The following is a 97965-nucleotide window of genomic DNA, read 5'->3' as shown; positions in this document are numbered from 1 at the left end:
TTTGACACGATGAAAATAACGATTTTTGGCGGCGGTGGCTTTATCGGATCTGCAATTGCTGATCGTTTGCTCAAAGATGGTCATGAGCTGCGCATTTTTGAGCGTCCCCGCGTCGTACCCTATCGCCAGTTTTCTGATGATGAAAGAGTTGAGTGGCTGACTGGCGATCTGATGAGCCTCCATGATGTGAGCAGTGCAATAGACGGCGTTGATGTCATCCTGCACCTGGTATCGACGACTCTACCCAAGAATTCCAACGATGACCTGGTTTATGATATACAGAGCAATCTTGTACCCACCTTGCAGATGCTTGGTGCAATGGTAGCTAAACGTGTACGCAAGATTGTATTTATTTCCTCTGGAGGTACCGTTTACGGCAATCCGGTCTATCTTCCTATAGACGAAAACCATCCGACCGAGCCGCGTGTGTCATATGGTATTACGAAACTTGCTATTGAGAAATACCTGTTGATGTATCAGCACCTGTATGGAATTAAGGCAAACATTCTCCGGGTTGCTAATCCGTTTGGTGAGCGTCAGAGAGTGGAGACGGCTCAGGGGGCAGTGGGCGTCTTCTTGAGTAACGCAATCCAGAATAAGCCTCTGGAAATATGGGGCGATGGCAGTGTTACCCGTGATTATTTATACATCAGCGATGTGGCCGAAGCATTTGCTCACGCTGTTGATTACGATGGTGAAAAATCAGTCTTCAATATCAGTTCGGGTGTTGGCACTAGTCTCATCGAAATGATAGATATGCTTGAGCGCGTTCTTGGTCGCGAGGTTGTTCGTCACTACCGGCCAGGTCGACCGTTTGATGTGCCGGTAAGCATTCTGGACAATTCCTTGGCACGGCAGGAATTGGGATGGGAATTGAAGGTAACGCTTGAAGAAGGAATTGTTAAAACGGCTGCCTGGATGCGTAAGGTGTTAAATAAATGACCAGAGCGGCAGGTATTTGACAATATATTTGTGATCGGCTCTGGCAGAGCGTCAAGTACGAAGACGTATATATCTGAAAGCGTATGCCACATTACCTAAAGTACAGATTGGGTTGATGGAATGTTTTGTATTTTATAACACAACGAAAGAACACACCAATTATTGGATTTCAGCACACGTGATGAGATATAACGGATATACAGTGGTGGCCGAGCAAAAAATGTGGATAAATTCAAAGAGAGAGAAGCGCATCAAGGAGAAGTGGAAATCGGGGCAGCGCCATTCCGCTGCGTATTGATTGGTCACCCAACTAAACTCGACACATTATTGTCTTGACAGAAAGGTCCACTTTACAGTACAAATAGCATTTTGAGTGACGTTGTATGATAAATATAAACATATACGCAGGGGTTCGTGGTTTGTTATGATGAAATCCCTATCCATTTTTAGACATGTTTCTGAATTCGAGAGCATTTAAAATGACTCGTATAAACATATATATATTGGCTATTTGCTCACTTCTTTTTGCTGGCGTGATTGGGCACAACGATTATCGGGAGAGCAATAAATTATATTTTGTAGTATATATGGAATCCTCCAATATAGGTATTAGCCAAATATTTTTTGATATAGGCCATGGTGTCACTGAGCAGGATTCGAGTAGATTACAAGTTCAGCGTGGGGCCTTCCAGAAATATTTGTTTCCTTTGCCTACCTTACCCATAAAAAATCTTCGTTTTGATCTGATCGACGCTCCTTCAGTGCTTAGGATAAATAAAGCTGGAATTGAAAATGCGTCGGGCGACATACTTAAAAATTATCCTGTCAAGTCTTTTAAGTCAAAACAGCAAATCAGCGGAATGGATGTCATCGAAGATATGCTGGTTATACATACAGTAGAAAATGCTAACGACCCTATAACAGAAATAGAGAACTCATCGTTTAATAAGAAAAGTAGTTGGATAGATTTCCTTGCGCACCGTGGATGGATCTATGCTGGATACGCCTTATTAATCTTCACCATTTTCATTGGTTTGGCTAAGTGCCGTCGACAAATTGCCGAGACTATAGAACGGCTGGTTAATTATTCGGTCGCAAACCCAAGAAAAGCGATAGCGTTTATTGGGCTTATTTCAGCCGTCGCAAGTTGTTACCCCGTTGTGTTCTTTGGTAAGAGCTTTGTTTCTCCCGTCGGGGTGGCCGCCTTGTATGGCGCCCCCCCATGGGTGCCGGGCTTTTCATTTAATGGGTTTATCGAAAATTATCGTGGTTCAGATCTGGGGGCGACATTATGGAGCATAGCCCCCAATACCGTTGTGCAACATGATTCGCTATTTCGCTATTTTGAATTTCCATTCTGGAATCGATATGTTGGCGGCGGAATCCCGCTGTTTGCGCAAGGCCAGTCAATGATCGGAGATGTTTTGCATTGGATTCCAGTTTTTCTGGATGGAAGTTCTATTGGCTGGGATTTTAAATTCATTCTGTCTAAGGCAATATTTGCGGTCGGAATGGGTTTACTCGTTTTTCGGTTTACAGACAGATTATTAGCTGGATTATTGATTGCGATTTCCAGTTGTTTTCTTGGTTTCTTCGCATATCGGTTTAACCATCCAGTATTTTTTGTTTTGACTTATGCGCCTTGGGTAGTGCTTCAATGGGATCGACTTGGGAGAGTTTTGACTTTACCAAATCCGCATGTAAGAAGTTGTGTTTCGCAAGGCCTTTTGCTGGCTGCCGTTACTTGGTTGCAACTTAACGCGGGGCCACCCAAAGAAGGTGTTATCACTGCATGTTTCATGCAAGCTTTGGGAGTGCTGGCTTTTTTGGTGCACATTTCCCCTAAGTGGGGACGCATCCGATCATTTGTTTTTGCATTCGGAATCGGATTTACTCTTGTCATGATTACCGCGCCGCATTGGTTGCTTTTTTTGGATGCGTTAGGCAAAGCATTTACTTCTTATGACACTCCTGGTGTTTCTACATTTCAGCCGTGGATGATCATTGGATTTTTCGATAATTTCTTTTTTCAAAAGTACTTTAATAATAATCTTACAGGGCCCTCAGTAAATCTATTTATTTTTTTTTGTATGGCAAGTTCTTTTATAAGTTTGCGTCTTCGACAATCGTGTATAGTTTGTGGCAGTTGGGGATTATTTGTCTTGGCAATGTCTACTGCGTATGGCTTGATCCCGGTGTCAATCCTGATTGCTATTCCTTTTATCAACAAGGTACATCACGTGGGAGACACCTTTTCAGTGCCTATGACGGTACTTGCTTTAATCATCGCCGGGCATGGAATCCGGGACTTCTTAGAGGCATCCGATAAATTTAAGAAGGCAATCCTAGCTTTTTCAATTTCAAGTTTTCTTGGGTTATGGCTCGTTTTAATTTGGCAAAATCCTATTAAATATTCTATTGAAGAGAGGTATATTGTTATTGTTTTTATTGTACTCATCGGGCTTGTAGCACTATACCAGCTCGCTGGATCAGGTGTTTGGAAAAAAAGGATAGGGTTAATAATATTAACATGTTGCTTTTTGGTATTAAATGTTCGTCATGGCATGCATTTGATGACAGGAGTGGCAACGATTGATGCTTATGTGATGAATTCTACAGAGCGCGCTAATTATTCAAACAAGTCGAATGCCATCGAGTATGTTAAAAAGAGAATTGACAAAGCAATGATACCGACGCGGGTAGTTGGTGAACGAGAGGTTTTATTCCCTGGCTTTAACGCTAGATTGGATCTAGAAGGAATAGTGCCTGTTGAGCCATTAAGAAGTAAAAATTACGAAAAACTATTGACTCTTATTGATTACCCAATGGTTGATTGGGGCTGGTGCCGTCGTATTAAAAGTGATCAGATTACCAGTCGTGCAGCTTCACTGGATTTGCTGGGGATAGGTTACATGGTAGCAGATGTTGGAACCAAGATGCCTCAAGATATGCAGTTGCTATACTCCCGCGATCTAGATGTCTGGCAAAGAGAGTCCGTATGGCCAAGGGCTTTCTTCGTTAATAAAATAATAGAAGTACATAAACCAACTGATATTATAGATGCATTGGCAGATAAAAAGCATGTACCATTCGCCGCAGTGGAAAGTCAGTTCATCCCGCAGGGAGTCCTAAAAAACAATACGCTCTACCGGGTAATACCTGCGGGAGAATACAGGTTGACGAACAATAGTACTCGTTTCTCTGTTGAGGCGAGCGGCCCGGGTATCATTGTGCTCGGTGAAACATATTATCCTGGCGATTTTGTTGCGAATGTAAACGGCGAGAAAGTTGACTATATTCGGGTGAACGAAGCATCTAAGGGAATATGGGTAAATAAAGCGGGAGAATATGATGTGAGTTTTACCTACAGGCCAGAAAAACTTAACCAAGCTATATTGATATGCCTCTGTGGATTGATGTTATTGCTGCTGCTTATCAGGATGTCTATTGGAATTCCTAAGGAGTTTGTAAAATTATGATCGCTTTATTGACACACATTTAAAGTATTTTATATTTAAGTGAAATTAAAGAGGGTGGGTTATGAAGATATTTGTTTCTGGCGGTGCAGGGTTTATCGGTTCTCATATTGTGCAAAGATTGCTGCTGGATGAGCGTGTCGAGTCACTTGTTATTTACGATAATTTCACGTCCGGGAGCATGGAGCATTTAAAATCGGTAGTGTCGAATCTCAAACTGAAAATTGTTGAAGGCGATATCAAGCACTTGGGCTTGCTAACGCACGCGATGGCCGGTGTAGATTTGGTAATCCATTTTGCGGCGAATCCGGATATCGCCAAAGCTGTAAAACAACCCGATATAGATTTTTGGGAAGGTACGTATCTGACTCAGAATATCCTTGAGGCCATGCGCGTCAATAACGTTCCTGAAATTCTGTATACGTCCGGCAGCGGCATTTATGGCGAAGCGCCGGATGTGGCGTTCGCGGAATCCTATGGTCCTTGTTTCCCGATCTCAACTTATGGCGCCAGCAAGATGGCCTGTGAGGCTCTGATTTCGTCTTATTGCCATATGTTTTCTATGAACGGCCGCGCATTTAGATTCGCCAATGTCGTTGGTCCAAAACAAACTCACGGAGTCGGTTACGATTTTATCCGAAGGCTTAAACATGACCCGACCAAGCTTCGCATACTCGGCGATGGATCGCAAACCAAGTCTTATATTTACGTCGAAGATGTCATAGATGCGATGTTGCTGGTTCTCGGCAAAAATGCTAAAATCCAAGGCCAATGCTTCGACGTTTTCAACGTCGCGACCGACGACTACATTTCCGTAACTGAAATTGCTGATATTGCCTGCCGGGTGGCAGGAGTCGAGCCAGGTTCTGTTGACTATCAATATACGGGTGGCGACCGTGGATGGAAGGGTGATGTCCCGAAAGTTTTGTTCGATGTCCATAAAATTAAGAAACTTGGTTGGCGGGCACAGCGCAGTTCAGCTCAAGCGATTGAAGCGTCTATCGCAGCCATGAATAACGAAATATAAATGAAGTCAAAATGTCAATCCTGAGGAATCCAAAATGGCGATGAGAATTTCCGGAAATCCAAAGTGTATAGAATTGATTATTCCTGAAAGCGATGTAGGCATAGACCAGCTACCGGAAGTCAGTATCGTAGTGCCTGCACTCAACGAAGAAATCACTATAGGTGAGTTTGTTGACTGGTGCTGGGAAGGCTTAAAGCGAGCAGGAGTGTCTGGCGAAATTATTATTGTCGACAGTTCTTCCGATGACACGCCCAATATTGCACTCGCGAAAGGCGCGCGCGTTCTTCGTACGCCTAAAAAGGGTCTTGGCCAAGCCTATATCGACGTTATTCCGTCGATTCGCGGCCGTTTCATTATTATGGGTGACTGTGACTTGACTTATGATTTTCGCGAAATTAAAGTTTTCGTCGACAGTTTTCGCGCCGGGAATGAATTTGTGATGGGATCGCGTTTTGCGGGTACAATCGAATCCGGCGCAATGCCTTCCCTTCATCGCTATTTCGGTACGCCGCTGACGACCTGGATTCTGAACAGAATCTACCATAGCAGCTATAGCGACATTCATTGCGGAATGCGTGGATTGACAAAAGATGCTCTGCTTAAAATTAATCTTACTTCAAAAGGCTGGGAGTATGCATCGGAGATGGTGCTGAAAGCTTCCCGTATCGGCCTAAAGATAGCCGAAGTACCTGTTTCTTTTTATAAAGACCGGGAAGGAAGATACAGCCATCACCGGCGTGCCGGTTTCTGGTCGCCCTGGCTTGCTGGTTGGATTAATCTTAAAGTGATGCTGGTGTATAGCCCGGACTCATTTTTGATCAAGCCGGGTGTTTTCTCCTTCTTCATCGGCCTCATTATTTCGCTGCTTTCTCTGGGGGGCTCAATTTCTATTGGCCCGATCGGCTTCAACATATACATGCTATTGCTTGGACTGACAGCTACGGTGCTGGGCTACTCTCTGTTTCAAGTCGGAATCCTGGCGAGAAATGCTCATGGCCTGCGTAGCGGCATAGAAAGGTCGATTCTGGAGAAATTTACCTATGATCGTGGTATGATCACTGCTGGCTTGCTATGCACGGGGGGCTTCGCTCTGGACCTTCAGTTCCTTGCAGACTATATCGCCAATGATTTTGTTATCGGTAGTTTATCGCGCTTCGCCATATTCGGTTTACTATTGATTATTCTTGGAGTGCAGACGTTCTCGTTCACTTTGCTGCTTGAACTGGGTCGGCGACTTGGAGGCAATCCTTATAAAAGAGGGTAATTACTCATAATTGTTCGATAGGATTTATAACCAATCACAGCAAATTTATCCAGTATTAATATTGTAACCTATACATTCAAATAGAATTACGGTTTATTTATTAGGTGCGTGATAATATAATGATAATTTGTGATTTAGAGGGCTTGCGGAAATGAAACCAAATGCTTCGGATAATTGGGATGATCATTGGGGAAAGCAAAATTCCCTGGCTGATTATAACCCTGGGCAAATATTAAGACATAGGCTTGTATTTGGCGAAATTAATAAGATTAGCAAAAAAAAGGCAACGTTACTTGTTGATTTTGGCTCGGGTCAGGGAGATTTAATCAAAAAACTTTCCAGAGAATTTAAAAACATAAAAATGATTGGTTTGGAGTACAGCCAGATTGGAGTAGAAATTTCGAGACAGAACAACCCTGGAGCCACTTTTATTCAAGCCGATTTAACTCAAGATTTATTCATAAAAGAGCTGTATAGAAAGGCTGACATTATTACTTGTTGTGATGTTTTAGAGCATGTTGATTACCCTGAAAAAATCGTGAAAAATGCATTGAATCTGTTGGAACAGGACGGGGTATTAATTATTACACTTCCTGGTGGGCCTATGTCAAAGCTTGATATCCATATCGGCCATAGAAGACACTACAACAAATATAGTCTCTCAAAGTTGTTACAGCAATGTGGTTTTAATAAAATTCAGATTGTTTCAGCAGGCTGGCCATTTTTCAATCTCTATCGTTTAATGCTGCTTTTTCGTGGTGATAAATTAGTCAATGATGTATCATTTAACACTTCAGCGATTAAAACCAGGTTAATCCAAATGGTGGGGTTATTATTTTCCTTATTATTCAGGGGCAACATTAATTCATCCAAATATGGATGGCAAATTATAGCTATTGCGACAAAGGAGTGATTTTGAGAGTCCTCATTACTGGCGTATCTGGATACTATGGATCAATTCTCACGAAATATCTCTTGAATCAGGACATAGAGTGTGTTGGAATAGATTTAGTTCCTTCTGACATTCTATCGAATGAAAAACTGATCATTTGTAATTTATGCGATTCTATGGATTTAGAACAGAAATTACGTGGGCAGAAATTTGATGCAATTATTCACTTGGCATCACAAATTGATTTTGCGGTTAGAAATCAGAGAAATTTATACGATAACAATGTGGTTGGTACTAGAAACATAGCTAAAATTGCGCTTGCGCTCGGTATAAAGAATTTCATTTTTACTTCCTCAAATTCAATATTTTTAGGCGTTAAGAATAAATTTATCCGAGATGACGATGCCCCAAGTCCTATCGATATGTATGGAAGATCTAAGTGTGACTCTGAATCGATATTATTAAATTATCAAAATAAATTTCATGTGAACATATTGAGATGCCCTAATATAATAGATGCCGGAAGGGTAGGGATGTTGTCAGTTTTATTTGAGTTGGTGAGGTCAAATGCAACATTATGGGTTTTGGGTGATGGAGGAATTAGGCATCAATGTCTGTACGCGCAGGACTTAAATACGGCAGTAGTGAAGTTATTGTCTTCATCTAAATCAAGTACTTACAACATTGGATCGAGTAATGTCCCCAGTTTTTTAGAAATGTTTCAGCATTTAATTAAGCTAACTAATAGTAAATCAAAAATTAGATCAATACCCGCTACTTTGGCCATTCCGATACTAAAATTATGCTATAAATTTCATTTATCTCCATTGGGCCCGTATCAATTCAGGATGTTGACGCAAGACTTTGAGTTTGATTTATCGAAAATTACAGCAGAATTAGGATGGAAGCCAACACAAAACAATTCACAGATTCTGGAAATTGCATATAGGCATTATTGTGACAATATTCAAAATATTCAATCAAAGAAAAGTGCCAACAGTGCACCTGTTAAAATGGGAATTTTAGGATTGTTAAAGTTATTCAAGTGGTAGGCTTTACCCTGCATAATGTGTGCTGAAATATGTTATATGAGGGTCTCTTTGCATAAATCAAATATTGCGCTTGTCCGTTGCTTGTTTTAATGTCTAGAAATAATAATTTGGTTAAATATACAATCATGGATTATCGTAAGATTTCTCATTTTTTATTAATTGGTTGCTTGACATTTATTATTTACTATGCACTTTTATGGATTTGCTTCGGCTTTGCGGGCCTGCCGTATCGTGCAGCAGTTGCAGTTGCTTATACAGCTGCGATTGTTTTTCATTTTCTGGGGAATAGAAAAATAACTTTTAATGCCGGAGGAACGAAATTCTGGCACCAGGTCTCGCGCTACATGTCCGTTGCTTTGCTGAACTATTTCGTTCAATTAGGAATTATCGGACTCTGCTACGAGATGTATGGAATTAATTTTTATATCAGCGCTTTTTTTGGAGTAATGTCGACCATGATCACAGGATATTTATTAATGAACTACTGGGTTTTTAAGGGGGGGAAATTATGATTATCGCTCGTAGTCCTCTGCGCATCACACTCGGTGGTGGTGGCACAGACTTGCCATCCTACTATCGTGACCACGAAGGATTTCTCATTTCAGCGGCTATAGACAAATATGTTTATGTAACCATTAACCGGCCTTTTGTGGAGGGTATTTTTCTAAAATACTCTGCGATTGAAAGTGTGACTAAGGTCAATGAAATCAAGCACCAGATTATTCGTGAAGCCCTCATCATGCAGAATCTTCGCACTCCGCAGATTGAAATATCGACGCTTGCGGATATCCCTGCAGGTACCGGCTTGGGATCTTCAGGGAGTTTTACGACAGCGCTGCTGAAAGCGCTGTATACTCACCGCAAGCGCCATCTCCATCAGGAAGAACTGGCAGAATTGGCCTGCCACATTGAAATTGATCGACTCGGAGAGCCCATTGGCAAGCAGGACCAATACATTGCTGCCGTGGGAGGAATTACCTGTTTTACGTTCCATAAAGATGATAAAGTTACCGCCGTACCCCTAGGCATCAGCATAGATACCATGTTTGACCTTGAGGATAAACTGCTTTTGTTTTTCACAGGGTTTTCGCGAAGCGCCAGCGGTATTTTGAAAGACCAGAAGGTGCGCTCACAGAATAACGATGCCGATATGCTTAACAACCTGCACTATGTAAAGGATTTAGGCTACCGCAGCAAGGCAGCATTAGAATCCGGGAATACAGTCCTTTTTGGTGAGTTGATGCACGAGCACTGGGAGCATAAGAAACGCCGTTCCGGGGGGATGAGCAACCCTAAAATAGACGAATGGTATGAGTTGGGGATTAAGAACGGAGCAGTAGGCGGCAAGCTCGTGGGAGCGGGCGGTGGCGGCTTTTTGATGTTCATGGCGAAAGAACGGAACAAATTGCGTCATATCATGGCAGCTGCCGGCCTGGAAGAAGTGCGCTTCCGCTTCGATTTTGAAGGCGCAAAGGTGGTGATGTCGTCCTGATGCTCCCAATAGCAATTCTGGCTGGCGGCCTGGCAACACGTCTTCGTCCTATTACTGAGAAGATACCCAAAGCGCTGGTCGGCATAGCCGGAAAACCTTTTATTGTTCATCAGCTTGATCTTCTGAAGAGACAAGGCATCGAGCATGTCGTGCTGTGTGTGGGTTATCTCGGAGAAATGATCCATGACCTTGTAGGCAAGGGAGACAGGTTTGATCTTCAGATCGAATATTCCTATGACGGCCCAGTTCTTCTGGGGACCGGTGGATCATTGAAAAAAGCATTGCCCCTGTTAGGAGATTCGTTTTTTGTACTGTATGGCGATTCATACCTTGATTGCGACTATAAAAAGGTTCAAGCTGCCTTCGAGATGAACGGAAAACCAGCCTTGATGACGATTTTACGGAATGAAGACCGCTGGGACAAGAGTAATATCCTTTACCAGGATGGCAGGATCATGAAATATGATAAGAAGCACCTTACCCCCCATATGAAATATATTGATTATGGTCTCTCCGTGCTGAGCAAGGACATATTTACCGGAATAGATAAAGAGTCAGTTTTTGATCTTGCTGAATTGTATAAAGACGTGGTAGATACAGGACGAATGGCAAGTTACGAGGTATCAGAACGTTTCTATGAAATAGGGTCCCGTCAGGGGATAAAAGAAATAAGTCGGCTCCTTGAGCCGAAAATAATGAATATGGATGGCCATCAAAGAGAGGAGCGGCAGGATGAATAAGAGAGATTACATAGACATGTACATGTCTGAAGTCATGGAGATCGCACGTTCAATCGATAAAGGGTTAGTTGAAAAGGCAGTTAATGTGCTGCTTGATACGAGAGGCAAGAAGGGAAGGCTTTTCATATTGGGAGTCGGTGGTGGGGCAGGCAATGCGGGGCATGCGGTAAACGATTTCAGGAAAATCGGTGGGATCGAATCATATGCTCCGACGGATAACGTTTCCGAATTAACGGCACGAGTCAATGATGACGGCTGGGATACGGTTTTTGTCAATTGGTTGAAAGGCAGCAGGCTTACTGCAAACGACTGTATTTTCGTATTATCCGTTGGCGGCGGAAATGCGGAAAAAAATATCAGTGCCAATCTGGTCCATGCACTGAAATATGCCAAAGAGACGGGATCGAAGGTCATTGGCATCGTGGGAAGAGACGGGGGATATACAGCAAAGGTAGCTGATGCCTGCGTTCTGGTCCCGACGGTGAACAGTGAGACGGTAACGCCACATACAGAGGAATTCCAGGGAGTCATTTGGCATATGATAGTTACGCATCCCGCTCTGAAAGCACATGAAATGAAGTGGGAATCTGTAAAGTAAATGCATAAGGCAATATTTCTAGATAGAGACGGCGTTATTAATCGTCTTGTATGGAATCCATCAACAGGTGAGTTTGAATCTCCCCACCATGTTAAAGATCTAGAGATATACCCGTGGACATTGGAGTCCCTCAGTACCTTGAGGAAGATGGGGTACCTGCTTTTTCTCATATCCAATCAGCCAAGTTATGCAAAAGGGAAGACCTCGATGGAGAACATCAAGGAGATCCATGATAAAATACACCGGATATTTGAGGAGCACCAGATTGATTTTGCCGATTATTATTATTGCTATCACCATCCTCACGGTATCGTCCCTGAATTGACAGGTACGTGTCAATGCCGCAAACCGGGCACGCTGTTTCTTTCCATGGCGAACGATAAATATTATCTTTCACTAAAGGACTCGTGGCTCATTGGGGACCGGGACAGTGATATTGTCTGTGGACAATCGTTTGGATTAAGGACCATTCAGATTCAAGAACAATGTTCCATAAAAAATAGAGGAGAGAGCCATCCGGATTTTATCGCAGAAAATCTAAAAAAAGCCACACAGATTGTTGCCGATTATTCTAATGAGATAAAAGAAAGGGGAGTACAGTATGAAAAAAGGTAGCGGACTTAAGATCAAACTTTATGCTGACGGTGCAGATATTTCAGCCATGAAGGAAGCGCACAAGAGTGGATTAGTAAAGGGCTTCACCACGAATCCCACGCTCATGAAAAAAGCCGGGGTAAGTGATTATCCGGCATTTGCAAAGGCAGTGTTGAAAGAAATCACAGATTACTCTATTTCGTTCGAAGTTTTTTCCGATGATTTCGATGCAATGGAACGAGAAGCCCGTGTAATCGCAAGCTGGGGGAAGAACGTTAACATTAAGATCCCTATAACCAATACAAAAGGACACTCCTCAATCCCGCTCATAAAAAAGCTTTCTGCAGATGGTTTATCTTTGAATGTTACCGCGATTCTCACATTAGAACAGGTTGAGGCTGTTGCGAAAGCATTGTCGCCAAAAATAATGAGTATCGTATCGGTATTTGCAGGAAGGATTGCGGATACAGGCCGTGACCCAATGCCCATGATGAAAAAGTCTGCTGAAGTTCTTAAGTCAAACCCTAATGCGGAGCTCTTATGGGCAAGTTCACGTGAACTACTCAATATTATGCAGGCTGAAGCGTGCGGTTGTCATATCATTACCGTCACCAATGATCTTCTGAAGAAACTTGCTATGGTCAATAAAGATCTGGGTGAACTTTCGCTTGATACAGTAAAAATGTTTTATAATGATGCACAGTCGGCGGGATATGTGATTTAGCCAAATAAACTCAACGATTCGTAATATACAACGGGCACATCTGTCCAAACACTTTCGCGAACTATCGTTGGAAAGATGTGCCCGTTTTCTACCTGACGAAATTCGATACAATATAAAAATAAAAGATTGTCATTGTAACATTACGGATAAGGTAACAACCTCAATTATGAATCCGTTCAAATTAATCATTCGCTATTCCGTTAAGAGTTTTAAAATTCTGAAGAATGACGGTGTATCGCATCTATATACTAAGATAAGGAACAAGCTGTATTATAATTTATCAGAGAAAAAGCGGTATCAGTTGTGGATAAATAAGAATGAACCGAAACCAGGGGAAATTCGTAACCAGAGAAATATATCATTCCTGAATATGCCAAAAATCAGCCTCGTTGTTCCCGCCTATAACACGCCCAAAAAGTATTTAGTTGCCATGATAGAATCTGTTGCCAGCCAATCATACTCAAATTGGGAGCTTTGCATTGCATATGGTGGCAATCATGATCTTGATGTAAATACAATCTTGGAGCGCTATGCGTCAAATGAGAGTCGGATCATTGTAAAACTCTTGAATAATAGAGGGATTGCCGGAAACTCGAATGAAGCCATTGCTCTTTCTACCGGGGATTATATCGCATTTCTTGATCATGATGACACGCTTGCGTCATTTGCACTCTTTGAGCTTGTAAAGGCCATCAATGAAAATCCCGGTGCCGACCTGCTGTATTCCGATGAAGATATTCTGTCGGACGACGGCACCAAGCGGATGGAGCCTCAGTTTAAACCTGACTGGTCTCCGGATTTATTGCGAAGCTTTAATTATATATGTCATTTAACTGCTCTATCGAAGCAATTACTGGCCTTGATCGGTCCATTCAGGGAGGGGTTTGAAGGAAGTCAGGACCACGATCTATTTCTACGGGCGTCGGAACAATCAAAGAAAATCGTTCATATTTCGAAAGTTCTTTATCACTGGAGATCTCACGCATCATCTGTCGCTATGAATATGAGCGCCAAGTTGTACGCATTCGACGCGGGGAAAAGGGCCGTTGCAGATCATTTGGACAGGATTGGATTTGACGGAACAGTCGAAGATGGTTTATTCTTGGGCTCATACAAGATCAATTTTGCCATTCATGGCGCACCTCTTATATCCATTATTATCCCGAATCACAATAATTTCGTTGACCTCCAAAAATGCGTGCAGTCCGTTTTGGGAAAATTGACCTACGCAAACTATGAAATTATCATTGTCGAGAGCAATAGCTCCGATCCGGCAGTTTTTCACTACTATGAGCAGCTTGGTACGGATAAGCGGATCAAGGTCATTGTCTGGGACAAGCCATTCAATTATTCAGCAGTAAATAATTATGGGGCCGGCCATTCCTCAGGTAGCATGCTTGTATTCCTAAACAATGATACGGAGATCATCAACACGGACTGGCTGCAGCAGATGGCAGGGCATGCACAGAGAAAGGATGTCGGTGCTGTCGGCGCCAAATTATACTATCCTGATGATACTATTCAGCATGGAGGCATTATTTTGGGTTTGCGAGGCATTACAGGTCATGCCCATAGGTATTTCCCAAGGGATTCGCATGGTTATATGGGGCGGCTGAAAGTTGTCCAGAACGTCTCTGCTATAACCGGTGCATGCTTCATGACGCGTAAGGTGGTTTTTGAGAAAGTTGGTGGTTTTGATGAGGATTATCCATTGGCGTTCGGCGACATCGATTATTGCCTGAAATTGAGGGGAAGAGGATATCTAATCGTCTGGACCCCTTATGCGGAATTGTATCATTACGAATCCAAAACAAGAGGGAGCGACGAGGAAGTACCAGAAAAAAAATTACGATTTTTCAGGGAATTTGAATTGTATAAAAATAAATGGCAACACATGCCCTTGCTTGATGATCCTTATTACAACCCGAACCTCACTCGTGATAGTGAAAATTTCTCAATCAGAATATAAGGTTTAGTTAATTACATTCAGGCGCTCCTATCCCATGTAATCCTTCAAATTCACCTGCAAATACACAACTTTACAAATTAACGCGTCTCATGTATACTTCATTATGGTTATTGATGATCTGTAATGATTTTCAAAGATAATTGATATGATAATGGTGATATATCCTCAGATTCAGATCTGCGTTTAGGAGGGGTTATTGAAAAAAGCGATCATAACAGGCATCACCGGTCAGGATGGCGCGTATCTAACGGAACTGTTACTTTCAAAAGGATACGAAGTATACGGGACCTATCGGCGAACAAGTTCCGTGAACTTCTGGAGACTTGAGGAATTAGGCGCTCACGCCAACCCGAACCTGCATCTGGTCGAATATGACCTGACCGACGCAAGCGCGAGCATCCGGCTCCTGGCGGATATCAAGCCGGACGAAGTCTACAATCTTGCCGCCCAGAGCTTCGTGGCCGTGTCTTTTGAACAGCCGATCACTACAGCGAACATCACGGGTCTCGGCGCATTGCATCTGCTCGAAGCCATCCGCATTGTAAATCCTAAGATCAAGTTTTATCAGGCGTCGACGTCCGAGATGTTTGGGAAGGTTCAGGAGATTCCCCAGACCGAGAGGACTCCGTTTTATCCTCGCAGCCCGTATGCCGTTGCAAAGCTCTTTGCTCATTGGACCACGATAAACTACAGCGAATCGTATGATATATTCGCCTGCAGCGGCATTCTCTTTAATCATGAGTCCCCGTTACGCGGAAAAGAGTTCGTGACCCGCAAGATCACCGATGCGGTCGCGAAGATCAGTCTGGGTAAATCTGACGTCCTTGAACTCGGAAACATGGATGCCAAACGGGACTGGGGATATGCAAAGGAATATGTTGACGGCATGTATCGCATGCTCCAGCATGACAAACCGGACACCTATGTGCTTGCCACAAACCAGACCCAAACGGTACGGCAATTTGTCGAAATGGCCTTTAAGACAATCGGCATAGCTCTTGAGTGGAAAGGCAAACAGGAAAAGGAAATCGGTCTTGATAAGAAAACAGGAAAGACCATGGTCCGTGTTAATTCCAAGTATTATCGACCTTGTGAAGTGGAGGTTTTGATCGGCAACCCGCAAAAGGCCAAATTAAAACTCGGGTGGGAGCCAAAAACATCACTCGAGGACCTTTGCAAAAAGATGGTGGAAGCCGATATCAGAAGAAATCGAAGCGGTTTTTCATTTTAGCAGTCACTCATTGCCTGGTACGCGTCATTCATCACCGCCATATCATGAAAAAAGTCCTTATCACCGGCATCGATGGCTTTACCGGAATCTATCTCGAAGAGCTGCTGCTGAAAGCGGGGTATGATGTCTACGGACTCGTATACCCGACGAGCAGAAACGAGAAGCATCTATCCTGTAATATTGTTGATAAGGATGACGTTATTGCGGCATTAAACGCAATCAAGCCTGACTATATTATCCATCTGGCCGGCATCTCCTTCGTCAAGCACAGTGACGTGAGGCAAATTTATGACATTAATTTCTTCGGTACCCTGAACATCCTGAAAGCTTTGCTTGAGATCGGACTCAAACCTGATAAAATTGTACTGGCCAGCAGCGCAAATGTTTACGGTAATCCTCCAACTGACATAATCGACGAGACCATTTGCCCGGTTCCGGTAAACCATTATGCGATCAGCAAACTTGCCATGGAGTTCAAAGCAAGGACCTATTTTGATCGCCTGAATATTCTGATAACAAGGCCGTTTAACTACACCGGGATAGGGCAGGGCGGTCAATTTCTCATTCCGAAGATCGTAAGTCATTTTAAAGAAGGAAAGCAGGAGATCGAACTCGGAAATCTCGATGTGGTCCGGGATTTTTCCGATGTGCGTTTCGTTGCGTCTGTTTATAAAGAACTGATGGAATGCAATACATCCTTGGAGATCGTGAATATCTGCTCCGGCAGGGGAGATTCCCTCAAGGACATTTTGCAAAAGATGAGTTCCATCGCCAAACATGAGTTACGAACAAAAATTAATCCGGATTTTGTCCGTAAGAACGAAGTAAAAACGCTCATCGGCTCAAATAAAAAATTGGTTTCTTTCATAGGCGAGTTGAAACCGTATCCCATTGAGGAGACATTGAAGTGGATGTTCTATGCGCCATAGGATCGCCGTACAAGGTCATGGACCAGTGAAGACCGCCATCGTCCATGACTGGCTGGTCACCTATGCCGGTGCGGAACGGGCCCTTGAACAGATACTCTCCTTGTATCCCGAAGCGGATCTGTACAGCCTCATCGATTTTATTCCGCAGGGACAGAGGGCGTTCATCCTCAACAAACAGGTCAAAACGTCCTTCCTCCAGTCTTTTCCCTTTGCAAAGAAGAAATACCGAAGCTATCTTCCGTTCATGCCCCTTGCCATCGAGCAGTTCGACCTTTCAGCCTATGATCTGGTCATATCATCGTCACACGCTGTTGCAAAAGGCGTTTTGACCCATGATCGCCAACTGCATGTCTGTTATTGCTATACCCCCATGCGTTATGCATGGGACCTGTATCAACAATATCTGCACGAATCGGGGCTTGACAGGGGACTGAAGGGAATTATCGCCCGAATGGTCCTTCACTATGTCCGGATGTGGGATGTTGCCTCTGCGAACAGGGTGGACCACTTTATCGCGATCTCACACTGTATCGCACGGAGGATACAAAGAGTATATGGCAAAGAAGCAACCGTTATTTATCCGCCGGTGGATGTTGACACCTTTGTGCCATCCACAAAAAAGGAAGGGTATTACCTTACCGCATCCAGGATGGTCCCGTATAAGAAAGTCAAGCTGATCGTGGAATCCTTTTCACGGATGCCCGACAAGAAGCTGATTGTAATAGGCGATGGCCCCGATTACGCGAAGATACGGTCAGTCGCCGGCAGGAACATCGAACTTCTCGGGTATCAGCCGTCTTCGGTTCTGAAGGAGTATATGCAAAAGGCCAGGGCCTTTGTCTACGCCGCGGAAGAGGATTTCGGCATCGTCACGGTCGAGGCGCAGGCATGCGGGACCCCGGTCATAGCTTTCGGCAGAGGTGGTTCCCTGGAAACGGTCATTCCCCCTGGGAATGAGGAACATTCCGCTCCTACGGGCATTTTATTCTCCGAGCAGACCATTGAGTCGCTGCAGAATGCAGTCAGCATATTTGAAAAGAGCCGGGATGCGTTTGAGGGGAAACATATTCGCGAAAACGCTCTCCGCTTCAACGCGGAGCGGTTTAAAAGGGAATTCAAGGATTTTGTTGGCCAAGCTTTGAAGCAACACATCTCGAATAAAACGTAATGGGTAATAAGTAATAGGTGATCATGCCAGTCACTCATCACTAATTACTAATCACTTGGGTTGACAAAAATGGTTGTCTATATTATTATGAGGCACATTTTAACTCGTTGATGATCATCCTTCCATAACGGCGATCATCCCAAAGGGGCATTTGTGCAAAAAGGTCAACATCATATTTTTGCGGTCATCATGGCCGGCGGTTCAGGCACACGGTTCTGGCCGCTCTCCCGGGAGAAGATGCCGAAGCAGCTGCTCAAGATCGGCGCCGAGGACACGCTCATCCAGGAGACGGTAAAACGTGTCTTGCCGCTCATCAAAAGGGAAGATATCTTCGTTGTTACGAACCATGGTTTGTCGGACGCCATCAACACGCAGCTGTCCTCCAAATTCGGCGAGACCTGGGACAGGAACTTCATCCTTGAGCCTGAGGCAAAGAACACCGCTCCTGCTTTGGGACTCGCTGCGCTGCATCTGAACAGGATCGATCCTGAAGGGATCATGGTTGTGTTTTCCGCTGATCATTCGGTCCGTAAGGCAGACGAATTTCTGCGTTTGCTTCGCATCGCGGGGAATGCGGCGGCTGACAACTATCTGGTCACGCTCGGGATAAAACCTGACCGACCGGAGACCGGCTACGGATACATCAATGCAGGAGAGAAGATAGCTCATGGCTCATGGCTTGTCGCTGATGGTGATAATAGATCGGAAGTATGCAAGGTGGAAGCCTTTGTCGAGAAACCGAATATTGATACGGCCAGGGAATATCTCAGGAAAGGGAACTATTACTGGAACAGCGGCATCTTTGTCTGGAAAATACGTGTACTTCTTCAAGAGATCGAAAAGCATGCGCCCTCACTCCATAAGGGGTTGATGGAGATCCAGAAGAACATCGGCACGGACAAGGAAACCGAAGTGATCACGCAGGTCTTTAAAAAACTCGAATCCATCTCAATCGATTACGCTGTCATGGAAAATACCGATCGGGCCGCGGTCATCCCCGCCGACATCGGTTGGTCGGACGTGGGAAGCTGGACCGCGCTGGACGATGTTTCGGACCGCGACACGTCAGGAAACGTCATTGTCGGCAATGTGATCGATATTGACAGCCGTGATTCCATCATTTATGCTGAAAAACGGCTGGTCGCTACGATCGGTTTGAAGGATGTCGTTGTCGTGGACACTCCTGACGCAACGCTGGTCTGCAGTAAGGACCGGGCGCAAGACGTTAAAAAAGTGGTCGAAGAACTCAAAAAACGCAAAACCGGCGAACACCTGATCCACCTCACTGTCCACCGGCCCTGGGGTTCCTATACGATCCTGGAAGAAGGCGATCATTACAAGATCAAACGTCTTGTCATCAATCCTGGAACAAAGCTTTCCCATCAGCTTCACAACCACCGGAGCGAGCACTGGGTCGTGGTTTCCGGGACCGCGAGGGTGACTAACGGCGAGAATGTCTACGATGTGCATCCGAACGAAAGCACCTATATCCCCATGTCAACGAAGCACCGCCTCGAAAATCCAGGCAAGATCCCGGTCCAGATCATTGAAGTCCAGAACGGCGAATATCTTGAAGAGGACGATATCGTCCGCCTTGATGACGACTATAACCGGCACGATGGCAAAACAATAAAATCCCTGCCGACGCTTCCGTAACGGTTCATGGTTCATAGTTCATGGTTCATAAAGGATGCAAAAATGGATGAGCCGGCTGACAATGTCATGTTCAGTTTTGAGAAACTCGATGTATGGCAGAAATCGGTTGACTATGCCCATAAAGTGTTGCATTTGATTGAAAAGATTGAAACGGATCGAAAACATTATCGATTAATTGAGAACTGCGAAGCTTCTGCCGTATCAGTCCCTTCTAATATTGCTGAAGGTTGTGGAAGGTACTCAAACAAAGAGTTTGTGCAGTACTTGTATATTGCGCGCGGTTCATTGTACGAGTCCATAACGCAATTGATCCTATTCTCACGAAGCGGATGGGTTACCGATCAGGAACTTCGAGCAATGAAGAAGCTGTCGGTTGAGATTGGGAAAATGATTTCTGCCCTAATACGATCGCTGAAAAGCAAGCGATCCAATAACCAATAACCATGAGCCATGAACTATGAACGCTCTTTTAAACAACGACATCTTCCGTGAATATGACATTCGCGGTATCGCGGATCGCGATCTTACCTCACCGGTCATTGAGGAGATGGGAAAGGCTTTTGCCTCCTACCTGAGGCCCAAAGGGATCAGTACCGTGATCGTGGGATACGATGCGCGCCTGAGCTCTCCACGGCTCTGCGACGACATTGTGCGAGGCCTCACCAGGGCCGACGTGGACGTTACGGTGATCGGTCTCTGTCCGACGCCGGCGCTCTACTTTTCACTCTATCACCTGAAGCAGGGCGCAGGGGTGATGATCACGGGAAGTCATAATCCATCCGAGTTCAACGGGTTCAAACTGTGCGTGGGCAAGGAAACCATCTATGGAGAAGAGATCCAGAAGATTCGGCGGATCATGGAAGGGGCGGATACATCAGCTCAGGGCTCATTGTTGATAGGTCATGGAAAAGAGCAATCCAAACCATCGCCTATCACCCATGACCTCATTGTCACCCATTATCCTATTCTTCCCAATTACGTGAAGCATCTAAAAGACCTGTTTGCCGGGGTAACCGGTCCACGCCTCAAGATCGTTCTCGATTCAGGTAACGGCACTGCCGGGCTCGCCGCTCCCGAGATCATTCGCAGCATGAACTGTGAAGTGATCGAGCTCTTTACCGCGCCGGACGGAAGGTTCCCCAACCACCATCCGGACCCGACAATCCCCGGAAATATTGCAACATTGATAGATACCGTCAGAACAGAGAAGGCCGATGCGGGTATCGCGTTCGACGGCGATTCGGACCGGATCGGCGTCGTAGATGAAAGAGGGAACATCCTTTGGGGCGACCAGCTTATGATCATCTTCTCCCGCGATATCCTGCGCGAACGACCGGGCGCCACGTTCGTGTCAGAGGTCAAATGCTCCCAGATCATGTATGATGACATACGGGCGCATGGCGGCAATGCAGTCATGTGGAAAACAGGCCATTCATTGATCAAGGCAAAAATGAAAGAGCTCCACGCCGCGATGGCAGGCGAGATGAGCGGGCATCTGTTCTTTGCCGACCGGTATTTCGGATATGATGACGCAATCTATGCCGCCTGCCGAATCGTCGAAATACTCAAGAACCTGAAGTCCGATAAGGGCGCCGGCGCATCGCTCAGCACCTTGCTCGCGGACCTCCCCAGGACCTTTAATACACCCGAGATCCGTTTTGATTGTCCTGATAATATAAAATTTAAGGTCGTAGAGAAGGTAAAAGAGGCCTTTCTTTCCGGACACGGCCTCTCGCAAAGACCCCGGGAGGTAATAACCGTGGATGGTGTGCGTGCAATATTCGAGAAGGGTTGGGGTCTCATTCGCGCCTCTAACACCCAGCCCGTTCTGGTCATGCGCTTTGAGGCAAACGATCCCGCATCCCTGGAGACCATCAGATCAATGATGGAGCAGCAGGTGAATACCATAGTCGCCGGCCTGAAATAACAACCATCTTTCATCCAACAGTTTTTTCAGTCTATTAATCGTCTCAAAATAGAAACTACATAATCAAACTGTCATTCCCGAAGGTTTAATCGGGAATCTGGTGTTAAAACCATATCCCTGATAGAGGCATTCGGGGATGACAAAAAGTTATGTCAATACAATTATGAGACGGATAATATATGGTAAAACCCTATTTCCCCAAAGAAGTTAACCCCACCATTGTTAACCTGACGGCCTAATATTGGTTGACAAACCCGTCTGTATAAGGTAAAGATAATCCATGTCAATGCCGATGAAGCAACGTATCTCAGATGTCCTTGACAGGGTTCTGAGTGGCAAGAATATAGACTATGGCATGGTCTCTGAGTTATCGCAGGCAAAGGGCGCTGATCTCTGGGACCTGTTCGCAGCCGCGGGAAGGGTACGCGGACATTTCCGTGGAGAGGCTGTGGATATCTGCTCAATTGTGAATGCCAAGTCAGGGGCGTGCAGTGAAGATTGCTCCTATTGCGCGCAATCGGTCCATCACTCCACCGGAGCTCCGGTCTATCCTCTTATATCCGTTGATCGCATTGCCGAGGCGGCGGCAAGCTCAAAAATGAACGGAGCAAAAAGATTTTGCATCGTCACGAGCGGCCGCGGCATTGATTCACACCGTGACCTCGAAAATATCGCAAGGGGAATACAACGGGTCCGCGATAGCGGCCTTTCACCCTGCGCAACGCTCGGTACGCTTACCCGAGACCAGCTTTCGTACCTGAAAGATGCCGGACTGGAACGGTACCACCATAATATCGAAACCTCACGGGAGTTTTTTCCCCGCATATGCACGACCCATGGTTTCGATGAACGGCTTGAAGTCCTCAGGAATGCCCGTTTTCTTGGCCTCTCTGCCTGCAGCGGCGGCATACTCGGAATGGGAGAAAGCATGGAGGACCGGATCAAAATGGCATTCACCCTGCGCGAGCTCGATGTTGATTCGGTGCCGATCAATTTCCTGATGCCCATCATGGGTACGCCGCTTGAGAACGTGACTGCCATTACGCCGCTTGAGGCGCTTCATTCACTTGCCCTGTTCCGTCTGGTCCTGCCCCGGAAGGAAATACGCGTTTGTGCGGGCAGGGGAACGACGCTTGGCCGGCTCCATCCACTCATATTTGCGGCAGGCGCGGACGGTTTCATGATCGGCAATTATCTAACGACCTCGGGACTGGACCCGGAAGAAGACCTCAAGATGGTTCGGGACCTGGGTCTCACCCACTGATCATATGGAACAGTACAACCTCTACAGCATCCGCATGCGGGCATCAGTCGGGAATAAACATGTCTCAGGCGCTGAGCGGATCATCTCTTCGGAAAAATTAGATGCTGCCGTGCAGACGCTCGTTACGCGTGCCCGGAACAAGAATTTCACGCCTGAACAGATCGTGATAACCATTGATCGTCTCGAAAACATACCGTTCACTACGCTGACCGCACTTGATCTTGTCACCATCAAAACACCCGATATGACCGCAGGGCGTTCAGTCGCTTTCAGGATATTACAGTCACTGGACATATCGGAACCGGCTGCCATGGCCGCGATCAATCATCTTTGCAATGGCGCAACGCCTCATGGCAACTCCATGCGCGGCGCCATGATCATTGACATGCGCACCGGCGAACGGTTGGAACCCGATCATGAGCGGGGTGTTCGGGCATCACGGTTCGATTGGACCGATGAAGCGCTTGTAACCATAACCAGAAAGCTTGCAGCGATAGGCCTCACGCACTTCCGCACCCATGAGGCCCTGGCCCTCGCCACCAAAGTCGCATACGCGCCCGGCATGGTTGCCGAACTCTGCTGGTCTGACGATCCCGATTATACTGCGGGATACGTGGCTTCCCGGAGCATTGGGTATGTCCGTTTCCCAATGTTGAAATTACCGGGCGATATGAACGGTGGAAGGGTATTTTTTGTCGATAGGAACACCCTGGACTTGGATGCATTCATCAGATATCTTCAGGCTGAAGCAGTGTTGATCGCGGACAGCGGCGAGTGCCGGCCTGCTATTGAACCTGCTGATTATTTCAAGAAATATCGATAGTGCACTAGAAACTATTACTACGTCTCATCCTTAATTTGGAGTAAATTTATTAAGATGACATGCAACCACCCCTCACCTTCATCCTCTCCCCTGATGGGAGAGGAAAGAAAAAACTCCCTCGCCCCATCGGGGAGAGGGTTGGGGTGAGGGGGTTTTTGCATGACTCGTTGGTCTGAGGCAACGCCTCGCTAATGCTTGATCCCCTCGGTGATTTCTGCCATAACAAGGAATATCTATGTTTGAACACGAGCTGTCACAATTAGATGAGCAGCACCTCCTGCGGCGACTCAGGATTGTTGACTCTTATAGCGGAAGCCGGATAACGATTCACAACAGGGAAATGCTGCTTCTGTGCTCCAACGACTACCTTGGCCTCGCAAATCACCCTTCATTGCGTCAGGCCGCCGTGCAGGCGATGGAGCGCTACGGCTTCGGAGCAGGAGCGTCGAGACTTATTTCGGGAACGAGCCGGCTGCATCAGGCTCTTGAGGATAGAATTGCGCGCTTCAAGGGTGCGGAGGCAGCGCTCGTTTTCAACTCCGGATATGCTGCTAATACCGGCATTATCCCTGCGATCGCAGGGACCGGAGACATGATCCTGAGCGACAGTCTGAACCATGCGAGCATCATCGACGGCTGCCGTTTGAGCAAGGCGGAGGTAAGGGTATATCGTCACAAGGATGCGGGGCAGGTCGAGACGTTTTTAAAAAAAGGCCGGAACGCCGGACGAAAGCTTATCGTCACCGATGGCGTTTTCAGCATGGATGGTGACATTGCGCCGCTCCAGGACCTCCTAACCCTTGCCGAAAAATATGACGCGATACTCATGGTTGATGACGCCCACGGCGCCGGCGTACTCGGGGAAACGGGCAGGGGGACGGTCGAGCATTTAGGGCTCTCCGGCCGCGTCCATATCCAGATGGGTACGCTCGGAAAGGCATTTGGTTCATTCGGGGCGTATGCCGCGGGAAGTAAAGACCTCATCAATATGCTCATCAACCAGGCAAGAAGTTTTATCTACAGCACTGCTTTGCCGCCTTCGGTCTGCGCGGCGTCGCTCGCGGCGATCGATATTGTCGAGCAGGAACCGGAACTCAGGGACAAGCTCTGGAAAAACCGCAGCAGGTTTGTCAACGGCCTCAAATCGATCGGGATCAGTACAGGGAATTCCGAAACGCCCATCATCCCCATCATCATCGGCGATCCCGTCCGGGCGCTTACAGCAGCGGAGAAATTGTTCGAATACGGCATTTACGTCCCCGCGATCCGTCCTCCCACGGTGCCGGCCAATGCCGCGCGAATAAGGACCACGGTTACGGCTGCTCATACCGGGGAAGATATTGATTCAGCGCTTGATATTTTCAGAAAACTTAAACAGGAAGGGTATCTTTAAATGGCCCGTAAACGGGTAATTATCATCACCGGAGCCTCAAGGGGCCTCGGCAGGGAGATTGCCCTCTGTTTCGGAAGGGCAGGTGAAAGAGTAGTCGTTAACTTTTTGTCGAATGAACAGGCAGCACGGGCCGTGGCAGATGAAGTGTCTCATAATGGCGGAGAATCAACATGTTATAAGGCAGATGTTAAAAATCAGGTTGAAGTTGACACAATGACGAGAGATACCATAAAACGCTGGGGTGCTGTCGATGTTCTGATAAACAATGCCGCTCTGACCAAGGACGGGATAATGCTTCGCATGACAGGGGAAGACTGGGATGATGTGGTCAATACCAACCTCAAAGGACCATTCCACTGTATTCGGGCTGCAGCTCACCAGATGATCAAACAACGCAACGGACACATTATCAACATTTCATCCATTGTCGGTTTGCAGGGAAGGGAAGGGCAGGCGAACTATTCATCGGCAAAGGCCGGTCTTCTCGGGTTGACCAAAGCATCGGCAAGAGAGCTTGGTCCCTTCAATATCAAGGTCAATGCCGTGCTGCCCGGCTATTTGCCGACAGACATGGGTAGTAACCTGCCGGATGCTGTTCATGATCGTATCCTGAAAGAGAATGTTCTCGGCAAGGCATCCGACCCTCATGAAGTAGCGGACTTCATCTATCATCTTTCCCTGATGAACAACGTGTCGGGACAGGTGTTTAATCTGGACAGCAGGATAATTTAGCTCATGGCTCATAGTTCGTAGATCTTAAGCCATAAAAAAAATGAGCGATTAGCTGCAAGCGTGCGTGATGATTATAAATAGGATAAAAGGTCTTTTCGTTACCGGAACCGATACGGGTGTCGGCAAAACATATGTGGCCGCCGGCATTGCAGCAGCTCTAACCTGCCGGGGTGTGGACGTAGGCGTGATGAAACCCGCGGAAACAGGTTGCCGCACGCGCGCCGGCCGGCTGATACCCGGGGACGCGCTCCGGTTGATGAAATCGGCGCGGGTGAAGGACCCGCTTTCACTCGTAAACCCCTGCAGATTCAGACGGCCGCTTGCTCCGGCGGTGGCCGCTGAACTGGGAATAAAAACAATCGATCCTTCGAAAATTATCAACGCATTTCAACTGCTCTCCAACAGGCATGATTTCATGATCGTCGAAGGGGCGGGAGGCATCATGTCGCCGCTGTCCGGTACCTATACCTATCTTGATCTTGCAAAAAAACTGGGTCTTCCCGTCTTGATCGTTGCACGCCCAGGTCTCGGTACGATCAATCACACGCTACTCACTATTGCAGCACTCAGGGGGCGAAAGATACGGATTGCCGGTATTGTGATCAATTATGCCCTGGACCAGAAATCAGGATCAGCTGAAAAGACAAGTCCGGGAGTGATGGAAAAGATGTCCAGGGTACGGATAGCGGGGATCATACCGTATGGTTCCCGCAGATTCGGCGATTTGCTCGATGAGATCATACGATAAGGTTCTTTGCAACAAGAGCGACAGGCATGATCATATCTTGACATGATCATATCTTGGATTGACAAAGCAAATTCAGCCTGATATATTCATTCTCAATTAGCAAAAGAACAACGTTATACATTGAACCGGGGGATAGATGTCCGCCATTATAACTCTGACAACTGATTACGGCAGTAAAGATGGCTTTGCGGCAAGCATGAAAGGGGTCATCTTTAAGACCAACCCCCAGGCGCAGATCGTCGATATATCCAACGAGATCAGCCCTCAGGATATCTGGGAGGCTGCGTATATCCTGAGATCGGCCTATAGCCACTTCCCGAAGGGTACGGTGCACCTCGCGGTTGTGGATCCCGGTGTGGGCAGCGGCAGGAAGCCGATCATTGCCGTGACCGAAAGTTACTACTTCGTCGGCCCTGATAATGGCGTGTTCAGCCTGATCTACCAGGAAGCGGAGCGTATCAGGGTGCATCATATCACCTCGGCCCACTATTTTCTCCCAAAACCCGGGCCGACGTTCCACGGGAGAGACATTTTCGCACCGGTTGCAGGATGGCTTTCAAAGGGGATCGCCTCAGGAAACTTCGGCGAAGAAATCACGGACTACATGAAGCTGAACATCCCTGCGCCGAAAACAACGCCGAATGGGATCGAGGGTCATATTGTCCACATCGACCGGTACGGCAATATTATTACCAATATAACCTACGAGGACATCAAGGCGCTTTTCCCGGAGGGAGTGGACCTGGGCGTCACGTCCGTCAGTTTAGCCGGCAAGGACATCAAGGGACTCAGTAAATACTATGCCGAGTCCGCGCCCGGAGCGCCCGGCGCCATCATCAACAGCTCGGGTGCGCTCGAAATATTCATGTTTAAACAAAACGCCAAAACAGCGTTGTCAGTCAAACGGGGAGAAGCCGTACGACTCATGGTTTCCCGCTGACGATGCGTTTTCCGCAGCATAATCAGATACCTCTTGTTTAACACCCTCCCGCGTATTATAATGACCCCATGAAATCGTTTCATATTATTACTTTTGGCTGCCAGATGAACGAGCACGATTCCGAACGCATGACGGGCATCCTCGAAGAACAGGGATGCACGTCCGCTTCAACGGTGGAACATGCGGACATGGTCATCCTGAACACGTGCAGTATCCGCGAAAAAGCCGAACAGAAATTTTACAGCGAACTGGGGCGGCTGAAAAAGCTCAAAGACGAGAGACCGGGCCTCAAGATCGCCGTGGCAGGCTGCATTGCACAGCAGGAAGGCGCGAAGATCCTCTCCCGCGCGCCCTATGTGGACATGGTATTCGGCCCCTCGGACCTGTCTCGACTCCCGGAAATGGTCGAAAAGAAGCGTTCCTGGTCCGCTCCGGTGATCGATATTGCGGGAGACCCTGAATATCACCGTAAACGCATTCCCACCACACGGACCGACCGATTAAAGGCCTGGGTATCCATCATGTACGGATGCGACAATTTTTGCACCTATTGCGTCGTGCCTTATCTGCGCGGCAGGGAGCGTTCACGGCTGCCTGTGGATATCGTGGGCGAGGTGGGCGAACTCGCCCGGAACGGCTACAAGGAAGTGACCCTGCTGGGGCAGAACGTGAACTCGTACGGCAAGGGACTGGAAGGGGATGTGAATTTCCCGTCTCTTCTGCGAGCGGTCAACGATGTTCCTGATATCGAGCGGATACGGTTTGTTACGTCCCATCCCCGGGACCTGTCGGACGGCCTGATCACTGCACTCCGCGACCTTCCCAAGGTATGCGAGTCTCTGCACCTGCCGGTCCAGAGCGGTTCTGACGACATCCTTCGCGCCATGAACAGGCGCTATACCCGTGAAGAGTATCTGGACAAGGTAAAGAGAATGCAGAAGGCCGTACCGCATATTACGCTCACCACGGACATCATCGTCGGATTCCCGGGAGAACAGGAACGGGATTTTGAAATGACCATGGATCTGCTTGAAGAAGTGCAGTATGACGGCATCTTTGCCTTCAAGTATTCGAAACGGCCGGGCACGGCCGCGCTCAAGCTGAACGATCACCTGCCCGATGATGTAAAGGAAAAGCGGCTCGCGCGGGTGCTGGACCTTCAGGGAAAAATGACATCCCGGAGCAATGAAAAGCTCGTCAATTCAGTTCAGGAGGTCCTTGTCGATGGTTTGAGTAAAAAAGGCGGGACGCTGAGCGGGAGGACAAGAGGGAACAAGGCGGTGAACATCGATGCGCCGGCCGCATACATCGGTTCACTCGTTAGAGTCAAGATCGTCGCGGCAGGTATGAATTCCCTCACCGGACAGTTATGCGAATAGCTTTTACAACCCTCGGATGTAAAATCAACCAGTTCGAGACAGACGCCCTGCAGCAGGACCTTCTCTCCCGGGGAAACAGCGTCGTGCCCTTTGACGCCGAGGCCGACGTCTATATCATCAACACCTGCTCGGTGACTGCCAAAAGCGACACGCAGAGCAGGCAGCTGATCCGCTCGGCAGTACGGCGGGCCCATGGCGCCAGAGTCGTGGTAACAGGATGCTACGCTGAAATGCGCCCCGAAGAGATACAAAAGATACCGGGAGTCGGACTGGTGATCGGGAACCGCGATAAGGCCAGGATCTCCGATCAGGTGATGACCATGGCTTCCGCAGGCAGTCCGGAAAGCCTGCCCGCTTCCGAACGTGCGCTCAATGCCCTGCACACGAGAACGCGGGGATTTCTGAAGATTCAGGATGGCTGCGACAACCGATGCTCCTATTGCGTTGTTCCGCTCGCACGAGGCGGTTCCCGCAGCGCTAAGCCCGGTGTCGTGCTTCGTGAATTCAAACATCTTGTAGACAGGGGATGTCCCGAGGTTGTATTGACCGGTGTCCATGTCGGGTCATATGGTTCTGATCTGGAAGAAGGCATCAGCCTGACAGACATGCTCCTGACGCTTGTTCAAGCGCGAGGCCGGACACGGATACGTCTGAGTTCCATCGAGCCGAACGAGATCACCCGGGAGATGATCAACTATCTCGGTCAGGGGCTCTGCAGGCACTTGCACATCCCGCTTCAGAGCGGTGATGATTCAATTTTAGCATCCATGAAAAGGAACTATAATTCCCGTTTCTATGAGGACCTGCTTGAACAGATCGCGTCACGGGTCCCCGGCGTTGCTCTTGGGGCGGATATAATCGTAGGATACCCCGGAGAAGGCGAAAAAGAGTTTCAGAACACCATGAGCCTCGTGGAACGATCTCCTTTAACGCACTTGCATGTTTTCAGTTACTCGCCTCGTCCCGGCACACCTGCGGCGGAAATGAAGGGCCAGGTACCGGAACCGATCAAAAAGGAACGCAGTGCATCTCTCCGCAGGCTTGGCATGAATAAAAATCTGTTATTCAGGAAAAAGCATCAGGGATCGAAGCTTAATGTTGTCGTCGAGGACAAGCTTGATCGTGATACGGGACTGTTGACCGGATTAACGGATAATTACATCCGCGTGATGATCAGTGGGGCAAAAACAGGAGATATCGGTAAAAAAATCAACATAATGATCAACGAGGTAAAAGAACAGGGAAATTTTGGATTAATTTTATAACTAATTATTTTAATTAAGTTTTGCCTGCCTATTTATTGTGCGATTTGCATTTACTGTGCTGAGACAGCGTCCCGAAAAAAGATATTCACAGACTTAGTAACAGGTTGTTCACATTTTTTGTGCAAAGGAAATGTAACTCGCTAGTTTAATAAAGTATTTCTGATTCAAGCCTGGTTGAATGCTTTATAACGCGCGTTTCGACATTTATTTGCCCCGGAAATGATACGTGAAATTCATCAAGACTCAATAATTATTCACTCTGTCAGTACATCGATCAATCTTCTTTTTTCAGGATATTATATCTGGTATCCCGCTGAGCAGGTGTATAGCCTGCGTCTTTTATAATACTTATGATCTCCTGTTTTGTCATTCTGAAAGTAATTCCTGCCGCGGCTACAACATTTTCTTCGATCATGGTGCTGCCGAAATCATTTGCACCGAATTCAAGAGCAACCTGCGCTATTTTCGCGCCCTGTGTCACCCATGATGCTTGAATGTTCTGAAAATTATCGAGCATGATGCGCGAAAGTGCGAGGACCTTCAGATATTCCACGGCTGTTGCTGATCGCCCGCCGAGTTCGGTATTCCCCGGCTGATAGGTCCAGGGGATGAACGCCGTAAACCCTTTCGTTTCTTCCTGAATATCCCTTATCCTGACCAGATGCTCAATGATCTCTTTATCTGTTTCAAGACTGCCGAACATCATGGTTGCAGTCGTGGGCATGCCGAGTTTTTGCGCTTCTTTCATAACTTCGGCCCATTGCCGCCACCTGATCTTATTCGGACTAACTTTTTTTCTGACCCGGTCGACCAGGATCTCGGCCCCTCCGCCGGGAATGGAATCCAGGCCCGATGCTTTGAGACGAATGAGTGCATCTTTAATACTTAAGGCATCCTTTTTTGCGATGAACGATATTTCAGAAGGTGAAAGCGAATGGATCTGGATTGTATAACGCGACTTAACGGCCCTGAACAAGTCTTCAAAATAGTCTATGCCAAGATCCGGATGCACACCTCCCTGCATGAGTATCTGTGTACCGCCCTGTGCTATTGTCTCATCGATCTTTTTGAAAATCTCGTCCTTTGACAGGATGTAAGCTTCCGGACTGTCGGCTTCGCGATAGAACGCGCAGAATTTGCATTTATTCACGCAGATATTGGTATAGTTGATGTTCCGGTCTATAATGAAGGTCACGAGGCGTTCGGGATGAAGGCGTTTCCGCACCTGGTTCGCGAGTTCGCCGAGGGTCAGAAGGTCGGCATGTTTGAACAAGATGAGGCCTTCATCGCTGTCAAGACGCCTGCCTGATTCCACTTTATTAATAATGAGATTGATTGCTTTTGGTTTCATTGATGTCGTCTTTTACTCTGAACTCCGAACTAATCTACTTCCAAACCTTCACGACATTATACACCGTGTCCCGTTCCACGGGTATTCGACCCGCTTGTTTGATCAGATGCACAATCTCGTCCCTGGTCATGCTCCCATCCGTTGTTCCGCCCGCCGCCTTGGTTATGCGTTCCTCCACCACAGTGCCGTCCAGATCGTCTACGCCGAAGTTGAGTGAGACCTGCGCTATCTTTTCTCCCAGCATGACCCAGTACGCCTTGATGTGGTCAAAGTTGTCCAGCACCAGCCGCGAGATCGCGAGGGTCTTGAGATCGTCAAAACCGGTTGTGTAGGCGGATTTTTTAATTTCCGTGTTCTGCGAATGGAAACTCAGGGGGATGAAGGCTTGGAAACCGCCGGTCCTGTCCTGGAGGCCCCTGAGCCTGAGCAGGTGGTCGATCCGGTGCTCATAGGTCTCAATATGTCCATAGAGCATGGTGGCGTTCGATTTGAGGGCTATATTGTGCGCGGCTTCGATAACTTCAAGCCAGCGGTCGCCGCTGATCTTCTCTGCACATAAAGTATTGCGTACGGTGGTATTGAATATTTCGGCGCCGCCGCCGGGGAGAGAACCGAGACCGGCATCGCGGAGCTGCTTCAACGTATCAGTGACAGAAAGACCGGAAAGTTTCGCCAGGTAATCGATCTCCACGGCGGTAAATGCCTTGAGGTGTATTTTTGGGAATTCTTTTTTCAAGGCGCCGAGCATGTCAAGATACCATGCAAAAGGCAGGTCCGGGTGGAGGCCGGATACGATATGAAACTCACGTACGCCTTTTCCGGCTTTGCGCGCCTTGTCCAGGATATCGTCGATGCTCATCTCGTACGCGCCGGGTTCGCCTTTGCTCCTGCTGAATGCACAGAATTTGCAGCGGTTCACGCAGATGTTCGTTGGATTGATGTGCATATTCTGGACAAAAAAGACCTGGTTGCCGTTCTTATGCTGTGCGACATGGTCGGCCATCCGACCGAGCGCGAGCAGGTCGTTCGATTTGAAAAGCGCAATGCCGTCTTCGCGCGTGAGCCGCTGGTTGGATAGGACTTTTTCTTTGATAGTGTCAATGTTCATATTCTGTAGTGTCGAGCGGGGAGGTTGGAGTTACCAAATTTTGTGCAGAATTTTCCCGTTGACCATGGTCATAGTACAGGATTTCGTTTCTCGGAGCAAGTCGGAATAGAGGTCACCTGTATTTTTCTTTGGTATCGGCACTGCTATGATGTCAGCTTTTTTCCCCGGTTCGAGCGTGCCGATGACTTTGTTCAGACCGAGTGCTTTCGCACCGCCGATGGTTGCCAGATCGAAGATCTCTTTTGCCGTAATGCCGTCACGACGGTGCAGGTGGTATGCGAAGCGCATCTCGTCCCACATACCCAGGCTCGGCGAACTCGCAAGACTGTCCGTGCCGAGACCGACGGTGATGCCGGCGTTCAATATCTTTTTCAGCGGCATTCTGCCGACGCCTGTTTCCTTATTGCTCCTCGGACAATGAGCGATGGACACCTTTGACTTTCTGATCAATTCAATATCTTTATCCGTTACCTGCACGGCATGAACAGCCAGAAGGCGAGAGGAGAGGAATCCGATCCTCTTGAGAAACTCAAAGGACGAAGAGCCCTCCGGCGCCCAGTCAAGGTCCCAGGAGGCAAGTTTATAGAGCTTTTCAAGACTGCTTTTGTTTCTCCGCAGTAGTTTGGTCTCGTCTTTGGATTCTGCAACATGCATTGCGATTTGGAGATGTTTCTTATTGGCAAGTATTGTCATATCTCGCAGTACTGATTCAGAAACCGTATAGGGCGTGTGAGGTGAAAGTCCGTATTTTATTAACGCTGAATCTGCTCTGCGAGATAGTTGAATCCCTGCCCCCTGACCCCTGACCCCTGATCCCATTTTAATTATTTCATGAAACACCATCGCCCGCAACCCGCTTGTCCTGATAAGAGCAGGACTCACGTCATGCGTGCAGATCTCTCCGACAGTGGTCGTACCGGTACGAATGAGTGTACGGATATTTTCTTTCGTGGCGGTTTCATAATCGAGGATAGTAAGACGTTTTTTCAAGCGGATAAGATTGAGTATCCAGTCAGCAAACTCGCTGGTTCGAATTTTATTCAAAAGATCAGGCAGCTCAAGGTGCGTATGTGAGTTGATCAATCCCGGCATAAGTATGGTATTCTGCAGATGGATAATACGATGGCGGGGAAAGCGTTGAGTGATCCTGTCTGCCGTACCGACAGCTTTGATCATACCTCTGTTTATGACAAGTGCGCCATTATTGATCGGAGCCCTATCTTGCCTGAAACTAATTAATTTTGAACACGTTATAATCATAATAATGGTGATGATGCTACCATTCAAGGGAAATATTGTCAAGAAAACACAAACTGCCATATTTTGTCAGCTCATTGTGACAAATACAGTCCAATAAAATAATTACTTATAGCTAATGCATTGATTAACCGGGCTAAAATACTGGCACGTATTGTGCTATTTAAAGAAGTGAAAATTGAAGGCCATTGAAAGGGGGTGAAGTTGCCATAAAGGGGCCTGAACCAAAACAGTCACACAATGCAGTCAAACAAATCAATTAAATGGGAGGTTAAAAAATGAAGACCGGAAATAACAAAGGTTTCACCCTCATCGAACTCCTGATCGTGGTGGCCATCATCGCCATTCTGGCGGCCATCGCCATCCCGCAGTTCTCCGCGTATCGTGTAAAGGCTTACAACTCGTCAGCTCAGACCGACTTAAGAAACCTCAGGACCTCGTTGGAATCAGTGCAGGCGGATTTGCAGCAGTATCCTATACTCTAAGCTAATTTCCAGGAAAGGAGCTTTAATCACATGAAAACATTCTCGATTATAATGATCATTGCTATTGCATTGACCGTTAGTGTAACAGCTTATGCTGTTACATCGATCACATCAACGTCGCCCGCGACTATCGGTGGAGCACCGTTTACACCATCACTGAATGTAACAATCTCATCTTCCTCAACTACTACTAATTATAACTGTACATCAGCACATGCTTCCTCTGCCACAGGCGCGGGTTACGAGTACCAGATTCATGATTCGTATAATGGGATATGGAAGAAAGCGTGGGCGAAAAGTATTACCACTTGGCCGGAGACTGCAATATCCAATCCAACAACAACTGTAAGTGGATTCAGCCAATAAAGTAAAACTTCATCATGATGTAAACATGCAAATGAAAAACCGTCCCGAGGGTTGGTGTTGACCAACCCTCGTTTTTTAATTATAATGACCCTGTTGCAATGCAAAAGGGGCTAATCATGTTGCAAATATTTTTTGTGACATTTAAAGGTATCCTGCGTGACAGGGTCTTCAGGGGCATTATGATGGCCGGTGTCCTTTTCCCTCTCATTCCGTCAATCAGTTCACTTTCGATGAGACAGGTGACGGAGCTCTCGATCTCCCTTTCCCTTTCACTCCTCTCTTTTACGCTCCTGCTTCTTTCAATTTTTCTTGGAGGGACCTCCCTCTGGAAAGACATTGAGCGGCGGTATACATTCAGCGTTCTGAGTCTGCCCCTGACGCGAGCTTCTTTTCTTGTGGGGAAATTTTTTGGTATTGCCGCTTTCATTGTACTTACCACGGCCATACTCGGCCTGATCGCGAGCGCCGTGATCTGGTCCTCTGCCGGGGTCTATCCATCGCTCCGCCCCTTTGTCTGGACAAATATAGTGCTGGCATTTTTTTTCTGCTCCCTGAAATATATCCTGGTGATCGCGGTGTCCTTTCTTATCTCGGCAGTCAGCACTTCTTTCTTTCTCCCGATCTTCGGCACCATATCTTTGTTTATCGTTGGAAGCGCAACTCAGGAGGTATATGACTATCTCCATTCTTCGACGGTCCTGACTGTTTCGCCTTTCGTAAAAAATATAGCGAATACGCTCTACTATCTTCTTCCGAATTTCAGCGCCTTTGATTTCGAAGTAAATGCCGTATACGGCATCAGTCCTTCTCTATCCGGCATGATATGGATCTGCGTCTATTTTGTGATCTACACCGCGGTCATGCTTGCGCTGTCAGCGGTAATTTTTTCCCGCCGGGAGATGCAATGAACAGCCGTGTTCTCTTGCCGATCCTCATTTCTTCATACCTGCTTGTCCTCTTCCCTTTTACCACCTATATGAAGAACAAGCCATTTGTCGAGAAGATGGGTTATGTTCCTTCGCCTGAGTTCATGCGGCTTGTCTCGGCTGATCAAAAACAGGCGCTTGCCGCCGCGCTCATGATGAAAACAATGATTTATTACGGTGGGCTGGTGGAACGGGCCAAGAATCAGATCGCCGTCACTGTTGATTATCCCGGAATATTTCAGGCCCTCAGCGCGTGCGTAAAACTCGATCCGTATAACATGGATGCCTATTATTTTGCCCAGGCTGTGCTTGTGTGGGACGCCCAACAGGTAGAAATGGCGAACGATCTCTTGAAATATGGGATGCGTTACCGTGACTGGGATTATTATCTTCCTTATTTTGCAGGGTTTAACTATGCTTTTTTTCTCAAGGACTATGCAAATGCCGCCATCTATTATAAGAGGGCGGGGGAGTTGCTTGGGACCGATCTGCCCATGAATCTTGCGGGCAGGTATATGTATGAGTCCGGAAGGACGGACATGGCGATCTCGTATTTGACGACAATGATCAGAGGCGCCGGAAACGAGGCGGTAAAACAGTCACTCCAAACAAGGCTGAAGGCATTTCAATCGGTCAGAACAGTAGAGCAGGCGAAGGAAGCTTACCGAGGGAAATTCAACAGACATCCTGCTTCGGTAGACGAACTTCTTGGGAAGGGGTATCTGAAGGAACTCCCTGTTGATCCCTATGGAGGGACGTTTTACATTGATAACCAGGGCATGGTGCGGAGTACGAGCAAATTCGCGTTTGGTGTTGTGAAGAAATGAAGAGAGAACACGAGGACTAACCATGACAGCCATTGAAATCATAAATCTATCTAAAACATTTAAAATAGCCAGAGGCCCCGCGGTCGACGCGCTGAAGGAGGTGTCTTTCTCGGTGGGCGCAGGAGAGGTCTTTGGTTTTCTCGGACCGAATGGCGCGGGCAAGAGCACGATGATCAAGATACTGATGGGCTTGATCCGTCCCACCAGTGGTCATGCATACCTCATGGGGCACGAAGTCCACTCGCATGTGTCCCGAAAACAGGTCGGATATCTGCCCGAGAACCCTGCCTTCTATGATTTTTTGACCGCCCGGGAATATCTTCTGTTTGTGGGAAAGACCTTCGGCATGGATGACACCATTTTGCGTGAAAAGTCCGAGACTGTTTTGAAACTGTTGGAGCTCGTGGAGGCAGGGGACCGTCCCCTGCGCGGTTACAGCAAGGGGATGGTCCAGCGGCTCGGCCTTGCCCAGGCACTGATCCATGACCCGGAAGTGCTGATCCTTGATGAGCCGATGAGCGGGCTTGATCCGATCGGCCGCGCACGGGTGAAGGAGATCATCCTGGAGCTCAAGGAAAAGGGCAAGTCCGTATTTTTCAGCACCCACATCACTTCCGATGTGGAATCGGTTTGCGATCGTGTGGGGATCATTGTGAACGGTACCCTGCAGCGTGTCGAGTTCGTGGACTCTATTTTGACCAAGGGCATTGTCGGATATCATCTGCGTATCAGGGTTCCCGGTTCCGAAAAACTGAAAGAGATCGAGGTTTCCAAGGATGAACTGTCGAAAGTAATGTCCGAGATCCAGATGGCCGGTGAGGAAATAACACTGATCGATCCGAAACGAAAAAATCTGGAGGCGTTCTTTCTGGATATTGTTCGTGAGGGGAAAAGGTGAAAATATCTTGGTCCTGATAGAGCTACCATGAAATGGGTGCCAAGGCAGTCGGTTTTGTAACGGTTGATTCTATCTCATATTCTATTTTCGCTTCCTTTTCTCCTCATGCCTGATATCAAGCCGTTTTATTTCCTGAATGCTCTCGTTAAGATGTTCATTCTGTTTTTTCAGCTCCTGGACGGTTTTGAGCACTGAAATCCAGGTCCGTGCTTCGTCGGCTCTTTTGTTATCAGGATAGCGTTTGATAAATTCCGAGAACGAACGAGTTGACTGAGCATAGTCCCGTTGGGGATTATCATGGTGCGCATTGACGAGGGCAAGCTCGAACAGCGCGTCAGCGGCCAGTGCGGAGTCAGGGGAGTCGGTCACAATTTTAGTATAAGCCGCGGCAGCCTCTTTGTATCGTTGCTCTTTTACGGAGACAGCCGCATCCCGAAACTGCTTTCCCGGTCCGGCCACATAGCCGGTCATGGCACAGCCGGAAAACCAGATTACTGCGAGCAGCACAATAACCTTCTTCACGCATTCCTCCGCTTGTCCACAACAAAAACACTTTTCGGTATCGATTTGGCGTAGTCCTTCAACTCTGCCGCGACCTCCGAAGCTTCCAGGGGATTGGTGAGTTTCCGATGTTCATTCGTCACAATGGCAATGGAGATGCTCATAATGGGGAACTCCATCTCGATACCCTGCCTTGTTTTCCCGAGGATATAGCCGCGCGCCCGTTCCTCGCGGTCGTAGAAGTCGGGTATTCGCTTGTCAAATTGGCTGATGATCTCCGTGGAGATCGTGCGCATATATTCCGGAGTCGTGATGACCACGAAATCGTCACCACCCACATGTCCGATAAAATCATCGGACGTGCCCGTGGACTTTACCACGCTCTCGATGATCTTCGCGGTCTCTTTAATGACCTCACTGCCGTTCGCATAACCGTACCGGTCGTTGAATGCCTTAAAATTGTCAAGGTCGAGCACGCAAAATGCGATCGGCTGGTTGGAGTCTATGCGTTTTTTGAGCACATTCTCGATGGCGATGCCGCCCGGCAGGCGGGTAAGAGGACTGGCATCCAGATACATTTCCTCGAGTTTTCTAAGCCGTTTCCCCATGGCCAAAAAGGCATTTGAAAGGCTCCCGATCTCGTCCTCTGTGGTGATCCTGGGATCGTAATCGAAATTCCCTTCAGATATGCGCTCGGTCGCTTCTTTTAATTTGTGGATCGATGAGGAAATATGATGGGTAACGACAAGCCCTGCCAGGGCCCCTGCAATGATGCTGATCAGGCAGAGCACAGCCGTTGTCAGGAAGGCCCTGCTGCCGATCGTGGTTATCTGTTTCATTTTCATGTCCTGGGATTCTTTGGCGGCTGAGGACATCGCCTTGAGCGTTTCGACGAGCTTGTCGAAAATATTTTTCATTTCCTGGTTCGAGACAGCGTATGCCTGATCGACCTTGTTTGACCGGACCAACTGGATCTCCCTGGAAAAGAGATCAGTATATTTCAGATGAAGGTCTTCAATTGATTTCGTGGGAAGAGCGGCAGTGTTGGAAAGGTCCTTGACGGTGGTAAGCCACGCGTCGAATTCCTTTCCCCGTTTTGCAAACAGATCCCGCATGTCTCTGCTCTTGAGGATCAAATACCGCTTTTCATACATATCCTGGCCGAGCAGGGCATCAAGCATCTTGTCGGATGATTCTTGTATGATGATATCGACTTTCACAATGCTTCTGTTCAGGGCATTGATCCTCTGCAGGCTGATGAGGGCATAGACAACGACGATAACGGTCAGCACCACGAGCGACATGTATCCTAAAAGCATTTTACTGGCGATGTTAAGCCGTGCAAAAAGCCTTTTTGGGACCAGTTTTTCCAATATCTCGGGAAGAAAGGGGATATTCATGGGTAATAAGTAAAAGTATATGTAATTAGATTAACAAACATTTATGGCATTGTCAATATTAATCTGGATTTTTACACGGGAAACCTCTTATGATGCCGAAGGTGAAGCACGCAAAAGGGCAGGGGTAAGCCGGCCGGTAGCTAATAAAATTGGGGCGATTGATCGCCCCGGCATGAGGAATAGAAAGAGGTGTTCATTATTCCAATGTTATTGCCGTGACGGGACAGCTGTCAACCGCTTGCTGACAATCGCAGGTATCACAGGCATTCGCGTTGGCGACCCATGCCTTATCGTCCCGGAGCTCGAAAACCTTGGGGCACAGTTCCGAGCAAAGTCCGCAACCGATGCAGAGGTCCATATCAACTATCGGGGTAGCCATAGGTATCTCCATCCTTTCGTGATTGACCAATATATTCTCCAAGACCGAACACCGTTCGCATCCTGATGTTTCGTGAAGTTTCATCAACATCACCGGTTAAATAGTACCTGCTCTCCCTGATGATTTCAAGCTCATTTATAAACGATCTGCTTAAATATTGCTATGATATACCTCATACAGCGCGCGATCTTGCGCTCTGTATCCCCTGATTTCCAAAATTATCTTTACAAATTCAGGGCATTAACATATAATGAGCCCGAAATGGAAATGCAAAAAGTGCTTTTTTTCAAACCGGGAGCGATTGGGGATCTGCTCCACACGTTTCCGGCTCTGAAGGCATTACGAAAGAAGTTTCCCGCAGCGCATGTCACGGTCGTGGTCTCTCCAGGATTAGAGCCGCTCGTTCAGGGAACTCCAGACGCGGACCGTGTCCAGGTATTCGATAAAGCGAAGCTTAAAAGACATTTGAAGGATTTTATCGAATTCGGATGGCGCCTCAGGAACGAGCGCTATGACCTGTTTATTGATATGCAACCGTCTCTTCGTTCGATGGTGCTGCGGCGGCTGTCCGGCGCGCGACAGGTACTCGTATATCAAAAACAGAAGAGGTCAGGGGTTGGAGAACGACGGCTCCATGCGGCGGATAATTTTCTGGAAACGTTACGGCCGCTTGGCATTGATATTCCTGTTGACAGCATCGAGCTTCAGGTTGCTCCCGAATTACTCGCGAATATTGATCGCTTTCTCACCACGCGGAACATTGACGCGGACAGACCTCTCATAGCGCTGAACTGCGGCGTGGGAGCGGCACGACCAGCGAGAAACTGGTTTCCCGAACGGTTTGCGTCGCTCGCCGACAGGTTGATCGATGAACTTGACGCGCAGGTGATCTTTGTGGGAGGAAACGAGGACCGGGAACTGGTCCTGAGCGTTCTGGCGGACATGAAAAACAAGGCGGTTTCAGCCGCCGGCGATCTGTCTATCCTGGAATCCGCGGCATTACTGGCCAGATGCAGCTGTCTCGTGAGCGCAGATACCGGACCGCTGCATCTCGCAACAGCGGTACAAACACCTGTTGTGGGACTTTTCGGTTCCACTGACCCCCGTCGCACCGGGCCGATCGGCAGGGGACATCACGTCATTCTCAAGGGCCTCGCCTGCGTTCCGTGCGAGGAAAAACAATGTCTCCTCGGCACCCGCGCATGCATGGCGGACATCACCGTGGATGAGGTTTTCAACGCGGTCAAAAGGGTCGTGGGAAAAGCCACTGAATAGAACCCTGTTCATGCGAAAACGCTACTCAATAAGAACACTCAAGAAATTTCGTTGCAGACAATCTATGATCTCTAAAAAAGACAGCAAGCGCCTGACGGCATACATTGATCGGTTTCCAACTACCCGGGTTCTCGTTGTCGGAGACATCGTCCTTGACCATTACATCTGGGGAAAGGTGTCCCGGATATCGCCTGAAGCGCCGGTGCCCGTTGTGAACGTCACGCGGGAAAATCTGCTTCTGGGCGGCGCGGCCAATGTGGCGAATAATATCCAGGCCCTCGGCGGCGCGGTAAGCGTCTGCGGCGTGATCGGCCAGGATGAAGCGGGCAGGCAACTACTTCATCTGCTTCTTAAACAAGGGATTCGTACCGAAGGGATCATCATTGATCCGGCGAGGCCTACCACGATCAAAACCCGTGTCCTGGCGCATAGTCAACAGGTTGTCAGATTTGACCGTGAAACGAAAGAGAGGATCGAACGGGAAGCACATCGCAGAATATTTGATTACGTCAGCCGGCAGGTCAAAGAGGGACTTGACGCAATTGTGCTCTCGGACTACTGCAAGGGCATGGTTACCAGCGAGCTCGTACGGGACATCGTGAGACTCGCGAAAAAACACAAGGTAATCGTGTCCGTAGACCCCAAAGTAAGCCACTTCGACATGTACAACGGGGTCACCATACTTACCCCGAACAGCAACGAAGCCTCCACAGGTTCCAAAATAGAGATCGATGACGAACGATCCCTGCTCAAGGCGGGCGCGCTTCTGCTCAGACGGCTGAAATGCGAGGCAGTGCTGATCACCCGCGGTGAACAGGGGATGAGCCTCTTTGAGCGCGGAGGCAGGGTGACCCACATCCCGACCGTTGCGCGCGAGGTTTTTGATGTTACCGGCGCCGGAGATACGGTTATCAGCGCGCTCACTCTCGGCATGGCGGCCGGCGCAAGCATGGTGGATGCCGCCAGGATCTCGAATTATGCAGCGGGGATCGTGGTCGGAGTCGTGGGCACAGCCGTTGTTAAACCCGGAGAGTTGAAGAATCGAATACTATCGGGATAAAGTGACGGGGCAGCAGTCAATGCCGACGGTCACGTAAAGCGGTAACGAAGCCCGTATCGTGTTAAAAGGCAACGGTGACGTTTTAAGACGAACGACGAACTCCTAAAACCGAAACGGGCGTCGTCTCCGTAACCGCAAGACGATATTTCAGACCGATACCGGCTTCATAGCCGATTCACCAAATCGTAACCGATAAGGAGTGTTGTCCATGAAAGGCATCATCTTGGCAGGCGGCAGCGGGACACGGCTTTATCCCATCACCAGGGGTGTCTGCAAACAGCTTCTCCCGATCTACGACAAACCCATGATCTATTACCCGCTTTCGACGCTCATGCTGGCGGGGATCCGCGATATCCTGATCATCTCAACGCCGCTTGATCTTCCGAGGTTTAAGGACATCTTCGGTGATGGATCGGATCTGGGGTTGCGTTTTTCCTACAAGGAACAGCCGCAGCCGAACGGCCTCGCTGAGGCATTCCTGATCGGAGAAGAATTCATCGGTCATGACACCGTCTGCCTGGTGCTGGGAGATAATATCTTTTTTGGACACGGCCTCACGGAGATGCTCACCAAGGCGGTCAAGAAGGTGAATTCCCTCGGTGGCGCCACGGTGTTCGGTTATTACGTGAAAGATCCTGAACGGTACGGCATCGTGGAGTTCGACAAGCAGGGGAAAGTGCTATCGGTTGAAGAAAAACCAAAGCAGCCGAAATCAAAGTATGCGGTCACCGGACTGTACTTCTGCGACAACGACGTGGTCCGGATCGCCAAGAGCATCAAACCGTCATGGCGGGGAGAGATCGAAATCACGGATGTCATCAATTCCTATCTCGAGCAGAAGAGGTTGACGGTAGAGCTCATGGGCAGGGGTTATGCGTGGCTTGATACCGGGACCCATGAAAGCCTGCTTGAGGCAGGCGATTTCATCGCAACCATCGAAAAACGGCAGGGACTCAAGATGGCCTGCATCGAGGAGATCGCTTATAAACTGGGATACATCGACAGGACAAAGCTGCTCAAGGCCGCTGAAAGCCACAGCAAAAACGCGTATGGCGATTATCTCAGGATGGTGGCGGAGCAAGGGGTGCCGAATGCCCTTTGAGTTCAAATCGTTTGAGATACCCGGCCTCGTGCTGGTCCAACCCCAGGTCTTCGGAGATGACCGGGGCTTCTTCTTTGAACTGTATAAACACTCGGATTTTACGCTCGGGGGCATTGAAGGGCATCTGGTACAGGACAACTATTCGAGATCAGCAAAAGGGGTGCTCAGAGGACTGCACTACCAGAAGACCCCCAAGGCCCAGGGCAAGCTGGTCATGTGTATGCAGGGCAGGATATACGACGTTGCCGTGGACATCCGGAAAGGCTCCCCTTTCTATGGGAAATGGATGGGTGTCGAACTTTCGGCGGAGAACCGATTGATGCTCTATGTACCGCCGGGGTTCGCCCACGGTTTTCAGGTCTTAAGCGACACCGCGGATGTGATGTACAAGTGCACGAATGAATATTCGCCGGCTGAAGACCGCGGGATCATCTGGAACGACCCGGACATCAACATTTCCTGGCCGCTCAAAGGTCCGGTCTTGTCCGGTAAGGACAGGGTCCATCCGCATCTACGGGAAGCCGACAATAATTTTAGTTACTAAATATATTCTCGCAGAGACGCAGAGTTCGCAGAGGAAAGCTAATAAATGCTCTCGTAAAAAATGACTCACCGGTTTGATTTTACTCTGCGTCCTCCGCGTGCTCTGCGAGAGACGCCCTTTTGGTTCCGGCTTGTCCGGGTCAGGATATAATCGGTCCCCATGAAATATCTCATCACCGGTAAAAACGGACAACTGGCGCAGGCCTTCATTAAGCGGTTTGAAGAACGATCGATAGACTTCAGCGCTCCTGATGAGTCTCAGCTTGACATCACGAACCAGAAGGTCATTGCAAATGTCGTTGCAACACTGAAACCCGATGTCATCATCAACTGCGCTGCCTACAACCTCGTTGACAAAGCGGAGCAGGACGGGGATAGGGTATTCGCGGTAAACGCAACAGGCCCGAAAAACCTCGCTCAAGCTGCCGCATCACAGAAAGCGATCCTGGTGCATTTCGGATCGGACTATGTCTTCGACGGAACCAAGGAGAGCGGCTTGTACCTTGAGAGCGACCCGGTGAATCCGCTGAATGAATATGGCAAAAGCAAGCTTGCCGGGGAACTTTCTGTTTTGGAAGAACTGGACCAATGCCTGGTCCTCAGGCTGAGCTGGGTTTTCGGCGCCGGGAAACAGAATTTCATATATAAACTTATTGAATGGGCCAAGAACAACGAATATCTGAAGATCGCCTGTGATGAGTTCTCGGTGCCCACCTATACCGGTACGGTGGTGGATATTACGCTCAAAGCGATCGGGCAGGGCATGACCGGTCGATACCATCTGACGAACAGCGGTTTCTGCTCACGGTATGAATGGGCACGGCTGATCTTGAGCACGATCGGCGTGGATAAATTCATCAGGCCCGTGGCCATGGATTCATTCAATCTTCCCGCACAACGGCCGAAGTTTTCGGCCATGAGCAACAGCAAGCTTGCAAACCATCTTAATGTTGCTATCCCATCCTGGGAAGAAACAGTCCGTTCATTCTTACGAGAAAGCGCATCGGTTCATGAATAACAGCAAGAGCACAAAATCGGAACAAGACCTGGTCCCGGGAACAGCAAATATCCTGGTAACCGGCGGAGCCGGCTTTATCGGGTCCAATTTTATCAGGTATGTTTTGGATAAAACGGATTTCAAGGGCACGATCGTCAATTACGACAAGCTTACCTATGCCGGGAACCTTCTGAATCTGACTGACATTGAAAATAAATTCGGCGGGGAAAACTATTTTTTCGAACGCGGCGATATCCTGGATTACGAAAAGGTCAAACAGGTCGTCACGAAATTCAAAATAAACAGCATTGTCCATTTCGCCGCCGAAAGCCATGTTGACCGGTCCATCTTCGGACCCAAAGAGTTTGTTGAAACAAACATCAACGGAACATTCAACCTGCTCGAGGCAAGTCGTCAGCTTTGGACAGGAAGATCGGATGTGCGCTTTCACCATATCAGCACCGATGAGGTGTATGGTTCTCTCGGCGACACAGGGGCCTTCTTTGAAACGACATCATATGACCCCAGAAGTCCTTACTCGGCGTCCAAGGCCGCCTCGGACCACCTGGTGAGGGCGTATTACCACACCTATGGTCTGCCGGTTACCATCTCCAACTGCTCCAATAATTATGGCCCCTATCATTTCCCCGAAAAACTGATCCCGCTCATCATCCTGAACGCACTCGAAAGGAAGCCGTTGCCCGTCTACGGGGACGGGAAAAACGTACGGGACTGGCTTTATGTTGAAGACCATTGTGAAGCGATATGGGCGATCCTGAATAAAGGGATCGCAGGTGAAACCTACAATATCGGCGGTGAATGTGAAAAGCAGAACCTTGAGGTCGTAAACACCATCTGCGAGGTGCTTGAGGGCCTCTCTCCCTTCAGGGACAACTCAGTATTCCGAACTCCGAACTCCAAACTCCGAACTTACAGGGACCTCATCACCTTTGTCCCCGATCGGCCGGGACATGACCGGCGCTATGCGATCAACTGCGACAAGATCAAGAACGAGCTCGGGTGGACGCAACGGCATAATTTCGAAAACGGTTTAAAGGACACGATCTCCTGGTACCTTAACAACACCGACTGGGTAAAGAGTGTCAGGAGCGGAGAGTACACGAAGTGGATCGAGAAAAACTATTCGTCTAGGTTATGAAGTCGATCCATGGTTCACTATTCAACGTTCAGGGTTAAACAGCCCAGCGCTAAATGCTCAACCTTGAACCGTGAACGTTGAACCCTGAAACAAAGAAAGGACGTCCATGAAAATAGCAGTAATCGGAACCGGTTATGTGGGTCTGGTCACCGGCACCTGTCTTGCTGAAAGCGGTAACGATGTCATCTGCATGGACATTGATGAACGGAAGATCGCGATGCTCGATTCCGGCAAGGTACCCATCTACGAACCGGGACTGGAAGAGCTTATCGAGCGGAACGTGGCCCACGACCGCTTGACCTTTACCGTGGACATGTCCAAGGCGGTCAAAAAATCCGACATCATCTTCATTGCCGTGGGCACGCCTCCGGGGGAAGACGGATCCGCCGACCTCAAGTATGTGCTTGCTGCGGCCCGTCAGATCGGCAAGTACATGAACAGCTACAAGGTTATCATCAACAAGAGCACGGTGCCGGTCGGCACGGCTGAAAAGGTCAAAGCCGCGGTGGCGGATAAAACTGCGCATACGTTCGACGTTGTATCTAATCCCGAGTTTTTAAAGGAAGGCTCTGCGATCGAAGATTTCATGAAGCCTGACCGTATTGTGATCGGCGCCGATAGTGCGCGAGCGATGGAGATTATGCAAGATCTGTATGCGCCATTCATCCGTAAAGGAGACCGCACGCTCGTCATGGATATCAGGAGCGCGGAAATGACCAAGTATGCGTCAAATGCAATGCTCGCGACCAAAATATCGTTTATCAATGAGATGGCGATCATCTGTGCAAGTTTGGGGGCCGATATCGACAGCGTGCGCAAGGGCATGGGCTATGACAAGCGCATCGGGTTTGAATTCATGTTCCCGGGAGTGGGATATGGCGGATCATGTTTCCCCAAGGATGTGAAGGCACTGGTCCAGACTGCCCGGGACCATGGTGTCGAAGCAAAGGTACTGAGAGCGGTCGAAGCAGTGAATGACCATCAGAAATCGCTGTTGTCAAAGATGATCATCGCGCACTTTGCGGCGATGAGTGCGAAGAAAAGCGTCAAAACCACCAAACCACTCTCAGGAAAGACTATCGCACTCTGGGGTCTTGCGTTCAAACCGCGCACGGACGATATGCGCGAGGCGCCTTCCATCGTCATCATCAATAGTCTTCTGCGTGCCGGCGCCGCAATCAAGGCGCATGATCCCGTGGCAATGAACGAGGCGCGCAAGATCTTCAAGAAAAGGGTCCAGTTCAGTGAGGACGACTATGAAATGCTCCGGGGTGCGGATGCGCTTGCTGTCGTGACCGAATGGAGCGAGTTCCGGACACCGGATTTCAAGAAGATAAAAAAGCTCTTGAAGAAGCCGCTCATTTTCGACGGCAGGAACATCTATAATAAGGCAGAGCTCCGGAAGATGGGGTTTACGTATTATGGGATCGGGAGACGATAAGACGGCGCAACGGTGAGGGAAGAAGGACGAGAGACGAGGGACGATTAAAATAGCGTCCATCGTCCTAGCGAGCGAAGCGAGCGGTCGTCCATCATCTCTCCTCATTCATTTATCTAATAAGGAGACACCATGCGAATACTGGTAACCGGCGGTGCTGGCTTTTTAGGATCACACCTGTGCGAACGACTGCTGAGAGACGGACATGAAGTGCTTTGTCTGGATAATTATTTTACCGGCAGAAAGACGAACGTTGCGGAGTTTATGCGCAATCCCGCGTTCGAGCTGGTACGGCACGACATTGTTCTTCCCATTCTGCTGGAGGTGGACAGGATCTATCATCTGGCATGTCCTGCTTCGCCTATCCACTATCAGCACAATCCGGTTAAGACCATCAAGACCAATATATTAGGCACGCTCAACATGCTCGGCATCGCAAAGCGGGTCAATGCGAGAATGCTCCTGGCGTCCACATCGGAAGTCTACGGCGATCCCGCAATGCATCCGCAAAAAGAGGACTACTGGGGAAACGTGAACCCCATCGGCATCCGGAGCTGCTATGATGAGGGAAAGCGCGCAGCCGAGACCCTGATGATGGACTACCATCGCCAGAACCGCGTGGACATCAAGATCATGCGCATCTTCAACACCTACGGACCCCGGATGCTGGCTGACGACGGCCGGGTGGTGAGCAACTTCATCGTCCAGGCGCTCAGGGGAGAGGACATCACCGTTTACGGCAAAGGCTCACAGACCCGTTCCTTTTGCTATGTGGACGATCTCATCGACGGCATGGTGAAGCTGATGAACAGTGAGAACTTCACCGGCCCCGTGAACATCGGGAATCCGGATGAATACACGATCCTGGACTTCGCGAAGAAGATCATTGCCATGACCGGTTCAAAATCGAAAATATCGTTCAAGCCTCTTCCCTCCGACGATCCCTCGCAGCGGATGCCTGATATTACCCTTGCAGGGGAGAAACTCGGATGGAAGCCCAAGGTCTCGGTGGACGAAGGGCTCAAGAGGACCATTGAGTATTTCAAGAAGGAATTGGTCGGCTCTATTACCAAATAACCTACAGGTTCCTATCGTCAATCTCCAAATTATCGACGAGTTGCAGCTTATGAAAAATGAAAAGGATTCGATCATCGCAGTCATCCCCGCCCGCTACGGCTCAACTCGCTTCCCGGGCAAGGCCCTTGCCGACATCAAAGGAAAGCCCATGATCCAGTGGGTCTATGAACGCACCAGGCTTTCAAAGCTGATCCATCGGGTCATTGTGGCAACCGATGATGAGCGCATTCTCAGTGCCGTGAAGTCGTTCGGCGGCGAGGCGATGATGACATCACCTCATCATGCCACGGGCACGGACCGGATCGCTGAAGTCGCTAAGTCTCTTGACTGCGCTATCGTGGTCAACGTGCAGGGGGACGAACCCCTGATCCGGCCCGAGATGATCGATGAGGCTATTTCGCCGCTGGTGCAGAACGCATCCATTCCGATGGGAACGCTTTGCAAAAAGATCGAGGACCGTGAAGAGGCCTTTGACCCGAATGTGGTCAAGGTGGTCTTCGACAAAAACGGTTTTGCGCTCTATTTTTCCCGCGCGCCCATTCCCTGGGACCGCGACGCCTGGGCCGGCAAAAGCTCATGGAAGGAATTATCCCTTGAAGGCCCCCTGTACAAGCACATCGGGCTCTATGTGTACCGCAGGGATTTTCTCCTCGACTACGCGAACATACCCCGGACCCCGCTCGAAGCCGTGGAAAAGCTCGAGCAGCTTCGCGCGCTGGAGAATGGCCACAGAATAAAGGTTGTAATAACCCGTTATGAATCGTTTGGTGTTGACATCCCCGATGATTTGGGTAAAATATTGAAAAGGCTCGAAGAAAGTTGAGAACAGGAATGGACAAGAAAAAGACGCCGACAAAATACATTTTCGTTACCGGTGGCGTGGTCTCATCGCTGGGCAAAGGCCTCGCTGCCGCATCGATCGGGGCCCTCCTCGAGGCGCGGGGGCTGAAGGTCACGTTTTTGAAGCTCGATCCCTATATCAACGTCGACCCCGGCACCATGAGCCCCTACCAGCACGGAGAGGTGTATGTGACCGATGACGGAGCGGAGACGGACCTTGATCTCGGCCACTATGAGCGGTATACCAATGTCAACACGGGTCAGAAGAACAACTTCACCTCCGGCAGGATCTACAACAATGTGATCACCAAGGAACGGCGAGGTGACTATCTCGGGGGCACGGTCCAGGTCGTGCCGCACATCACCAATGAGATCAAACGCGCGATAACGGACCTTGCGGACGATGAAGACGTCGTCATTGTGGAGATCGGCGGCACCATCGGCGATATCGAGAGTCTCCCGTTCCTCGAAGCCATCCGGCAGCTCAGATACGACCTCGGCAGGCAGAATGTGCTCTATATTCACCTGACCCTCGTGCCGTTCATCCAGGCTGCGGATGAGCTTAAATCAAAACCCACGCAGCATAGCGTGAAGGAGCTTCTGTCCATCGGTATCCAGCCCAATATTCTCCTGTGCCGCAGCGATCGCCTCATTCCAAACGACATGAAGAAGAAGATCGCACTGTTCTGCAATGTGGAGGAAAATTGCGTTATTTCCGCGCAGGACGTACAATCGATCTACGAGGTCCCTTTGAAGCTGCATGCCGAGGGACTTGACGACCGGATCCTCGAAGCGCTCGAGCTCACGGTCCCGAGCAACGACCTCACCGCGTGGGAAACGATCGTTCGGAAAGCCAAGCATCCGGCGAGAAACGTTACGATCGCCCTGGTCGGTAAATATATAGAACTCAAGGAAGCGTACAAGAGCCTGTGCGAAGCGCTTACTCACGGCGGGATCGCCAATGACGCGAAAGTGTTCATCAGTTGGATGGATTCGGAAGACATTGAAAACAAGGGCGCGCAGGAAGTGCTCAAGGGCATGGACGGGATCCTTGTTCCGGGAGGATTCGGCATCCGCGGGGTGGAAGGAAAGATAGAAGCCGTAAAATTCGCGCGGGAGGGAAACATACCCTACTTCGGAATTTGTCTCGGTATGCAGTGCGCCGTGATCGAGATCGCACGTGATCTGGCCGACATCCGGGACGCGAACAGCTCGGAATTCGACCAAAAAACGGCCCACCCCGTTATCTACCTGCTCGAACACTGGTACGATTATCGGAGCCAGTCCATGCAGAAGCGGGACCTTACGAGCGACAAGGGCGGCAGCATGCGTTTGGGAGCCTACCCCTGCAAGATAGAGAAGGGGACGCTGGCACACCAGGCCTACGGAATGGATGATATCTTCGAGCGCCATCGCCACCGCTATGAATTCAACAACAGCTATCGGGACGTATTGAAAGCCGCAGGGCTCGTGATCAGCGGGATCTCTCCTGACAATGAACTGGTCGAGATCGTGGAACTGAAGAATCACCCCTGGTTCCTCGGGTGCCAGTTCCACCCGGAGTTTAAATCGACACCGCGCAAACCGCACCCGCTCTTTACGTCCTTCATTGCCGCTGCGTTGAAACAGCGGGAGCAGGGGAAGAAACCGTGACCCGTGAACTATCGATAAAGGACATCCGCATCGGTGGACAAAACCCTTTTGTCCTGATCGCGGGTCCGTGTGTGATCGAGTCGGAGGGTTCGACTCTCGAAGCCGCCGCACGGCTCAAAGAGATAACCGGGGACCTCGGCATTCCATTTATTTTCAAATCATCCTTCGACAAGGCGAACCGCAGTTCGGCGAAGTCCTTTCGGGGGCCGGGGATGAAGGAAGGTCTCCGGATACTCTCTCGCGTCGGCAGGGAACTGCGCCTGCCGCTCCTCTCGGACGTTCACCGATTTGAGGAAATCGGGCCGGCTGCCGAGGTCCTGGATATCATTCAGGTGCCCGCTTTTCTGTGCAGACAGACCGATTTTGTCATGGACGTCGCAAAGACCAACAGGGTGGTAAACATCAAAAAGGGGCAGTTTCTGGCGCCCTGGGACATCAAGAATGCGGCTGAGAAGGCGGCTTCCACGGGCAACGACAAGATCATCATAACCGAACGCGGGGTATCGTTCGGGTATAATAACCTTGTTGCGGACATGCGTTCACTGCCGATCATACGGGAGTTGGGTTACCCCGTGGTATTCGACGCGACCCACTCGGTGCAGTTGCCGGGAGCGGGGGGGACCGCATCATCAGGAGACCGGAAGTTCGTTCCCCATCTCGCGAGGGCCGCAGCAGCGGCCGGCATTGACGCCTTGTTCATGGAAGTGCATGCCTGCCCCGACAAAGCGCTTTGTGACGGGCCGAACATGCTGAGCCTGGACGAACTTCCCGCGTTGCTCAAGCAGGTCCGGGAGATCGATAGGATCATAAAACAATGATAGAACGGGCGAAAAAGGTTCTGAAAATAGAAGCCGGGGCTATTGCGTCGCTTATTGACCGCATTGACGGACGATTCGAACAGGCCGTAACAATGATCCTGAACTGCGAAGGCCGCGTGGTCGTAACCGGCATGGGTAAGTCCGGCCTCATCGGCAAGAAGATCGCTGCCACGCTTGCTTCCACCGGCACACCCGCGCTCTTCCTGCATCCGGCCGAGGGCATCCACGGAGACCTCGGGATGGTCATGAGAGGGGACACGGTGATAGCGCTCTCCAACAGCGGCGAGACCGATGAACTCTCAAGGATGCTGCCGTCGCTCAAGCGGCTCGGGATCGGCATCATCGCGCTCACGGGGAATCCGGAGTCTACACTTGCGAAGAACAGCGATGTGGTGATCGATGTCAGCGTGAAGGAGGAGGCCTGTCCGCTCGGACTTGTTCCGACGGCAAGCACCACAGCGGCGCTCGCCATGGGAGACGCCCTTGCCGTTGTGCTGTTGGACCAGCGTGGATTCAAGGAAGAAGATTTTGCCTGTTTCCATCCCGGAGGCGCACTTGGCAAGAAGCTTTTGCTCCGTGTACGCGATCTGATGCATACGGAAGAAGCCGTCCCCGTGGTCTCCGAAGGGACACTGATCAAGGATGCGATCTATGAAATATCCTCAAAGAAGATGGGGGTCACCGCTGTCGTGAACGCAGCAGGGAAACTGGTCGGCATTATTTCTGACGGCGATCTCAGGCGCTGGATGGAAAAAACCGAAAAATCGGGTGAGAATCTTCTCAAAAAAGAAGCAAAGGACATCATGACGAAAAATCCGAAGGTAGCCAATAAAGATTCCCTTGCGGCAGAGGCTGTGTCCATTATGGAGAAAAACTCCATTACCTGTCTCATCGTTGCAGACCGGAATGAAGTGCCTGAGGGAGTTATCCATCTCCACGATCTGCTGAAGGCGGGGGTGGTGTGATGAAAACAGTTCATAGTTCAGAGCTGGGAGTTCCCCCGACTGAGACATTCGAGGGCAAGCTGCGTGCGGAGTGAGTGTATGAGAAAAACCAAAACAACAATCCAGTCGAAGGCGAAAAAGATCAAGCTTTTGTTGCTTGACGTCGATGGTGTGCTGACCGACGGCAGGATCATGCTTGACAATCAGGGCAATGAGCTCAAAGCATTCCATGTTCGCGACGGCCATGGGATAAAAATGGCCCAAAAGGCCGGCATTATCGTCGGCATTATCACCGGCAGAAAATCAGAGGTCGTGAACATCCGTGCGCGTGAGCTCGGCATTAAAGAGGTATATCAGGGCACGCACGAAAAGATCGAGGTATATGAATCGATCCTGAAAAAGTTCGGGTTTCGCTCCGATGACGTTGCGTATATGGGGGATGATGTCGTGGATGCGGGAATTTTCAAGCGCACGGGTCTGGCCGTGACCGTTGCGGATGCGGACCCCTCCGTGATGCCGCATGTGGATATGGTCACCAAAACAGCGGGCGGGAGGGGGGCAGTGCGTGAATTCATCAACCTCATCCTGAAGCATCAGGGCAAGCTGCATACTTCATGAGCGAGTGGGTACTGAAGACACGAAAATGGACAACCCGTCTGTCCTTGATATGGATAACCAGACTGGTAAGGTTATTTTCGCTGCTCGTGCCGTATCGAGTGGGAGTTTGGGCGGGAGGGGTGCTCGGTTTCATTGCATACTATCTGCTTCCCCGGGAACGGAACAGGGCGCTTACACACCTGACGCTGGCGTTCCCTGAAAAAGAGCGTTCATGGATACGCCATACGGCCAGAGGCTGCTTTCTCCATCTGGGCAAGTGTCTGCTTGAGGTCATGCTCATGACGCCTCGCCGTCTTGAGCAGGTCATTGAATTTCGGGGAGAGGAAGCACTCCGCGCTGCGATCGGCATCGGCAAAGGAGTGATCTATGTTACCGGTCATATCGGCAACTGGGAGATTATGGGACATGCCGTGGCAGCCCGGTACAACCTCAGTGTGATAGCAGCGCCCATAGAACCGGAGCAGGTAAACGATATGATCGTGGGACTGCGCGCAAGAATGGGTGTGAGAACGATCCTGCGCAGCAGGCCGGGTGCATCCAGGGAACTGGTCCGGGTGTTCAAAGAAAACCGCATCATGGGTATCCTCATCGACCAGGACACGGATGTGGAGAGCGCTTTCGTGGACTTCATGGGCTTACGCGCCTGGACCCCGACGGCGGCGGCATCAATGGCGCTTAAATTCGGTGCACCGGTGATCTTCGGTTACATCCAGCGCACCCGGGACAACAAGCATGCCATTACCGTCGAAGGACCGCTTGAACTGGTTCTCACGGGTGACCGTGAAAAAGATATCATAACCACTACCGCCATGCTTACGAAGAAGATAGAAGACACCATACGAAGAAACCCGGAACAATGGGTCTGGATGCACCGCCGGTGGAGGAGGCAACCCTGAAAATATTCAACGTACCGAACCTGCTTTCACTCAGCAGGATAGTATCGGTGCCCATTTTTATCGTGCTCATGCTCGACCCGAGCCCGGGACGGACGCTTGCTGCGGGCATTGTGTTCTCGCTTGCCTCGGCCACGGACTGGCTCGATGGCTATTTAGCGCGAAAATGGGGGCAGGTGACCAAAATGGGGAAGCTTCTTGACCCTATTGCGGATAAGATATTGATTATGTCCGCACTAGTCATCTTAGTGGAATTACCCCCGCACATTGTCCATTCTTGGATGGCGATCCTGATCATCGGGAGGGAGTTTGCTGTCACCGGTCTCCGCGCAATTGCATCGAGCGACGGTATTATCATTCCGGCAGAAACCGTCGGAAAATACAAAGTAGGTGCCCAAATTACCGCAGTTCTTTCCCTTCTTCTTGATCATGCCTTTACCAAGGATTGGATGAGAGAACTCGGGAGGTACGCACTCTGGATTGCAATGATTCTCTCCGTATATTCAGCGTATCAGTACTTCAGGACCTACTGGAAGAAACTGAACTAGCAGCTATGGATACACTCATCCAGATACTCGCGATCCTCTTATCCTACCTCCTCGGTGCCGTGCCGTTCGGACTCCTGTTCAGTAAACTTTTTTCCGACGTTGATGTACGGACCATCGGGAGCGGCAACATTGGCGCTACCAACGTGCTTCGGGCCGCGGGAAAAAAGGCTGCCGTCCTGACCCTTCTGGCTGATGCGCTGAAAGGCGTCATTCCCGTGCTGCTCGCGAAGTCAATTTTTTATGACGATACAGCAACGGTCTTGTCAGGGGCTGCCGCTGTCCTGGGACATAATTTCCCCGTCTATCTTAAATTCAAAGGTGGAAAAGGGGTGGCAACCAGTTATGGCGTGGTCCTTGCTGTTGCCCCCTGGATAGGGCTCCTCTGCCTTCTTATCTGGCTTCTGGCCGCATTCATTTTTCGCTATTCATCACTAGCCGCTTTAATTTCCTTCGCCTGTTACCTTGGGGTTACCTTTATTGTGGTCTCACCTGTTTCAAAACCCTACGCGTTGCTTTCCCTCTTCATTTTCAGCATGATCTATTATCGGCACCGGGAGAACATCAAGCGGCTCCTTGCAGGCACAGAACCGAAGATAGGCAAGCAGAAATGAGAATTGACATGATAAAAATGAAACTTCCCGTGCTGATTTTTTCCCTTTGCGCACTGCTGTTTTTGGAACCTGATAGTGCCGTGGCGGAAGAACTCGAGATCGTTAATCATCCGGTAAACACATCAGGACTTACCGGTCTTCTTTTAACTACCTCGCCTTATACGCTCACACCAAAAACCGTAGAAATCGGGGCATCGGTTCTGTCTGAAAACAGCATCAGGCCTGATTATACCATCACCGAATATCCTTTAAGTGCAACCATCGGGATATCGAATAACTCGGAACTCGCATTGAGAACCTCCTATATTTCCATCTCGGAAGGTCCAACCGGCACGACTGTGGTAACTCGAAAAACCGGAGACATCGAGCTTTCGTACAAATGGAATTTTATTCCTCATCAGGAAGACTCTCTGCGTCCCGCTGTCGCATTAATCATCACCGGTTTGATGCCGACGGAAAACAACAGCGATCTGCGAGCTAATTCGGTCTCTCATTGGGGCATGCGTTTAGGACTTTCAGCCGGCACCGAGGTAAGCTGGAAAGAACATATCGTGGGTATCTACGCCGATGGGCAAATGGCTGGTCAGGATCTGACAGATAAACGACTGAAGGATCTGTACTGGATTTTCAATGCAGGGCTGCTTTTCCCGATCAGTAAATACGGAAATCTCCAGATGTTCATTGAGTATTCCTTGATAACAGGAAAAGACCTGATGACCTTGAGCGGCGGCGACTATACCGGATTAACCTACGGCCTGAGGCTGGTAACAGAACGGTTCAACCTTACTATTGGAACTCAATCTTTGCACAAAAAACTCGAGGGATATGACAATTCCGGCAGGGTTATAGGAATGATGAGTATGAAGTTTTAGTATAGTAAAAGAAAATATATAGTAATGATAATGTCTCCACAAATCAATGAGATAAAAGCTATTAAAGCATATTTTACCTTATGCTTTTAATTGTCCGATAATGTATATTATGTCAAATCAGACATTTAAACAGGACAGTCCGGGTTCTTTTCCCCTTCCCTCAGACATCCTTATTTACCAGAACTTTTTTTAAAAGTCCTTGTTGTTGCCGATGGATCGTAAAGAATCGATGCATCTAATGATGCTCGTGATACACCTTCTTGCAGACCCTTTTTTATAATTTCTACTTCTGCCCGGACTTGCCTATGCTTCACATCCTTGAAATTAGTTTCAACTTGTTTCAGCATACATACAGATCTTAAAAAACAACGAGGCTTATTATTACCGATACAAAAGCAATCGAGGTCATGATTGAAAACCAGCATCAGAAATACCCCCTTGTCTATTTTAAAAAGATAACATAAGAGCCTGTTGCACAACTGCTTTCAGAGTGCTTCGACAGGCTCAGCACGAACGGATGAATTTAATGATATCAATGGCCGTACCGTTCGTCCTGAGCCTGTCGAAGGGGGGAACGGGTATTTGCGCAACAGGCTCATAAGACAATCGATAAAACAAACGTCAAATTCCGGTTTTATCTTTCAGATCAGTGTGTTGTCATTTTTAAATTAAGCACTCCCCTGTCTAAGACTAATGGATGAGCTGTTTTCCTAGTAGGCTGTTGAAAAAGTCGAAAAACACAGAGACAATGGTTTTTCAATAGGTTTCTAGAGTTTCTTTATCCCATTATTACAAAATGTCTCTTTGCGTTCTATCCGTTGTTTTATGATTTGATTGTTATACCGGTATTTATCGCCTTCAAAGCTCCATGACGATGGATGCCAGAGATGCAGTACAATCGCGAGTCCTCTTACCGATCTGACCTGTTTTCCCTGGTTCAGCACCCTGATACCCAGGTCATTATCCTCAAGCGATCCGTCCAGGAAGTCCTCATCACAGCCGTTGATGTCCAGGAACAGGCTTCTATAAAGACTGAAATTACAACCCCAGATGCCATCGTCGTTAATGAGATCGCGGTGCATGAGCCGCCGGAGAAGCGGGTTTTTTATCCGGATCGCTTCTTCAACCTTTCGGGAATTGCCGGCTAATGAGTCCAGAATGAGGCGTACATTGAAGCTGTTCAATACGGTGCCTTCTTTGAGCAGTTGTTCGGTCAGCTGCCTTCCGATCTCGACCCGTTTGCCGCCAAGAATGGCAGAAGGGTCGCTTTGCTCAACATGCGCCCGAATAAAGTGACGGTGGGCCATGCAGTCACCGTCGATAAAGACCAGGTACTCTCCGGCTGCCTGCCTGACCGCCTCATTCAGGATCCTCGGTTTCCTGAAGCCGATATCCTCCTGCCAAACATGCTTGATAGGAAAAACATCATGAAGCGATCTTTGCATTTCCTGCACAGTGTCCCGTGTTTCTGAAGTGCTCCCATCATCGGCGATCAAGACCTCTGATGGATTTAAACTCTGTTCTGCCAGGCTCTTCAGACAAAGTTGAAGTGCCCGGGGACGATTATAGGTAGGTACTATGACGGATATGTTCATATGGTCTTTCAAGGGGAAGGTACCGGGTATTTCATTCTCACGATCATGGTCTTAAGGGTCTTCTCCGTCTTCCCCTGCCCCGATCTGTTCAGCATGATAGGAACTTCTGACGAGCGGTCCGGCCGAGACGTGCTGAAATCCCATCGTCTTTGCTTCATCGCGAAGCGAGGCAAATTCATCGGGATGATAATATTTATCAACAGGGAGGTGATATCTGCCGGGCTGGAGGTATTGGCCAAGCGTCAGGATGGAACAATCAACATTCCTGAGATCGCGCATGACTGTTCTTAGCTCATCGATGGTTTCACCGAGGCCAAGCATAAGTCCCGATTTTGTGAGAGCGCCATATGCGCGCGCAGACGCGAGCAAGGCCAGTGATCGGTGATAATCGGCTTGCGGTCTCACGGCAGGATACAATGTCGGCACGGTCTCGATATTGTGATCAAGCACATCAGGCGATGCATCGAGCACTGTTTCGAGCGATGTCTCTGAACCCCTGAAATCGGGGATCAGAACCTCGACCCTGCAGCCGGGAAGCTTCATGCGTACGGCCTTGATAGTCGCGGCAAACAGGGATGACCCTCCATCGGCCAGATCGTCCCTGGTGACCGATGTGATGACGACGTACTTCAAGTGAAGGGACGCCACGGCATTTGCCACGCGGCCAGGTTCATCAAGATCAAGTCCCTGCGGTGAGCCTTTGGGAACGCCGCAGAACCGGCAGTTCCTGGTGCAGATATTTCCGAGGATCATGAAGGTGGCCGTGCCCGCGTTCCAGCATTCGGTCCGGTTTGGACAGGCCGCACTGCTGCATACCGTATGGAGGTCATTGTCCCTGATCAGATTCCGCACATTTTCCAGACGGTCGTTCGTCGTGAGCCTGATCTTGAACCAGGGCGGGCGGCGCTTTTGTCGTTCGGTAGGTGAAAAGGCATTGTTCATGAGTTTATCGTTATGAGTTCTGGATTTACTGGTCCTTCATGCAAGTATTCCCTACTCAAAACGCGCTATTATTTCAGCGCGTTCTTGATGACCTGGTCTATGGTATCTACGAAGATGAACTCCATCTCTTTGCGCAATTCCTCCGGCACATCATCAATGTCGTTCTTGTTCTGCTGGGGAAGAATTATAGTCTTGATCCCCGCCCGTTTAGCGGCGAGCACTTTATCCTTCACTCCTCCGATGGGCATGACCTTGCCGCGAAGCGTTATCTCGCCGGTCATGGCCAGATCATGTTTTACCAGCCTGCCCGTGAGCATGGATACGATCGCGGTGGTCATGGTAACGCCGGCTGACGGGCCGTCCTTGGGGATGGCGCCGGCCGGCACATGAATATGGATATCGCTTTTCTCGAAAAAATCCTTGTTGATCCCGAATGACTCTGCCTGCGAGCGCACGTAGGAGAGTGCTGCCTGGGCGGATTCCTTCATCACCTCTCCCAACTGGCCCGTGAGGATCAGTTGCTTGTTTCCGGGCATCTGAGAGGCTTCGACAAAAAGGATGTCCCCTCCTGTAGGCGTCCAGGCAAGTCCGGTGACCACGCCCGGACGGTCTATCATGATCGCGGTTTCGGCGAAGTACTTCGGTCTTCCCAGATAGTCCTGCAGTTCATCCGGCTTGACCGTGATGGGCGTTGTTTTATTCTCCGCAACAGCCTTTGCCACCTTTCGGCAGACGTTCGCGATCTCACGCTCCAGGTTCCTGACCCCGGCCTCGCGGGTATAGTCCTTGATGATACCCCGGAGCGTATCTTCCGGGATCACGATCTCGCCCGTCCGAAGCGCATTTGCCTTGATCTCCTTGGGGATCAGGTATTTTTGCGCGATATTGATCTTTTCATGCTCCGTATATCCAGGCAGCTTGAGCACTTCCATACGGTCCAGGAGCGGCGGGGGAATGGTTTCGAGCTGGTTCGCCGTGGTTATGAACATGACCTTCGAGAGGTCGAAGGGCACGTCGAGATAGTTGTCGCGAAAGTCCTTATTCTGCTCCGGATCGAGCACCTCGAGCAGGGCTGACGACGGATCTCCGCGCCAGTCGGAGCCGATCTTATCCACCTCATCGAGCATGATCACCGGGTCCCTGGTCTCCACCCGCTTGAGCGCCTGGATGATCCTGCCCGGCATGGCTCCGATGTAGGTACGGCGATGGCCCCGGATCTCGGCCTCGTCATGCAAACCGCCAAAAGACTGTCTCATGAACTTTCTGCCCAGGGCGCGGGCGATGGACTGGCCGAGGGAGGTCTTGCCGACGCCTGGAGGGCCCACAAAGCACAGGATGGGTTCGCGTGTCTTGATCCCCTCATCGGTACTGCGCTCTTCGCCGAGCTTTTTTACGGACAGGTATTCCAAAATCCGGTTTTTGACCTTTTCGAGATCATAGTGGTCTTCGTCAAGGATGATCTTTGCCCTGTCGATATCGATGGCCGTGGCCGAGGTCTTGTTCCAGGGGAGGCTGGTCATCCATTCAAGATACGTGCGGATGACAGAATATTCAGGCGATGCGGGAGAAAGCTTTTCCATGCGTCCGAGCTCCCGTTTGGTCTCTTTTTCGGCCTCGAAGGGCAGCTTTGCCTGTTCGATCTTCTCGCGCAGGTTCTTCATCTCCGCGCCATCGTCGCCCTCCTCGCCGAGTTCCTTGCGGATGGCCGACAACTGCTGCCGAAGAAGATATTCCCGCTCGGCCTTCTGCATCTGGTCCTTGGCCTGTCCCTGGATCTTTCTGCCGAGCTCCAGCACCTCGACCTCGCGGTTCAGGTGCTGCATGAGCCTGGTGAACTTGTCACGGACCGATTCGGTTTCGAGTATCTCCTGTCGTTGCGGCAGTTCCAGCCGGATGTTAGTCGCGATGAGATAGGCGAGCTGGCGTGGATCTTCAATGTTGAGGGCCGCACCGGATAGTTCTTCCGGCATATTGGGCGTGAGCGATACCATCTTTTGGAAGACCTCGGAGACCCCGCGCATGAGCGCCTCAAGCTCCACGGATTTCTCGGTCTTATCAGGAAATGGTTTGATCCTGGCCTTTAAATAGGGGTCCGTCTGAGACAACTCCATGATGCTGATGCGCTCGATCCCCTGAACCAGCACTCTGAGCGTTCCGTCCGGGACCTTTACCATCTGGAGGATCCGGGCCATCGTCCCGACAGTATAGATATCGGCTATTCCCGAAACGTCGATCTCAACCTTTTTCTGCGCGGTAAGACCGAGTATCTTGTCTCCGACGGTGACGTCATTGATAAGCTTGATCGATTTATCCTTGCCGATCACCAGAGGATAGACCGTGAGCGGATATACGATCGTATCCTTGAGCGGCAGCAAAGGCAGCTCATCAGGCACGGGCGTCGTTTTTTCCTTCTCGGGTTCACTTATCTCCATGGGTTTGCTCCTGGTCTGTTTATCGTTGAACGTCAATAGCGCTTTTGCAGAATGATCTTCAGCAATCCCTGCTGATAGTCCGCCTTCACGCTGTGATGATCTATGGGGACGTGCATTGCAATTTCCGACCTGAAGTCTCCACATTTAATGCCCAACCGGTGACAGGCGCTCATTTCGGCTACCGGCTGTTCCCTTCTCCCCTCTACTACCAGCAGGTCGCTGAAAAGCGTGATCGTCATATCCCTTTCATCCACACCTGCAAGTTCGATTACTACGATGATCTCATCCGGTGTTTCGTATATATCGGTAGGCGGGCGCCACGCGATCGTGGAACACATCGGCCATGAACCGAATGATTCCCACAAGCTCTGAAACGGGGTATCCGGGAGTACGCGTCGAGTATATTTACAGGCGATGTACTTGTATTGCACTCAGCCCCTCCTCTCAACAATACCATGATCACAAAACAACAGTGAATTATGAGAGATAGATTGTCCTTCGCTGGTTTGCACCTTGCTCAATAGTCAGGCTGTCATTTTAACTGCTTTCCTGAAAAAAAGGAATATAAATTACCAGTTCTTTTATGTATTAATAACAGAATAAAATATCATGAGAGAGCAGTTGTTCATGATAAGAAAACCCCGTCTTTGATAATAAAGACGGGGTTTGTATATCTCAGGGGACACTTCCTTGCATTTCAATCAAGGATAACAGGACCGATGTACGTCATCCGTGCATTATTCCATCCATCGCAGTTCATAAACGGTTTCCCACAGGTCTTCCGACGTCTTCATGGCGCTGTTCTTCTTCATGAGCAGGTTCCGGCCGCCGGCCATCTCAACGGCCTTTTTCGAATACCCCAGACATGCAGGCGGGAGCCAGTCGTTGAATATCTCGGGCAGGAGGAATTTCAGGACCGCATGTCCGCTTTCCGCCACCTGCACCTCAACTGTTCCTGAATTGAAAAACATGCTCCATAATTTTGGATAGTTCTTGATCACAAAGGAAGGGTTCGCAAACTTAAAAAAGATCTTGTACGTCTTGCTCAGGCTCTGATCGGCTATGTACTCATAGATTGCGGCTATCTCCGGGTCCTTCGCGGTCTTCAATTCCTTGTTCAGCGAAGTTATCATTTCCTTGAATGCTGCAAAGGGATACTCGCTGCCGGCAAGGAGAACGCTCGTCCAGACGGTCTTTGAATCATCGGACAGGGAGTGCATGATCCGGCCCCATGTCTCTGGGCTGTATTTGTTCTCGATATACTTTCTCGCAAAGAGAAAATTTACGCCTTTTGCCATGACTATTTTCATCGACGCACCTCCTTCATAAAGAAGTATATACTGAAATGAGCGGAATCGCAAGTATTTCATGGGGTCGCGCAAGACTATAACCGAGAGCCCGTAACCCCTATGGGGGCCTCTCAATCTTCCTGCCTACCTGTTCGAACAGCTCTTTGGCACTTTACCGTAATAGCACTTCAAGGGATTATCAACCGCGCCGATCAGGCAATAACCGCAATTAATGCATTTTGAACTTTCCTGTCCCTTTTGGAACTTTTCCACGAGAGAGGGTTCAATGATGAATGGCCGGCTCAGGGAAACGCCATCAAGGTCCTTTTCCGATATGATCGCCCTGATATCCTTCAGGTGCCGGATGCCGCCGACCACAAAGACCGGAATGCTCACCTGCTTCTTGATCAGCTCTGCTGTCCGCAGATTATAATTGAGGATAGGTTTATGCGTCTTGAGCAGAAAGGGAGCGAGTAATCTGAAAAGAAGCTTCTGATACGCCGGCTTGTCACGGTAGGCCGGCATCAATCCGAGAATGGCATCGATGGGTATCCTGGCCACGCGAATGGTATTCATGAAATCGCCATACCCGCAGGACACTTCAAGCGCATCGCATGAGCTGTTCTGCAGCAGCCGGGCCATTGCTATCGTGTCGGTTTCTGTTATATCTCTCCCGGTTTGGTCGTGACCGCTGATCTTGACCAACAGCGGGAAGGTACCTGTTTCCTGCCGGGCCCTGTTCAGGATCTCGGTGACGATCCTCAAGCGATTTTCTATCGGGCCGCCCCATTTGTCCCTCCGTTTGTTAAGCTTTTCCGATATGAACTCGGAAAGGAGGTATCCATGGGCTGCATGGAACTGAATTCCCGCGAAGCCGGCTGCCTTCGCGCGGACCGTGGCGCAGACAAAGGCATCGATGATGGACTCGATGTCCGCGTCACTTGCTTCCTTGCAGACATCGCCGTGCTCGTTCTTCTTGCGAAAACTGGGGCCAATGACTGCTTGTCCCGATACCTTTGCATTTGCCCCGTAGCCTCCATGGGCGATCTGCAGAATGACAGGCGTGTCGTACTGTCTCAATTGCTCATTGATGGACCGATAGATGTCGATATAAAGATCGCTATCGAACATCCGCATGTTTCTAAAGGTCTTTCCATTTTGCATCACACTCACGTAACCGGTGATGATCGCACCCACTCCGCCTGCGGCAAGCTTCCGGTAATTCTTCAGGAGATGTTCCGTAGGGCTTCCATCAGGATTTGCCATGCCTTCGTGGGTTGCGGAGCGGATGATGCGGTTTTTTAAGGTGAGCGTGCCGATAGACCAGGGCTCAAATACTTGTTTCATGATCATCCTCCTGTACGGTACGATTCTGAATCAACAAGGCGATGGCAAATAGAATAAGAGTCTTGCAGGATCGCCCAATACGCTGCTCCCAAACCGTTTACTGCCGGGTTAATTATCTTCAGCACGTTTGTTCACCTGCTTACTCAACACATGGTCCGGGTATTTTTGAACAAGTTCTTTCAGATAAGACTTTCCGCTCCTTGTATCTCCTGCCTTGAGAGAGGCGATCCCGACTTGATAAAGAAAATAGGGCTCGCTGGGCAGCGCAGCAAGAGCCTGCTTATAATATTCTACGGATTTATTATAATTTCCTTTTTTGAAATAGGCCCAGCCAAGGAGGTCCAGAATATTTGGATCGTCCGGGGATTTTTCAAGGGATTTCTGAGCGAACGGGATGATTCGATCGACCTTTGCAGGAAAATATTCGAGATACAGATGGGATAAGTTCCTCAAGGCCAGGCTGTTTTCCTGGAAAGCCTGCAGGCTTTTTTCGAAGTTCGCTGCAGCCTGATCAGTTTTACCGTCTCGTACATACAGGGAGGCCAGTTCTTTATAGGCATTCAGCAGCTTCCCATCAATGGTGATCGCCTGTCGCAAGGCATTCTCCGCCTCGCCCACCCGACCTAAACGCGCCAGTACCGCGCCGAAGTTAAACCAGTTTACAGAGGATGACGGATCAACACGTGTCAGAAACCGGTAAATCTCAAGCGGTTCCTGAAGCTCCCCTTTCCGCGTCAGGATATGGGCCTTCAAAAACAATAATGAAGGTTCATTCGGCGTGAACTTCAGCCCATTGCTGATTTCGCCGGATGCCAGGTCAAGATCCCCGCGATTAATATAGATCTTGGCGAGTTCCTGTGAAATAAAGGGGTTGTTCGGATTCAGGCTCAAGGCCTTTACAAAGTACTTCTCGGCCCCCAAAAGGTCATTCTTCTGCAGATAGATGCGGCCGAGGTCCGCATACGGAAGATAATAGTCCGGCGTGACCTCGATGGCTTTTTCAAAATTCTTTATTGCCTCAGCCAGATTTCCCCTTTCAATATGGGCGGCCCCCAGATTGGTATAGGGGAGGCCGTGCTGCAGTCTCGTGACGGTGTCAGTCCACAGCGTGAGGTCATTTTCCCAGATTTTGCTTCTCACCTGGCTTGCAACAGCGAGTCCCAGGATCAGTATTCCCGAAATTGCGTAAATCCAGTGAACGTTGTTCGGGAAGCGTTTTTGGATCCGGTCTTTCACGGACCCAAACAGGGCAAAGGCGAAAAGTACGGACGGGCCGATCAGCGGAAGATAGAGATACCGGTCTGCCATGACCACGCTGAGCGGAATAATATTCAAATTCGGCAGGATTGCCGCCCAGAACCAGGCGGCCCAGAAGGCGGCCTGTCTGTCTTTCCTGAAAAGATACGCCGTTCCGGAAACAACCGCCACGATCAACAGCAGCGAAAGCAAGACCGGAGGTTCAAATAAACGGGTATGAACCAGTGAGTAATATGCGCTCAGGTTCACCGGCAGAATGATACTCAGCAGGTAATTCTTTACGACTACGATGGTTGTGAATAAAGTAATGAAGGGATCGTTCCTGAAATAGAACATTCCCCGGTTGGAGGTCTGAATAAATATGCTTACGAGGCTCATACCTCCTGCGATGACAAAATACGGCGCCTTGTTGATGATGCGCCTCGTATTGAGCTTTTTCCCATAACAGAGTTCATACATGAGCAGAAGGATCGGCAAAGAAACCGTGCTGACTTTGGCAAGCAGCGACAAGCCATAGAGAAAGACAGAGGCCCAATAATAAGAGGGTTTCGGGTTGTCCGCATCGCGAACAGAGAGATAAAACGCGGGGAGAAAGAAGGCCATGGCAAGAAGGCTTTTTTGCTCTGTTACCCATGCCACATTCTCCACCTGTACGGGATGGAGAGCGAAGATCAGTGACGCAAGCAGCGCAACTTCATTCCTTCCCGTTATTTTTCGGATCAGGATAAAAAGAAAAACGCTGTTGAAGATGTGCAGAAGGATGTTGACAAGATGATAACCCTTGGGATTCAGCCCCCACAAGGCGTATTCAACCATATAGGCGAGTATATGGACCGGGGCATAGTTCCCTTCAAAGTTGCGGCTGAAGATCGCTGTAATGTTATTCCAGGAAATGGACCTGATATACGGGTTCTGAATGACATAGCTGATATCATCCCAGCAGAAATCAAACCAGATCGTACTGGTATAGACGAGTGCTACGCTGGCAACGATCAAGATTAATGAAAGCAGTTTTGTTTTAAGGAGGTTCTGGTTCAGTCTCATGGTAATACCTCAATGATGATCGCAGAATGAACGTATGATCGCGTTACACTTCGGAAAGCCATCCATTCCCCTGCCCTCTCAACGCCGGGGCAGAGGTCACGGAGAAACTGTTTCACCAGTGACCTTGTCAGAATTTACGGTTATCGGAACAGATTGTATTTCACGATGCAGTAAATGGCGCGGAAACCGTCCTTCCATCCGATCTTTTTACCCTCCGCGTAGGTCCTGCCGTAATAGGAAATTCCGACTTCGTAGATACGGCATCCCATTTTGGCGACTTTGGCTGTAATCTCCGGTTCAAAACCAAAGCGGCTTTCTTCGATCGTGATGGATTGGATGATCTCCCGGCGGAAGGCCTTGTAACAGGTTTCCATATCCGTGAGGTTGATGTTCGTGAACATGTTCGAAAGCGTCGTGAGCACTCGGTTTCCCAATGAATGCCAATAATATACAACGCGATGGGGTTTCCCTCCCATGAACCGCGAGCCGAAGACTACATCAGCGTTTCCGTGGATAAAAGGTCCCAAGAGCAGCGGGTACTCCTGGGGGTCGTATTCGAGATCGGCGTCCTGGATAATGACGACATCGCCCGTGGCCGCGGCTATTCCCGTGCGCAAGGCCGCCCCTTTCCCCTGGTTGCGATCGTGATAGATGATCTTGTCCACCCGTTGCGCGATCTTGCCTGCAAGGATATCGAGGGTCCCGTCCGTTGAACAATCGTCCACGACGATTATTTCTTTATCGTGGATGGGAGATGAAATAACCGCGGTGATTATGCTCTCTATCGTGTCCCGCTCGTTATAACAAGGGATGATGATGCTGAGTGTAAGTGAGTCTTTCTTAGCTAAAACCATGTTTAACTCCTCATGGAATGACCATTAGCGAATACACGTATATCAAAAAGGTCCTCCAGGCTTATCCCGGCCTTTCATGGTCTTTGAAGCAGTCCGTTTCTCTCAAACAGCGTTATCATTGAACGGCATCATTGATTCGCTGGACTCAACTCAGAAAGATAGGTTTGAAAACGCATCGCATCGTTACCTTTCCCGAGCATGTTCAAAAGGTCGCTATAAACCCGAAGGGCGTAGACCTGACCCATCGGCCATTGCCAGGATCGAACGGGTTCGAGAAGCCCCCGCTCTATGGCCTCGCGTTCACTTTGGAATGCCGTCCATGCGCGGGAGATGAGTTCTTCGTTGCCGGCCCGGCGCACGAACAGGACCGAAGTCTCATCGAAATAGACGAGCGCCCATCTGCTGTCACGCACGAGATACTGAATGAGGTTTCGAGTATTGTCCCACCAGTGGAATTGGAGCACGGTCTGGACGCCTTGACGATCCATTTCACCCTGCCAGGCATTCGGATCAGCGATCTCACGCATGTATTGACCGAAGAAATCGGCGTCGTATACTTCAAGTCTGCCGTCCATGTAGACCCCGCCCGGTATGGGCTCAGCCCAGGTCAAATAACCGCCGTTTCCAAGGTCGTTGTAAAGCCGACCGGGAAGTCCCTGCGCCTTCATGAATGCTGCGGCCCGGATCGGAAAACGCATGTCAAGTTGCCCCAGTCCGAACTCGCGAAGGTCATCAGTCCATTTATAGAAACCGTTTGACGCAATGAACCAGTACCCGCCTAACACCAGGAATATCAGGACAGCGGCAAAGACACCCTTTACCTGCGTCAGCGTAGATCTCAGCGCGTGAGGAAAGCGTGCTGCTAAAAGCGCGAGACAGGCGGCAATAGCGGGCGTGCCGCCAATCGCGAAGAGCGCCATATTTCGACGGGCGAGAAGCGAGAGATAGGCGATGCCGGCGAGTACGACGATATCGGCAAGATCGAGGTGTATTGCCGCGGAAGTAACCTCCTGCGGCTGATCCTGCAATGGAGATGGCGGAGCGCCCTTGCGGCGTTGTTCTTCACGGAGCAGGCGTCGTCGATCCGCTCGGCTCAATTCTTTGCCCATGCCGGCGGAACTTGAACTCCTCTGCAATGCCGCGATAACCATTGCCACGAGTAAAACTGCAACTGCAAAGAAAAAGAACCACCGGTATGCCAGGACCGTATTATTGACGAAGTAGTTTTCGAATGGACGGCGGAACTCACCAATAGCCCGGAACACAGGGTTATCGCCGCTGATCCTTGACATGAGCTTGAACGGGAAAAACGCTCCCTTGATGAAAAACGGGTTGATCAGTGTAACCGCAAGCCCGATGGCCCCGGTCGTGAGCAGTTGCTTTCGAACCGCAGGTTCAATTGGTCGGCGCCAACCCGAAGGGAGGATCGACAGGTCGGTGATGAGACTACCGACCATCTGACTTATGATGATTACCATACCCAGAACAAAAAGGGAGTGAGCGTTGGCCCAAAGGCACATCACAACCGGGATGGCCCACAGTCGCTTGCTGTTCGAAACCCGGCCCGTGGCGTAAAGCCAGAGCATCACCGAAAGGAGAAGATACGAAACCATCTCCGGACGGATCTCGAAACGTTCCTGAGAGATCATCACTGCCCAGGCGCAGAGCACGGCAGCCGCCAGGGGGCCAACATGGCGACGGACATTTACCAGCAGTATTGCAATAGTAGCGGTATAGGCCATCACCGAGCTTATGACAAGCAGGTTCGGCCCGCCGAGCTTGTATATCCCGTACATGATCACATCATAGAGCCATTGGACGTTGATCCATGGATGATCGGGAACTGTCCAGGAGAGCGTGTCCAGGTGAGGGACGGTACCATGAGTGGCGATCCAGCGACCGGCGGCCAGGTGCCACCAGGTGTCAGTGTTGCCCAGCCGACGAAGCGCAAAAGCCGCAGCCAGGCCGACAACCAACAGCGGCAGAAGCCGTGTGAGCCAGTAGACAAGACTCCTGCGCGTATCCACGCTTGCAGTCTTAGTGTTCATGGGAGTAGCGATATCCTTTTCTCCAACAAGTCTCGGAACTGCCGGCATCGAGAAAAAGCAGCAATTTATTTCAATAAAAAAACAAGACTAGAATAGAATAAAGCGGCATTAAAATCAAGATTATTAATTGAGCATTGTAGAGGGGATTCTTTATGAGGTGCGATGCGATTGACTACAGGGGCAAAGAACAGAATTGAAGTATGGTCGTAAAAATAAAATTCATAGCTGCGCTTATTGGCAAGGAAAAAGGACTTAAGGTCACCCCTAAGTCCTTCTCCTGATCAGACAGTTACCGTTGCCCCCTCGCTATCTCGTTCAGCCGCGCCACCCGTTCAGCGATAGGCGGGTGAGTGCTGAACAGTTTCATCAGGCCGCCGCCCGTGAGCGGGTTCACGATGAACATGTGGGCCGTGGCGGGTTTTGCGTCCGTCATGGGGACAAGCTGCGAGCCTTTTTCCAGCTTCAGGAGCGCATTCGCCAGCCCCGAAGGGCTCCCGGCGATCTGAGCGCCGCCTTTGTCCGCTTCGAACTCCCGGGTGCGCGAGATAGCCATCTGCACAAGCATCGCCGCAATGGGCGCCACGATCATCATGACGAGAGCCACGATCGGGCTTCCTCCCTCATCATCATCTCGCCTGCCGCCGAAGATCATGGACCACTGCGCCATCTGGGCCAGCATGCTGATGGCGCCGGCGATGGTCGCCACGATCGTTCCCGTAAGCATATCGCGGTGCCTGATATGCGCCAGTTCGTGGGAAATCACGCCCGAGAGTTCATCGCGGGAGAGTATTCTCATGATTCCCTGGGTAACAGCGACCACCGCGTGCTCCGGGTTCCTGCCTGTTGCAAAGGCATTCGGAGTTTCGTCAGGAATGATGTAGACCTTGGGCATCGGCATTCCGGCCTTCTGGACCAAGGTACGAACGATCGCATGCAGCTCAGGCGCTTCTGCCTCGGTCACCGGCTGTGCTTTGTACATCCTGAGGACTATCTTATCACTGAACCAGTACATCCCAACGTTCATTATCGCCGCCATGGTAAAAGCCATTACCATGCCGCCCCTGCCGCCTATCGCAGCTCCTACGAAGACAAGGAGCAAGGTCATAAATACCATTAAACCGAGCGTTTTTACCGTGTTCATCTGATGTCACTACCTCCCTGTAAAGCATTTTCTTTGTATGACAAATTACCACAATCGATCTCTCTCGTCAAGAACTGGTGTGCCCGGGTCCCGTAATGATAAAAAATGACCACAGAGCACACAGAGAACGTCTTGATTGTATGGAGGAACTGCCTCTGCTCCCGCGTATCGGCGCATAAAAAAAGACCGGCTGAAGAGCCGATCTTGTTTTATTTCTGGTGCCGCTGACCGGAATCGAACCGGTACGACAGTTGCCCGTCGAGAGATTTTAAGTCTCTTGCGTCTGCCAATTTCGCCACAGCGGCATGGATCTGGTATAAAATAATAGTTGAGAAACGCGGTTTATTCAAAGGGGGAAAATACGGATCCTGCTAAAGCAGGCCGATCTTCTTCTTCTGTTTTTTATTGTCGTACATCCGCTCGTCCGCCAGCCTCAGAAGCTCGTCGATAGAGCATGGTCGACGATAATCATAGAGTGCCATGCCAATGCTGAGCGAAAGAAACAAGATCTCTCCCGAGCGCCCATTAAACGCATCAATGTTATTCTGCAACCGTTTGAAAATAATGTTGAAGTTTTCTTCATGCGTGTCAAGAAGGAGCAGCGCAAACTCATCGCCGCTGATGCGGGCGATAAGATCTGAGTCGCGGAAGGACTGCCTGAATATTTCCGCCATCGCTACCAACGCCTCGTCGCCCTTATGATGGCCCCATTTGTCGTTTATTGACTTGAAGTTATCCATGTCGGCAAACACGAGCGTTAGTTTTCCTTTAACCCGTTTCGCTACTTTCAGCTGCTGCTGAGCGATGGCAAAGAATCCGCGCCTGTTCAGAAGGCCCGTTAACTCGTCGGTGATCGACATCTCCCGCAGCTTCGCCTGAAGCATAACGTGTTTGATACGGAGCATTATCTCATGTACGGAAAAGGGTTTTTTGATGAAATCCGAAGCCCCGGCATCGATCGCCTGGTCATAAGAATAATCATCAATGAATCCCGTCATCACGATGACGTTCGTGTTCGGCCACGACAGTTTTACCTGCTTCGTGAGCTGCAACCCTTTCATACCCTGCATGACGATATCGGTGAGAAGGATGTCGCAGGGTTTTTCTGCGAGATGGTCAAGTGCTGCCTTGGCGCTGGAAAAAACTTCGCAGTCATGCCCCTGCATAGCGAGATAACGTTTCAGGACATCCAGCAGTGACTCATCATCATCGACAATGATGATACGGGGCTTCTCTTCCATAGGTTTCTCCAGGGTATAATAACCAATAATGCCGTTTGACGCCGATCCGTGCAATAATAGCAAAAAACCACGCTCAGTTCCAGTAGAATCTGGGGGCGTTCCTTCCGGCCTCAAGGGTCATGAGACGTCCTTTTTCTTCGCGAGGATGTCCGCGATCTCTTCCGCGGTATAAAGCCTGCCCTTGCCGGCACCGGGACACCAGGAAGCCACTTCCTTCTCCCACACCACGCTGTTCATGTTTTCGGGCCAGAAAGGCCAGGTGCGGCACTGCCAGGGACGGGCTTCATAGACCCGGCAACGGTTATCCTGAAGAAACGGGCAGTCCTTGCCGGTATAGTTCAACTCATAGAGCCCGTCCACCTTGCGGGCGAACGCGGCGGTGAACTCGGTTGTGGGCATGTTGAAATGAGCTGCCAGGCGCTTCCGGTCACTGAACGACAGATAGACGTAACCGTACTTGCCGCGCGTTACACAGCACTTGCCTTCTCCCTGGCATTCGAAACGAATGCCTTCCCTGTAAAAATATTTTCCCTTGATCATAGCTGATCCGGTTCAATGGTGGAGATCAGTGAATATGAATTAAGCTGATCCCGATGGTGCTCAGCCTTTTCCAGCGGCTCTACCGTGCAAAGCGCTATGCCGTTCTGATGCGCCTCCAGCATGATCCGTTCGCACACCCCCTGCTCGAATTTAAAAACCCGAGCCAGAGCCTTTATCACGTGCTCCATGGTGTTGTGGTCGTCATTATGAAGCAGCACCTTGTACAACGGGATGTGAAGCGTGTACTGTTCAGCACGTGTTCCTGGTTGTGATAAAGGCAATATTTTTGACATGTCCATCAAACAGGTAACGGGGACTGAAGGATCAACCGTTTGTTAAGGGGTTCGGTTCTTTGATGCGGGGATTATAACATAAAACTATTGCGATAGTAAGTGCGAAAGGAAGCCGGTGTCAAGCCAGATCGATCAGCATGGTTTTCAACGTATGGGCAGAGAGACGCCAGGTTAGCGCGCAATTCCCGCACGGAAAGCCTTCTCGTGATTACTGAATACCTTCCGGAAATGGAACCCGTAGATCGCAAGGGTTATGGCGAGGGGAAAGAGCCTGGGTCTTCTGAAAAGGGACCAGAAGAACAGCTTCCAGTATTGGTACCGTTCCCTGCCGATAATGCCGAGACGCACCGCGGACTTGAACCCTGCCATGACATAATTAAACCTGAGATTTCCACTGCGAATCCGCGCAGGATGGTGTCCCTGCAAGAATGTTTTTACCCGCGCGTAATAGTGTTTCGGTGAATAGATCGTTTTCAGGATCGAGTTATATCCCGAGAGGAGCGCGTCGGTGCTCATCTTCGGGATGAAATTGATCGAGAAGTCCGTATTGTCGCCGGTCAGAGACTTCACGAGTCTCCCCTCCTGCTTCATGCGCTGATAGAGTTTTGTGCCATGGGGCGCGTTTAAAAGACCCACCATCGCGGTCACGATCCCGCTTTCCTGAATGAACTCGATCAAACGATCGAAGATCATTGCCGGGTCCTTGTCAAACCCCACGATAAATCCCGCCTGGACCTCCATTCCGGCCTGCTGGATCTTCCTGACACAGGCGACGAGGTCACGATTCCGGTTCTGGAGCTTGCTGCACTCGGCGAGGCTCTCGTCATTCGGCGATTCAATGCCGATAAAGACCTGATCAAACCCGGCCCTGACCATAAGCTTCATCAGTTCTTCGTCGTCCGCAAGATTGATCGATGCCTCCGTATAGAGCGTAAAGGGATATTTTCTTTTTTCCATCCAGGCGATGATGGCGGGAAGAACGTCCTTCTTGAGCTTTCCCTTATTCCCGATGAAATTGTCGTCCACAATGAAGACGCTTCCCCTCCATCCCCGGGTATAGATGGAATTCAGCTCCGCGAGGACCTGAGACGTGTCCTTGGTCCGCGGCACACGGCCGTAGAGCACGGTAATATTGCAAAAATCGCAGTCAAAGGGACAGCCCCGCGAATACTGGATGTTCATGGACGCGTATCTTTTATTGTCCAGGAGGTCGAACCGCGGTACCGGAGTGGCAGCAAGGTCTGCCCAGAGGGGGGACGTATATATATGGCGTGCCCGCCCTTCCTTCAGGTCCGCGAGAAAGAGCGGCAGCGTGATCTCTGCTTCGTTCAGAACAAGATGGTCAACGTCGCTGAACTCTTCGGGCACAGATGTGAACAGAGGCCCGCCGGCGATCATTTTAACGTCGAGGGACTTGCACCTGCGAATGACCGACTCAGTCGACTCCCGCTGGATGGACATGGCGCTGAGAAAAACATAATCAGCCCAGAGAAGGTCAGCGTCCGAAAGGTTCTTCACGTTTTTATCAACGAGGCGGACCTCCCAGTCAGCAGGCAGCATTGCTGCAACGGTCAGCAGCCCCAAAGGAGGAAGGCTCGCATTTTTAGAAATGAACTTCAAGGCGTACTTGAAACTCCAGAACGTTATCGGGTATTTGGGATAAACGAGCAGTATTTTCATATGTTCTCCTTGGATTCACATGAAACAGCGCATGCATAATTCAAAAGGATTAGATAAATTACTAATATATCACCATCATTATACTACATTCTCTGATGTCATGAATAGACTCTGCGATAATCTCTCGGAACGACAAATAAATTCGCTTCACATTCCTGAGATTTCCTGTATAATAAAACCATGGAACATAACAGAAATTCAGAGCGACAGCCGGTCACGGTAAAGCGGGACCTTGCCATGAACGTTATCAAGTTCAAACAGCTTGACCGGACAGATCATCATGGTCATATCGTGGATATAAGCAGGAATGGCGTAGGCATCGAATCGAATACGCCCATGGAACCCGGCTTAGTCTGGTTCAGGGAACGGATCTGGGGTCAACACGGCGGTGTGCTGCTTTGGAGCAAACAGGTGGGGACTCAGTATCGTTCAGGCATTCGATTTGCTTCCCTGCCCGATGATGCGACAATTGGTTTTCATGATCAGTCTGCGCAATCGGTTTTTCGCGAACCGCTCAAGGACCTGGAACCGCTCGTCGCGATGCAGCTTGGATCCATAAAACGGGATCCCGTTTCCGGCAGCGAATCAAAGTGGGCCGCGTCGTAAAGACGTCAATAAATTCTGCCAGCGGCTGTTTCACCTTCCCCACCTCACCTATTCACCTCGCTCAAAAAATATGCCGGCTCTTTCCCGTACTTCGTCCACACTCGCGCTGGTCTGGACCCGTGATGCCAGGAGGTGGCCGAACTTATAGTTTCGGGCGAAATAATGGGTGAACTCTTTGAGCCTGCCCAGCCGGTATTCAGGCCGATAAAGCTCGATAAGGTGGTCGATAAAGCTGTTATAGACCATCGGCAGCGATACGGCCGACTGAGCAAGTGTGCAGCCGTACACTTCCCGGGCGATCTCGGCAAAAAGCCAGGGTTGTATCACCGCACCGCGGCCGAGCATCAGACCGTCGGCGCCGGAAATACGAAGACAATTTTCCGCATCCTGGACCGTAAAGATCCCGCCATTGGCAATGACCGGGATCGAGAGCCGTCCTTTTACCCTGGCGACCCACTCCCATCGCGGAGTTCTGGCAAAGGACTCTTTCTTGAGCCGGGCATGAACCGAGAGCATATCAATGCCTTCGTCTTCGAGCATGGCGCAGAAGTCCAATAATTTCTGTTCGTCCAGCTCGATGCCGAGCCGGATCTTTGCCGTGAGGGGAAGCGTGGTGCGTTTCCGCGCCTCGGCTACCATGCAACGGACATCCCGGGGCAGTTCCATCAACTGGATACCCGCGCCGAATTTGCCGACCGCAGATGCCGGACAACCCATGTTCAGATCTATGGCATCCGCCTTCAGTTTATGAAGGACCTCAATGGCTGGAGCAACCTCCTGCTCCGTGGAGATCAGGAGTTGATAGGAAAGAGGTTTTTCCAGAGCAGTCCTGATAATGTACGGAGAGAACCGCGAACTTTCCGTGGGCAGCCTTCTTGCCGCAAGCATTTCCGTTGATAACAGGCCGACCCCGCCAAAGCCGCAACAGATCTGCCGGAAAGCGCTGTGCGTGATACCTGCCATGGGTGCCAGGAGCAAAGGCGGATCTATCTGAAGATCTCGAACTTGTATTTTTCGGACACGTGTTTTCATACGTAGTGATGTCACGTTGAGACAGGCTGTCGAAGAACACCTTATCCCGTCATCCTGAACCCTTCACTTTGTCATTCTGAAGGAGCGAAGCAACTGAAGAATCTCTCGTTCAGGGTAAACTCCGTGAAGGATCTCTCATCTGTCCGGGAAAACGAGATTCTTCGCTGCGCTCAGTATACCTTGATGACTGCCAAGATGATATTAAGTAATGCTTAATGACTCCAAAAGAGGCAACGCTGCTCAATAGGTGAGCATAAGCCGCATCTATGAAAATCCATAAGCACGATTTTTCCTGTAGTTATCCAATGGCATGCTTATTGTATATTTTCATAGTACATAAAGGAGGTGTGCCATGAAGATGATAATAACACAGAGGACAGCACAGGATGATTACCATGCCCAGTTGATCGCACAGGGTATGGAAAACGCCGGGGCCGATATTTTTACGATCACCAATGACGCGGGCGGGTATATCAGGGTCTATTGCAAGCATTCCAAGGCGATCAGCACGGACACTATCGACCGGGAGATCAGCGCCGAAGTCGCAGCGAATGCAATGTACTACGAGGCAGCCTAACAGGAACTGAATACGCACGGACTTATTGCCTGCCGGCAGCGGCGAGCGCAGGGTGCTCCTGATGCACTTCTGCCGCAGGCATCATGAGTCCGTCGAATCAGCTGTCATCGGTACTCGGTACCCCATCCCCCGAGTACCGCAATCATTTCCCCGTGATAAAAAATCTTACGATCCTGCCTAAAAGAGTTATCCCGAGGAGAATGCCGGTAACGATTGCGAGGAAGAGGGCGAGAGCAAGGGTCAACTTGAAGACCAGAAAAAAGAGAGGGAACAAAACCACGCATAGTAGTATCGTCAGGCAACCGGTGGCAAAATCTTTCTTCTCCAGCATGAGGATGGTCCTCCCGTTGTTCCCTTTTCAGATAACCGCACAGGCGTGCTAGTGCTCAAACAATGCAATTAACGAAACGCAAAGCGCGATACATGACACAATGATCGCTCCAATGCAAAGCGCCGCGGTGCGCCTGAACCTCGATTCGGCGAGTGCCGCCCCTTGCTCAAGAGCAACTATTGTCTTTTGTAACTGCTCGGCCAGTTCCTTAATGTGCACCGCGTTTTGTGAGGCAGCAGATTGCAGCTCGGTAATCTGCTGCTGCAGGAGCTGTGCTTGCGCAGCCGCCGCCTCATCGCTTTTTCGCGTGGTAAAGACCGGTATCGCCGCTGTAACGATCGAGCCGAGGTAAGGCAGGATTACTTTTACTGCGGGAAGTAGCCATGCTGCCATAGATCCTCCTTGATAATGAGTTACGGGACCGACTTCCTTCGTCGCGCTACTCCCTCATCCGAACTCTTAGCTCAACCCCCATCTGGTTCTTCAAAAGCGTTGTCAGCGAGGACATGTCTGAGGGCAACGGTTATGAAAAAGAGCGTTGTGTTATGTATGAAGAGGCGATGTTTATGGTTGCTCATTGATCGGCATGGCGCCATGAAAGTAATAAAAAAGCTGTTGAAAGGCACGATGCCTTTCAACAGCCCATCATGATTTATCCCTCAGCGGCCTGATCCTAAGCCTGTCCTGCCGAGCCGAGCACTTCCTTGTTCTTATGGATGATCATCTTGATAAGCTCGTCGCGTGCCGGGCCGAGGTATTTTCTCGGATCGAACTCCGAGGGCTTTTCAGCCAGGGTCTTCCGGATCATGGCCGTCATCGCGAGGCGGCCGTCACTGTCGATGTTGACCTTGCATACGGCGCTCCGCGCCGCCTTCCTGAGTTGTTCTTCGGGGATGCCGACAGCATCCTTCAGGGCGCCGCCGTTCTTATTGATGATCTCGACATAATCAGGGATGACCGACGACGCACCGTGCAGCACGATGGGGAAGCCTGGGATCCGCTTCTCGATCTCCTCGAGAATGTCGAACCTGAGCGGCGGCGGGACCAGCACCCCGCGCGAATCGCGTGTGCACTGCTCGGGTTTGAACTTCATGGCGCCGTGGGATGTGCCGATCGAGATGGCCAGGGAATCGACATTCGTCTTCTTCACAAAGTCCTCAACCTGCTCGGGCTTCGTGTAGGTGGACTTCTCCGCGGATACCGCGTCCTCAATGCCCGCAAGTTGACCCAGTTCCCCTTCTACTACGACATTGTTGGCGTGGCAATATTCAACCACCTGTCTGGTCAATTTCACGTTGTCATCGTATGAATGATGGGACCCGTCGATCATGATAGATGAAAAACCCGTATCAACGCAGGATTTGCAAAGCTCGAAGGTGTCGCCGTGGTCAAGGTGGAGGGCGAATTTCACCGGTGAATTGGCGTCCTTGATCATCCCGACCGCGCCCATGGCCAGGAAACGCAGGAGGGTCTGGTTCGCGTACTTCCGCGCGCCGCTCGAGACCTGCAGGATGAACGGCGATTTCGATTCAACACAACCCATGACGATGGCCTGGAGCTGCTCCATGTTGTTGAAATTATACGCCGGGATCGCGTACTTGCCTTTCATTGCCTTTGCGAACATCTCCGTGGTCGTGACCAGACCGATATCCTTGTATGATACCTTCTCCATGATATTCTTTTCCTCCTGTTGTCAGAATTGAGATGCGATCTCGACTTATCTTATCACAAGTTCCGTGCAAACTTCAAGTGCCCATCGAAAATCTGTCACGTCTTAACCACAGAGGTTAACAAGGAATGCTCGCGTTCTTAAAAAAACAGTAAGCATTTGGCGCTGTAAGTATTTCTCTGCGGTTGATTGCCTTAGAGGGCTGTTGAAAAAGTCTTTTTGTGGTTCGACAGGCTCACCACGAACGGATAAATACGAATAAATTCAATACACGCTCCGTTCGCCCTGAGTCCTGAGCTTGCCGAAGGGTCGAAGGGTAAACTAAGTATTTTTCAACAACCTGTTAGAGGGCATTGATACCTCTGTTGATCTCTTCAATGATAAATTGCCGGATCAGCGACTGGTCCTGCGATGCGATGCTGGTGTATTGAAGGCCCATGCCGGGTTCTTTATAAGGCCCCTCTTCGAATTTGTGGCTGTAAAGGACCACGGCCTCGAGCTTGATGATGCGGTCCTTTATCCTGATCTGCACGTTGATTGTTGATGAAGGTTGATAGGGCTTGAGCGTACGGATGAACATGCCCTTTTCGGACAGGACCGAGACGAACTCGCCTTCACCGGTGTCAAGCTGGACGTCGTTCACGGACACCGGCAGGTGCGTGGGGATGCGGATGCTCTTGCGAGGCGTGGACTCGATGGCTGCCTGGACCGCGCGATAAAGGTCTTCGGCATGGACCGGATTGCGGATGCAGGCGAAAGCCCCTGCCTGAAGGCAGCGTCGTTCTTTATCCGGCGTGTGATTTGAAGTCTTGACGATGACCGGAAGATTTACCGTAAGCTGATCCTGTTTAAGCCTCTTGATCAGTTCGAGTCCGTTCATGTCCGCGAGGGCCATTTCGGCGATAATAAGGGCGGGAACAGAGACTACCGACAGTTCAATGGCTTCCTCCCCTGTCTTGGCAGTACAGATATGGTAGTCAAACCGCTGAAGGAGCATGGAGACATAGATCAGATCATTGGCGTCGCTGTCCACCACGAGAAGAAAGCGGCTGTTGCGGCCTGCGATATTGGATAAGCTGGATTTTGTCAAGTACCCTGCCTGACCGACGGTTCCAATGTCCGCCATGAAGAGATTATTACAATATATTTAAAAGAATTATGGTCTTTTTGTTGTCTTTTGTCAACCCCAGGCAGAAATGTCGTATTAACCACAGAGGGCGCTGAGGAGTGCTCTCGGTTAGAAAAAACAATATTAATGATTTCTCTGAGATCACTCTGGTTAATCTTTGACATTACGCCCTCTGCCCTGCACGTGGCAAATGAAGATAACGCGGTATTAAGCGATTTCCCACTAATGCCGATAGTATCAGGCAATACTACCCCTCTCGTATCAGGTTCCCGCATTCCCAACGGTCGTTTCCTCCACTGGATGGTATTTCATTAACAAAAACTTGACAATGAACGTTTAATATCCGATAATAAGTCACAATTAAATTGTGATCATCACATCTGCCGCGTCATCATGAGCGGCATATGTGTTTTTGGTCATCAAGGGAACGCTAAGGAGCAGGATTTGCCGGCTGAATATCTCGAATTTGAAAAACCGATCGCTGAACTGGAGAAAAAGATCGAGGAACTGACGCTCTTCACGTCAAACGGGAACATCGACCTCGAAGAGGAGATCCTTAAGCTCCAGAAGAAATCCGATCAACTGCTGGCCGAGATCTATTCGCGCCTGTCGCCATGGCAGAAGGTCCAGATTTCGCGCCATGCGAACCGCCCGTATACCCTTGACTACATTGAGGCCATGCTCGCCGATTTCACGGAGATGCACGGTGACCGCGCCTTTGCCGACGATCCGGCCATCGTCTGCGGCATGGCAAAACTGGACGGGATGCCGGTCGTGATCATCGGCCACCAGAAAGGCAGGACCCTCAAGGAACGGGTGCACCGCAACTTCGGACAGCCGAATCCAGAGGGCTATCGCAAGTCATTGCGCCTGATGCGTTTCGCGGAGAAGTTTAATAAGCCTGTCATCACGTTCATCGATACCCAGGGCGCCTATCCGGGCATCGGCGCGGAAGAACGGGGCCAGGGCGAGTCCATCGCCCGCAGTCTCGCTGTCATGTCCCGGCTCAAGGTGCCCATTGTCGCGGTGGTGATCGGCGAGGGCGGGAGCGGAGGAGCGCTCGCCCTTGGAGTTGCCGACCGCGTGCTCATGCTTGAGCATGCAACCTACTCGGTCATCTCCCCGGAAGGATGTGCCGCCATCCTCTGGAACAACGGCGCCAAGGCGAGCGAGGCCGCCGAACTGCTCAAGATCACGGCGCAGGACCTCTTCCATATGCAGGTGATCGATGAAGTGGTGGAGGAGCCGATCGGCGGGGCGCACCGCGACGCGCGAAGGGCCGCGGAATTGCTCAAGGAAGCTGTTACGAGGAACCTGGCGGAGATCAGGAATACGCCGTCGGACGAGCTTGTGAAGCGAAGATATGAGAAGTTCAGAAAATTAGGGATGTACGATCAACTATAACAGCGCCATCGGTGATGTCAGCTGATGTCTTTCTTTAACCGTTCAATGGAACTCCCGGCCCCGTTCAGGGCGACCTGGAAATCGGCGTAAACCGATAGAAGAAGCACCAAACAATACTCATCCTCGATCGGGACCACCAGTTCCTTCCCCTTGTCCAGCGAGAAAAATACCGCGTGCACCTTTCCAAACTTCATTCGTTTGCTGATGTCCTTGATCAGATCAAGATGGATCTCTTTCCATGCTCCGATCATTTGCACGTCGAAATCGCGATCTCCTGATTGTGCAATGGTCTCACCATCTCCATCCAGAAAGATCGCCGCCCGGACCCCGTTTTCCACCGCTACCAGGTCGTCCAGTATTCGCTTGATCAAGCATTCCTCCTGAGATACAGGATCTCCGGGATCGCGATGATCATTCCCCGATGGCTGGTCCGGGCGTGTTCATTCACGCGGATCAACCGAACAGCCGGAAAAATACAAAGCTCACTCCTATTCCGAGCAGTGCACCGGCGATCACCTCGATGGGCCGGTGAATGCCCGACGACAACCTGCTCCAGCTCACCATAACGGCAAGCAGGAAGGTCAGGAGGATGATCGGGAAAGAGCTCGTCAGGAACAATGCCGCGGTCCATATGGAAAAGGACACCGCGGCATGGCCGCTCGGCATTCCGCCCCGGAGCGGTTCACCCTTGCCGATAATTGCCTTTAGGAAAATGACCAGAATGATAACGACGGCAAGCGCAACGAAAGCAACAACGTCTTCCGGCGCCTTGCGTATTTGCCAGTGCCCCGCCGTGACCGCTTCTTTGAACGCTGGATACAGAATAAGATATCCGAGTATCAAGGACCCGATGGAGGCAACGAGCACCACACCGGCTGCTACGTCCTTGGCATTTTTCGCCAAGGGATGAAATTCCTCGGAGATCATATCCACGATCGCCTCGATGGCGGTGTTCAGCATCTCGGTGGCCAGGACAAGCACAATTGCCATGCTCAGCAGGATGAATTCGTAGCGGGAAATGTTCAGGATCAGGCCCAGGATGAGCGCCGCCAGCGCCGCGACGAGATGGTAGCGCATATGCCGCTGGGTTTTGACGGCATAAATGACCCCTTCGATCGCAATATTGACGCGCTGCACCCAGTTTTTCGGCTTCATGCGCGAAGTCTCTTCAGGAGCTGCCGTTCCTTCCGTTCCATGCGAAGGGTTTCCGTGAGCCCTTGCTCATGATCGTAGCCGAGCAAATGGACCAAGCCATGAACGAGCAGTCGTTCGAGTTCAAAGCTCAGAGAATGCCCCGCTGCACTCGCCTGTCGCGCCGCGATCGGAACGGAGATCACGATATCGCCGAGCAGGTCAGGCTGAATATGGAGAAACCGCCCTTCGCGCAACGGGAACGAAAGAACGTCCGTGGACATGTCCCTGCCGCGCCATGCGTGATTGAGCGTGCGCATGGCCCGGTCGCCGATGAACAGGACGCTCAACTCGGCGTCAGGAAGACCGAGGCTCCGCAGCACCTTCCCGAGCCTTGTCCCGAAAACCGCTGTTGGCAGCCTTCTTTTCCTCAGTTTGTTTGTTATCATGATGTTCACTGTGTTTCGTTTCTCCGCTGAAATCCATGCCGGGATAGTCGATACGGTGATGAAAGATGCCGGTCAGGACAAGATTAAAGCTCCTGGATATGACCCGAAGGTCCTTGAGCGTAAGGTCGCACATACTCAACTGGTCGTCAAGGAAGAAACGGGTGATGACGCTGCTGGTGAGCATCTGGATACGGTCGGGTGTCGGGTTGTCGAGCGTCCGTGATGCCGCTTCGACGGAGTCGGACAGCATGACGATGGCGGCAACTTTCGTCCTGGGACGGGGCCCGGGATAGCGGTAGTCCTCCTCGGCGATATTCGTGAAGGGCTGAAGCTCTTTTGCCTTCTGATAGAAATAGGTGATCAGCGAGGTGCCGTGGTGCTGCTGAATGATGTCGATGATCGGCGATGGGATTCGGTGTGCGCGGGCGACCTCCACTCCTTCCTTGACGTGGGAAGCGATGATCAGGCTGCTCATGGAAGGCATGAGGCGGTCGTGCTTGTTCTCCGTGGGCCGCTGGTTCTCGATAAAATACTCGGCTTTGTGCACTTTCCCGACGTCATGGTAGTAGGCGCCTACCCGCGCAAGGATGGCGTTCTCACCGATGGCTTCGGCGGCGGCCTCGGCCAGGTTCCCGATAAGGATGCTGTGGTGGTAGGTCCCGGGGCTCTTGTACACGAGCTCTTTGAGCAGCGGCTGGTTTGGATCAAGGAACTCCAGCAGCTTGATGTCCGTGGCGATGTCGAACACCGTTTCAAAGAACGGCAGGATCGCCGAGACGATCGTGGATACGGCGATGGCGCAGACTATGCCTGCCGCGAGATCATAGGCCCCGCGGTTCCAGAGCTCTCCCCGGTACAGGTCGATGCCGATAATGGCTATCACGTTGACGAGTGCCGTCCACGCCCCCGCATTCAGCAGGGCCGTCCGCTTCTTGCAGCGGATCACGCTGAGCGCCGCAACGATGCTGCCGAGGAAATAATAGACCGGAATGAAGGGCTCGCCCGGAAACAGGATGCCGAGCAGGATGCTGACGATGAACGAGAAGCCCAGGGCGAGATGAAAATCGAGCAGCAGGCTCGTCAGCATGGCTCCCGAGGCCACGGGAAGCACGAAACCGATCGTCATGACATCGAGATGGAGTTTGTCCGCCAGGAGCAACAGAACGTATTTCCCCGACCACGACAGGATGATCGTCATGAGCAGAAGGCAGGCCAGCAGCACGATCTTTTTCCAGTCTGCGATGAGCGCGGGCCGGTACCGCTTGATGTCCCGGTAGAACAGGTAGAGGATGGCCAGGATGAGGATGCACATGCCGAGGTATGCATGGAACCGGTTGCCGACGCCTTGCCGGCGGGCGATCTCCTGGAGGACCCGCTCCGCGCTTTCCGTTACCGGACGTCCTGATCCGACGATCAATTCTCCCTTGTTCACTTTGATCGCAAGTGTCTGGTCAGGCCCCGGGTATTCGAAATACAGGGTATAGGGAGCGACGATATCGCGGTCGGCGATCTCGCCCAGTTCCAGCAGAGGTATCCGGGGGAGCAGTACAAAGGCAAGAATGACGGCCGTCACCAGGGCGACGGCCAACAGAGAGGTCCGGATGGATAACGAGATCCCTGCGGGGGCCTCGTCATGGTCGTGTTCCTGGTCCTGGGATTTGGCCAGGAGTCTCGCCGCTGATTTATCGTTGCCGGTCATCCCCTGCCTCATGACGCTCGTATGCCTTGATGATCTGCTGCACCAGCTTGTGGCGGACCACGTCTTTATTCGTAAAATACACGAACCGTATATCTTCGATACCCTCGAGGATATTCTGCACCTCGATGAGACCCGAACCCCTGCCGCTCGGGAGGTCGACCTGGGTGATATCGCCGGTGATGACGGTTTTCGAGTTGAATCCGAGCCGGGTAAGGAACATCTTCATCTGTTCAGAGGTGGTGTTCTGTGCCTCATCCAGGATGATGAAGGAGTCGTTCAACGTGCGACCGCGCATGAACGCCAGAGGAGCTATCTCAATGTCCCCGCGCTCGACGAGTTTGTTCGCCTTATCCGACTCGATCATGTCATACAGGGCATCGTACAGCGGACGCAGATAGGGATTGATCTTCTCGTACAGGTCGCCGGGCAGGAACCCGAGCTTCTCACCGGCCTCGACCGCGGGGCGTACCAGGATGATCCTGCTCACCTCCCGCCGCAGGAGCGCGGAAACCGCGGTGGCCATGGCGAGATAGGTTTTACCGGTACCTGCCGGACCGATGCCGAACACGATATCGTATTGCTTGATCGCTTCTATGTATTTTCGCTGGGTTTCGTTCTTGGGAGAAACGGGGCGCTTCCTGCTTGAAACGGGGACCGCGTTCTGAAAAATATCCTTCAAGGATGCGGATGAATTGGAAGAATAGGCGTGGATCGCGTCTCGCACATCATCTTTCTGAAAAATGATGCCTTGTGCAAGCATGTCGGCAAGCTGAGTGATGAGGCGCTCGACTTTTAAGACAGACTTCTCCTCGCCTTCGATCTGGATCCTGTTGCCTCTGGCCTGCAGGACCACTCCATACGTGTTCTCGATCAGTCTCAGATTCTTATCCAGGTCGCCGTAGAGACTTGGCAGTGACTGTTCATTTTCTATGGTCAGATTAACGGCAAAGGTTTTCATGAGATAGCACTAAACCGGTTTCGCGGAACCAGCATGGGGTATATGGTAACATGATGAAATTTCAAAGTCAATTTGACTTTTAATAGTCGATCCCCTTTTGCGCCGGCACGCCGGTATCGTAGGGGTGCTTGAGATCGCGCATTTCGGTTACCAGGTCGGCCGCGGCAATGAGGTCAGGGTGCGCATCACGGCCGGTCAGGATCAAATGAAGTTCAGGCGGTTTGCTCCGGACAAGGTCCAGGACATCCCTGATGTCGACAAGACCGAGTTTTACCGCATTATTGATCTCGTCGAGGACCACGATGTCCCAGGAGGCCGCGTGAACGCGCTGACGCGCCGCGGTGAGCGCTTCAGCGGCCGCTTTTATGTGCTCGTCCAATGGCGTGGTACTGCCGCAACAGTTCACAAATCCCTTGCCCAGAGAAACGAATTCGATCCCGGGCGCAAGCCGTTCGGCTGCCCGCGCCTCACCAATGTCGGACGGGCTTTTGATGAACTGCACAAAGGATACATACATGTTATGGCCGTACGCCCGGAGGGTTATCCCCAGAGCCGCGCTCGACTTCCCTTTACCATTTCCGGTAAAGACGATCACCAGTCCTTTTTGCAAATGTCCGCTCCTTTGTTCACGATCGAGGATATTGAATCATAGCATCTTGCCTGATAAAACTCAAGAGAAGAAGACGCGTCAGAGAGCCTGCCGGCTTGCAAGCTATCAGGCTAGCCGGCTCCAGGTGCACACTTTTTGCTTTTTACCGTATCCGGAGTTATAATGCTACCCATGCAGAAAGGCAGATCGCTCCTCCTCTATTTGTTTCTGATGTTCTTCGCAGCGCTCATCGGCGGGGGGGCCGGATTTATCATCTTTTCGGTTCTGGATCTGCCCGAGGTCAATATCCTCGAACAATACAAACCGAGCATCACCTCCCGCGTCTATTCCGATAACAACAAACTGCTTGCGGAGTTCTTCGTCCAGAACCGTACTCCCGTGGTCTTCGCAGACGTACCCGACATGCTGATCAAGGCGCTTATAGCCACCGAGGACACCAGGTTCTACGGCCATCTGGGGCTTGATCTGCGCGGGATCATCCGGGCCTTGTACCGCAATATCAGGGCCCGGAAGGTGGTTGAGGGCGGCAGTACCCTTACCCAGCAGCTCGCCAAGGTGCTTTTTCTGAAACCCGAACGAAGTTATTCGCGCAAATTCAAGGAAATGATCCTCGCGCTCAGGATCGAGCAGCGTTACACCAAGCAGGAGATCCTCTCGCTCTATCTGAACCAGATATATTTAGGAAGCGGCGCCTACGGCGTCGAAGCCGCGTCCCGGATCTACTTCGGGAAGCACGCCAAAGAGTTGAATATCGCCGAGTGCGCGCTGCTCGCGGGTCTTCCCCGGACACCGAAATACTATTCCCCCTTCAAATCACCGCAGAGCGCCCTGGGAAGACGCGCCTATGTCTTGAACCGTATGGTAGCCACCGGTATTATCTCCCGGGCGCAGGCCGAGGAGGCGAAGAAGGTCCCTTTGCCGATCCAGACAGCGGTCAAAGCAGGCGGAACGGCCCCCTATTTTGTCGAATATGTCCGTCAAAAAGTTGAGGAGCGGTTTGGATCGAGCATCCTCTATTCGGGCGGTCTGAACATTTATACGAGCATCAACGATGAACTCCAGAACTACGCTGAGCAGGCCGTGGCCGCGGGTATTTTGAAGATCGAATCCCGGCATAAACTTCATGTCAGGTCTCCCCTCCAGGCGGCGCTTTTTGCCATAGAGCCAGCGACCGGCCGTATCCGTGCCATGGTTGGCGGACGGGACTACGGGCAAAGTCAGTTCAATCGTACCTTGCAGGCCATGCGGCAACCCGGTTCAGCCTTCAAGCCGGTCATTTATGCGGCGGCCCTTGACCATGGGTTCGGCGCTTCCGATATTCTTGACGATTCACCTCTGACGATCAAGCTGGACCGGAACAAGAACTGGTTGCCTGAGAACTTCTCACGGACCTATCAGGGCGCGGTGACTCTGCGGAAGGCGCTCATCGAGTCTTTGAACGTGCCGACGATCAGACTCCTTGATAAGATCGGCATTGACCAGACTATCCAGTATGCAAGAAAACTCGGCATCAAAAGCACGCTTAACCCCTATTTATCGCTGGCCCTCGGCAGTTCCGACGTGACGCTTGCCGAACTCACCGCCGTGTACGCCGTGTTCGACAATCACGGCATCAGGATGGGACCGATATCCATCCTGTCGATCACCGACAGTACCGGCCGGCTGCTGTATTCGAACGATGCAGTTCCCACGCAGGCCATCAAACCAGAGACAGCATATCTCACCACCGATCTGCTCAAGGGTGTGATCGAGCAGGGAACGGGATGGAAGGCCCGGGAACTTGGCAGGCCGGCAGCCGGGAAAACAGGCACCACGAACGACTATCGCGACGCCTGGTTCATCGGTTATACGCCAAGCCTGGTGACCGGGGTCTGGGTCGGATATGACGACCAGACGAGCATCGGTCACCGGGAAACGGGAGCGCGCACCGCCCTCCCGATCTGGCTCGAATTCATGATAAAAGCGCACGCTGACCGGATCCCCGAAGATTTTATCGCGCCCGAGGGCGTCCTTTTAAGGCAGATCGATCCCCGGACCGGCCTGCTCAGCACGGAAGCCTGCAAACTTTCCGTTCGCGGGGCTTTTCTGCCGGGAACGGAACCGAGACAGTATTGCAATGAGACCGGCGTCTCCACCGATGAACAACTCATCCATGATGAAGCGCCGTAGACGGGACAAAATTACTTTTCTATTGACATTGAAATACCACTTTGTTATATTTGCGCAGTCAAATGGCAGGAAACATTTCGACGTATGCGGGTGTAGCTCAGTTGGTAGAGCGCGACCTTGCCAAGGTTGAGGTCACGGGTTCGAATCCCGCCACCCGCTCCATTTTTTTAGTTCAGAGTTCAGAACACATAATCGACATATGGCGGCGTAGCCAAGTGGCTAAGGCAGAGGTCTGCAAAACCTTCATTCATCGGTTCAAATCCGATCGCCGCCTCCAATTTTTCCGCTTTGCGGAAGAGAAATTTCCAAATATCAAATTCCAAATAACAAATAATTACCAATGACCAAATCTCAATAGCCAAACAGTTTTGAATTTGGAATTTGGTTGTTGGAATTTGTTTGTAATTTGGCGCTTGGAATTTGGAGCTTGCCTTACCATTATGCATCATGCCGATTTCGTCCACCTCCACCTCCACACCGAATACAGCCTTCTTGACGGCGCCAACTCACTCGATGACCTGATCAAAAAAGCCGTTGAACTGCGCATGCCCGCGATCGCGGTCACGGACCATGGCAATCTCTTCGGCGCTCTGGATTTCTATCTCAAGGCCACCAAGGCCGGGATCAAGCCCATCATCGGCTGCGAAATGTATGTGGCGCCGGGGTCGCGGTTTGAAAAGGCGGGCACCGCAGGGCAACACGAAGAAAGTTCCTACCATCTCATTCTCCTGGCCCGGAACAAGGCTGGCTATAAAAACCTCGTCAAGCTCGTGACCGCGGGCTATCTCGAGGGTTTTTACTATAAGCCGCGAATCGACAAGGAAATTCTCAGAAAACACAGTGACGGTCTTATCGGCATGTCGGCATGTCTTTCAGGTGAGATTCCCAAACTCCTGCTTCAGGGGAGATACGACGACGCAAAGAAAACCGCCCTTGAATACCAGAGCATCCTCGGCAGCGAAAACTTCTATTTCGAGATCCAGGACAACGGCATACCCGAACAGGAGCAGGCAAACCGAGAGCTGATCCGGTTGTCAAAGGACACCGGCATCCCGCTCGTGGCAACGAATGATTGCCATTACCTGAACAGGGAGGACCACAAGTCCCACGACGCCCTCCTTTGCATCCAAACCGGAAAGACCGTGAAAGACACGAACCGGATGAAATTCGCCTCCGAGACGTTCTACGTGAAGACGCCTGAGGAGATGAAGCAGTCATTTGCCGATGTGCCCGAAGCGATCTCGAACACGGTGGTCATTGCCGAACGCTGCAACCTGGAAATCGAGTTTGGCAAGTATCACCTCCCCCACTTTCCCGTACCAGAAGGCACGACGCGCGAATCCTACATGGCCGAACTCAGCCGCGCGGGGCTTGAGGCGCGTTTTGTGGAGATTGAGGCAGTCCGCGGCCCCGGCAGCATAGACCGCGCGGCGTATCAAAAGAGACTTGAATTTGAGATCGAGATGCTGGGCAAAATGGGTTTTGCCGGTTATTTTCTGATCGTCTGGGACTTTATCCGGTATGCCAGGGAACAGGGCATACCGGTGGGTCCGGGCCGCGGTTCCGCCGCCGGCAGTCTCGTGGCTTACAGCCTCAGAATAACGGACCTCGATCCCATCCCCTACAACCTGCTGTTCGAGCGGTTCCTGAACCCCGAGCGCATCAGCATGCCGGACATCGACGTTGACTTCTGCATGGACCGGCGCGACGAGGTGTTGAAGTATGTGACCGAAAAGTACGGGCAGGACCATGTTACCCAGATCATCACATACGGCACCATGCTTGCCAAGGGCGTGATCCGTGATGTCGGGAGAGTGCTTGACATCCCCTATGCCGAAGTGGACAAGGTAGCCAAACTCGTGCCGAACACACTCGGGATAACACTGGAAAAGGCCATGGCGCAGGAGCCTAAGCTCAGAGAGCTCAGGAAGGACCCGCGCATTGACGAACTGATCGAAATCGCGCTTCACCTCGAAGGCCAGGTAAGACATGCCTCGAAACACGCCGCGGGAGTCGTGATCTCGCAGGAACCGCTTACGGAGTATCTTCCCCTCTTTAAGACGCCAAAGGACGAGATCATCACTCAGTTCGATATGAAAGGGGTGGAAAAGATCGGTCTCGTCAAATTCGACTTCCTCGGCCTGCGCACGCTTACGGTCATCGACAAGGCCGTCAAGACCATCAACCTGAGGCTCTCCAGTGCCCCTCTGGAGCATGCGGAACGGTTCGACATCTCCCGCATCCCCCTGGATGACGCAAAGACCTATGAGCTCCTGTCGAGGGGAGAGACAGCGGGCATCTTCCAGCTCGAATCCTCGGGCATGCGCGATATTGTCATCAAGATGAAGCCCCAGTGCTTTGAGGATATTATCGCCCTGGTTGCCCTCTACCGGCCGGGACCGCTCGGGAGCGGCATGGTGGACGACTTTATTAAACGGAAAAAAGGCGCCACGAAGATAACCTACGAGCTGCCGGCGCTCGAACCGATCCTCAAAGAGACCTACGGTGTCATCGTCTATCAGGAACAGGTGATGCAGATCGCCCGCACCCTGGCGGGTTATTCCCTCGGCGGAGCGGACCTGCTGCGTCGCTCCATGGGGAAAAAAGACCCCGAGGTCATGGCCAGGGAAAAGGTTCCATTCCTCAAAGGCGCGGAAAAACAGAAGATCAATGCAAAAAAGGCTGAAGCGATCTTCGACCTCATGGCCAAGTTCGCGGAGTACGGATTCAACAAGTCCCACAGCGCGGCCTACGCACTGGTCTCCTACCAGACCGCGTACTTGAAGGCCCACTTTCCCGTTGAGTACATGGCAGCGCTGCTGACGAGCGAAGTCCAGGACACGGACAAGGTGGTGAAATATATCCACGAAGTGCGACAGATGGGCATCACCATCCTGCACCCGGACGTGAACCAGAGCATGTGGGACTTTACGGTGACGGATTCGCATGAGCGCGATGAGGTGGAACCCGGGAGCACGATCGGGTCCATTCGATTCGGTCTGGCTGCGGTCAAGAATGTGGGCCTCTCCGCCATTGAGGCCATTGTCGAAGGGCGACAGGCAAAAGGCCCATTCACATCCCTCGCTGACTTCTGTCAAAAGGTCGACCAGCGCAGGGTGAACCGCCGTGTGATCGAGGCGCTCATCAAGTGCGGTGCCTTTGACTGCACCGGCTCGCGGCGGTCGCAGATGATGGATGGTCTTGATATGCTCATCGACCAGGGCGGTAAACACCAGGAGCAGGAGGCTATCGGACAGTTCAGCATCTTCGATTCCCTGGAAGGGAATAAGGAGATCGCCCTGCCTGAGGTGCCTGAGTGGAAGGAGAACCAGCTTCTTGCCCACGAGAAAGAAAGCCTGGGGTTCTATGTCAGCGGCCATCCCCTTGCGGCTTTCGAGGCGGACATCAAGCGTTACGCCACGGCAAACACGGAGACGCTCGAGAGCGTCCCGGACGGGAAGGAAGTGACCGTCTGCGGGGTCATCGCGGGTCTCAAACCGAAGATGACAAAGAAGAACGAGAAAATGGCGATCCTGAGCTTTGAAGATCTCTTCGGGACCATTGAGGTCATCGTATTCCCCGACCTCTACAGGACCGCGCAGCATATGCTGCTGACCGACACGCCGCTCCTCGTGGCGGGTCAGCTTGACAAGAGCGAACAGGGCAACAAGATCAAGGCCGTGCGCATACATCTTCTTGCGGAGGTGAAGAAAAAAGGCACGACCAGGATGGACATCAAGCTGAACTCCACGGGTCTGACGCAGGACGACCTTCTCAAGATCAAGGACATCCTTCTCCGCTACCAGGGCACCATCCCCGTCTATTTCCGCCTTCATAACCCTGCCCGAAAGGAATCCCTCATTTCCGTGGGCCGCGAGATCCGGGTAAACCCCAATGATCAGCTCATCACCGAGATCGAGTTCGTCCTCGGCGCTGGCGCCGTGTCGTTTGTCTGACCCTCTTGCTATTTGCCGCACGAAATTACTTTTTGCCTTGAAGGTTTTCTTCCACTCGGCTATTATTGTTCTAAGCCCAACAACCGAAATTTCTTTAAGAAGAACCCTTTGACAGGAGGCACCAGATGAACGAGCTTGATAAGTTCTATGATGAAGTCGCCAAGGTCGCCTATAACCTCTTTGAAAAAAGGGGAAAAGTTCATGGACATGATATGTCGGATTGGTTAGAGTCGGAAATAATCGTGAAGAAGAGATATATGATAAAAAATGAATATGACAAACAGGGTGCCAGGTTAAACAACAGAATGAAGGCGGGGAAAAACAATAGATAACGATCCTACAATAAACTATGGATAACAATTTATTAGACGGCTATCCCGTTGTAATTGAAATTCCTGTTGCCTGGGGCGATATGGATTCGTTTCAACATGTGAACAACGTGGTCTATTTCCGTTACTTTGAGAGTGCGCGCATTCGCTATTCCGAGAAACTTGGACTGCACAGGATGAAAGACGAGACCGGCATCGGCCCCATCCTCGGTTCAACGAGCTGCAAGTACAAGCTTCCCCTCACCTATCCTGATATGGTCTCGGTAGGCGCGAAGATCACCAGCATCGAAGAAGACCGGATCTGGATGAAATATGTGATCGTGAGCCACCGTCATCAGAGGATCGCCGCTGAAGGCGACGGTTCAGTTGTGATGTACGATTATCGCGAGGGTAAGAAGGTTGCGGTCCCGGAAGAGATAAAGCTGCGGATCGTTGCCCTGGAAAAGGGATCAAGTTAGGCGCGCGAATGGACTATGCAACTACTCTGGTCAAAACAGTATCCGCACATTACGCGGATTTCATCACGCCTTGGCGTGACGTCAATCTGCGAAATCTGTGGACAAAAAGAGTTGTATCCGGGGTAACGGTCTTTTGGTGATCAGACGGAATGAATAGTTACTGGATTTTTCGTACGCTGTCGGGGACCGAGCTTTTCATCACTGCGATCATGATAAACTAGTTCTAGGAAACAGTTCTCGTGGGAATTTTCAGTTTTTGACCGATACGGAGGAGTTTCCCACGCCTGAGGTTGTTCGCCTCCATGATCTTCTGGATGCTGGTGCGATACCGTATCGCGATCGTCGAAAGGGTTTCTCCCCTTCTCACCCGATGAACGACAAACGTGGATTGGGGCGGTGACCATTTGGGCAGGGTGTCGATATTGGCAAGCAGTGCGTCTTTCATGCCAAAAGGCACCTTGAGATCATATACCGTATTCGGTGTGGCAGCATAACGCAACTCGGCGTTCAGGTCCGCCAGGTCATCAGGTGAGCAACCGATCTTGTCCGATATTTTTGAGAGCTGCAAAGGCTTCTCGATGGCTACGACTTCGTAGGGAATTCGTTTGTCCAGTTCATCGAGGGTGAAGCCGAACTTGGCCGGATCTTTGAGAATCGTGAGGACGGCGAGGAAGCGCGGATAGTATCGGGCTGTCTCGCGCGGAAGCCGCTGATAGAGGTCCCAGAAATTATCAAGGTAGTTGATTCTCTGCTGTCTGATGACCCGGAACACGTTCCCTTCCCCGCAATTGTAAGCAGCGAGGACCGTGGCCCAGTCGCCGAAAACCTGATGGAGTTCCTTAAGGTACGCGATGGCCGCGGCCGTGGATTTTGAGGGATCGAGCCGTTCGTCCACCCATGAGGTGCGTTTGAGACCGAACTTATAGCCTGTTGAGGGGATGAACTGCCAGAGACCGAGGGCGCGAGCCCGGGAGAGGGCCCTTACCTTGAACCCGCTCTCGATCAACGGAAGCCACGTGATCTCCTCGGGAAGGCCTGCTTCATGAAATGCTTTTACCATCTCGTCCCGGTATCTGCCCGAGCGTTTGTACGATTCAAGAAAAAAATCCCTTTCCACGGTCTGAAAAAGTTTTATCTCACGCTCCACATGCTCATTCAGGACAAGGGGTATTTCCTTGTGAAGGCCGTTTACCGAGGTGAGGCGTGATGTATAGATCTCCATGAGCCTCTTGGAGATCACGAAGCGCAGATCATCCTTCTGCTGGGTGTTCTTTCCTTCAGCATCGGTTGGCGCTTTCAGGATGAGTTCGTATGCATGGTCCAGGGCTTCAACAGCTTTCTCGGCCTCTCCCGCCGCCCAGAGCTCTTGCGAGGTTTCGGTAAGTACAAGCGCTGTATCGAGGAGGCTCTCCTCTATCGGAGGCACAGCATTCCCGTTCTTTGTCTCTTCCGGGGATGCATCTTCCCCGTCATCCGCCTCATCATCGTTTTGATCAGATACGGGGTCGGCATGCGCGAGCAGCGCGACATCTTCCCCGTTTCCATTTCCTGGGGATTGCATGCCCTCGACGCGTTGCGCAGCCTTCTCCGATGTTGTGTGTGCGGCACAACCGATCAACAGAAAAGATAATAAAATCGCAGGGTATGACAGACCACAGGTTCTCATATTCATGTGACGGATAGTACCCCATGTTGTATGCAAATGCAATTATATTATTTGATTTTTATTCAGGACATGTTAGACACGAGTGATATGAGCGTTTGGGTGGAACCACGTATATCAGGGACTCCACTGCATCGTGCTTCGAGCAGCCGGTCATTCGGATGGAGGTCGCACCGTATCTTGGCGTCGCAAGGTACTCAGGGCTCGTTAAGGACAAAAAAATCACAATGCTGCCGAGCATGCAGGAAATGGCCGCGGTGCACGCGACGTTCGCCGGGCTATCCATGTTGAACGTTATCGGCAAGAGCAATGTCGGCACATTCTATTGAACGCCATGCTTATCAAGGAGAAGATCGGATTCGGTCCGGATCGGGCCCCGGAACAACCCTTCCCATCACGTACCATGCAATCGTATGCCATGATACGATAGGCAAATTGTCCAAAAAGGTCCAGAGAATATATTCTTGTAATTATGAAGGCGTTGTGACATAATTTGCATGATATTTATCTTCACACGCGGGGTTTTCATGGCAAAGGCAAATATACTTCTGGTTGAAGATAATAAGATCCAGGCATCTGTCATCAGAGAATTTCTGGAGAAGAACGGGTACGAGGTGATGCTGGCGGAAGACGGCATGTCAGCGTTCAAAGCCGCGAAGACCGACCACCCTGATATCATTCTTCTCGACCGCGTCCTTCCTGATATAGAAGGAAGCGATATTTGCAGATGGCTGAAGCTTGACCAGGTTACCCGAGGCATCCCGATCATCATGCTGACCGAAAAAGACTCCATCCCCGACAGGATCGTGGGACTTGAGGCCGGCGCCGACGACTATCTTCCCAAGCCCTTTGATGAGAACGAACTGAATGCCCGCATTTACGCCCAGCTGAGGACAAAGTCACAGCAGGACGAGCTGAAGCAGAAGAACCAGCAGCTTGAGGACATGCTCACGCGTGTGGAGACGCTCGCGGTCAGCGACTCGCTGACAGGGCTATTTAACCGGAGGCGTTTTGAATTTGTTCTCTCGAATGAATTCAAGAGGGCTTCCCGGTACAAAAGTGAACTGAGCTGCCTCATGATCGACATCGACCATTTTAAAAAGGTGAATGATGCTCTCGGCCATCAGGCAGGCGATGCCTTGCTCCGGGAGATTGCCCAGATCATTCAGAGGTGTATCCGCGACGTAGACACCCTTGCACGGTGGGGCGGAGAAGAGTTCGTGGTTCTGGGTCCCAACACGTCCACGGAAAACGCCAAACTTGCCGCCGCCCGAATCCTGAACGCAGTATCCCAGCATGCGTTCACCGATTGTGAAGGGATAAAGGTCACCGTCAGCATCGGTATCGCGGGCTTGCCCAACCCTGCCATAGACACTCAGGAGAAGCTGATCAACGCAGCGGACCTTGCCATGTATGAAGCGAAAAAGAACGGAAGGAACCGCCTGGAAACGGCATCGCTGACGTGATCCTTGCAACCATCATGCCCGTTACACAATGCCCGCGATTTCCATGACATTCCCCCGCCTAAAAGGACCCTTCATCGTCAGTCTTGCAAAAAGGAATGAATACCAGTATAGTGACCGCATTCTATTCTCGCCATCCGGTGGATCATGACCAAGCTTACAGAATACCTGGAACAATTTGCTCTCATAGCGCTTGAAAAACAGGACAAGCTGTCCCTTCTTGTCGGCGAGCACACGTACGGTCTCGATCTCGACGCAGGGAAGATTCACTTCAACGACAACCTCGAGATGTCCTTTCAGGTCCTCGGAACCGAATCGGACAACACGCTGATCTGGCTCTGGGCTTGGGCGGATGAGCAAACGGAGGAGATACCCGTGGACCTGCTCAAGGCATCCCGTGAACTCAGGGACTGGGGCTCGCGAAAGGGCATGCAGGAATTTACGCTCCCCTCCATTGACCTTCACAAGGCGGATGGTCATGTTCTTTCGATGATCTCCTGCGAGCTTTGCAATGCGAGCTGCTTCTTCCAGGATGTATACGAAGGCGGATCAGCATATCTTCTTCTCTTCGATAAAAGGATAGACGCACAACCATCTTTTGACCTGTCGCGTTTATCGCGAACATTCCTGGAACTGCTCTCCCGGCATGAGCTCAGTCACCGGAAGTCACTCCTTTTCTATCTCCGGATAAAAAAACTGCCGCTTGAAGAGACTGCCACCACGATCACGTGTGAACTTGATTCCGGAGAGCGGTTGAGCGCTGAGTTTGATGATGCAGGCCATCTCACTCAGCTCAACGGCGCAGCGATTTCTGTCTGATATCGGGATGGGTGACCATTCCGGAGGGAGTGATACATGAATCTGCTTGAAAATCTCGAAAGAAAATTGCAGCGCTTTGCCGTTCACAATGTGACCATCTACCTCATTCTCGGTCAGGTGCTCTTCTTCGTCTTCGCCCTGTCAGGCAGCCTCGAGCGTGTAGTTCTCGTCCCCGAGCGGGTGCTCATGGGCGAGTGGTGGCGGCTCATCACATTCCTGTTCATCCCTCCTGCGACCAGCCCGATCTTCGCATTTTTTGCGTGGTACATGTTCTATCTCATGGGGAGCGCACTCGAAGGCCACTGGGGGGCATTCCGTTATACCCTTTTTCTTCTTGTCGGCTTTGTCATTACCGTGGCAGTGTCGTTCATCATGCCCCTGTATCCGGCAACGAACGTTTTCATCGGCGGTTCAGTGTTTCTGGCATTCGCCTTCCTGTATCCGGATTTCCAGCTGTATCTCTTCTTTATCCTCCCGGTAAAGATCAAATGGCTGGCATTGCTCACGTGGATCGGATATGCATATGAAGTACTGTTCGGCTCATGGTCGACACGGCTGCTCGTGCTTGCGTCGGTCAGCAACTTCCTTCTGTTCTTTGGAAATGATATTCTGTGGAGAATGAAGACCGGAAAACGGGTCATGGCAAAGCAGGCCAGACAATTTTCGGGGAAAAAAGAAGCGTTCCATATTTGCGCGACCTGCGGCATTACTGATCTCTCTCATCCCCGGATGGAATTTCGTTACTGCCCCGAATGCGGAGGTCTTGGCTACTGCAAGGACCATATTTTGAGCCATGAGCATCAACGTAATTCCGGAAAGATCGCTTAGGGGTCATGTTTCGATGGTTATCATGTCTCGATTAAGGCGATTGTCGAATCGGTGATGATGACTCAATGAAAATTGCACACCATGGTGCGATGGCTTACGAGGAGGGCACAGAACTGCGTAGGGTATCATGGTTGTGCCAAGATACAAAGATTACGATAAATCCATGAAATTATCTTTCGTTTTGTATCAGGCAACACCATAAGAAAAAGCCGTCGACTTCTCTCGACGGCTTGCATTCATTCCTGAAAAACCTGATCAAAGAACTTTATTCTCTGGTGAGTTTACATCCGACCGGATGTAGGCTGGATCTCTTCTCCTCAGCACGCCATCCGGTTGATATCATAGCCGTTGGCTTTGAAGGCGCTCCTGATGTCTTTTCTCTGTTCCTTTGTCATTGTTACAAATAGCTGTTTAACCTTGTCGCCGGAACGTTCTATTGAACAGTTGTATTTATAGAAGGAGTCTTTCATTTCAGGGCTGAGCTGTGTGGTGGCCGCAAGTACTTTTTCGAGATCACCCGACGCGCATAACATATTAAATTTAGCATTCGAACCGCTCCCCAGAAAATAGCCCTTCCCGTCCTTGTAGACCAGGAACGTCGATGTGCAGGCGCTGGTGAACAAAACCATGGCGGCAATACTCAGAGCGAACCAAGTTTTCATTTTCCCTCCTTCTTGGTTTTTGCGTAATGTCAAAATCTCTGCTTTTAATTTTCTAATTTCTTGTACATCTCAATCAGTTACATCGAAAAAGCTTGCCTCCCCCCAGAAAATCAGCTAAAAGTAGTGTTCAGACAGCTTCAAGGGAGAGT

The 97965-nt window shown here is 50.5% G+C and carries 92 protein-coding genes, 3 tRNA genes and 1 pseudogene; 61 read left to right on the top strand and 35 right to left on the bottom strand.

The features are described 5' to 3' along the window. Positions 1–9: 9 nt before the first annotated feature. The 27 genes from M0R70_08745 (at position 10) to mtaB (ending at position 30225) form a co-directional block, all read left to right on the top strand. Positions 10–942, top strand: a complete 933-nt coding sequence (locus M0R70_08745; protein ID MCK9419448.1) for an NAD-dependent epimerase/dehydratase family protein — start codon at positions 10–12, stop codon at positions 940–942. Positions 943–1421: 479 nt separating this feature from the next. Further along, the gene (locus M0R70_08740) at positions 1422–4421 is read left to right on the top strand and encodes a hypothetical protein (GenBank protein ID MCK9419447.1); all 3000 of its coding nucleotides are present in this window, start codon (positions 1422–1424) and stop codon (positions 4419–4421) included. Positions 4422–4482: 61 nt separating this feature from the next. Beyond that, the gene (locus tag M0R70_08735) at positions 4483–5445 is read left to right on the top strand and encodes an NAD-dependent epimerase/dehydratase family protein (GenBank protein ID MCK9419446.1); all 963 of its coding nucleotides are present in this window, start codon (positions 4483–4485) and stop codon (positions 5443–5445) included. A 34-nt stretch (positions 5446–5479) separates the two neighbouring features. Beyond that, a complete protein-coding gene (locus M0R70_08730; protein ID MCK9419445.1) occupies positions 5480–6709 on the top strand; it encodes a glycosyltransferase family 2 protein in 1230 nt (409 codons plus the stop codon). A 151-nt stretch (positions 6710–6860) separates the two neighbouring features. Further along, positions 6861–7622: a class I SAM-dependent methyltransferase gene (locus M0R70_08725; protein MCK9419444.1), complete on the top strand. Its 762-nt coding sequence runs from the start codon at positions 6861–6863 to the stop codon at positions 7620–7622. Positions 7623–7624: 2 nt separating this feature from the next. Then, positions 7625–8653 (top strand): NAD(P)-dependent oxidoreductase, encoded by a 1029-nt coding sequence (locus tag M0R70_08720; protein ID MCK9419443.1) that lies wholly within the window; start codon positions 7625–7627, stop codon positions 8651–8653. A gap of 125 nt (positions 8654–8778) precedes the next feature. After that, on the top strand, positions 8779–9165 hold the full coding sequence (locus M0R70_08715) for a GtrA family protein (protein MCK9419442.1): 387 nt from the start codon (positions 8779–8781) through the stop codon (positions 9163–9165). After that, entirely contained in the window at positions 9162–10145 is a 984-nt protein-coding gene (locus M0R70_08710; GenBank protein MCK9419441.1) for a galactokinase, read from the top strand. Before M0R70_08715 ends, M0R70_08710 begins: the two co-directional genes overlap by 4 nt. Beyond that, positions 10145–10885 carry a nucleotidyltransferase family protein gene (locus M0R70_08705; protein ID MCK9419440.1) on the top strand — a complete coding sequence of 247 codons (741 nt, stop codon included), beginning with the start codon at positions 10145–10147 and terminating at the stop codon, positions 10883–10885. The genes M0R70_08710 and M0R70_08705 overlap by 1 nt, the downstream gene beginning before the upstream one ends. Then, positions 10878–11483: an SIS domain-containing protein gene (locus M0R70_08700; protein MCK9419439.1), complete on the top strand. Its 606-nt coding sequence runs from the start codon at positions 10878–10880 to the stop codon at positions 11481–11483. Before M0R70_08705 ends, M0R70_08700 begins: the two co-directional genes overlap by 8 nt. Continuing rightward, the gene (locus tag M0R70_08695) at positions 11484–12098 is read left to right on the top strand and encodes an HAD-IIIA family hydrolase (GenBank protein MCK9419438.1); all 615 of its coding nucleotides are present in this window, start codon (positions 11484–11486) and stop codon (positions 12096–12098) included. Continuing rightward, positions 12085–12801 (top strand): transaldolase, encoded by a 717-nt coding sequence (locus tag M0R70_08690; protein ID MCK9419437.1) that lies wholly within the window; start codon positions 12085–12087, stop codon positions 12799–12801. Before M0R70_08695 ends, M0R70_08690 begins: the two co-directional genes overlap by 14 nt. A 166-nt stretch (positions 12802–12967) precedes the next feature. Continuing rightward, entirely contained in the window at positions 12968–14770 is a 1803-nt protein-coding gene (locus M0R70_08685) for a glycosyltransferase family 2 protein (protein ID MCK9419436.1), read from the top strand. Between the two features lie 196 nt (positions 14771–14966). Beyond that, entirely contained in the window at positions 14967–16001 is a 1035-nt protein-coding gene (gene gmd, locus M0R70_08680; GenBank protein MCK9419435.1) for a GDP-mannose 4,6-dehydratase, read from the top strand. 44 nt (positions 16002–16045) lie between these two features. After that, positions 16046–16930 (top strand): GDP-mannose 4,6-dehydratase, encoded by an 885-nt coding sequence (locus M0R70_08675; GenBank protein MCK9419434.1) that lies wholly within the window; start codon positions 16046–16048, stop codon positions 16928–16930. Continuing rightward, positions 16920–18098 carry a glycosyltransferase family 4 protein gene (locus M0R70_08670; GenBank protein ID MCK9419433.1) on the top strand — a complete coding sequence of 393 codons (1179 nt, stop codon included), beginning with the start codon at positions 16920–16922 and terminating at the stop codon, positions 18096–18098. Before M0R70_08675 ends, M0R70_08670 begins: the two co-directional genes overlap by 11 nt. 153 nt (positions 18099–18251) lie before the next feature. Further along, positions 18252–19754: a mannose-1-phosphate guanylyltransferase/mannose-6-phosphate isomerase gene (locus tag M0R70_08665; protein ID MCK9419432.1), complete on the top strand. Its 1503-nt coding sequence runs from the start codon at positions 18252–18254 to the stop codon at positions 19752–19754. Positions 19755–19796: 42 nt separating this feature from the next. After that, positions 19797–20195, top strand: coding sequence for a four helix bundle protein (locus M0R70_08660; protein ID MCK9419431.1), 399 nt, complete (start codon positions 19797–19799; stop codon positions 20193–20195). A 16-nt stretch (positions 20196–20211) separates the two neighbouring features. Continuing rightward, complete coding sequence (locus M0R70_08655) at positions 20212–21681, top strand: phosphomannomutase/phosphoglucomutase (protein ID MCK9419430.1); 1470 nt, start codon at positions 20212–20214, stop codon at positions 21679–21681. A 280-nt stretch (positions 21682–21961) separates the two neighbouring features. Beyond that, positions 21962–22945 carry a biotin synthase BioB gene (bioB, locus tag M0R70_08650; protein ID MCK9419429.1) on the top strand — a complete coding sequence of 328 codons (984 nt, stop codon included), beginning with the start codon at positions 21962–21964 and terminating at the stop codon, positions 22943–22945. Between the two features lie 4 nt (positions 22946–22949). Next, positions 22950–23768, top strand: a complete 819-nt coding sequence (locus M0R70_08645; protein MCK9419428.1) for a 6-carboxyhexanoate--CoA ligase — start codon at positions 22950–22952, stop codon at positions 23766–23768. 235 nt (positions 23769–24003) lie between these two features. Next, positions 24004–25161 carry an 8-amino-7-oxononanoate synthase gene (gene bioF, locus M0R70_08640; protein MCK9419427.1) on the top strand — a complete coding sequence of 386 codons (1158 nt, stop codon included), beginning with the start codon at positions 24004–24006 and terminating at the stop codon, positions 25159–25161. Beyond that, entirely contained in the window at positions 25162–25893 is a 732-nt protein-coding gene (locus M0R70_08635) for an SDR family NAD(P)-dependent oxidoreductase (GenBank protein MCK9419426.1), read from the top strand. It begins immediately after the preceding gene. A gap of 67 nt (positions 25894–25960) precedes the next feature. Next, a complete protein-coding gene (gene bioD / locus M0R70_08630; protein ID MCK9419425.1) occupies positions 25961–26641 on the top strand; it encodes a dethiobiotin synthase in 681 nt (226 codons plus the stop codon). Positions 26642–26777: 136 nt separating this feature from the next. After that, positions 26778–27581, top strand: coding sequence for an SAM-dependent chlorinase/fluorinase (locus M0R70_08625; GenBank protein MCK9419424.1), 804 nt, complete (start codon positions 26778–26780; stop codon positions 27579–27581). A 68-nt stretch (positions 27582–27649) separates the two neighbouring features. Next, on the top strand, positions 27650–28960 hold the full coding sequence (gene miaB, locus M0R70_08620; protein ID MCK9419423.1) for a tRNA (N6-isopentenyl adenosine(37)-C2)-methylthiotransferase MiaB: 1311 nt from the start codon (positions 27650–27652) through the stop codon (positions 28958–28960). Continuing rightward, entirely contained in the window at positions 28951–30225 is a 1275-nt protein-coding gene (gene mtaB, locus M0R70_08615; protein MCK9419422.1) for a tRNA (N(6)-L-threonylcarbamoyladenosine(37)-C(2))-methylthiotransferase MtaB, read from the top strand. The genes miaB and mtaB overlap by 10 nt, the downstream gene beginning before the upstream one ends. Before the next feature lie 274 nt (positions 30226–30499). Here the strand turns inward: mtaB and mqnC are convergent, their stop codons facing one another. Genes mqnC through M0R70_08600 form a run of 3 tightly spaced genes read right to left on the bottom strand, consistent with a single transcriptional unit; the run spans position 30500 to position 33860 of the window. Beyond that, a complete protein-coding gene (gene mqnC, locus M0R70_08610) occupies positions 30500–31576 on the bottom strand; it encodes a dehypoxanthine futalosine cyclase (GenBank protein MCK9419421.1) in 1077 nt (358 codons plus the stop codon). A gap of 34 nt (positions 31577–31610) precedes the next feature. Next, positions 31611–32684, bottom strand: coding sequence for an aminofutalosine synthase MqnE (mqnE, locus tag M0R70_08605; GenBank protein ID MCK9419420.1), 1074 nt, complete (start codon positions 32682–32684; stop codon positions 31611–31613). 30 nt (positions 32685–32714) lie between these two features. Next, positions 32715–33860, bottom strand: a complete 1146-nt coding sequence (locus M0R70_08600; GenBank protein MCK9419419.1) for an amidohydrolase family protein — start codon at positions 33858–33860, stop codon at positions 32715–32717. Between the two features lie 359 nt (positions 33861–34219). Between M0R70_08600 and M0R70_08595 the strand changes: the two are divergent. From M0R70_08595 to M0R70_08580, 4 genes and pseudogenes are all read left to right on the top strand, one after another. Further along, positions 34220–34315 (top strand): annotated as a pseudogene (locus M0R70_08595) (prepilin-type N-terminal cleavage/methylation domain-containing protein). 593 nt (positions 34316–34908) lie between these two features. Further along, the gene (locus tag M0R70_08590) at positions 34909–35700 is read left to right on the top strand and encodes an ABC transporter permease (GenBank protein MCK9419418.1); all 792 of its coding nucleotides are present in this window, start codon (positions 34909–34911) and stop codon (positions 35698–35700) included. Beyond that, the gene (locus M0R70_08585; GenBank protein ID MCK9419417.1) at positions 35697–36545 is read left to right on the top strand and encodes a hypothetical protein; all 849 of its coding nucleotides are present in this window, start codon (positions 35697–35699) and stop codon (positions 36543–36545) included. The genes M0R70_08590 and M0R70_08585 overlap by 4 nt, the downstream gene beginning before the upstream one ends. Positions 36546–36567: 22 nt before the next feature. After that, positions 36568–37443, top strand: a complete 876-nt coding sequence (locus tag M0R70_08580) for an ABC transporter ATP-binding protein (GenBank protein ID MCK9419416.1) — start codon at positions 36568–36570, stop codon at positions 37441–37443. 81 nt (positions 37444–37524) lie between these two features. Here M0R70_08580 and M0R70_08575 read toward each other — a convergent pair whose 3' ends face one another. The 3 genes from M0R70_08575 to M0R70_08565 all read right to left on the bottom strand — a co-directional run bounded on the left by M0R70_08575 (position 37525) and on the right by M0R70_08565 (position 39723). Next, a complete protein-coding gene (locus tag M0R70_08575; protein MCK9419415.1) occupies positions 37525–37965 on the bottom strand; it encodes a tetratricopeptide repeat protein in 441 nt (146 codons plus the stop codon). Continuing rightward, a complete protein-coding gene (locus M0R70_08570) occupies positions 37962–39344 on the bottom strand; it encodes a diguanylate cyclase (protein ID MCK9419414.1) in 1383 nt (460 codons plus the stop codon). The genes M0R70_08575 and M0R70_08570 overlap by 4 nt, the downstream gene beginning before the upstream one ends. Positions 39345–39540: 196 nt before the next feature. Then, entirely contained in the window at positions 39541–39723 is a 183-nt protein-coding gene (locus M0R70_08565) for a ferredoxin (GenBank protein MCK9419413.1), read from the bottom strand. Positions 39724–39984: 261 nt separating this feature from the next. On the opposite strand from M0R70_08565, the gene waaF reads away from it, so the two are divergent. The 17 genes from waaF (at position 39985) to M0R70_08480 (ending at position 56171) form a co-directional block, all read left to right on the top strand. Further along, a complete protein-coding gene (gene waaF, locus M0R70_08560) occupies positions 39985–40998 on the top strand; it encodes a lipopolysaccharide heptosyltransferase II (protein MCK9419412.1) in 1014 nt (337 codons plus the stop codon). Positions 40999–41062: 64 nt separating this feature from the next. Next, positions 41063–42058 carry a D-glycero-beta-D-manno-heptose-7-phosphate kinase gene (gene rfaE1, locus M0R70_08555; protein MCK9419411.1) on the top strand — a complete coding sequence of 332 codons (996 nt, stop codon included), beginning with the start codon at positions 41063–41065 and terminating at the stop codon, positions 42056–42058. A 208-nt stretch (positions 42059–42266) separates the two neighbouring features. Beyond that, positions 42267–43160 (top strand): glucose-1-phosphate thymidylyltransferase RfbA, encoded by an 894-nt coding sequence (gene rfbA, locus M0R70_08550; GenBank protein ID MCK9419410.1) that lies wholly within the window; start codon positions 42267–42269, stop codon positions 43158–43160. Then, positions 43150–43704 carry a dTDP-4-dehydrorhamnose 3,5-epimerase gene (rfbC, locus tag M0R70_08545; GenBank protein MCK9419409.1) on the top strand — a complete coding sequence of 185 codons (555 nt, stop codon included), beginning with the start codon at positions 43150–43152 and terminating at the stop codon, positions 43702–43704. The genes rfbA and rfbC overlap by 11 nt, the downstream gene beginning before the upstream one ends. A 159-nt stretch (positions 43705–43863) precedes the next feature. After that, positions 43864–44721: a dTDP-4-dehydrorhamnose reductase gene (rfbD, locus tag M0R70_08540; GenBank protein ID MCK9419408.1), complete on the top strand. Its 858-nt coding sequence runs from the start codon at positions 43864–43866 to the stop codon at positions 44719–44721. Continuing rightward, positions 44714–45859 carry a dTDP-glucose 4,6-dehydratase gene (rfbB, locus tag M0R70_08535; protein MCK9419407.1) on the top strand — a complete coding sequence of 382 codons (1146 nt, stop codon included), beginning with the start codon at positions 44714–44716 and terminating at the stop codon, positions 45857–45859. Before rfbD ends, rfbB begins: the two co-directional genes overlap by 8 nt. 106 nt (positions 45860–45965) lie before the next feature. Further along, the gene (locus M0R70_08530) at positions 45966–47300 is read left to right on the top strand and encodes a UDP-glucose/GDP-mannose dehydrogenase family protein (protein ID MCK9419406.1); all 1335 of its coding nucleotides are present in this window, start codon (positions 45966–45968) and stop codon (positions 47298–47300) included. A gap of 129 nt (positions 47301–47429) precedes the next feature. After that, positions 47430–48374 (top strand): SDR family oxidoreductase, encoded by a 945-nt coding sequence (locus M0R70_08525; GenBank protein ID MCK9419405.1) that lies wholly within the window; start codon positions 47430–47432, stop codon positions 48372–48374. A 49-nt stretch (positions 48375–48423) separates the two neighbouring features. Further along, positions 48424–49197 (top strand): 3-deoxy-manno-octulosonate cytidylyltransferase, encoded by a 774-nt coding sequence (kdsB, locus tag M0R70_08520; protein ID MCK9419404.1) that lies wholly within the window; start codon positions 48424–48426, stop codon positions 49195–49197. Between the two features lie 8 nt (positions 49198–49205). Further along, a complete protein-coding gene (locus M0R70_08515; protein MCK9419403.1) occupies positions 49206–50867 on the top strand; it encodes a CTP synthase in 1662 nt (553 codons plus the stop codon). Next, positions 50864–51685 (top strand): 3-deoxy-8-phosphooctulonate synthase, encoded by an 822-nt coding sequence (gene kdsA, locus M0R70_08510; protein ID MCK9419402.1) that lies wholly within the window; start codon positions 50864–50866, stop codon positions 51683–51685. The genes M0R70_08515 and kdsA overlap by 4 nt, the downstream gene beginning before the upstream one ends. Further along, the gene (locus tag M0R70_08505; protein ID MCK9419401.1) at positions 51682–52650 is read left to right on the top strand and encodes a KpsF/GutQ family sugar-phosphate isomerase; all 969 of its coding nucleotides are present in this window, start codon (positions 51682–51684) and stop codon (positions 52648–52650) included. Before kdsA ends, M0R70_08505 begins: the two co-directional genes overlap by 4 nt. 78 nt (positions 52651–52728) lie before the next feature. Beyond that, a complete protein-coding gene (gene kdsC / locus M0R70_08500) occupies positions 52729–53247 on the top strand; it encodes a 3-deoxy-manno-octulosonate-8-phosphatase KdsC (GenBank protein MCK9419400.1) in 519 nt (172 codons plus the stop codon). Next, entirely contained in the window at positions 53244–54143 is a 900-nt protein-coding gene (locus tag M0R70_08495; protein ID MCK9419399.1) for a lysophospholipid acyltransferase family protein, read from the top strand. The genes kdsC and M0R70_08495 overlap by 4 nt, the downstream gene beginning before the upstream one ends. Continuing rightward, entirely contained in the window at positions 54104–54688 is a 585-nt protein-coding gene (gene pgsA / locus M0R70_08490; protein MCK9419398.1) for a CDP-diacylglycerol--glycerol-3-phosphate 3-phosphatidyltransferase, read from the top strand. The genes M0R70_08495 and pgsA overlap by 40 nt, the downstream gene beginning before the upstream one ends. Before the next feature lie 5 nt (positions 54689–54693). Next, positions 54694–55299, top strand: coding sequence for a glycerol-3-phosphate 1-O-acyltransferase PlsY (plsY, locus tag M0R70_08485; GenBank protein ID MCK9419397.1), 606 nt, complete (start codon positions 54694–54696; stop codon positions 55297–55299). 8 nt (positions 55300–55307) lie between these two features. Continuing rightward, entirely contained in the window at positions 55308–56171 is an 864-nt protein-coding gene (locus tag M0R70_08480; GenBank protein ID MCK9419396.1) for a hypothetical protein, read from the top strand. A gap of 170 nt (positions 56172–56341) precedes the next feature. Here the strand turns inward: M0R70_08480 and M0R70_08475 are convergent, their stop codons facing one another. From M0R70_08475 to M0R70_08400, 16 genes are all read right to left on the bottom strand, one after another. Continuing rightward, positions 56342–56518, bottom strand: coding sequence for a hypothetical protein (locus M0R70_08475; protein MCK9419395.1), 177 nt, complete (start codon positions 56516–56518; stop codon positions 56342–56344). 420 nt (positions 56519–56938) lie between these two features. Further along, positions 56939–57766, bottom strand: a complete 828-nt coding sequence (locus M0R70_08470) for a glycosyltransferase family 2 protein (protein ID MCK9419394.1) — start codon at positions 57764–57766, stop codon at positions 56939–56941. A gap of 51 nt (positions 57767–57817) precedes the next feature. Next, positions 57818–58708 carry a lipoyl synthase gene (gene lipA / locus M0R70_08465; protein MCK9419393.1) on the bottom strand — a complete coding sequence of 297 codons (891 nt, stop codon included), beginning with the start codon at positions 58706–58708 and terminating at the stop codon, positions 57818–57820. A gap of 68 nt (positions 58709–58776) precedes the next feature. After that, positions 58777–61140 carry an endopeptidase La gene (lon, locus tag M0R70_08460; protein MCK9419392.1) on the bottom strand — a complete coding sequence of 788 codons (2364 nt, stop codon included), beginning with the start codon at positions 61138–61140 and terminating at the stop codon, positions 58777–58779. 32 nt (positions 61141–61172) lie between these two features. After that, positions 61173–61571, bottom strand: coding sequence for an Hsp20/alpha crystallin family protein (locus M0R70_08455; protein ID MCK9419391.1), 399 nt, complete (start codon positions 61569–61571; stop codon positions 61173–61175). A 306-nt stretch (positions 61572–61877) separates the two neighbouring features. Beyond that, positions 61878–62450 (bottom strand): hypothetical protein, encoded by a 573-nt coding sequence (locus M0R70_08450; GenBank protein MCK9419390.1) that lies wholly within the window; start codon positions 62448–62450, stop codon positions 61878–61880. Between the two features lie 123 nt (positions 62451–62573). Continuing rightward, complete coding sequence (locus M0R70_08445; GenBank protein MCK9419389.1) at positions 62574–63776, bottom strand: NADH:flavin oxidoreductase; 1203 nt, start codon at positions 63774–63776, stop codon at positions 62574–62576. A gap of 108 nt (positions 63777–63884) precedes the next feature. After that, positions 63885–66077 carry a tetratricopeptide repeat protein gene (locus M0R70_08440; GenBank protein MCK9419388.1) on the bottom strand — a complete coding sequence of 731 codons (2193 nt, stop codon included), beginning with the start codon at positions 66075–66077 and terminating at the stop codon, positions 63885–63887. A gap of 140 nt (positions 66078–66217) precedes the next feature. Continuing rightward, positions 66218–66931: a glycosyltransferase family 2 protein gene (locus M0R70_08435; GenBank protein MCK9419387.1), complete on the bottom strand. Its 714-nt coding sequence runs from the start codon at positions 66929–66931 to the stop codon at positions 66218–66220. Between the two features lie 128 nt (positions 66932–67059). Then, positions 67060–68979, bottom strand: coding sequence for a hypothetical protein (locus M0R70_08430; GenBank protein ID MCK9419386.1), 1920 nt, complete (start codon positions 68977–68979; stop codon positions 67060–67062). Positions 68980–69268: 289 nt separating this feature from the next. Then, on the bottom strand, positions 69269–70120 hold the full coding sequence (gene htpX / locus M0R70_08425) for a zinc metalloprotease HtpX (GenBank protein ID MCK9419385.1): 852 nt from the start codon (positions 70118–70120) through the stop codon (positions 69269–69271). A 216-nt stretch (positions 70121–70336) separates the two neighbouring features. Then, a tRNA-Leu gene (locus M0R70_08420) sits at positions 70337–70425 on the bottom strand. A gap of 66 nt (positions 70426–70491) precedes the next feature. Further along, positions 70492–71361 carry a diguanylate cyclase gene (locus M0R70_08415; GenBank protein MCK9419384.1) on the bottom strand — a complete coding sequence of 290 codons (870 nt, stop codon included), beginning with the start codon at positions 71359–71361 and terminating at the stop codon, positions 70492–70494. Positions 71362–71478: 117 nt separating this feature from the next. Further along, positions 71479–71901, bottom strand: coding sequence for a YkgJ family cysteine cluster protein (locus M0R70_08410; GenBank protein ID MCK9419383.1), 423 nt, complete (start codon positions 71899–71901; stop codon positions 71479–71481). Further along, the gene (locus M0R70_08405) at positions 71898–72194 is read right to left on the bottom strand and encodes an ATP-dependent Clp protease adaptor ClpS (GenBank protein MCK9419382.1); all 297 of its coding nucleotides are present in this window, start codon (positions 72192–72194) and stop codon (positions 71898–71900) included. Before M0R70_08405 ends, M0R70_08410 begins: the two co-directional genes overlap by 4 nt. A 171-nt stretch (positions 72195–72365) precedes the next feature. After that, on the bottom strand, positions 72366–73874 hold the full coding sequence (locus M0R70_08400) for a B12-binding domain-containing radical SAM protein (protein ID MCK9419381.1): 1509 nt from the start codon (positions 73872–73874) through the stop codon (positions 72366–72368). Between the two features lie 180 nt (positions 73875–74054). On the opposite strand from M0R70_08400, the gene M0R70_08395 reads away from it, so the two are divergent. Further along, a complete protein-coding gene (locus M0R70_08395) occupies positions 74055–74480 on the top strand; it encodes a PilZ domain-containing protein (protein MCK9419380.1) in 426 nt (141 codons plus the stop codon). 48 nt (positions 74481–74528) lie between these two features. Here M0R70_08395 and M0R70_08390 read toward each other — a convergent pair whose 3' ends face one another. Then, positions 74529–75512: a tRNA-dihydrouridine synthase family protein gene (locus M0R70_08390; GenBank protein MCK9419379.1), complete on the bottom strand. Its 984-nt coding sequence runs from the start codon at positions 75510–75512 to the stop codon at positions 74529–74531. Positions 75513–75864: 352 nt separating this feature from the next. On the opposite strand from M0R70_08390, the gene M0R70_08385 reads away from it, so the two are divergent. Then, positions 75865–76089, top strand: a complete 225-nt coding sequence (locus M0R70_08385) for a hypothetical protein (GenBank protein ID MCK9419378.1) — start codon at positions 75865–75867, stop codon at positions 76087–76089. Positions 76090–76231: 142 nt separating this feature from the next. On the opposite strand, the gene M0R70_08380 is transcribed toward M0R70_08385, so the two are convergent. The 4 genes from M0R70_08380 to M0R70_08365 form a co-directional block, all read right to left on the bottom strand. Next, entirely contained in the window at positions 76232–76420 is a 189-nt protein-coding gene (locus M0R70_08380; protein MCK9419377.1) for a hypothetical protein, read from the bottom strand. Positions 76421–76468: 48 nt separating this feature from the next. After that, positions 76469–76813 carry a hypothetical protein gene (locus M0R70_08375; GenBank protein MCK9419376.1) on the bottom strand — a complete coding sequence of 115 codons (345 nt, stop codon included), beginning with the start codon at positions 76811–76813 and terminating at the stop codon, positions 76469–76471. Between the two features lie 280 nt (positions 76814–77093). Beyond that, positions 77094–78092, bottom strand: a complete 999-nt coding sequence (locus tag M0R70_08370; GenBank protein ID MCK9419375.1) for a class II fructose-1,6-bisphosphate aldolase — start codon at positions 78090–78092, stop codon at positions 77094–77096. Positions 78093–78432: 340 nt separating this feature from the next. Continuing rightward, positions 78433–79215 (bottom strand): response regulator, encoded by a 783-nt coding sequence (locus M0R70_08365; protein ID MCK9419374.1) that lies wholly within the window; start codon positions 79213–79215, stop codon positions 78433–78435. A gap of 447 nt (positions 79216–79662) precedes the next feature. Here M0R70_08365 and M0R70_08360 point away from each other — a divergent pair, with 447 nt between their 5' ends. After that, the gene (locus M0R70_08360; GenBank protein ID MCK9419373.1) at positions 79663–80622 is read left to right on the top strand and encodes an acetyl-CoA carboxylase carboxyltransferase subunit alpha; all 960 of its coding nucleotides are present in this window, start codon (positions 79663–79665) and stop codon (positions 80620–80622) included. A 17-nt stretch (positions 80623–80639) separates the two neighbouring features. Here M0R70_08360 and M0R70_08355 read toward each other — a convergent pair whose 3' ends face one another. The 6 genes from M0R70_08355 to cobO all read right to left on the bottom strand — a co-directional run bounded on the left by M0R70_08355 (position 80640) and on the right by cobO (position 85469). Further along, positions 80640–80993: a roadblock/LC7 domain-containing protein gene (locus M0R70_08355; GenBank protein ID MCK9419372.1), complete on the bottom strand. Its 354-nt coding sequence runs from the start codon at positions 80991–80993 to the stop codon at positions 80640–80642. Between the two features lie 82 nt (positions 80994–81075). After that, positions 81076–81777: a diacylglycerol kinase gene (locus tag M0R70_08350; GenBank protein MCK9419371.1), complete on the bottom strand. Its 702-nt coding sequence runs from the start codon at positions 81775–81777 to the stop codon at positions 81076–81078. Continuing rightward, complete coding sequence (ybeY, locus tag M0R70_08345) at positions 81774–82136, bottom strand: rRNA maturation RNase YbeY (GenBank protein ID MCK9419370.1); 363 nt, start codon at positions 82134–82136, stop codon at positions 81774–81776. Before ybeY ends, M0R70_08350 begins: the two co-directional genes overlap by 4 nt. Further along, positions 82111–83901 (bottom strand): HDIG domain-containing protein, encoded by a 1791-nt coding sequence (locus M0R70_08340; GenBank protein ID MCK9419369.1) that lies wholly within the window; start codon positions 83899–83901, stop codon positions 82111–82113. Before M0R70_08340 ends, ybeY begins: the two co-directional genes overlap by 26 nt. Then, positions 83885–84859: a PhoH family protein gene (locus M0R70_08335; GenBank protein ID MCK9419368.1), complete on the bottom strand. Its 975-nt coding sequence runs from the start codon at positions 84857–84859 to the stop codon at positions 83885–83887. Before M0R70_08335 ends, M0R70_08340 begins: the two co-directional genes overlap by 17 nt. Positions 84860–84938: 79 nt before the next feature. Beyond that, the gene (cobO, locus tag M0R70_08330; GenBank protein MCK9419367.1) at positions 84939–85469 is read right to left on the bottom strand and encodes a cob(I)yrinic acid a,c-diamide adenosyltransferase; all 531 of its coding nucleotides are present in this window, start codon (positions 85467–85469) and stop codon (positions 84939–84941) included. 171 nt (positions 85470–85640) lie between these two features. Between cobO and M0R70_08325 the strand changes: the two genes are divergently transcribed. The 6 genes from M0R70_08325 (at position 85641) to M0R70_08300 (ending at position 92381) form a co-directional block, all read left to right on the top strand. Further along, the gene (locus tag M0R70_08325; protein ID MCK9419366.1) at positions 85641–87638 is read left to right on the top strand and encodes a PBP1A family penicillin-binding protein; all 1998 of its coding nucleotides are present in this window, start codon (positions 85641–85643) and stop codon (positions 87636–87638) included. Between the two features lie 86 nt (positions 87639–87724). After that, positions 87725–87800, top strand: a tRNA-Gly gene (locus M0R70_08320). 39 nt (positions 87801–87839) lie between these two features. Then, a tRNA-Cys gene (locus M0R70_08315) sits at positions 87840–87915 on the top strand. 163 nt (positions 87916–88078) lie between these two features. After that, a complete protein-coding gene (dnaE, locus tag M0R70_08310; protein ID MCK9419365.1) occupies positions 88079–91594 on the top strand; it encodes a DNA polymerase III subunit alpha in 3516 nt (1171 codons plus the stop codon). 125 nt (positions 91595–91719) lie between these two features. Beyond that, the gene (locus tag M0R70_08305) at positions 91720–91926 is read left to right on the top strand and encodes a DUF2934 domain-containing protein (GenBank protein ID MCK9419364.1); all 207 of its coding nucleotides are present in this window, start codon (positions 91720–91722) and stop codon (positions 91924–91926) included. An 80-nt stretch (positions 91927–92006) separates the two neighbouring features. Continuing rightward, a complete protein-coding gene (locus tag M0R70_08300) occupies positions 92007–92381 on the top strand; it encodes an acyl-CoA thioesterase (GenBank protein MCK9419363.1) in 375 nt (124 codons plus the stop codon). A 223-nt stretch (positions 92382–92604) separates the two neighbouring features. Here M0R70_08300 and M0R70_08295 read toward each other — a convergent pair whose 3' ends face one another. Next, complete coding sequence (locus M0R70_08295) at positions 92605–93942, bottom strand: transglycosylase SLT domain-containing protein (GenBank protein ID MCK9419362.1); 1338 nt, start codon at positions 93940–93942, stop codon at positions 92605–92607. Positions 93943–94142: 200 nt separating this feature from the next. Between M0R70_08295 and M0R70_08290 the strand changes: the two genes are divergently transcribed. From M0R70_08290 to M0R70_08275, 4 genes are all read left to right on the top strand, one after another. After that, on the top strand, positions 94143–94373 hold the full coding sequence (locus M0R70_08290) for a hypothetical protein (protein MCK9419361.1): 231 nt from the start codon (positions 94143–94145) through the stop codon (positions 94371–94373). 198 nt (positions 94374–94571) lie between these two features. After that, positions 94572–95510, top strand: a complete 939-nt coding sequence (locus tag M0R70_08285) for a diguanylate cyclase (protein ID MCK9419360.1) — start codon at positions 94572–94574, stop codon at positions 95508–95510. Positions 95511–95654: 144 nt separating this feature from the next. After that, positions 95655–96326 (top strand): hypothetical protein, encoded by a 672-nt coding sequence (locus M0R70_08280; GenBank protein ID MCK9419359.1) that lies wholly within the window; start codon positions 95655–95657, stop codon positions 96324–96326. Positions 96327–96362: 36 nt separating this feature from the next. After that, on the top strand, positions 96363–97154 hold the full coding sequence (locus tag M0R70_08275) for a hypothetical protein (protein ID MCK9419358.1): 792 nt from the start codon (positions 96363–96365) through the stop codon (positions 97152–97154). Between the two features lie 317 nt (positions 97155–97471). Here M0R70_08275 and M0R70_08270 read toward each other — a convergent pair whose 3' ends face one another. Continuing rightward, the gene (locus M0R70_08270) at positions 97472–97816 is read right to left on the bottom strand and encodes a hypothetical protein (protein ID MCK9419357.1); all 345 of its coding nucleotides are present in this window, start codon (positions 97814–97816) and stop codon (positions 97472–97474) included. Positions 97817–97965 lie beyond the last annotated feature (149 nt).

The sequence above is a fragment of the Nitrospirota bacterium genome, assembly GCA_023229435.1.
GTDB lineage: Bacteria > Nitrospirota > UBA9217 > UBA9217 > UBA9217 > JALNZF01.
The sequence above is the reverse complement of the archived record's forward strand: the minus strand, read 5'-3'. Positions and strand labels throughout refer to the sequence as shown.

Coding starts and splice junctions, on each gene's coding strand:
- kdsC (MCK9419400.1), top strand. CDS start 52,729: ATGAGAAAAACCAAAACAACAATCCAGTCGAAGGCGAAAAAGATCAAG.
- M0R70_08710 (MCK9419441.1), top strand. CDS start 9,162: ATGATTATCGCTCGTAGTCCTCTGCGCATCACACTCGGTGGTGGTGGC.
- M0R70_08735 (MCK9419446.1), top strand. CDS start 4,483: ATGAAGATATTTGTTTCTGGCGGTGCAGGGTTTATCGGTTCTCATATT.
- rfaE1 (MCK9419411.1), top strand. CDS start 41,063: ATGATCTCTAAAAAAGACAGCAAGCGCCTGACGGCATACATTGATCGG.
- M0R70_08525 (MCK9419405.1), top strand. CDS start 47,430: ATGCGAATACTGGTAACCGGCGGTGCTGGCTTTTTAGGATCACACCTG.
- M0R70_08495 (MCK9419399.1), top strand. CDS start 53,244: ATGAGCGAGTGGGTACTGAAGACACGAAAATGGACAACCCGTCTGTCC.
- M0R70_08340 (MCK9419369.1), bottom strand. CDS start 83,901: ATGACCGGCAACGATAAATCAGCGGCGAGACTCCTGGCCAAATCCCAG.
- M0R70_08350 (MCK9419371.1), bottom strand. CDS start 81,777: ATGAAGCCGAAAAACTGGGTGCAGCGCGTCAATATTGCGATCGAAGGG.
- M0R70_08440 (MCK9419388.1), bottom strand. CDS start 66,077: ATGAGACTGAACCAGAACCTCCTTAAAACAAAACTGCTTTCATTAATC.
- M0R70_08415 (MCK9419384.1), bottom strand. CDS start 71,361: ATGGAAGAGAAGCCCCGTATCATCATTGTCGATGATGATGAGTCACTG.
- M0R70_08660 (MCK9419431.1), top strand. CDS start 19,797: ATGGATGAGCCGGCTGACAATGTCATGTTCAGTTTTGAGAAACTCGAT.
- M0R70_08430 (MCK9419386.1), bottom strand. CDS start 68,979: ATGAACACTAAGACTGCAAGCGTGGATACGCGCAGGAGTCTTGTCTAC.
- mqnE (MCK9419420.1), bottom strand. CDS start 32,684: ATGAACATTGACACTATCAAAGAAAAAGTCCTATCCAACCAGCGGCTC.
- bioB (MCK9419429.1), top strand. CDS start 21,962: ATGTCAATGCCGATGAAGCAACGTATCTCAGATGTCCTTGACAGGGTT.
- mtaB (MCK9419422.1), top strand. CDS start 28,951: ATGCGAATAGCTTTTACAACCCTCGGATGTAAAATCAACCAGTTCGAG.
- M0R70_08295 (MCK9419362.1), bottom strand. CDS start 93,942: ATGCAATCCCCAGGAAATGGAAACGGGGAAGATGTCGCGCTGCTCGCG.
- M0R70_08435 (MCK9419387.1), bottom strand. CDS start 66,931: ATGGTTTTAGCTAAGAAAGACTCACTTACACTCAGCATCATCATCCCT.
- M0R70_08470 (MCK9419394.1), bottom strand. CDS start 57,766: ATGAACATATCCGTCATAGTACCTACCTATAATCGTCCCCGGGCACTT.
- M0R70_08400 (MCK9419381.1), bottom strand. CDS start 73,874: ATGAAAATACTGCTCGTTTATCCCAAATACCCGATAACGTTCTGGAGT.
- waaF (MCK9419412.1), top strand. CDS start 39,985: ATGGAAATGCAAAAAGTGCTTTTTTTCAAACCGGGAGCGATTGGGGAT.
- M0R70_08270 (MCK9419357.1), bottom strand. CDS start 97,816: ATGAAAACTTGGTTCGCTCTGAGTATTGCCGCCATGGTTTTGTTCACC.
- M0R70_08655 (MCK9419430.1), top strand. CDS start 20,212: ATGAACGCTCTTTTAAACAACGACATCTTCCGTGAATATGACATTCGC.
- M0R70_08600 (MCK9419419.1), bottom strand. CDS start 33,860: ATGATCAAAGCTGTCGGTACGGCAGACAGGATCACTCAACGCTTTCCC.
- M0R70_08375 (MCK9419376.1), bottom strand. CDS start 76,813: ATGGCAGCATGGCTACTTCCCGCAGTAAAAGTAATCCTGCCTTACCTC.
- M0R70_08300 (MCK9419363.1), top strand. CDS start 92,007: ATGGATTCGTTTCAACATGTGAACAACGTGGTCTATTTCCGTTACTTT.
- M0R70_08635 (MCK9419426.1), top strand. CDS start 25,162: ATGGCCCGTAAACGGGTAATTATCATCACCGGAGCCTCAAGGGGCCTC.
- M0R70_08390 (MCK9419379.1), bottom strand. CDS start 75,512: ATGAAAACACGTGTCCGAAAAATACAAGTTCGAGATCTTCAGATAGAT.
- pgsA (MCK9419398.1), top strand. CDS start 54,104: ATGGGTCTGGATGCACCGCCGGTGGAGGAGGCAACCCTGAAAATATTC.
- M0R70_08370 (MCK9419375.1), bottom strand. CDS start 78,092: ATGGAGAAGGTATCATACAAGGATATCGGTCTGGTCACGACCACGGAG.
- M0R70_08730 (MCK9419445.1), top strand. CDS start 5,480: ATGGCGATGAGAATTTCCGGAAATCCAAAGTGTATAGAATTGATTATT.
- bioF (MCK9419427.1), top strand. CDS start 24,004: ATGTTTGAACACGAGCTGTCACAATTAGATGAGCAGCACCTCCTGCGG.
- M0R70_08590 (MCK9419418.1), top strand. CDS start 34,909: ATGTTGCAAATATTTTTTGTGACATTTAAAGGTATCCTGCGTGACAGG.
- lipA (MCK9419393.1), bottom strand. CDS start 58,708: ATGAACAATGCCTTTTCACCTACCGAACGACAAAAGCGCCGCCCGCCC.
- mqnC (MCK9419421.1), bottom strand. CDS start 31,576: ATGAAACCAAAAGCAATCAATCTCATTATTAATAAAGTGGAATCAGGC.
- kdsB (MCK9419404.1), top strand. CDS start 48,424: ATGAAAAATGAAAAGGATTCGATCATCGCAGTCATCCCCGCCCGCTAC.
- M0R70_08395 (MCK9419380.1), top strand. CDS start 74,055: ATGGAACATAACAGAAATTCAGAGCGACAGCCGGTCACGGTAAAGCGG.
- M0R70_08325 (MCK9419366.1), top strand. CDS start 85,641: ATGCAGAAAGGCAGATCGCTCCTCCTCTATTTGTTTCTGATGTTCTTC.
- M0R70_08715 (MCK9419442.1), top strand. CDS start 8,779: ATGGATTATCGTAAGATTTCTCATTTTTTATTAATTGGTTGCTTGACA.
- lon (MCK9419392.1), bottom strand. CDS start 61,140: ATGGAGATAAGTGAACCCGAGAAGGAAAAAACGACGCCCGTGCCTGAT.
- M0R70_08445 (MCK9419389.1), bottom strand. CDS start 63,776: ATGAAACAAGTATTTGAGCCCTGGTCTATCGGCACGCTCACCTTAAAA.
- M0R70_08705 (MCK9419440.1), top strand. CDS start 10,145: ATGCTCCCAATAGCAATTCTGGCTGGCGGCCTGGCAACACGTCTTCGT.
- M0R70_08690 (MCK9419437.1), top strand. CDS start 12,085: ATGAAAAAAGGTAGCGGACTTAAGATCAAACTTTATGCTGACGGTGCA.
- M0R70_08675 (MCK9419434.1), top strand. CDS start 16,046: ATGAAAAAAGTCCTTATCACCGGCATCGATGGCTTTACCGGAATCTAT.
- M0R70_08515 (MCK9419403.1), top strand. CDS start 49,206: ATGGACAAGAAAAAGACGCCGACAAAATACATTTTCGTTACCGGTGGC.
- M0R70_08565 (MCK9419413.1), bottom strand. CDS start 39,723: ATGGCTACCCCGATAGTTGATATGGACCTCTGCATCGGTTGCGGACTT.
- M0R70_08405 (MCK9419382.1), bottom strand. CDS start 72,194: ATGTCAAAAATATTGCCTTTATCACAACCAGGAACACGTGCTGAACAG.
- rfbC (MCK9419409.1), top strand. CDS start 43,150: ATGCCCTTTGAGTTCAAATCGTTTGAGATACCCGGCCTCGTGCTGGTC.
- M0R70_08700 (MCK9419439.1), top strand. CDS start 10,878: ATGAATAAGAGAGATTACATAGACATGTACATGTCTGAAGTCATGGAG.
- M0R70_08475 (MCK9419395.1), bottom strand. CDS start 56,518: ATGCTGAAACAAGTTGAAACTAATTTCAAGGATGTGAAGCATAGGCAA.
- M0R70_08570 (MCK9419414.1), bottom strand. CDS start 39,344: ATGAATATCCCCTTTCTTCCCGAGATATTGGAAAAACTGGTCCCAAAA.
- M0R70_08530 (MCK9419406.1), top strand. CDS start 45,966: ATGAAAATAGCAGTAATCGGAACCGGTTATGTGGGTCTGGTCACCGGC.
- plsY (MCK9419397.1), top strand. CDS start 54,694: ATGGATACACTCATCCAGATACTCGCGATCCTCTTATCCTACCTCCTC.
- rfbB (MCK9419407.1), top strand. CDS start 44,714: ATGAATAACAGCAAGAGCACAAAATCGGAACAAGACCTGGTCCCGGGA.
- M0R70_08275 (MCK9419358.1), top strand. CDS start 96,363: ATGAATCTGCTTGAAAATCTCGAAAGAAAATTGCAGCGCTTTGCCGTT.
- rfbA (MCK9419410.1), top strand. CDS start 42,267: ATGAAAGGCATCATCTTGGCAGGCGGCAGCGGGACACGGCTTTATCCC.
- M0R70_08410 (MCK9419383.1), bottom strand. CDS start 71,901: ATGATCAAGGGAAAATATTTTTACAGGGAAGGCATTCGTTTCGAATGC.
- M0R70_08670 (MCK9419433.1), top strand. CDS start 16,920: ATGCGCCATAGGATCGCCGTACAAGGTCATGGACCAGTGAAGACCGCC.
- M0R70_08580 (MCK9419416.1), top strand. CDS start 36,568: ATGACAGCCATTGAAATCATAAATCTATCTAAAACATTTAAAATAGCC.
- M0R70_08695 (MCK9419438.1), top strand. CDS start 11,484: ATGCATAAGGCAATATTTCTAGATAGAGACGGCGTTATTAATCGTCTT.
- miaB (MCK9419423.1), top strand. CDS start 27,650: ATGAAATCGTTTCATATTATTACTTTTGGCTGCCAGATGAACGAGCAC.
- M0R70_08725 (MCK9419444.1), top strand. CDS start 6,861: ATGAAACCAAATGCTTCGGATAATTGGGATGATCATTGGGGAAAGCAA.
- M0R70_08380 (MCK9419377.1), bottom strand. CDS start 76,420: ATGCTGGAGAAGAAAGATTTTGCCACCGGTTGCCTGACGATACTACTA.
- M0R70_08505 (MCK9419401.1), top strand. CDS start 51,682: ATGATAGAACGGGCGAAAAAGGTTCTGAAAATAGAAGCCGGGGCTATT.
- M0R70_08365 (MCK9419374.1), bottom strand. CDS start 79,215: ATGGCGGACATTGGAACCGTCGGTCAGGCAGGGTACTTGACAAAATCC.
- rfbD (MCK9419408.1), top strand. CDS start 43,864: ATGAAATATCTCATCACCGGTAAAAACGGACAACTGGCGCAGGCCTTC.
- M0R70_08385 (MCK9419378.1), top strand. CDS start 75,865: ATGAAGATGATAATAACACAGAGGACAGCACAGGATGATTACCATGCC.
- M0R70_08625 (MCK9419424.1), top strand. CDS start 26,778: ATGTCCGCCATTATAACTCTGACAACTGATTACGGCAGTAAAGATGGC.
- M0R70_08585 (MCK9419417.1), top strand. CDS start 35,697: ATGAACAGCCGTGTTCTCTTGCCGATCCTCATTTCTTCATACCTGCTT.
- M0R70_08685 (MCK9419436.1), top strand. CDS start 12,968: ATGAATCCGTTCAAATTAATCATTCGCTATTCCGTTAAGAGTTTTAAA.
- M0R70_08335 (MCK9419368.1), bottom strand. CDS start 84,859: ATGAAAACCTTTGCCGTTAATCTGACCATAGAAAATGAACAGTCACTG.
- M0R70_08280 (MCK9419359.1), top strand. CDS start 95,655: ATGACCAAGCTTACAGAATACCTGGAACAATTTGCTCTCATAGCGCTT.
- M0R70_08480 (MCK9419396.1), top strand. CDS start 55,308: ATGATAAAAATGAAACTTCCCGTGCTGATTTTTTCCCTTTGCGCACTG.
- htpX (MCK9419385.1), bottom strand. CDS start 70,120: ATGAACACGGTAAAAACGCTCGGTTTAATGGTATTTATGACCTTGCTC.
- M0R70_08740 (MCK9419447.1), top strand. CDS start 1,422: ATGACTCGTATAAACATATATATATTGGCTATTTGCTCACTTCTTTTT.
- bioD (MCK9419425.1), top strand. CDS start 25,961: ATGATTATAAATAGGATAAAAGGTCTTTTCGTTACCGGAACCGATACG.
- M0R70_08285 (MCK9419360.1), top strand. CDS start 94,572: ATGGCAAAGGCAAATATACTTCTGGTTGAAGATAATAAGATCCAGGCA.
- M0R70_08745 (MCK9419448.1), top strand. CDS start 10: ATGAAAATAACGATTTTTGGCGGCGGTGGCTTTATCGGATCTGCAATT.
- dnaE (MCK9419365.1), top strand. CDS start 88,079: ATGCATCATGCCGATTTCGTCCACCTCCACCTCCACACCGAATACAGC.
- M0R70_08645 (MCK9419428.1), top strand. CDS start 22,950: ATGGAACAGTACAACCTCTACAGCATCCGCATGCGGGCATCAGTCGGG.
- M0R70_08305 (MCK9419364.1), top strand. CDS start 91,720: ATGAACGAGCTTGATAAGTTCTATGATGAAGTCGCCAAGGTCGCCTAT.
- M0R70_08450 (MCK9419390.1), bottom strand. CDS start 62,450: ATGAAAATAGTCATGGCAAAAGGCGTAAATTTTCTCTTTGCGAGAAAG.